Genomic DNA, 115,343 nt, shown 5'->3' with positions numbered 1-115,343 from the left:
ATATGATTCAATTTGTTGCTCATCATATACCGGGAGCTAGCTTCGGGGTTGCTATCATTATTATGACGCTCGTTATTCGTTCAGCTATGATTCCATTAGCTGTTTCGCAATATCGCAGCCAAGCGAAAATGAAGAAAATGCAACCTGAATTGCAGAAGCTAAAGAAAAAATACGGTGATGTAAGCAAAGACCTTGAAAAACAAAAGCAGTATCAAAAAGAAATGTCAGAACTAATGAAATCAGGCGGTTGGAATCCACTTGCTGGTTGCTGGCCAATTTTTATACAAATGCCGATTTTCTCTGCTTTGTATTATGCGATTAGCAGAACGGAAGAGATTCGCACATCTTCGTTTTTATGGGTGAACCTAGGACATGCAGATCCATATCATATATTACCGATTATTGCAGCGTTAACGACATTTATTCAGATGAAAGTTTTCCAATCGAATATTACACCTGGAGAACAAGTACAGATGCTAAAGATGCAGCAAATTATGATGCCAGCAATGATTCTATTTATGGGGTTTGCGGCGCCATCAGGACTTGTGTTGTACTGGATAACAGGTAACTTATTTACAATGACACAAACAATTGTATTAAGAAAAATAATGGAACGTGAAGAGTTACAATTACAAAAAGCATAGAGAAACACCGCTCATTACGAGCGGTGTTTTTTATTTGAATCGTTAAGGAAATTTTAAGAAACCAATATTACTATTGGCGTTGTATACGAAAGTGTACATGCTTTAGAAATATGAAGGAGGGAATTTCCTATGAAGAAGAAAACAGTTGGTTATTTAGCGATTGCAGGTGCTTTATCATTCGGAATCATTGGAGGAGTCGGTGTTCCGGCATTCGCGGCAACAAATACTCCAACAGCTGAGCAAGCGACAAAAACAGCGAAAAAAGATTTAGATGCCGCTACAAAACAAAAAGTAAAAACGATTATGGACGATACAAAGAAACAGTTACAGGAGCTAGGTGTAAAGCTTCCAGAAAAAGAAAAACGTAAAGAAATGTTTGCGGGATTAGATGAACAGGCGAAAGAAAAAGCGAAGTCGATTTTAGAGCAAGAAAAGTCTGGGAAATTAACACGAGAACAAGCAAAAGAGGAATTAACAAAGTTAGGCGTAAAAATGCCGGAGAAAGGTAAGCGTGGAGACATGTTTGCTAACTTAGATGAACAGGCGAAAGAGAAAGCGAAGTCGATTTTAGAGCAAAAGAAATCTGGAAAATTAACGCATGAGCAAGCAAAAGAGGAATTAACAAAGCTAGGCGTGAAAATGCCGGAGAAAGGTAAACATGGAGACATGTTTGCTAACTTAGATGAACAGGCAAAAGAAAAAGCAAAGTCAATTTTAGAGCAAAAGAAATCTGGAAAATTAACGCATGAGCAAGCAAAAGAAGAATTAACAAAATTAGGTGTGAAACTTCCAGAGAAAGAGAAGCATGAAGACATGTTTGCAGGATTAGATGAAGCAACAAAAACAAAAGCAAAAGCGATTTTAGACAATGAAAAGAAACAATTAGAGGCATTGAATGTTGATTTACCGCACCATAAGTTTTTTATGAAAAAAGATGAGAAATAATTGAATGAAGTCGTATCTTTCGTGTGGGCAACCGAAAGGTACAGGCGTGAGGGGGCTTTCTTTTGAAAGACCCCCTTTTATTGTTGGCGTTTTTTGTTGGTAAATCGATATATTTGAAAAATCGCTGATATAATTTTTACAGCTACACTGCTCCAAAGATACGAGGGAATTAGAGAAATGTTACAGCTTCTGTTATAATATAAGAAGATAAATATTTCCTATGTTATATAAAAAATATATTGATTTTTTCTAACAATTCAATATAATGAACAATAACTACAAAATTCGACATCAAGAAGTGATGATGAGGACACGATCAATTTTTTACGATTCTCAGAGAGGGAAGCCTTTGGCTGTGAGCTTCCTAATACGGAAAAATGGATTACCACCTCTGAACTGCAGCAGTGAACGAGCATCTAGTAATTGCTTGCCGGCAAAAACCGTTATTTAGACTTGAGAAATTGGTGAAGTGTATTACTTTACGAATTGAAACAAGGGTGGAACCACGAATACAACACTCGTCCCTTTTTTAGGGAGGAGTGTTTTTTTATTTCATTTTTGCATCACACTAGGATTGGAAGGAGGATACGCAGCATGCATCATGATGAGAAGAACAAAATTGGTTTAACAGTAGCACTTTCTATCGTAGTAGGAACGATTATTGGATCTGGTGTGTTTATGAAACCAGGGAGCGTATTAGATTACTCGGGGAGTTCTAATATGGCCATTCTTGCTTGGATAATTGGTGGTCTGTTGACGCTAGCAAGTGGTTTAACAGTAGCTGAAATTGGAGCGCAAATCCCGAAAAATGGTGGGTTGTATACGTATTTAGAGGAGATTTACGGAAGTTTTTGGGGATATTTATCAGGTTGGATGCAAACAATTGTTTATGGACCTGCTATTATCGGAACATTAGGTTTATACTTTAGTTCTTTAATGATTAATTTTTTCTATTTAGATAAAGTGTGGAATTTACCAATCGCAATTGGAACGGTTGTGTTCCTTGGCGTTGTAAATAGCATGGGAACAAAATACGGAGGTATCGTTCAAACAATCACGACAATTGGGAAGATGATTCCGATTGTGTTAATTGTTGTGCTAGGTTTCTGGAAAGGGAATAGCGATATTTTTAACGTAGTTGTGCCGATATCGGAAAATCAAAGTATCGGTATGGCAATTTTAGCAACGTTATTTGCTTATGACGGCTGGATTTTACTTGCTTCGATTGGTGGAGAAATGAAGAATCCAACAAAGTTATTACCGAAAGCAATGACAGTAGGGATTTTAATCGTAACGGCTGCTTACGTATTAATTAACTTGGCGTTATTAAATGTATTACCAGCAGCAAAAATTGTAGACCTTGGAGAAAATGCAACAGCGACAGCTGCAGGCATGTTACTTGGAGAATATGGCGGAAAAATTATTAGTATCGGTATTATCGTTTCTATTTTCGGCTGTTTAAATGGAAAGATTTTAACGTTCCCACGTATCCCAATGTCTATGGCAGAGCGTGGACAACTTCCATTTTCTAAGTTTATTGCAAAGGAAAGTCCGAGATTTAAAACACCAGCAAATGCGATTACTGTTGAAATTATTTTAGGAATTATTTTAATGATTATTAGTGATCCAAATAAGCTATCTGAGATTTCCGTATTCATTATTTATATTTTCTATGTAATGACGTTTATTGGTGTCTTCATTTTAAGAAAACGTAATAAGAATAAAGAGCGTGCATATAGTGTACCGTTATTCCCAATCGTACCAATTGTAGCGATTTTAGGTTCGTTCTTTGTAATTGGTAGTGCGATTATTAACGATCCAGTAAGTTGTTTCTTATCGATTGGAATTGTATTTACGGGACTTCCGGTGTATTGGTACTTGAATAAGAAGAAAGAAACAGAATGATGAAAAGGTAGGCGTATTATACGCCTACCTTTTTTACTGTAAAAAAATTGTACTTGCGTCCATTTTCTATTTTGGTTACTATAGTCGTAGTAACCAAAATAGAAAGCGTGGGGAAAGACTTGAATTTTCGTGTTTATATTTTAGCTATCGCGGCTTTTGTAGTCGGAACGGTTGAGCTAATTATAGGAGGAACGCTCGATTTAGTTGCCAATGATTTAGGAGTATCTATTAGTGCAGCTGGTCAGCTTATAACAATATTTTCGGTAGTATTTGCTTTGTCAGGTCCAGTTTTATTAGCTTTGACAGGGAAGTTTGAAAGAAAAACATTGTATGTTGGAGCATTATCGATTTTCTTAATCGGAAATATTATTTCGGCATTTAGTGTGAATTACGGAATGCTGATGTTCTCAAGGGTTATTTGTGCGGCCAGTGGTTCATTAATTATTGCACTATCGGTAACACTTGCTTCTAGTGTAGTAGAACCGCATTTTCGTGCGCGTGCAATTGGAATCATTTTTATGGGAATTAGTGGATCACTCGTACTTGGAGTACCGCTTGGTCTTGTACTTGGAAATGCATACGGATGGCGTGCACCATTTGTATTAATTTCGGTATTAACAGTTATGGCAATTGCTTGTATTTCATTATTCTTAACGAAAGTACCACCGACATCGGTATTATCAATAAAAGAACAACTTGCTACTTTAAAAGATAAAAAAATTGTAAGTGCACAGTTAACATCATTTTTGTTTTTAACAGGGCATTTAACATTGTATGCATATTTAACACCGTTTTTAAAAGATGTCATGCATGTTGAAGCAAACTGGATTAGTGTGTTTTACTTTATTTTCGGAATCGCAGCAGTAATTGGTGGCGGATTCGGTGGCTGGCTTGCTGATAAATGGGGATCGAAGAAAAGTATTATTTCTATCATTATCGTATTTGCGTGTGCAATCTTCATACTGCCATTAATGACATTCTCATTCCCGCTCTTCATCATTATGATGGGACTTTGGAGTATGCTGAGCTGGGCGATTTCACCAGCGCAACAAAACTATTTAATTGAAATTGCACCAGAATCAGCTGGTATTCAGCAAAGTTTAAATAACTCTGCCCTTCACTTAGGGATTGCGCTCGGTTCAACAGTAGGCGGAGTTGTTATTGAAAAATCATCTGTTATATATAACGCTTGGGTAGGCGGTGGCTTTATTATATTAGCTCTGCTTTGTGCGATTTTCTCGATTACAAGAGGACGTTCTACTCAGTTTGCAAAAGAAGAATCTATCGTTTGATAGGTTCTTTTTTTTGTAAAAAATTGCAGGTTTTAGTAGATGTATGGAGAACGTTGTATATAGCGAGGTGATGGATATGTATACGAATTTTTCAATTATTGGTCTTCTAATTTCAATGCTCCCCTTGTTTCTTATTATTCTTGCACTTAGATGGGTTCGTTTCATCTATAAAAATTCAGAGAAACAGGTAGAGCAAAATGAGAAAATCATTGAGCTGTTGATGGAGATAAAGGAACAAAACGAAAAGGAGTCTAAGTGAAAAACTAGACTCCTTTTTATTATTTAATTAGTATCTTAATTTCATTAACAAACTCTTAATTTCCTCATCTTCCATAAAGAGGTCATGGTGTTTCTGGGTAATCTTTGCAAGTGCAACGTCGTGATAGAAAAATTCTGTAAAGAACTTCACGAAAGGTTGTGACATTGTTTTCATCGCTTGCCATGACTCTTGTTCTACACCAGCAAATAAAATTTCACGATCGTCAACGATGAGTAGCAAATAGCGCTCTAATGCATTAGGTTCTTCAGCTGGGATTAGAAAATGCATGTTTTCTAAGTCTGTTTCTACTTCTCCAACAATAAGGGATTCAATTTGAACACCTTGTTTTGCTTTTTGTTCTAGTAAAGGAAGATATTCTAAAAGAGTATCATTCCAAGCTGAAATACGGATTGATTCTTTTGCACTTTCAATGAGTTCCTTACTTTGAACTCGAATAGAAGATTGCATTTTTAAGCTCCACACACGGTCATCTGTAAATGATTTTTTTGATATATTTGTTTCCAGTTCTTTAATATTTGATTGGAATTCTGTCGTTAATTTTTCAATTGCTAGCTTTAGTGGTAATGCTGTATACAGTTTTTTCTTTTCTGAAACAGAATCCATTACCATTCCTTTATCGATTAGGCGTGCTAGCACTTCATATATTTTTGCTTTTGGAACACCTGAATGCTTCACAATCGTTGTAGCATCTAATGGTTCATTGCTTGATACGACAACTTCATAAGCTTGGCTTTCATATTGTGAGAAACCGAATTTTTGTAACATAGTTCCCTCCGAACGAATGAGATTATATTTTAAGGATAATGAACTATTTGTTTTTGCACAAGTGGTAGTCCGTTTTCTAATTGTATTAAGGTGAGAATTAATTTCAATTTTTTAATTTTATCTATTATACTTAATATAATGATTAATAAGATTTTAATTTAATGCGAAGGGGATGCTGGGGGGAAGATGTTAAGAAGTTTACGTTTAAAAATTGCGGTAGTGTTTTCAGTTCTTATTTCTATGATGTTCGTAATATTGGGTACAGCTGTGTATCAATTACAGAAAGAAAAGGAAGTGCGTTCCTTAGACGAGTATTCTCAAAATGCGATGGATCTTGTAACAGAGCAACTTACGACATTTGTTCAAAGAACGGATGAAGATATGGGGTATTACGCGAACAGTGAGATGATTCGTAATATACTTCAAGGTGGGGTTACTCCAGAAGAGGAAGCGTTTTTAACGAAAGAGTTTGCGGAGTATAAAAAGAATCATCCTGGTATTTTAGATTTATATATTGGTACGAAAGATAAAAAAACATTAAGTGCCAATCTTGCTGAAGGTGGGCAAGTGCCAGAAGGATACGATCCAACGACAAGACCATGGTATAAAGATTCAGAGGCTGATGTAAAAAAGGTCCATTGGGGACAACCTTCTTATGAAATTGCAACAGGAAAGTTAAGTGTAGGTGTTTCTAAAGCAATTACAGCTCAAGATGGATCTGTATTAGGCGTTGTTGCGATGGATGTATCGCTTGGGACGATTCAGAAGTTGCTTCACAATATTCAATACAATAATGACGGAGAAATGTTTATTATAAATGATAAAAATATGGCTCTTGTTTATCCAGAAAAGATAGGAAAAGATGTTTCTAAAGAGCCACTTATAAAGAGCTTAAATAAAGAGGTAACAAAATATGCGGTCACTACAATAAAAGGTGAAGATGTAGTTGTTTACAGTCAATCATTTGATACGATGAAATGGACGATAGGAATCTTTTATCCGAAAGAAACGATCGATGGGCTATTAAATAGTACGAGAAATACAGTTATTATAATGGCATGTATTAGTTTATTAGTTGGAATCGTAGCTTCCTACTTGTTCTCAAGAAGATTAGCAAGACCACTGCAACTATTAAAGAATCACGTGCAAAAAGTAGCAGAAGGCGATTTAACGCTGCGAATGAAAGTGACAAGTAAAGATGAAGTTGGAGAGTTGACTAAGCACTTTAATGATATGGTTGAACAAATGAATGAAATGGTAAGTAAAATTAAAAACAGCGTATCAACGGTGCAACAATCAACGAATAGTTTACACTATTTAACGAATGAAACAGTAGCGGCTAGTAGAGAAGTTTCAGGTGCAATGGATGATGTGAGCGGAGGAGCTTCTACTCTTGCGAATAGTGTGGATGAAGTTTCAGCTCAGCTCGAGAATATGGCGGAGTCAGTGGAACAAATGAATAGCTCCGTTGGTGAAATAAAAGGAGTGGCTGGCAAAGCGGAAGAGGCATCTAAGCAAGGATTAAATACAATGAGGAATTTAATCCGTACGAGGGGACAATCATCGTCGATTGTTGTTCATACAGAAGAAGCATCGGATAAGTTAGAACAAAGAGTTGGATCGATTCAAAATGTTGTTGAGCTTATAAAAGGCATTTCGGATCAAACAAATTTACTTGCTTTAAATGCATCGATTGAAGCTGCCCGTGCAGGTGAGCAAGGTAAGGGATTTGCGGTTGTTGCTGAAGAGGTTCGGAAATTAGCGGAACAATCAAAAGAGGCAACCGGAGAAATCACAACGATGATTGGTGATGTGCAAGTAGAAGTAAAAAGAGTTGTAGAAGTTGTAAGTAAATTGAAAGACATTGCAGATGTGCAAAATAAAGTGACGACAGAGGCGGAAATAGAGTTCCGCACAATTATGTCAGTCGTAAATACGATTAGTACTTCAGTTGAAAAAATTGTAGAAGAGGTACATAACATAGGTTACGAGCAAGGGGAAATTACAGCGGTAATGCATACAATTGCTGGTACGAGTCAAGAAAGTGCAGCTGTTTCTGAAGAGGTACATGCTGCAACGGAATCACAGGTGAATCATTTAGAAAAGGTAGCTCACACGATGGAAAGTTTGACAGAACATATGAGAGATTTAGAAAGATTAGTCGAGCAGTTTAAAGTGGAAGAGTAACATATTAGTAAAATGATGAGGATTTCGGTAAAATAGACAATGGATATATAAGAAACGATTATAGGAGGAAGACTACTATGGCAATTGTTGATGTATCGATTATTCCAGTAGGAACAGGTAATCCAAGTGTTAGTGAATATGTAGCAGAAGTACAAAAGGTGCTAGAGAAAAATGCGGATCGCGTGAAGTATCAATTAACACCGATGAATACAATTATTGAAGGAGATCTTCCTGTCATTCTAGAAGTAATTCAACAAATGCATGAAGTTCCATATACGAAAGGTGCGCAGCGCGTTGCAACAACAATTCGTATTGATGATCGTCGTGATAAAGTAAGCACAATGGAGAAAAAATTAAACTCTGTTCGATCAAAATTATAAAGAAAAGCAGCGATTTTCGCTGCTTTTTTCATATAGGAGGTAAATAAGATGAGTGAAAAGTTTAACGAACAATTTGACGGGTTGTTAGAGAAATACACGGAACTGTTACTTGGAGAGAGCAATGAAGAGAGAAAAGAACAGGTACAGAAGTGGGCACTTTATTCTTACATAGCGAAGACGATGCCAGCTTTAGTGAAGCATTGGAATGAGACGTATCCCGATGCGAAAGAAGAGATGGTGCAGTTAATTACGGATATTAAAAGGCTGAATGAAGAGAAGCGAAATGAGCAATAAAAAAACTTGAGGGAAATATAATCGTAAGTTTTCTGTATTAATATCCTTATATAATTTACATGGAATATTAAGGGTTTTATAGGCATGTCGAATATTTTCGACATGCCTATTTTATGCCTAGTAAACTCCATTTTTCTAAATGTCGAAAAATATTTCAGGTATATTTATAAGCGGAAATATAGGGTTTTAAATGTTTTTATAGTATTTTATAAATTATCTAAATAATTATTTGTATCCAATAATTTTAAACAATGATATAATTTTGAAGAGGGGTAAAAAACAGATAAATCAAGTCATAGGGGTGAATTACATGGAACAATTAATGCGAAATTCGTTTCTTTTCTTATCTAAAAATAAAGCGCTAACAAAACTGGCTAAAAAGTACGGTTTACGCTTTGGTGCAGGTCGCTTTGTCGCAGGGGAGACAATTGAATTAGCGACAGCAGCTATTAAGCAATTGAACAAGCAAGGACTTTGTGTAACAATCGATTATTTAGGGGAATTCGTTGATAATGAAGCGGAAGCAAATGAAATGGCTAACCAATCGATTGAAGCAATCCGTGCAATTGGAAGAGAAGGTCTTGATTCGCAGCTTTCTTTAAAGATGACTTCTATGGGATTAGATATCTCTGATGAAATCGTAATGAACAATATGCGCCGTATTTTAGAAGCGGCGAAAGAAAATGGTGTGTTCGTTACCATTGATATGGAAGACTATACACGCTGTGGTAAAACAATTGATATCTTTAAACAATTAAAATCTGAATACGATAATATTGGTACTGTTATTCAAGCTTACCTATATCGTACAGAAAAAGATATTGAAGATTTAAATGCTTATAATCCTAATTTACGTCTTGTAAAAGGTGCTTATAAAGAACCTGAAGAAGTGGCATTCCCAGACAAGAAAGATGTAGATGACAATTATAAAAAAATTATTAAAATGCACTTATTAAATGGAAATTATACTGCAATTGCTTCACATGATGAAGCGATTATTGAATATACAAAAAAACTTGCTGAAGAACACAACATTCCAAGGGATCAATTTGAATTCCAAATGTTATATGGTATTCGTAATGAGCGTCAACTTGAGCTAGTAAAAGAAGGCTACAAAATGCGTGTTTACGTACCTTATGGAAACGACTGGTATGGATATTTCATGCGTCGTCTAGCAGAGCGTCCAGCAAACGTTGCGTTCGTATTAAAAGGTATGGTTAAAAAATAACCAAGGAGAAAATACTCCTTGGTTATTTTAATTGCTGAAATGCATAATGTGCCATTTTCTTCGTATCAGGATACAGTTGCTTGCGGGTAGAAGATAATACAACATTAATGACACGTTTACCGTCTTTTTCATCCACTGTTACGACTGTATATTTGCCAAGTGCTGATAGACCGCTTTTACTTCCAATCGCATATGGATCGTCATATAGTTCTTCTCGTCCGTAGTTTGCGATGTTTGGAGAGCGTTCTGAAGTATGTAGAGTTGTACGCGTTGAATTCATATATTCTAAAACAACTGGATACTTTAATGCTTCTTTCGTAATAATAGCAATGTCATATGGTGATACTTTATTCCCAATTGCATCAGCACCACTTGCGTTTTTGAAAGTCGCATGCTTTGTACCAAGTTCCTTCGCTCTAGCATTCATCATTTTCACAAATTCATTTTTTGATCCTGCAATATGTTCTGCAATTGATTCAGCTATTGGATCTGCACTAATGATAAGCATAAGTTTTAATGCCTCATCACGCTTTAATTTTTCTCCAGCACGAAGTTTAATTTTCTTGCTTTGACTTTCTGTTTTAATTGCGTTTTCTGTAACCGTAATTTCTTCATCTTCTTTTACATTCTCTAGTAAAAGAAGGGTTGTCATCATTTTGGCTATACTAGCCGGATAAGAGCGTTCGTCTTCGCGTTTCCCATACAAAATTTCACCTGTGTTTGCATCGATTGTAACCCCATATTGCCCAGTAATGTTGGGTTGATCAGCTCTTACAGCTTGTTGTCTTTGTGCATAAGAGAAGAAAATCATCCCTGTAAATAGTGTGGCAATCATTACAATCATAACTATTGTTCGTTTCATTATAATTCCCTCATTTGTTACAAATAAATTGGGCAGAAAAAGCAGCCATTAATCATTATGCCACGTTCTCTGCCCAAAAATATAGCGTTATTTTTCGCCCATATTATGCTTTTTATATTGTTGGTTATTACCTTGACGTCCTTTTTCCACGCCGTGGTTATGCGGACCTGCGTTTCCAGTTACACTAGCTGCACTAATTCCAGCCTTTGAAGGGTTCTTCTTAAGTTTTGCCATATATATTCCTCCAGTTTCGTCAGATTATAAAAAGGGAAAGTGTATTTTAGTGAAGAAAATACATATATAGCATGGCCAAATGAAAGAAAAATATTTATTTCAGAAAATTTTATCAATAAATATATTGCGAAAATTTAAACAGTATCATATATTTATTAGTAGAGGCTCACTCATTGATTGCGACTTATGTCGAAAAATTGAATGAGCATTCATTCAAGAATAGGGGGAGAATTGGATGTTCCAAATTAAAAAGGCTGCTGTTCTAGGTTCAGGCGTAATGGGTTCGGGAATTGCGGCACACTTAGCTAATATTGGTATTCCGACATTATTGCTTGATATTGTACCACCTGCGCTTACGAAAGAAGAAGAAGCGAAGGGACTTACATTAGAACATAAAAGTGTGAGAAATCGTTTTAGTAATACGGCTGTGCAAAAACTATTAAAGCAAAAACCAGCTCCTCTGACAGTGAAAGGAAATCTAGCACTGATTGAAGCAGGTAACTTAGAAGATGATCTTGAGCGTCTAGCTGATGTAGATTGGATTATTGAAGTAGTAGTTGAAAACTTAGATATTAAAAAGAAATTATTTGAAAAAGTAGACGCTGTTCGTAAACCGGGCTCAATTGTAAGCTCGAATACGTCAGGCATTTCAGTTGAAAAAATGGCAGAAGGTCGTTCAGACGACTTCCAGAAACACTTCTTAGGCACACACTTTTTTAACCCACCACGATATTTAAAACTTCTAGAGGTAATACCGACGAAAGAAACAGATCCACAAGTATTAAGCTTCATGAAACTATTTGGCGAAGACGTTCTTGGAAAAGGCGTTGTTATCGCAAAAGATACACCAAACTTTATTGGAAACCGCATCGGTACGTACGGTTTACTTGTTACTCTTCAAGAGATGGTAAAACGCGGCTATAGCATTGGGGAAGTTGATTCTGTAACAGGTCCATTAATTGGTCGTCCGAAGAGTGCAACGTTCCGTACATTAGATGTTGTCGGTTTAGATACATTCGTACACGTTGCAAATAACGTATATGAAAACGTACAAGAAGAAGAGCGTGATGTATTTAAAGTACCAGCTTTCATGCATGACATGCTTGATAAAAAATGGCTTGGAAGCAAAACAGGCCAAGGCTTCTTCTTAAAACAAGGAAAAGAAATTTTAGAACTAAATCCTGAAACGATGGAATATGAAGCGCGTAAAAAATTAAAAGCTGCATCCGTAGAGTTAAGTAAACAAGAAAAAGGATTAGCGAATAAATTGAAAGCGCTTGTATACGCAAAAGACCGCGCAGGAGAGTTATTATGGAACATCATTACACCAACTCTTTTATACTCTGCAAAACTTCATAAAGAAATTGCTGACGATATCGTTGCAATTGACCAAGCGATGAAGTGGGGCTTCGGCTGGGAGCAAGGACCGTTTGAAGTTTGGGATGCAATCGGCGTTGAAAAATCTGTTCAAAAGATGGAAGAAAACGGCGTAGTCGTTCCTACTTGGGTGAAAGAAATGTTAGAGAAAGGTTTCACTACTTTCTATAAACATGATAACGGCGATAGCTACTATTACGATAATGGCGAATATAAGCTAATCGAGCGTAATAAAAAAGCAATTTCTCTTAAGCAATTAAAAGCGAAAAATGGTGTATTAAAGAAAAATAGCGGAGCGAGCTTAATTGATTTAGGCGACGGCATCCTTTGCTTAGAGTTCCATTCGAAGAGCAATGCAATCGGTATGGATATTACGCAAATGATTAACTACGCTGTTGATGAAGTAGAAAAGAATTATAAAGGTCTTGTTATCGGTAACCAATCGAAGAACTTCTGCGTTGGTGCGAACCTAGCAATGATCTTAATGGAAGCACAAGACGACAACTACTTTGAAATTGAGTGGGTTGTGAAAAACTTCCAAGATGCAATGACGAAAATTAAGTACTCTTCTAAGCCAGTTGTAGCAGCACCATATGGTATGACGCTTGGCGGAGGTACAGAAGTTTGCTTACCAGCAGCGAGCATTCAAGCTTCTAGTGAAACGTATATGGGCTTAGTAGAAGTTGGTGTTGGCTTAATCCCTGGCGGAGGCGGTAATAAAGAGCTATACATTAAACACTTAAACAAAATGGCAAACGGTGTAGAGTTTGATCTGCAAAAAGTTGCAAATAAAGTGTTCGAAACAGTCGCAATGGCGAAAGTTTCAACTTCAGGACAAGAAGCAGTTTCTCATAACTTCTTAGGTGATAAAGATGGTATTAGTGTGAATGGTGATCACTTACTATACGATGCGAAACAGAAAGCACTTGCTTTATATGAAGCTGGTTATAAAGCGCCGATCCGTAAAAAGATACCAGTTGTTGGGGAAACAGGATATGCAACTCTTGCACTTGGTGCTGAAGCAATGCATTTATCTGGTTACATTTCAGAGTACGATCTTCACATTGCTAAGAAACTTGCATATGTCATTGCGGGCGGAAAAGTGCCGTACGGAACAGAAGTTGATGAGCAATATTTATTAGATGTAGAACGTGAAGCATTTATTAGCTTAGTAAGTGAGATGAAATCACAAGCAAGAATGCAGCACATGCTTGTAAAAGGAAAGCCATTACGTAACTAATAACGAGGGGAGATATCGTTCATGAGAGAAGCTGTCATTGTTGCGGGAGCAAGAACACCAATTGGAAAAGCAAAGAGGGGTTCATTAAAAACAGTTCGTCCTGACGATCTAGGGGCGTTAGTAGTAAAGGAAACGTTAAAGCGTGCGAATTATGAAGGACCAATCGATGATTTAATTTTCGGTTGTGCGATGCCAGAAGCAGAGCAAGGTTTAAATATGGCTCGTAATATCGGCGGATTAGCAGGACTTTCTTACGATGTTCCAGCTATTACGATTAACCGTTACTGTTCTTCAGGTTTACAAAGTATCGCTTACGGAGCTGAGCGTATTATGCTTGGTCACTCTGAAGCTGTATTATCAGGCGGAGCAGAATCAATGAGTTTAGTTCCAATGATGGGACACGTTGTTCGTCCGAATAGTCGCCTTGTAGAAGCGGCTCCAGAATATTATATGGGTATGGGACATACAGCAGAGCAAGTTGCTGTGAAATATGGAATTTCTCGTGAAGAGCAAGATGCATTTGCAGTAAGAAGTCATCAACGTGCTGCGAAAGCATTAGCGGCAGGAAACTTTGTTGATGAAACAGTACCTGTAGATGTGACGTTACGCTCGGTTGGATCAAACAATAAACTTCAAGAAGAAACAATCACTTTCGCACAAGACGAAGGTGTAAGAGCAGAGACAACGCTAGACATTTTAGGGAAATTACGTCCAGCATTTAACGTTCGCGGTTCTGTAACAGCTGGTAACTCTTCACAAATGAGTGACGGTGCAGCATCTGTACTATTAATGGATCGCGAAAAAGCAGTGAGCGATGGCATGAAGCCACTTGCGAAATTCCGTTCATTTGCAGTAGCTGGCGTACCACCAGAAGTAATGGGAATCGGCCCAATCGCTGCAATTCCAAAAGCGTTAAAACTAGCTGGCTTAGAGCTATCTGATATTGGCTTATTCGAACTAAATGAAGCATTTGCTTCTCAATCGATCCAAGTTATTCGTGAACTTGGTTTAGATGAAGAAAAAGTAAACGTAAACGGTGGTGCAATCGCACTTGGACATCCACTTGGCTGTACAGGAGCAAAACTAACACTATCTCTTATTCACGAAATGAAACGTCGCAACGAACAATTCGGTATCGTAACAATGTGTATCGGCGGCGGAATGGGAGCAGCGGGAGTATTTGAATTACTATAAAAAAAGTGCAGGTGGCTTGCTCAGAACAGGAGGGCGTTGGAAGCCTTGACGAAGAGGCGCTCTTTGCCTCGTAGGAAGAAGCGAAGGCACCGAACATTCTAGCCGCTGGAACTGGATTATAAAAAAATGGAAGCAACAAAGGTTTATAAAAACAAAAGGGAGAGCCAGCTTCTTTCAAAAAGAGAGAAGCGGCTCATGAAAATATGAAGGAGGAAATTTTCATGGAAAAAACAGTAGGAAATGCGGTTAAAGGCGGTAGCTTTTTAGTAGATGAGATTACGATTGATCAAGTGTTTACGCCAGAAGATTTTTCATCTGAGCATAAAATGATTGCTAAAACGACAGAGGACTTTATCGTAAATGAAGTTCTTCCAGAGCTTGAATATTTAGAGCAACATGAGTTTGATCGCTCAGTTCGTCTTTTAAAAGAAGCTGGAGAACTTGGTTTATTAGGCGCTGACGTACCAGAAGAGTACGGCGGAATTGGTCTTGATAAAGTAAGCTCAGCGTTAATCGCAGAGAAGTTCTCTCGCGCTGGTGGCTTTGCAATTACTCACGGTGCTCACGTAGGTATCGGCTCTTTACCAATCGTATTATTCGGTAACGAAGAGCAAAAGAAAAAATATTTACCATTGCTTGCAACTGGTGAAAAATTAGCTGCATACGCATTAACAGAGCCAGGTTCAGGATCTGACGCATTAGGCGCAAAAACAACTGCACGTTTAAATGCAGAAGGTACACATTATGTATTAAACGGTGAAAAACAATGGATTACAAACTCTGCATTCGCTGACGTATTCGTTGTATATGCAAAAATTGATGGCGAGCACTTCTCAGCATTTATCGTAGAGAAAGACTACGCTGGCGTATCTACAAGCCCAGAAGAAAAGAAAATGGGTATTAAATGTTCTTCAACTCGTACGTTAATTTTAGAAGATGCGTTAGTACCGAAAGAAAACTTACTTGGCGAAATCGGTAAAGGTCATATTATCGCATTCAACATTTTAAATATCGGTCGTTATAAATTAGGTGTTGGTACAGTTGGATCTGCGAAACGTGCAGTAGAAATTTCAGCACAATATGCAAACCAACGTCAACAGTTCAAACAACCAATCGCTCGCTTCCCATTAATTCAAGAGAAACTTGCGAATATGGCAGCAAAAACATATGCAGCTGAAAGCTCTGTATATCGTACAGTAGGTTTATTCGAAAGCCGCATGAGCACATTATCTGAAGAAGAAGTAAAAGACGGTAAAGCAGTAGCAGCTTCTATCGCTGAATATGCAATCGAGTGCTCTTTAAACAAAGTATTCGGTTCTGAAGTATTAGACTATACAGTAGATGAAGGTGTTCAAATTCACGGTGGTTACGGATTTATGGCAGAATACGAGATTGAAAGAATGTATCGTGATTCTCGTATTAACCGTATTTTTGAAGGAACGAACGAAATTAACCGCCTAATCGTACCAGGTACGTTCTTACGTAAAGCGATGAAAGGTGAATTACCACTTCTTCAAAAAGCACAAAAATTACAAGAAGAGTTAATGATGATGATGCCAGAAGAAGTGGGCGATGAGCCATTGGCACTTCAAAAATATTTAGTAACTAATGCGAAGAAAATCGGCTTAATGGTAGCTGGATTAGCAGCTCAAAAATACGGTAAAGCATTAGATAAAGAGCAAGAAATTCTTGTGAATATCGCTGACATCGTAAGCAACCTATACGCAATGGAGTCAGCTGTTCTTCGTACAGAAAAAGCAATTAAAACAACTGGTCTTGAAAAGAATAAACAAAAAGTGTTATACACTGAAGTATTCTGCCAAGAAGCATTCAACGAAATTGAAGCAGATGCGAAAGAAACACTTATCGCAGTTGAAAACGGCGACATGCTGCGCATGATGTTATCATCATTACGTAAATTAACTCGCCACACACCACTTAACGTAATTCCGAAGAAACGTGAAATCGCTGCGAAAATTTTAGAAGATGAGCGTTACACAGTTTAATATCTTTAAAGAACAGTAGTCGTTTATACGGCTACTGTTCTTTTTTTTTTTTGAAAAAAGAAATTTTTTAGTGACACAAAACTAATACCATTAGTATAATGAAACTAATGGTATTAGTTTTCGTGAAAAGGGAGATGGAAATATGAGAATAATACATGAACAAACGGTATATCAATTGTCATTTTTGCCAAGAGTGTTTCCTGTGAATTGTTACTTTGTGGAGGAAGAAGATGGTTTAACTTTAATTGATGCGGCTTTGCCATATAGCGCAAAAGGTATTTTACAGGCGGCTGAGAAAATAGGAAAACCAATTACTAAAATTGTATTAACACATGCGCATGATGATCACATCGGTGCATTAGATGCATTAAAGGAAGTACTTCCTCATGTTCCAGTCTATATTTCTAAGCGGGACGCAAAGCTGTTAGAAGGAGATACGACGTTACAAAAGGATGAACCGAATATACCGATAAAAGGCGGTGTACCTAAAAAAGTAAAAACGGTACCTGATGTTTTATTAGAAGATGGCGACCGAGTTGGATCGCTTCTTGCAATTATGACACCGGGACATACACCAGGATCCATGTCGTTTCTTGATGTACGGAATAAAGCTCTTATTGTTGGGGATGCATTCCAAACAAGAGGAGGTATGGCTGTTTCGGGACAAATGAAATTTTGGTTTCCGTTTCCTGCGATGGCAACGTGGAGCAAAGAAATATCATTACAAAGTGCAGAGAAGTTAAGCGAATATGAGCCTTCCTTACTTGCGGCAGGGCATGGGGAAATGATAAAGAATCCAGGGACTGTCATAGAGCTTGCTATTAAGGAAGCGAAACGGAATATAGAAAGTAAGAAAGAGGGTTAATTTATGTCACCGAGAATCGGACTTACATTACAAAAAATTGTAGAAACAGCGGCAGAAATTGCAGATACAAATGGAATACAAGAAGTAACGTTAGCTTCATTAGCGCAAAGGTTAGGGATACGTTCGCCCTCACTATATAATCATGTAAAAGGGTTACAAGATGTACGGAAAAATCTTGGTATTTACGGAATAAAACAGCTGCATAACAAACTGGAAGAAGCGGCCGAGGATAAACGTATGGATGAAGCAATTCATGCATTAGGAGAAGCGTATGTAGCATTTGTCCGAAAACATCCTGGACTATATGAAGCAACTTTTTTACGAGATGAAGAAGTAAGAAAAGCAGGTGACGGAATTGTAAAGCTTTGTCTTCAAGTATTACAACAGTATGGCTTAGAAGGAGAGAATGCACTTCATGCGACACGCGGATTCAGAAGTATTTGTCATGGATTTGCTTCGATTGAACAGCAAGGCGGATTTGGTTTGCCGTTAGATCTAGATATAAGTTTACATGTATTATTGGAAACGTTTATTAAAGGGTTACGTGAATAAGAAGCAAGGTAAACAAAAACCTTAGAAGTGATTCTAAGGTTTTTTAGTGCATATAATTCGAAAAGAGCGGTAGGCTTTTTCTCATTACATGATATTATTTAGCAGGTTTGAAAAATGTGTATATAGCTACGGAAAGGCAAACGAAAATAAAAGCAATAGGATCTTGATATGGACTAGGCTCAGAGCCCTTCTGGATTTCTGTAAGGAAGTCATGTGTTTTCATGTTCATTGCTCCTTTAACTAATAAGTTTTATATGATGCGAGGATTATGGTGGATAGGAAGTGTTTTTTGAAATTTCATATAATAATTATTGCATAGCCATCCTATTCCTAAAACTATAAAATATAAAGTTTCCATAATATGTAAAATTGCATATTATTCTTTTTGTAAATTTTGTTATATTATCACTATATTCAAATTCAAGTATTTTAATAAGGTAAATGAGAATAACTGGAGGGATACTGTGAGTAAAACAGTGTTAGAAGCGTATAGTGTGGAAAGAAAAATCGAGAATATAACATATAAAAATCTATTTGTAATGATAGCAATGATTATAGGGATTTCACTCCTAGGAGGATTATTTCTTGGTTTAGCCTTTGAGATTTATGGAGAAGAAGCATTAAGTACTAAATTAGAAGGATATTATTTACTCTTATTCGATGCAATTGTTGTTGCTATCGTTTTATTAGCCTATAAACCGGTTTTTCATTTTATTAAATCTATTTGGGATGTATCCGTTTTGAAGAGTGGGAAGACATATTTATATCTATTAATTGGTTTTATTATCATTGCAGTATCACAATATTTAATGTTACATGTGTTTAGTTTTGAAAGTGCAGCGGAACAAAAGGAACAATTAGGGAGTTTAAGGCTTCAAAATAGCATACAAAGTATTATATATGTGTTAAGTGTTGCTATCATTACACCGGTTAAAGAAGAAATTCTATTTCGAGGTATTTTATATCGATTTTTAGAAAAGAGATATAATTTTTTAGTTAGTATCATTATTTCTTCCTTCATTTTTGGAATTCTTCATGGAGGTCTTCTAATTACAGCAACGATTATGGGAATGGTATTTGCAATGTTATACAAAAAGACGCAATCTATTATACCTAGTATTATTTTACACATTGTATGGAACTTACTTGTGAGTATAAGTATGATTGTATCTCTATAAAAATAAATACATAACCAGTATAAAAGATGAATGGCTTAGCTATTCATCTTTTATTTTGTATGCACGTGAAAAAGTTAATTCATGTATACAATCAAAAAATAGCTAAATACTAACAGTGAACGAATAAAGAAAGGTAGGAGTATTCCATGCAAAATTTAACAGAGCTTGAAGTAGAAAACTTACGTCATTTAATTGGTGGACATGCAACAATTATTAACAAGTTGGAGCAGTATGCAGAAACGTGTACAGATCCACAATTGAAACAAATGTTACAAAAGGATGCGCAAGATGCACGAAATACGAAACAGCAATTAATGACTTTCCTAGGATAGGAGGAAGCGGAACATGAATGAAAAAGATATGGTAAATGATTATTTAGCAGGATTAAATGCAAGTTTAACAAGCTATGCAAATTATATTGCTCAGTCTGATAATGAGCAGTTACATCAAACGTTAATTCAAATTCGTAATCAAGATGAGATGCGCCAACGTAATATGTATGAGTACGCAAAGCAAAAAAGTTATTACAAACCGGCAGCACCTGCGAATCCAATGATTGTGCAGCAATTAAAAAGTCAATTAAGTGCGGAATAACAGGAAAAAGAAGACGAGCGAATTTATTCGCTCGTCTTCTTTTTTTATATGTCAATAAATACATAATAAATATTTTTCCAATTGTAACAAATATGACGAAAATGGAATATAACAATTCACAAAAAGGACAAATACTTTGTTCAATATTTCACAAAGTATCCATGGTTTCTATCGTGATAACCTCTATAATTAGGAGTGTAAAGAGCAAAAGAAATAGATTATATGATCAATTAGGAGAGATTGCTATGAAAAGACATACAAGAAAAATTGCAATTATCGGTACTGGATTAGTTGGATCAAGTTGTGCGTATTCCATTGTAAATCAAGGAATTTGCGAAGAGCTATTATTAATTGATATAAATCATGAACGTGCAGTTGGGGAAGCGATGGATTTATCACATTGCATTAACTTTACAAATACAAGAACAAAAGTATATGCAGGAAGCTATGAAGACTGCAAAGATATGGACATCGTTATTATTACAGCAGGGCCAGCACCAAAACCTGGACAAAGTCGCTTAGATACTTTAGGAGCGAGTGCGAAGATTATGGAAAGTGTTGTTGGCGGCGTAATGGAAAGTGGATTTGATGGTATTTTCTTACTTGCATCGAACCCAGTTGATATTATTACATATGAAGTGTGGAAATTATCTGGATTACCTAGAAATCGCGTAATCGGTACAGGTACATCATTAGATTCTTCTCGCTTAAGAACAATTTTATCTGAAATGTTACATGTAGACCCTCGTAGTATTCATGGGTATTCATTAGGAGAACATGGTGATTCTCAAATGGTTGCTTGGTCTCACGTAACTGTTGGTGGAAAGCCAATTCTGCAAATTTTAGAAGAACAAAAAGAACGATTTGGTGAAATAGATTTAGATGAAATTGTTGAGAAGACTGCAAAAGCTGGTTGGGAAATTTATAAACGTAAAGGAACTACTTATTACGGAATTGGAAATTCTCTAGCATATATTGCGAGTTCCATCTTTAATGATGATCACCGTGTCATTGCTGTATCAGCCATTTTAGATGGTGAGTATGGTGAATATGATATTTGTACAGGAGTACCAGCTATTATTACTAGAGACGGTATAAGAGAAGTTGTAGAACTCAATTTAACAGAGGATGAAGAATCTCGATTCGCAAAATCAAACGATATTTTACGTGATTATATGAAAACAATTGGTTACTAACTTATAGAAGAAGGTGAAACAAATGAAGGAATATATAATGTCTCGTGTATTTAAAGCATCTGCTGGAATCGCACAAGGTATTTTCGTATCCCTCGGAATTGGTTTACTGATCGAAAATATAGGAAGAATTGTTGATATACCATTACTTATTACAATCGGAGTTGTTGCAAAATCACTAATGGCACCGGCAATTGGTGCCGGAATTGCTTTTATGCTCGGTGCAAACGGTCTTGTAATCTTCTCAGCGATGGTAGCCGGAGCAATTGGTGCCGGATCCATTTCAATTACTGAAGCTGGTCTAATTATTAAAACAGGTGAGCCAATCGGTGCATTATTAACAGCAACTTTAGCTGTATATATTGGTAAACGTTTAAGTGGAAAAACTGCGTTAGATATGATGCTCGTTCCATTTGCGGCCATATTAGGTTCTGGTTTAGTTGGTATTTGGTTATCTCATAATATTACTCCTGTTTTAAATACAGTTGGAGCGTTTATTAAAGATAGCTCAGCTGGTAGCCCATTCATCGCTTCTATCGTCATTGCAGTCGTTTGGGGACTATTACTTATCTCTCCAGCTTCATCAGCTGCGTTAGCAATTGCACTTAGCTTAGACGGTGTTGCAGGTGGTGCTGCTCTTGCCGGATGCGTCGCTCAGTTTATCGGATTCTCTGTCATCTCAGCGAAAGAAAATAATTTAGGTGGCATATTAGCTCAAGCACTTTGTACTCCGAAAGTACAGTTACCAAATATCACTAAAAATCCAATGATTCTCGTCCCAACTGTCGTTGCCAGTGCTATAGTCGGTCCAGTATCCGCATTAATTTTCCAACTGGAAGCAGGAAAGGAAATTGCAGGTCTTGGATTAAGTTCTCTTATCGCACCAATTAATTTAATTTCCAGCCAAGGATGGGAAGTTCTCCCGGCGATGGTAATTACTTATATCGTCATTCCAGTAGCTGTTTCTTATATACTTTACATTGCTCTTAAAAAAGCAGGTCGTATTCACTCTGGTGATATGACTGTACCGCAATCTTAAATTGAAAATCTCCTTAATAATATATAAAAGCAGACTGATAAGCCACAGTCTGCTTTTTTGTCATGCTACATTCTATGATTTTGTTTTACTGGAACTCTTATCGGTTCTTTGGCCAATAAGAGCTGAACGCCGAAGTAAAGTATACTTGCAAGCGTCATTCCAGAAATGGCATCTACAAAGGCATGCTGCTTCGTAAATAGCGTTGATAAAATAATAAGTGTACCGAAGAAAGTAAGGATGTAATATTCAAAAGCATGCTGTTCTCTACGCTTAAAGGCAGCTAACATAATTACGAATGTAGTAAGAACGTGAATGCTAGGGAAACAGTTTACAGGTTGATCGATACTATAAATATAGCGAACTAGTTCAGAAAATACATCTGTCCCAACGACAGTCGGACGCGGTACAGTTGTTTGCCAAAAATAATAAATAGAAAAACAAGCAAGCTTTCCAAAAATAATACTACTTAAAGTGACATAATATTGCTTTCGGTCTGCAAAGCAGTAATAAATAAGTGCGCCGTATAAGTATGGAAACCAAAGTAAATAAGGAATAATAAATGCTTTTACAAATGGAATCCAATCATCTACTACAGTTGTAACGTCTACTGCGTGAACAGTCGATTTATTTAATACGTCGTAAAGGGGACTTACGAGTACGAGTAGAAGTATATAACTTAACGGAAGAAAAGATGAAAGTTTAAATTTCTTCATGTTGATCTCCTATGTTTAGTAATGTAAGTAAATTCAATTGATTATAATATAGAAACGTGAATTGGGCTATCGATTTTACTTACATTTTCTTGAATTAACCTTACGTTTTTGTCACTTGACTAAAAAGAAGGGAAGGGTGCTAAATGAAGCGTTTATCGTATTTCTTATTTTTTATATTGATATGCCTAGTTGGTGCTGGGTGTGCAAAGGATAAAGAAGGAGAGAAATTAGAATATAACGGAAGAGCACTCGTAATTGGAGTTGTTGGAGAAAAGCCGAAAGATACGTTTAGGAATGTAAAGTTTGAGGAAATGAAGTTAGAGGCACTGGAAAAGAAATCTAAGGAAGTGGATGGTTTTCTAATAATGAAAGATCACTTTCAAGAAGCCTCAACAGAGCAGTATAAAAATGTATTTTCATCGCTAAAGAAACCAGTGTTTTTTATCGGTTTACAAGATAAATCATATTCAATTTTTATTACAAAAGGGATAGAGTATAACAGTGCACGAAAAGATGTAAATGCGATGTATACGCAAGGTTTTGCGAATATCGGAAGTGGTGAAGGGCAACAATGGGCAATTGGTTTATCAAATGGTGGAAACACAGAAGAAAGTATTCATAATATGTATATCGTAGTATTTCAAACAATTGCAGATTATTTGAATAGATGATGAAGGAGCCTGTAAAAGAGGCTTCTTATTTTTTTAAATAAACGTTTGTTTAAGCTGTATGTTCGGTAGGAAGAAACTCCTGTAGTTCAAAGGTTAAGAAAGAAAAATGGAGAATTAATCAAACGTTTGTTTAAGCTGTATGTTCGGTAGGAAGAAACTCCTGTAGTTCAAAGGTTAAGAAAGAAAAATGGAGAATTAATCAAACGCTTGTTTAAGATATATGTTTGGTGAAGAATCTAAAAAATTTATATATTTATTTTTTTCTTAACAAATGGCGGAAAAATAAGAAAAATTCGCAGGATTATTAAAAATTATCACGAAATAAGTAAAAGTTTAGCGAATAATGGTTTGAAATAATAAAACGTTTTCTATATGATAAAGGTAAAGGTTAGTAAAAAAGTAGGTGAATTTATGACAGTAACATTTTATTCATATCCAAAGTGTGGCACATGTCAAAAGGCAAAGAAATGGTTTGAGGCAAACGATGTAGCATATGAGATGATTCATATTGTTGAAAATCCACCATCAAAAGAAGATTTACGTAATTTACATGAAAAAAGTGAATTACCATTAAAAAAATTCTTTAATACAAGTGGAATGCGTTACCGTGAACTGGGTCTAAAAGATAAGTTGAAAGATGCAAGCGAAGACGAAATGTATGAGCTTTTAGCATCTGATGGCATGTTGATTAAACGTCCAATTGTAACAGATGGAACGAATGTAACACTTGGTTTTAACGAAGAGCAGTTTGAAAGTGTGTGGAAAAAGTACCAATAAGGTATTTTTACATAATTAATACATTCACTGGAGGTACAGTCATGAGCATTCCAAATAATTTACGTTACTCTGAAGAACACGAATGGGTAAAAACTGAAGGTAATGAAGTTGTTATCGGTATCACTCACTTTGCACAAGGTGAGCTAGGCGATATCGTATTCGTTGAACTTCCTGAAGTAGGTGCAACAATCGAAGCTGACGAGCCATTCGGAAGCGTAGAATCTGTTAAAACAGTTTCTGAGTTATACGCACCTGTAAGCGGTAAAGTTGTAGCAGTAAACGAAGAATTAAGTGACCAACCAGAACTTGTTAACGAATCTCCATACGAGGGTGCATGGATGGTTAAAGTTGAACTTTCTGATGCAAGCCAAGTTGAGAAGTTATTAACTGCAGAAAAATATGCAGAAATGACAAACCAAGACTAATTATAGTCGACTAAAGGACAGCCTTTGTGCTGTCCTTTTTTATTTTGTGTGAAATAATGAAATTCAAGTTATATGTAAATAAATAAGCTATTATGAGAAAAACTGTTTTGTGGTAATGTTTCATAAGTCTTCACAATCTGAATGAGCCGCTTCCGCTTTTCATTGTCCACCTCCTAGCCCTTCATGTCTAAGAACCTTCCGTACGAGAAGACAAAAAGCGTCTTCTGTACGAAAGAACCTTAGCCAACAGGGCTAAACAGTCGGTTCCGCTTTTCTTTATGATCCAGCTCTAGCGGCTAGATTGTTCGGTGGCTTCGCTTCTTCCTGCAAGGCAAACGCCTTTACGTCAGAAGCTCCATCCCCCCTCACAATCTGAATGAGCCGCTTCCGCTTTTCTTTGTGATCCAGCTCCAGCGGCTAGAACAGTCGGTCATTTCACTCCTTCACTTGAGGCAAAAAGCGCCTCTAGTTCAGGAGTTCCAATGTCCTCTTGTTCTGAGCAAGCCGCTTCCGCTTTTCTTTTGCAAAAATAAACAGGAAACAACATGAAAATAACGAATATACTATATACTAAGTTCAAGGTTATATAGTATATGGTGATCGGGTGATGACATATGATTTATGTAGAAAAAGTCATTATTGTAGAAGGTACATCAGATAGAAGAAAGATTGAATCTATTATTCGTGAACCGGTGGAAATTGTTTGTACAAATGGTACAATTGGTTTGTCGAAAATGGATGAGCTCGTTGATCAGTTTTTTGATAAGGAAGTGTATGTGCTAGTGGATGCTGATGATGCTGGAGAAAAGTTAAGGAAACAATTTCGAAAAGAATTTCCGCAAGCCGAGCATATCTATATTGATCGCTCGTACCGAGAAGTGGCAACTGCGCCATCTACACACTTAGCAAATGTATTATGGGGAGCCGACATTGACGTTTATACAGAATATTTACGGTAAGGAATGATAGAAGTGATTGATTGGACAGGAGCCGAAGCTACAGCCCTAATAGAGAACGAAGAAAAAACAGTATTATATGTATATACTCCAATGTGTGGAACATGCCAATTAGCAAAAAAGATGTTAACAGTCGTTGAGATGACAATTGAAGGCCTCAAAATTGGGATGTTAGATTTAAATTATGCTCCGTATTTAGCGAAAGAGTATGGGATTGAAAGTGTACCTTGTTTACTTGTTTTTGAAAATGGGACACTGATGAAGAAGATATACGCATTTCATTCGGTTGAATATTTATATACGGAATTAAAGTAGGCGGCAAAATTTTTGCCGCCTCGACATATTTCTTGGGAAATATGTCGAGATGCAGGGTGGATACAGTATTTGTCGAGCGAAAATAACAGGATTGCTCTTTAGTGAGAGGGAATGGTATGTAATAGAAAGTGATATGAAGGATGTGATTTAGGGTGAGATTATATTCTTTGCTTCAATCATTTGTAAATTACGCTAATGGTCAATATCATTTAGAACCGCTTTTAAGACAGGAAGAAAAAACTGTTAATTTTCGCTTTGGAGATGAAAGTTGTTCGTTACAAATTTCAAGAGATTATATAGAGCTGGTACATGAGGAAAGAGGAACGGAACAAATCATTTGCTTAGATGAAAAGGATATAGAACAATTGGTGAATGGAAATGTACGATTGCAAATGTTAATGAACGATGGACGTGTACAATATTCAGGAACGTACCGAACGATGTTATTAGTGGAATCGATGTTTCATATATGTAAACCGATGTCAGTAGGTGCTTAAAATTCTGAAGTTTCATTTTTTGCGAAAATTTCTGTTGACATGGTTTGTGTATATTGATACAATTCAAGTCATAAAATATAGACAATTTCATAAATTACAAATCAGACGAAAATGTAATCTGATTTCTCTTATCAAGAGAGGTGGAGGGACTGTGCCCTGTGAAGCCCGGCAACCGTCAACTTATGTTGAAATGGTGCCAATTCCTGCAAAGCAAATGCTTTGAGAGATGAGAGAGAGGGATAATGTTGTTATATACGCATATAAACCTTTCTGCTTCTCTAAAGCGGAAAGGTTTTTTTATTGTTTGAATGTGGAGGACATTCAAATAATAAAAGTAGTGATAACGGTGGACTACACGCATTAAACATAAAAAATTGCGGAGTCGATCTAAACAAAAAGGGGTGAACATCATGATTCTATTAGAGAACGTAAAGAAAATATATAAGGCGAAAAGCGGTGATGTCACTGCTGTAGATAACGCCAATTTAAAAATAGAAAAAGGTGAAATATTTGGTGTTATTGGATATAGCGGCGCTGGGAAAAGTTCTTTAATCAGATTGTTTAATCAGTTAGAGAAACCGACTTCTGGTCAAATTACAATTGCGAATCGTGTTATATCAGCAATTACAGGAAGTGAACTTCGTAAGGCAAGGCAAGAAATCGGAATGATTTTTCAGCACTTCAACTTACTTTGGTCACGAACTGTACGTGAAAATATAGAGTTTCCACTTGAAATTGCAGGTGTTGATAAAGCGCAGAGAAGAAAACGTGTTGATGAATTAATTCATCTCGTTGGATTAGAAGGGAGAGGAGACGCGTACCCATCTCAGCTGAGCGGAGGACAAAAGCAACGCGTCGGGATTGCAAGAGCTTTAGCTAACAATCCACAAGTGCTTTTATGTGATGAAGCAACGTCAGCTCTTGATCCAGAAACGACAGATCAAATTTTGGATTTACTATTAGACATTAATAAGCGCCTTGGTTTAACAATTGTACTCATTACACATGAGATGCACGTGATTCGAAAGATATGTAACCGAGTAGCGGTAATGGAGAGAGGAAAGATTGTAGAAACGGGTCCAGTACTTGATGTATTCCGTAATCCGAAGCAAGATATTACGAAACGATTTGTACAGCAGTTAACAGATTCTGAAGATACAAATGAAACAATTGAAAGTTTAATTGAAAAATATCCAGATGGAAAAGTAATTCGTTTGCAGTTTATCGGTGAGGCTGTAGAAAGACCAGTGCTTCAACGATTAATGCAACGCAGTGATATAGAAGTTAGCATTTTGCAAGGAAATATTGCACAAACGAATAACGGTTCTTACGGTAGTTTAGTTGTTCATTTAAATGGTGAGGAAACAGCGATCCAGCAAGCAATAGAAGGAATTCATCAAGATCAAGTAGAGCTGGAGGTGATTGCACATGGATAAGTTACTCGCAAATGTTGATTGGAATCAAATGTTAGAAGCAACTGGTGAAACGTTATATATGACGGCAATCGCAGCTCTTGCGACATTTGTTTTAGGACTAATTTTAGGATTGCTACTCTTCATGACAGCGAAAGATAATTTATGGGAAAACAAATCAATTAATACGGTGATTGGAGCATTCGTAAATATATTCCGCTCTATACCGTTCATCATTTTAATTATTTTATTAATCCCATTCACAAAGATTCTTCTTGGAACAATTCTTGGAGCAAGTGCAGCTTTGCCGGCTTTAATTATTGGAGCGGCACCATTCTATGCGAGAATGGTTGAAATTGCACTTCGCGAAATTGATAAAGGTGTAATTGAAGCTTCAAAAGCAATGGGAGCAAAAACAAGCACAATTATTTTGAAAGTGTTAATTCCAGAATCATTACCAGCATTAGTATCTGGTATTACGGTTACGACAATTGCTTTAGTAGGCTATACAGCAATGGCGGGAGTTGTTGGTGCTGGTGGCCTTGGAACACTTGCTTACTTAGAAGGATTCCAGAGAGGGAATAACGATGTAACAATCGTTGCGACAATTTGTGTATTACTAGTTGTATTTTTAATCCAGTGGATTGGTGATAGTTTAACGACTCGAATAGATAAACGATAATAAAAACGGGAGGATATTTTAAATGAAAAAATTATTACTTACGGCACTTATTTCAACTTCAATTTTTGGGTTAGCTGCTTGTGGCGGGAAAGATAAAGATGAAAAGAAACTTGTTGTTGGTGCTTCTAACGTACCGCATGCTGAAATTTTAGAAAAAGCAAAACCGTTACTTGAGAAAAAAGGAATTGAATTAGAAGTGAAAAAATTCCAAGATTACGTGTTGCCAAATAAATCGTTAGCGGATAAGGATTTAGATGCAAACTATTTCCAGCACATTCCGTATTTAGAAAAAGAAATTAAAGATAAAAAATATGATTTTGAAATAGCAGGGAAAATTCATATTGAACCAATTGGTGTATATTCTCAAAAATATAAGAGCTTAAAAGAACTTCCAGACGGGGCGACAATCATTATGAGTAATTCCGTTACTGACCATGGACGTGGTTTAGCAATTTTACAAAAAGAAGGCATTTTAAAAATTAAAGACGGAGTAGATCCAGTTAGTGCAACTCCAAAAGATATTGCAGATAACCCGAAAAACTTAAAGTTCAAAACGGATATTGAGCCAGGTTTGTTACCACAAGTGTATAACAATAAAGAAGGCGACGCTGTTTTAATTAACTCAAACTATGCAATTGATGCAAAATTAAATCCAGAAAAAGATGCAATTGCAATTGAAGGTGATGATTCTCCATATGCAAACGTAGTAGTGGTTCGTAAAGGTGATAAAGATAAAAAGGCGATTAAAGAGCTAGTAGAAGTATTGCATTCAAAAGAAATTCAAGACTTTATTACTAAAGAATATAAAGGTGCTGTACTTCCGATAAGTGAATAAATATAAGGAAAGGACTGGTAATTTTCCAGTTCTTTTTTCTTTATATAAATAAGAAGAAAGGTGTATCATAGAAAGATGTAAATGAAATACTTATATACATTTGTGAAAAAATTGTTACTTTTTTTCGTCGTTTGCGATATCATTTTATTTGATATAAGATTAGAATGAGAATAAAATGAGAATATGAACGTTTTAGGAATTTTTAAAATGTATATATAGGATTAATGGAGGTATTGAGATGGCTGGTTCTACATTAACGGTTAAAGACTTACACGTATCAATTGATGGCAAAGAAATTTTAAAGGGTGTAAACCTTGAAGTAAAAGGTGGAGAAATCCACGCAATTATGGGACCTAACGGAACAGGTAAATCAACTTTATCTTCTGCAATTATGGGTCACCCAAAGTATGAAGTAACAGAAGGTAGCATCATCATCGACGGTGAAGATGTATTAGAAATGGAAGTAGATGAGCGCGCACAAGCGGGTCTATTCCTAGCAATGCAATATCCAAGTGAAATTAGCGGAGTAACAAACGCTGACTTCTTACGTTCTGCAATTAACGCACGTCGTGAAGAAGGCGATGAAATTTCTCTTATGAAATTTATCCGTACATTAGATAAAAACATGGAATTCCTAGAAATGGATCCAGAAATGGCACAACGTTATTTAAACGAAGGTTTCTCTGGTGGAGAGAAAAAACGTAACGAAATTCTTCAATTAATGATGATTGAGCCAAAAATCGCAATCTTAGATGAAATCGACTCAGGTCTTGATATCGATGCATTAAAAGTTGTATCTAAAGGTATTAACGAAATGCGCGGCGAAGAGTTCGGTTGCCTAATGATTACGCATTACCAACGTTTATTAAACTACATCACTCCAGACTTCGTTCACGTTATGATGAACGGTCGTATCGTTAAATCTGGTGGCCCTGAGCTTGCACAACGTCTAGAAGCTGAAGGTTACGACTGGATTAAAAAAGAATTAGGTATTGAAGACGAAACAACAGAGCAAGAAGCGTAAGAGAGGAGCATAAACATGACAATCGGTACATTACCTTTCGATCAAGAAACAATCCGTCAACGCGCAAGCGAAGTAAACGAAGCTGCTTGGTTGACTGAGTTCCGCTTACAAGCTCTTGCACAAGCAACTGAACTTCCAATGCCAACGCCTGATAAAACGAAAATTGACAAATGGGACTTTATCGGAAAAGGCGACGCTGCTAAGCAAGAGCCTGTAAGTTCTTTAACTGAACTTCCAGAAGCAGTGAAAAACTTAATCGATGAAAATAACAGCGTATTAGTGCAACGTACTGGTACAACTGCATTCGTTTCTTTAGCAGACGAAGCAAAAGAAAAAGGTGTTATTTTTACAGACATTGTAACAGCAGCAACTGAGCATGCTGAACTAGTACAAAAGTACTTAATGAAAGACGGCGTGAAAGTAGACGAGCATCGTCTAACTGCACTTCATGCTGCATTAATCAACGGTGGTGCATTCGTATATGTTCCGAAAAACGTTGTTCTTGAAACTCCACTTCAAGCTGTATTCTTAGTAGACGGCGAAGAAGCTAACGTATATAACCACGTACTATTCGTAGCTGATGCGAACAGTACTGCAACTTATGTAGAAAACTATGTTGCAAATGAAAATGCTAAAGGTATTGCAAATATCGTAGCAGAAGTAATCGTGGAACAAGGCGCACAAGTGAAATTCGGTGCGGTTGATCTATTAGCAAAAGACGTAACAACTTACGTTAACCGCCGCGGCGTTGTAGGACGCGACGGCCGTATTGATTGGGCTCTAGGCCTTATGAATGACGGAAACACAATTTCAGAGAACGTTACGAACTTAATGGGCGACGGTTCATATGCTGATACGAAAACAGTAACAATTGGCCGTGGTAACCAAACACAAAACTTTACAACTAAAGTTGTTCACTTCGGTAAACATTCTGAAGGTTGGATTTTAAAACACGGTGTACAAAAAGATAGTGCAACATCTATCTTTAACGGAATTGGTAAAATTGAACACGGTGCATCTAAATCAAATGCACAACAATCTTCTCGCGTTCTTATGTTAGATGAAAAAGCTCGCGGTGATGCAAACCCAATTCTTTTAATCGACGAAGATGATGTAATGGCAGGTCACGCAGCTTCAGTAGGTCGCGTAGATCCAGTCCAACTATACTACTTGATGAGCCGTGGTATTCCAAAACGCGAAGCAGAACGTTTAGTCATCCATGGATTCTTAGCACCTGTAGTTAATGAGCTTCCAATTGAAGGAGTAAAGGCACAGCTTGTTGAGGTAATTGAAAGGAAAGTTCGCTAATGAATATTCATGAAATACGCAAACAGTTTCCAATTCTTGATCAAAAAGTGAACGGCAAACAACTTGTTTATTTCGATAGTGCAGCAACTTCTCAAAAACCAATTCAAGTCATTGAAACGTTAGAACGTTACTATAAAGAATATAATTCTAACGTGCATCGCGGTGTTCATACGCTCGGTACGAAAGCTACCGACGCGTATGAAGGTGCACGTGAGAAAGTTCGCAAGTTTATCAATGCGAAATCAATGGAAGAGATTATTTTCACACGCGGAACGACAACTGCATTAAATACAGTAGCAGCTAGCTATGGTCTTGAAAATGTAAAAGAAGGCGATGAGATCGTTATTTCTTACATGGAGCACCATAGTAATATCATTCCGTGGCAACAAGTTGCGAAGAAAACTGGCGCAACTTTGAAATACCTTCCGCTTCAACCAGACGGTACGATCTCTTTAGAAGATGTTCGTCAAACTGTTACACCGAATACAAAAATCGTTTCTATTATGCAAGTATCAAACGTACTTGGAACGATTAACCCTGTAAAAGAAATCGGAGCAATCGCACACGAAAACGGCGCAATTATGGTCGTTGACGGTGCACAAAGTACACCTCACATGAAAGTGGATGTACAAGATTTAAACTGTGATTTCTATGCATTATCTGCTCATAAGATGTGCGGACCTACAGGTATCGGCGTATTATATGGTAAGAAAGAATTGCTAAACAATATGGAGCCAATTGAATTTGGTGGTGAAATGATTGATTTCGTAGATTTACAAGAATCTACTTGGAAAGAGCTTCCGTGGAAGTTTGAAGCAGGTACACCGATTATCGGTAATGCAATCGGACTTGGTGCGGCAATTGATTTCCTAGAAGAAATCGGTCTTCATAATATTGAAAAGCATGAGCATGAATTAGCGCAATACGCTTTAGAAAGACTATCAGAAGTAGATGGCGTTACAATTTATGGTCCAAAGCATCGCGCTGGTCTTGTTACATTTAATATTGAAGACGTACATCCTCACGATGTAGCGACTGTATTAGATGTAGAAGGCATTGCAGTTCGCGCAGGACATCACTGTGCACAACCGCTTATGAAGTGGCTAAAAGCTTCTTCAACAGCACGTGCGAGCTTCTATTTATATAATACAAAAGAAGAAATTGATACATTTGTTGACTCGCTAATCAAGACAAAGGAGTATTTCACAAATGTCATTTAATAATTTAGATACGTTATATCGTCAAGTTATTATGGATCATTATAAAAATCCTCGTAACCATGGCGTATTAGAAGATAGTGTTACCGTTAACTTGAACAATCCAACTTGCGGCGATCGTATTCAACTTACGATGAAAGTAGAAGAAGGTATTGTGCAAGAGGCGAAGTTTGAAGGCGAAGGATGTTCAATCTCAATGTCTTCAGCTTCAATGATGACACAAGCAGTAAAAGGTAAGAAAATTGAAGAAGCACTTCAGCTTTCGAAAATTTTCTCTGACATGATGCTAGGAAAAGAGTACGATGACAGCATCGATTTAGGAGATATTGAAGCATTACAAGGCGTATGCAAGTTCCCTGCACGTATTAAATGTGCAACATTAGCGTGGAAAGCGTTAGAAAAGGGCTTAAACGAAGATAAGTAATGTTAAAGGTTCCTAAAAACGAGGTTATCTAAGGAGGGACACACCAACATGGCGAAGCAACTGCCAGATATCGGCGATTATAAATATGGTTTCAAAGACAAAGACGTTTCGATTTTCCGTGCTGGACGCGGTTTAACAAAAGAAATCGTTGAAGAAATTTCACGTATGAAAGAAGAACCACAGTGGATGTTAGACTTCCGTTTAAAATCACTGGATAAGTTCTATGAAATGCCAATGCCACAATGGGGCGGCGACTTAAACGACTTAGATTTCGATGAAATTACGTACTACGTAAAACCATCTGAGAAATCTGAGAAGTCTTGGGATGAAGTACCTGATGAAATTAAAGCAACATTTGATAAATTAGGTATTCCAGAAGCTGAGCAAAAATATTTAGCTGGTGTATCTGCACAGTACGAATCTGAAGTTGTATACCACAACATGAAAGAAGACCTAGAAGCTCTAGGAATCGTCTTCAAAGATACAGATAGCGCATTAAAAGAGAACGAAGATATTTTCCGTGAACATTTCGGAAAAGTAATCCCACCAACAGACAACAAATTCTCTGCATTAAACTCTGCAGTTTGGTCTGGTGGATCATTCATCTACGTTCCAAAAGGTGTTAAAGTTGATACACCACTTCAAGCGTATTTCCGTATTAACTCTGAAAATATGGGACAATTCGAACGTACGCTTATCATTGTAGACGAAGGCGCACACGTACACTACGTAGAAGGTTGTACAGCACCTGTTTACACTACTAACTCACTTCACAGTGCGGTAGTAGAAATCATCATTAAAAAAGATGCTTATTGCCGTTATACAACAATCCAAAACTGGGCGAACAACGTATACAACCTAGTTACAAAACGTGCGGTTTGTGAAGAAAACGCAACGATGGAATGGATTGACGGTAACATCGGATCTAAATTAACGATGAAATACCCAGCAGTTATCTTAAAAGGCGAAGGCGCTCGTGGTTTAACATTATCTATCGCGATTGCTGGTAAAGGCCAACACCAAGATGCTGGTGCGAAAATGATTCACTTAGCACCAAACACGTCTTCAACAATCGTTTCTAAATCGATTGCGAAGCATGGTGGTAAAGTAACTTACCGTGGTATCGTACACTTCGGACCAAAAGCGAAAAACTCTCGCTCTAACATCGAGTGTGACACGTTAATCATGGATAACCAATCTACATCTGATACAATTCCTTACAACGAAATCAAAAACGATTACGTTTCACTTGAGCACGAAGCGAAAGTATCTAAAGTATCAGAAGAACAATTATTCTACCTAATGAGCCGTGGTATTTCTGAGCAAGAAGCTACAGAAATGATCGTAATGGGCTTCATTGAACCATTCACTCGCGAACTTCCAATGGAATACGCAGTTGAAATGAACCGCCTAATCAAGTTTGAGATGGAAGGTTCTATTGGTTAAATAGAAATGCGGAGCCGACTGTTCAGACCCGTTGGCTAAGGTTCTTTCGCACAGAAGATGCTTTTTATCTTCTCGTGCGGAAGGTTCTTAGACATGAGGGGCTAGGAGGCAAAGCTGGATAATATATGCATGAAGAAAGCGCCCTGCACAGCAGGGCGCTTTTTTGTTTTGCGGATTTGTCTTGGCTTGGGAGAGGATACCCGGGTGGGTGTTCAGTTAAATATATCAGCGATTTTTCAAATATATCGACCATAACTCGGAATATATCAGCGATTATTTCAATATATCGACGATTCGACAAGGGATATCGACTTATCAACAAATTACGACATAGCAAGAGGAACGAATACCCCGCACCCTTCAAACAGGAAAGGAGCATTTATACATAAAGAGGGCGACTGGAAGTAATTTAGATTAAAATAATGACAAATGCAGCAAAGAACTTATGGGAAAATCCCCACGGCTAACTTTCTGACAAATCCCCGCTCTACCAACTAATCCCCACACTGGCAAAAATAAAGTTTCTCTTATAAAAAGGACAATCTTTTGCTTTTTCTCACAATGCGAGTACAATGTAAAATAGCAAGAAAAGACGAAAAGTATTTACAGGATTATTGTGTGCGCATAGCGTAAATGGCAGTAAGGAACTGAGAGGAGGTTTTTTCTCTGAATACAAATAAAGAAACAATCATCCACCTTTATCATACAAACGATATACATAGTCATTTTGAAAATTGGCCGCAAATTTCTCGGTTTGTTCTAGGGGAGAAAAAGCGAAGACAGGAAGCGGGAGAGACTGTTTTGACGGTTGATATCGGCGATCATGTGGATCGTTTTCATAGTATTTCGGAAGCGACGAATGGACTTGGGAATACGAAGCTTTTGAATGAGGCGTTATATGATTATGTAACGATCGGAAATAATGAAGGAATTACGTTAGCGAAGGAGCATTTGAATCGGCTCTATGATGATGCTGGATTTGAAATACTTGTCGCAAATTTATTTGAAAAAGAAGGGGTACGTCCGTCATGGGCAAGGCCTTATAAATTGCATACAACGACGGATGGGATTACCATTGCTTTTATCGGATTAACGGTAGCTTATCCAGAGTTTTATCAGATGCTCGATTGGCATATTGAAGATCCCATTATTCATTTAGAGTCTATTTTAGAAGAAGTGAAAGATGAGGCTCATATTACGGTTGTCCTTTCTCACCTTGGAAAAAGTATGGATGAGTATATGGCAGAGCATTATGATATAGATGTTATTTTAGGAGCACATACGCATCATTTATTTGAGCGTGGTATTCTACTGAATAATACTTTACTTTGTTGTTGTGAAAAGTGGGGACGTTACGTTGGTCACGTGCAGCTTACTGTGGATATCGAGATGAAGAAATTGCTGAAAAAAGACGGTAGAGCGATTAAGACGGAACGGTTAGGTGCTTATAGCAAGCCGTTATCCACAATTGAAATACTGCAGGAAGAAAGTGAGCATATAATGGCAGAGTCTGTCGTTCATTTAAAAGAGTCATTACCGGTTGATTGGTTTCAGGAGACGCCGTTTTCTCACATGTTAGCAAGTGCGCTGAAAACATGGTGCAATGCAGAGATTGGCATGGTGAACGCTGGTGTACTTCTTGAAGGGTTAGAAGAGGGTGTTGTAACGCGCGGAGATATTCACAGAATTTGTCCACATCCAATTAATCCGTGTGCTTTGAAAGTTCCAGGAAAGATATTAAGAGAAGTTATTTTGAAAGCACGTAAGCCGAATATGGAGAATCTTGAGGTGAAAGGATTCGGATTTCGGGGAAAAGTGATGGGGAAAATGATTTACGCTGGTGTAGAAGTCATTCCAGATACGATTCCCGGGAATAAAATTTTACTCGAAGATGTATTAATTAACGGGGAATCGCTGGAATTAGATCGTATATATACAGTAGGAACGATTGATATGTTTACATTTGGCTACTTATACCCAGAGCTATCCACACTTTCTGACAAACAATATTATATGCCAGAACTACTTAGAGATGTGTTAACAGATATGTTAATAACTTATACATCTTCCGTTAAACTATAGGCTAGTTAACTTGTAACACTCATTTTTCTCTTGTCATACAGATAAGAAAGAGAGGAGTGTGAACTATGGTTAATGTGGAGCCAATTATAATTGATAATTATACGTTTATTGCAGTTATCGTGAAACTTCCAAAGACGAATTTGCTAGCTGTAATGAGCGATAAAGGATATATTATGTGTGGTGCATTAGATGTAGGTCTTTTAAATGAGAAATTAGGTGATCGAGGAATTATTGCTGGCCGTGCGGTTGGTGTAAGAACGATTGAACAACTTCTTGAAGCGCCACTAGAATCGGTAACGACTGGAGCTGAAGCATTAGGCATTCCAGCAGGTACGATTGGAAAAGAAGCATTATTAAAAATGAGATAAGCATATATCGTCCCTCCTTCTTGCATAGAAATGATATAAGAAGGAGGTTTTTTTATGAGTATATTTCGCTCGAAAAACTCGCGGTTTCGAAGGGGACCTATTGCCTTTCGGTATATACTGCTTATGTCGTTTATTCTTTTTGTTATATTACTTACGCAAGGGTTGTGGATTGTGAATAATAATATTCAGCCGACCTTAATTAAATATGGGGAAGTAGAGACACATAAAATGGCGACGGCAATTATGACGAAGGCAGTAAAGGATCGAATTAATGAAGGATTCGATGTAGATTCATTAATGAAAGTACAGAATGATAAAAACGGAAAAGTATCCACAATTAATTTAAATACAAAGCAAGTAAATGAAATCGTAACATCAACGACCACATACATAGAAAAATATTTGCAGCAAGTAGAACAAGGGAAGTTGAAGGAGCTAGGTATTGCTGAAAAAAACGGCGCGACTATGGCAGTTCCTTTTGGGCGTGTAACTGATAATGCACTTCTTGGTAATATAGGACCAGATATTCCGATTCATTTCACGCCAGTTGGACATGTGAATACAGATATTAAACAAAAAATTGAGCCGCATGGGATTAATACTACAGCGATTCAAATTGTTATGGAAATGGAAGTAACATTGCAAGTGATTATTCCATTTCATACGAAAGAGATAAAGGTGAAACAAAATGTTCCGATTGCGACGCGTATCGTTCAAGGGGAAGTGCCTACGTATTATGGAAGCGGAAGTGTTGCTGTACCTGATAAAAAGAAAACAGATAGTTAGTTGTAAATAAAGTGAAACCCGGCTCAGTCAGACTTTTACTGGATAAAAAATAACCGTAGCAATGCAGCTACGGTTATCGTTTTGTATTTGCTCGTTCTTTGCGCTCCCAAAGGCTTAAATGCATGTATGGATCGAAGGCCCATTCTGTATAGCCATTGTCTTTATACATGCCAAAATGTAAGTGGGGCGGAAATTTTCCGGCTGTACCAGGAGGTCCATAACCAGTGCTACCAACAAATCCCAGTACTTTTCCTGGCTCAACAATTTGTCCAAGCTGTATTTCTTTTGAAAACCCGCCTAAATGAGCGTAATAATGGTAATTGTTATGAAGGTCGCGAATACCGATGCGCCATCCACCAAGGCGGTTCCAACCTTTCGTTTCAATAATGCCATAGCAAGTCGATCTTACTGGCACGCCATATCCGGCAAAAATATCGGTTCCTTCATGAATCCTTCTGCCGCCAAAACTTCTTCCAGCGCCGAAAGTACTACGGTAGCTATGGTCACTACGGATCGGAAGAGGAAAAGCATTTCCTTCTAAATTAATACGTCCATAATGTTTATAAATTTGGGCGTATTCGCTAATTAAATCAACTGTTTTGGCACGTCTATAATATTCCCAGAGCATAATTTTAATACGGTCTTCTGACGTTCCTTGTTTCCTTAAAATAGTCGCTGCGGTATGCAGAAGATCACGGTCGCTATTTGCATTTGCAAATCCATCTTTGTCACCATCTAAACCTATTCCGCCAAATAGAGAAATTGTATGGGGAAGAGTATCGTTACTATTAATAGGTCCAGCCCATATTTCTGGTTTGAAATAAAGGGAAATGATGGCATCTGGTTTTTTCGGAATATCTTTTCTTACGCTCCGTATATTTCTTTCATATTGATCCATTGCAGCTAAGTAATACCATGGAATGCCTGAAGACTGCTCGGTTTCTTTATATAGTGCCATGCGCTTTTCGTATATGCTTTGCTGATTATCTTCACCGTAAGCGATGTTTTGGTGGAGAAGAAAACAAATAGAAAGCAAAAGAGAAATTTTTCGAAGCATGAAATAGACTCCTTTCACAACATCACTCTTTTTAGTGTGGGATATACGGAGTATTTCATTATAGGGAACGATTGGAAAAAATCTTAGAATCTTCATTTGAGCAAATCGCTTTCATACGTTAGAATAGATATGTTACATTGAAAGAAGCGAACACGGTAAACTATTTCATATTGTGCGGAGTTGATAACCATGACAAAACAAACAGAATATAAGCGCAAGCCCGAATGGTTGAAAATTAAGTTAAACACGAATGAAAACTATACAGGCTTAAAGAAAATGATGCGTTCTAAAAATCTTCATACCGTTTGTGAGGAAGCAAAATGTCCGAATATTCATGAATGCTGGGCTGTAAGAAAAACAGCAACATTTATGATTTTAGGTGCGGTTTGTACACGTGCTTGTCGTTTTTGTGCGGTTAAAACAGGCTTACCAACTGAGCTTGATTTACAAGAACCAGAACGCGTGGCAGATTCAGTAGTACAAATGGGCTTAAAGCACGTTGTTATAACAGCGGTTGCACGTGATGATTTAAAAGACGGCGGAGCAGCTGTTTTTGCTGAAACAGTACGCGCTGTACGTCGTAAAAATCCATTTACGTCAATCGAAGTATTACCATCTGATATGGGTGGAGTAGAAGAAAACTTAAAAATGTTAATGGATGCAAAACCAGATATTTTAAACCATAACATTGAAACAGTACGTCGATTATCTGACCGAGTTCGCGCTAGAGCAAAATATGAACGTTCATTAGAGTTTTTACGTCGAGCGAAAGAAATGCAGCCTGATATTCCAACTAAATCGAGCATTATGGTGGGCTTAGGTGAAACGAGAGAAGATTTAATTGAAGCAATGGATGACTTACGTGCAAACAATGTGGATATTTTAACTCTTGGGCAATACCTACAACCATCTAAGAAGCACTTACCAGTTCTTAAATATTACCCACCAGCAGAATTTGCAGAGCTTAAAGAAATTGCACTTAGCAAAGGATTTAGCCACTGTGAAGCTGGCCCACTTGTGCGTTCTTCTTACCATGCGGACGAGCAAGTACGTTCTGCAAAAGAAAAAACAGCAGAAGCTAAATAATGAAAAAAGAGAGCTAACGATTAGCTCTCTTTTTGTTTATACTCTAAAACGGTATTTGGACATGTTAATAAAATCTTTTTTAATTCTTCTGTGGATAATTCAATTGTAAATTCAGGTACACCAGGTGTAATTAAAATTTTATCGTACGTATAAATAGCGTTATCCACAATAATTGTTACATCGTGTGAATATCCGAAAGGAGCCACACATCCCGGCGTACAACCAGTTTTGTCTCGCAGTTCATCAGGAGAACAGAGAGATAAGCGTTCTCCTGTTAGTTCTTTCATTTCTCCCCGGTTGAGTCTTGTGCCCTCTAACGTAAAAAATACGTAATAATCTCCAGACTTTGATTTTAAAAATAAGCTTTTACTTGGAGTGCCTTGTAAGCCGAGTCTCTCACGTACAATCCGATCTGTCTCATAATCGAGTACTGGTTCGTGTTCAAATTTTTCATAAGAAACATTTGTTTTATGTAGTAGAGCAAGTACATCTTCGTACATATGGAGTGATACCCCTTTCTATTATTAGTACAGTTTCTTCTCGTGGCGTCAACTGAATGTTTTGGAAAGGGATATTACTTGGACGATGCTTCCCATAAGCGTTTTATGATACATTGTTCGTCGATTGTAATTTCGTAAATATCAGGATTCGTTAAAGTTCTCCATTCATTAAAGCCAATCGTATGATCAAAATGCTTTAAAATGAGCGTAAGTAAATTGCCATGTGTAACAAGTAGTGTTGTCGTATGGTTTAATTGTAAAACGTCTTGAATAAGCGATATGGCACGGTCTGTTGCTTGTTTTGTTGACTCTCCGCCTGAAAAGGCAATATCTATATTTGTAAAAGTAGATTCTAGTTTTTGCATCCAATCATCCATTGGAACGTTGCTCAATATGCGTTCAGTTAATCGTTCATCTTCTTGGATAGATAAGTTAGCTTGGAGCGCATAGGGCCGAATGGAATCGATAGCTCGGACAAATGGGCTTGAAATAATATGATCGATTTGTAGATGATTTTCTAAGAGGAATGTAGCAAGGGTATTTGCTTGGTCTTTTCCATCGGTCGTTAATTCAGCATCACGTTTTTGCCCAGTTGCTGAACAATGTCGTATTACAATAATTTTCTTCATAATTCATCCCCATCTTTCAAGTTGACGCTATATACTTCGACAAATGTGGAAATAATTCCTTTTTCTTGTAAAACGGCATATGGATTTAAATATGTGGAAAAGTAATGTGGATAATGAACATTTGAGGTGCAATCATGAATAAAATGATATGTATTGTAGTTAGTCTTTGTTTTTTTATACACTTGTCCACAACTTATGCAGAGTCGAATCAAAAAGTAAATTATCCAAGCAATCGAAATAAGTCATTTGTGAGTGAGGATATTTTTTATAAACAGTTAGATAAGAAAATCTATAAAGAATACAATAATGCAGCATATAGTGTTCGAAAAAAATCTTATTTAAAGAAGTGCCCGATGAAGAATTTTCTTTCCTACAAAAAACAGCCGTGGGTTGTCGGAGTAGTGTGATGCTTCAAGATTTTTTTGTTCATCCTGATCGCCAAGTTTATTTTTTTGCTTCCTTTTCTCAAAATGAAGTAGAAGAGTTTCATAAATATATCGTTATAGATGCAGAAACAAAGAGGGAGCTGCAAGAAGGAAAAAGCTATCAACATTGCGACAATCCATAAAAAATAAACCACCAATCGGTGGTTTATTTTTTACTCCGGTACACTCATTAATTTCTCTTTCATTTTGCGAATAAGAACGACAGCGCCAATTGTACAAAGAAGTGTAATTCCTTCTGCAACGAAGATATTGATTGTTTTTGTTTGGTAAAGTGCCGCGAAAAAGTCTACAAATGCGTGGAATAGTATAGCGTATACTAGGAAGATATATTTCTTCTGTTTTACTGCGTATAAAACAAGCATTGTAAAGGCAATTTGAAGCACGAGTGCCATAATTCTTTCTAAGCTACCAAGGAAGTATAAGTAGGCAGGTTGCTGAATTAACATGTCCTGTAAAATGCTCAGCTCGGGTTTTTGTTCAATCAGTCGAGCGAAGCTACCATCGTTAATAGAATTAGCAAAGATTAATGCTTGTAATGCAGAAAAACCGCCAATTAAAATAGATTCAATTCCGCCGTGACCAATTCCATAAGCGAAGCCATCTTTATATTCTAGATATTTTTTTAGTAAGAAGAAGAAGGCAACGAAGCGTCCTAATTCTTCAAAAATACCAGCAGTCAATCCGCCATAAATTGCGAAGACAAACGGATTTTCTAAAAATGGAGCGATTGTTGGATTACCGCGCATAAATAGGTGGAATGGTGTTTCAAGAATTTGGGTAAATCCGATAAAGATAAGAACACCAATGCCGACTACTTTCCAATTCATATTATATTTTTTACGGAAATAAACGAGTACAATAATTGGGACCAGAATCGAGACAATGAGTTGAAAGATGATGCTGGCAATTACAGTATTTGAAACCATACTTTCACCGCTTTCTAATATATGTACATAACTATTATGCATGAAATATAGGAGAGATGAAACTTTTTAAGATAAAATGAATTTACTTATTGACTCTAACGTTGCGTCATACTTTATCGTATGTACTAAGGGGGAGATACAAATGACAATGAGAGTAAAAGAAGTAGCTGATTTAGTTGGAATTAGTGTGCGCACACTGCATCATTATGATGAAATTGGGTTGTTAACCCCAGACGAGACGACAGAGTCTGGATATCGTCTGTATTCCAATGAAAATTTAGAGACATTGCAGCAAATTTTGTTTTTTAAAGAACTAGGCTTCCCTTTGAAAAAGATTAAAGAGATTATCATGAGTCCATCATTTGATCGCAAAGAGGCACTACAGCTTCATAAGAAAATGCTTCTTGAAAAGCGTGCCAGGTTAGATAAAGTGATTGCGACGATTGATAAAACAATTCAGCATACAAAAGGAGAGATTGAAATGACGAACAAAGAGAAATTTGAAGGATTCGATTTCAGCCATAACCCATATGAAGAAGAAGCACGGGAAAAATGGGGAGACGCAGCTGTAGATAAAGCGAACGAATATGCAAAAGGTATGTCAAAAGAGAACCAAGAGGAGTTTAATGCTATTTATAGAAATTTAGCAGCGCTTAGACACGGAGCACCAGATTCTAAAGAGGCACAAGAAGCAATTGGAGTGTGGTACGATTACTTGCAAAACTTCGGTGCATATTCATTAGATGCTTTTAAAGGACTCGGTCAAATGTACGTCGCTGATGAGCGCTTCACGAAAAATATCGATAAGTTTGGTGAGGGGTTAGCGCAATTTATGTGTGATGCGATGGAGGTTTATGCGGATCGTAATAAAAATTAAAAAGTAAAACAGGTGGAGATTTTCTCCACCTGTTTTACTTTTTAATCATATCATTCAAAGTCTGATCTCCCGTATTGTTCAAATGAGGATTTTTACTCATTTCACGTTTTAGCATATCGAGGCTTTGCGTATATTCTGTATCATTTAATGCGCCAGATTGAAGACCTTGAATTTGGGAAATCAACTTTTGGTCTGTTGATACATATCCTTTATAATAGCGAGGGACGATGGACAAAGCAGCTCTATATACTTGATCTGCTACGAGTTTTGGATCCGTTGTGTTTGCACGGTATACAACAAATACTTCATCATCGGTAACGAGCGTAGCAGCGTTTGTAACGTCAGGAAGTTTGACTGTCATACTTGTAATCATTTCAGCAACTTTCTCACGGTTAATGGCTCCTACTTGTTTGTTAGATACTTCATGCTTTTGTTTAGATGAATAGCCGACCCTTGTGAGCCGTGTATTTGTATTTTCCGTATGATACATGTCGTTTTTATTGGAAACAAGAACACGGCTTCCTTCTTCACGTTCCATTTCAGCTTTGTTCGCTGATTGGCAGCCTGCAAATAAGGAAATAGTGAGAAGGGAAAGTAAAATTTGTTTTTTCACGATGTATCACCTCCTTCTCCATAGCATGTACTAATTTGCAATTTTTTGTATTTGAAATTGTTGGTTGTTATGCTTTGTGATACGATAAAAAGAAGAATGCTTAGAGAGGAAGTTAATGATGGAGCAAAAGCAAGAAATTCATGCTACGGTGAGCATTAATAATGTTCAGTACGAAGTAATTAAAAACTTTCGTGACGGTTTTAGTGAAGAAGCATTTAAAGAGCGCTATGCAGAAATTTTAAATAAATATGATTATATCGTTGGAGACTGGGGATATGAGCAACTTAGATTGCGCGGATTCTTTGATGATAGTAACCAGCGTGCGACATATGATACGAAAATTAGTACGTTAACGGAGTATTTATACGAGTACTGTAACTTCGGTTGCGCACACTTCGTATTACGAAAAATGAAGAAATAAAAAAATCCTCTTACGATTGTAAGAGGATTTTTTGCATTATAAACAAATCGAGATATAATCTCCTTCAGATAGTATTGTATTTGGTTTCATTTGTTGTCCGTTCAATTGAATATCTCCGTTTTTAATTTTATCCACAATGAGTGTACGGCTCCAGTCGGAAATATATGTGGATAAGGCTTTATCCATTCGGTGGGAACCGAAAACGATATCTAATACAATTGTAATTTCAGCTACGCCACTTTCTTTATGCTGTGTAATGGAAATGGTAGTAGTTGTTTCGGTTTGATCTTGCTGAGGCATATCGACTGTTTCCACATGATCAGTAAATGATTTATAAATACGAAGTTTTTGATTCCACGTATGATCTTTCGGACATTTATAAATGGCAAAGCGATATATGTTTTTTCCGTTGGCGTTATGCCTACGAATATTTGTGTCAGTAAATAGGGTAGTGCGTCTGCAATTTTTACAATACTTTTCGATTGTGTTTTGTTCATTTTCATATAAACTCCAAGAAAGTTGTACTTTCTGCATTTTCCTTCACCTCTTATAGTAGTGGCAAAGGAACGTAATACAGCTATTTGGATGTCTTGTAGTATGAAGACATGAGAAAAAGACAAAAATAAAAGGAGGTTCCCTTAGGAACCTCCGTAAACATCATACTACAGATGCGTTACGTTCCTTTGTAATGGGAATGGGCAGACTACTCCCTTGAAAAAGCGTGGTGCTTTTTTGAGAGTAATGCTATCCAATTGCTGGTCCATTACAAAGTAAATGTTGGCATACGTAGATAACGTCCTTTCTATCCAAATAGATTTATTCTTAATTATAACATATTAGTTTGAAAATTAAAAATACTTATAATGAAAAAACACCAGCTGTTTTAGCTGGTGCCTAAGATAAATTATATAAGTTCAAATAAAAATGAGCGTAGTTCTTCTGCAATTTCTTCAGTCATAGAAAATGCGTGCTCTAAGTAGCCTGGTTCGTTTAAATCGTCAGCGCCGATGATTGCAAATTTATTGCGCTGCATATCAAGGACAATTGTTTTACCGTAATGACGATCAGAGTATAAAAGCGCTAAATCGTGACGCTCATTTTCTCCCATAAAGCTAACGAAACGCGTTTTTGTAGCGACAGTATCGTCGTACAGAAAGAAACGTTCTTCCATACACATGGCTCCTTTATTAAATATCTAAGTTTAAGTGTGGCTTATGATCTAAATGGTGATGCGTTTTAATGAATCGTACTGTTCTTGTTTTGTAACGCATTACGATAGAATATGTTTCAGCTAAATCTCCACCAAGGAATTTAACACCGTCTAATAACTCACCAGCAGATACACCAGTTGCTGAGAAGATTGCATCATCCCCAGATACTAAGTCATCTAACATAAGAAGTTGACGAGGATCTTCTAATCCCATTTCACGACAACGAGCTTCTTCTTCCTCGTTCATTGGAACTAAACGAGCTTGCATTTCACCTTCAAGGCATTTTAATGCTGCTGCAGAAATAACACCTTCTGGAGCTCCGCCAATACCTACGAATAAGTCGATACCCGTTCCAGGTAGTGCTGTTGCGATTGACGCACCAACATCACCGTCACCAAATAATTTTACGCGTGCACCTTTTGCACGAACACGGTCAATAATATCTTGATGACGTTCACGTTCTTGAACGATAACTGTTAGATCGCGAATCTTTTTATTGTTAGCTTCTGCTACAATTTCAATTGTTTTTTCAATTGGATCATCTAAGCTAATTTTACCAGCTGCTTTTGGACCAACCGCGATTTTTTCCATGTACATATCAGGAGCATGAAGAAGGTTCCCTTTGTCTGCGATTGCAATAACTGCCATTGCATTTGCAAGACCTTTTGCAACGATGTTTGTACCTTCTAATGGGTCAACGGCGATGTCTACTTCTGGACCGTTACCTGTTCCTAGTTCTTCACCAATATACAGCATCGGTGCTTCATCAAGTTCTCCTTCACCAATTACAACTGTACCTGCCATGTTTACTGAATCAAACATATCACGCATTGCTGTAGTTGCTGCATCATCTGCTTCGTTTTTCTTTCCGCGGCCCATCCACTGTGCGGATGCTAATGCTGCTGCTTCTGTTACACGGACAATTTCTAGTGCGAGTTCACGTTCCAAGATTCCATTCCTCCAATTTCAAAAATCATACAAATATAACTATAACAAATAACGGAGAAAAGGTGAATTCGAAAAATTGTCGATTTTTTCAGAAGAAAGCGTTACAATTAAAATGTAAATGCTTTAATTTCCAGGTAGGTGACATTCATGTATTTTGTAGACAGAAAGAAAATAGAACAAATGCTAGTATGTTTAGAACGAGCAACAAGTACATTTCAAGAGAAAAAGATATATGAAACCGAGTTTGAATTTTACGCATTAGAGCGCATAGCCCATCTTATTATTGATACTGTATTAGATGCCGGGAATGCGATGATTGATGGATTTATTATGCGCGATCCAGGAAGCTATGAAGATATTATTGATATTTTAATGGACGAGCGAGTGATAAGTGAAGAAGATGGACAAGGGATGAAAGAAATTATCCTTCTTCGAAAAATGCTTACACAAGACTATATTCAAATGAATCATGATGAATTATATAAGACGATTCAAAAACATATTGCAGTGGTAGAGAAATACCCAGCAAATGTTCGCAGTTATTTAGAAAAGGAATTAGGACCTGTATCTGCATTTGTACCAGAATAATTATGCTTATAAGATCCCCAGAGAATGCCTTTTGGGGATCTTATATTGTATGTGAGAAAGAAAAGGGAGAAGGGTGAAGTATGGGGGAAGCACGTACTACGAAAGACGAAATTGTACAATTGTTGAAAGTAAAGGGAGAGCACACGGTAGCGGAACTAGCTGACGTTTTAGAGATTACAGAAATGGCGATCCGAAGACATTTAAGTAATCTTGAGAAAGACGGACTTATTTATTCTAAGATGGTAAGGCAACATGTCGGAAGACCAACTTATTTGTATGGATTAAGTGAAAAGGGAGAAGATACATTCCCGAAAGAGTATAAGCAATTTGCGATTGATATGCTAGAAGATTTAGCTCGAATGGGTGATGAAAAAATACTTCGTTACGTTTTAAAAGAAAGAACGAAGCGAATGGAAGAACAGTTACAAAAGAGAGTGAGTAATCAAAAGAATTTAGCATATAAAGTGCAAGAGATAGCAGCTATGCAAGAGAAAAACGGTTATATGGTTCAAATAAAGAGAGATGGAGAGAATTCTTTCGTAATTGAAAAACAAAACTGTCCGTTAAAGGAAATTGCAGAGAGATTCCCGCAAGTATGTAAAGATGAAAAAGAGATGTATAAGCGTTTATTTGCAGGAGCAGATGTAAAGACGTTAGCAAATATGTGTGAGGGCGATTGTAGTTGTTCTTACCAAGTAAAAGAGAAAAAATGAACGTTATGGGGCGCTTTTAGGTAAAGCGTTTTTTTCTTTGGAAAAAGCGGGTAATATAAGAGTGGTATGATAAGGTGAGAACGTTAGCATAGAAGGAGAGACATAATCGATGTATAAAGGTTACTTAATTGACTTAGACGGTACGATGTATCGCGGAGAAGAACAAATTGAAGAGGCAAGCGACTTCGTAAAAGCATTAGGAGAGCGCGGCATTCCTTATTTATTCGTTACGAATAACTCAACGCGTAAACCAGAACAAGTGGCAGAAAAACTTGTTCGTTTCGATATTCCAGCGAAAGCAGAGCAAGTATTCACAACGAGTATGGCGACTGCGAACTTCATTTATGAACGTAAACAAGACGCAACTGTATATATGATTGGTGAAGAAGGCTTACACGATGCACTTGTGGAAAAAGGATTTGAACTTGTGGATGAAAATCCTGATTTCGTTGTTGTTGGTTTAGATCGTGACATCACATATGAAAAGTTAGCAAAAGCGTGTCTTGCTGTGCGTAACGGCGCAACGTTTATTTCCACAAATGGAGACATTGCCATTCCGACTGAGCGCGGATTATTACCAGGTAACGGCTCATTAACATCAGTTGTAGCAGTATCAACAGGTGTGGATCCAATCTTTATCGGAAAACCAGAATCAATCATTATGGAACAAGCTTTAAAAGTACTTGGCATAGAAAAAAATGAAGCATTAATGGTTGGGGATAACTACGATACAGACATTTTAGCAGGAATAAATGCTGGCATGCATACCCTTCTTGTCCACACTGGAGTCACAACTGTGGAGAAGTTAACAGAATACGAAGTACAACCAACGCAAGTTGTGCATAACTTGACGGAGTGGATTGAGAAGATGTAATGAAGAAAGCTGTTCCAAACTTTGGAACAGCTTTTTTTCTAATATTTGCGGGCAGTCCGATTGGTGTGGGCTAACATTCAGTTGTGACTAGTGTCGATTTTTGTCGGTAAGTCGATATATTTGAAAAATCGCCGATATAATCTGAGTTGCGCCGATATATTTAGAAAATCGCTGATATAATCTGAGTTGCGCTGATATATTAAAAAAATCGCTGATATAATTTTATTAAAAAGCACGATTCACAACGTCTTTAACCTCTTCAAGATATTGCTTACGCACACTGTTATCCACAGAAGGAACACTTGTATAGAATGTATGCTCAATTGTTTCAATACCTGTGAATTCAAAAATACCAACATCCGCTGTTTTCTTCATTGCATCAAACATGCCGCCTGCTGTGTATGCCTCTTTCGTATTACCCATTGTAGATAATAACAATCCTTTTTTACCGCTTAATAACTTTTCAATACCGTTTTCACCGTAAGCATAAGCAAATCCATGGCTAAACACACGGTCAACGTATCCTTTTAAAATAGCAGGAAGTCCCGCCCACCAAACTGGATAAATAAATGTAATGCTGTCAGCCCAAGAGATATGTTCTTGTTCTTCTTTAATATCTTCTGGTGTATTTCCTTTAGAAAATGAGATGAAATCGGAAGCGCCTAATACTGGATTAAAGTTTAATTCGTATAGATCGCGAACGCGTACTTTGTGACCTTTTCCTTCTAATTCACTTTTTACCGTTTCTAAAATCGCATGGTTGAAGCTTTCTGTATTCGGGTGTGCATAAACGATTACATGTTTCATTTTTCTTCCTCCTATTTGTGGATATGTGAATAGTTATTTGTATATCTGTAACTATTATGGTTACTACCTTTATAGAAGTCAAGTAATACATATGTATGTATAAAAAGACGCCCGAAAATCGCCTTTTTATACCCCGCTCATACAAAGTACAAAAAAGACAAATAAAATAATGACAATACCAATGCCGAAGTTAAATACGAGAGTACTATCCATATATGTAGCCTCCTTGTTTGAAAGTAAAAAGCACTCTAGTTAAGAGTGCTTTTTTATTTTGAATCTACTTTATAACTTTTAGAAAGTGATTCATGCGTGTAATGATTTACATTATTTTATGTATTTATACTTTGAAATGAGTAAGTCCTTGTTGGATATAGAAAAAAAGACACTCGTGGAGTGTCTTTTAAGATGACAAAATGTGCCAATTGCTTGAGGTTGATAAGACGCTAATTTCCGTGTTAACGCCTTTTCTTTAATCAAGAAGTGTAGCAACAGCGATTCAAATAGATTGTACCATTTGTTTAATTGTGGTGCGTATGCAATTGTGCATATTATGATCATGAGGTAGGTAATGAACTGTGAATAATTTGAAGTGATTTATTTACGATTTCTTCTGCGGCATATATGCCGATTGCGTCTGTTTTTAAAATATGAGGTTGTAAGTTATCATGCATTGCCCCTAACTCACCATGAAGTGGTGCGAAGGCATGGTTCGCCTTTTCAAGCATGCATAAATCAAGTAAAGAATCCCCAGCTGTAATAATCGTATCTATTTGCAAAATTTCTTTTATATATTGCACGGCGTCCCATTTGTTAATTGGTTTTGGTACAAAGTATAGCTTTCTACCTTGAAGTGAATGATTCCAGCCTTGTTTGCCTAACCAGGAAGTGAAGGATGATAATTCATCATAAGGAATGTTCTCCCGTTTAATAATGCAATAATGGAATAGATCATCAGCTGTTTTTTGTGATATAACCCAATCTTTATGAGCTATTTGTCCAAATTCCTTTAGTATGTCGTTTCCCTCTATACATTCAAACGATAGTCTTTCTTTTACTATCCTGTTCCAAGTACCATCTTGTTTACCGTTATGAAGGATATTACCGCCGTTACTTGTAATGGCGTATTCGGGAATGATTTCGTCTTGGAATAAAGAAATACGCTGAAACTGCTCAATAGTTCTTGTTGTAACTGGGATGAAATGTGAGTGCAGTTGCAATTTTTTTAGTAGTGAAATGGTTTTATGTGATATGAAAGAAATTTCTTTCCCATCTAAAGTTTCAATGAGTTGAATTGATTCATCTTCTATAGGGGCACGAAACGATTTCCGGGAATAAATAAGCGTCTGATCAAGATCACTGGCGAAAATCATATCGTTTCCCCCTTAAGAGGCTTAATGAGCCCGCAACATGAATAAGCCATATTCTCATAGATTTCAATAGGGACATTCTTTTCTTTAGCAAGAAGTAAAATATGCTTTAAATCGGGATTGTTTTGCTTACGTATTAAAATTTTCCACGGTATTCTCCGGAGTAATACGCGAGTTGTTTCACCGACTCCTGGTTTGATTAAGTTAATATCGTCAATTTCAAAGTGATTTTGGATAGACTGTATATCTTTTAATCCTTGCCAAGAGGGATCAGTGTAAGTTGAAGTAATATAACGTAATTGATTATCTATATGAGAATGAACAGAAGGGAATAAATCTGTTACCTCATCAATGAATAAATTTGATAAGTCTTCTTGTTCTAGCTCTTTATAATATTTAACACCATGAAAATCATTTGGACCGATATAGGTGTCATTTAGTACAGTGCGGCTAATGAGTCCAGAGACTGTTGCATTTAAGCAAGCGCTAGGAATAAGAAAATCTTCACGTGTACCGTAAATTGAAGTACAGTAACCGGGATCAGCAAGCACAGCCATACAATGAGAAATGTGTGTATTATTTCGTTCGTTAAATGTGTGTACTGCATATTCTAATTCTTTTTTTATTGCACCTTTTCCAGTCCACCCATCAATGAATTGAATTGTTTCTTTAGGGTGATGTTCCAAAATATAATGGAGTGCATTTTCATCAATACCGCGTCCGCGAACAATAGAAATACAATAGTGAGGTACATCAAGGTTGTATTGATAGCGTATGTAGCGTTTGATAAGAATGCCAATAGGTGTACCAGCACGAGCTAATGAAACGAGGACAAGGTTAGTTCCTTTAGTTTGTATAATCTGTTCGGCGACAACTCCAACAGCGATGGCTAGTTTGTGTTTGTATTGTTGCAGGGAAGAAAAGAATAAATCCATATACGCTTTAGAGGGTTTATATTCCATTGGTAACATTTCGGAATAATGTGTGCCAGCTTGAATTGCTTGTTCTCTAGTTTCCGTGGAACTTTCTTTCATTAAATCACTAATATCTTTTAATAGAAAAATAGCATCATTTGGATTGTAACTACTAATATGAGAATTTAATTTTACCATAATTATCAACCTTCCTTTTCTATGCTATTTGAAAATGAGACGATATGAATAAAAGGAATAACTGTTTGTAACTGCTGTAGAAGAGGAGATAGGGCTTCTTCCCCTAAATCACGCTCAATGAAAACAAATACTTCATCGTAATCATGAGGTGAAATATTATAAAAGTAATTTGTAATAGTAGAATCTTCAGGACTTGGATATGAGAAATGATTATGAATGGCGTAGTTCACATCATTTGAAACAGAATGGATAGGGCTTCTTGTTGTAGATTGATATAAAATATTTTCACCCATTTCAGCAGCAATTTTCATTGGGATATACATAAATTCACCCGTTCCGAGACAGAGTGTTCGTTTTCCAATTCTTTCTCTTTTTAAAGTTTTTCCTGCTTCTTGGGCGAAAGAATGAATGTGCTTTTGTTCATATGCTGAAATGCCAAATCGCCCAGTATATTTTATATAATTTGATGTATAGGGTGATTTTAGGCAGGTAAGGGTATGTTTTTTGAAATCAGGTTTTGTTTCTTCAATTTGAATCTCTTTTTTTGCAATATTTAATGGTTGGCCAGTTGTATGAATACTGCCTTCTAATAAAGAAATAACATGAACCTTAATTTGAAGTTCTTCTTCTAATTGTTTAAATTGTTTTCTATTAGTATGAGAACGCCAGTCTAACAAAGAAGCAATTATATATTCTTCTCGTGGGAATTTATTTTGAATAGATCTAATAATATTTAATGCTGTTTTTCCTGTTGTCATCTCATCATCTACGAGAACAATTGGATTGTTGTTTTGAAAAAAGCTTTCATCTACATAACAACGGTGTGATGTTGCATGAGAATGTTCTTCCTCAAATGTAATGACAGATTCTAGGTGGGGTATCGATTCCCTAGTTGTATGTACATACTTTGCATTTTGAAAGCATTGAAACATAGAATGACCAAGTGATGTCGCTGTTTCAGCGAATCCGATGAACAAAACTTCTTCTTGCAGAGGATATTGATAACGAAATACTTCCTCTGGGATTTCATCAATTTCTAATGAAATGAGATTTAAAATTTCTTTTTGAAATGGATGAGAAATATTATGTAGTATTTCCATATATCTTGCAGCGAGAGCAACTCCACTTGATAGAGAGACTGCAGGTTTAATAGGAAGATGCTTTCCAAGGATTGTACTCACAAATAAAAAACTACGTTTCTTATTTATTCTCGCAGCCATTTGAAAAAGATTGTCTAGCGCTAAATTATATGGATTATCACGTACTTCTACATGAACTTGTATATTATTTAAAACGTTATACGTGTTGCTTTGCGTTTGTAATAAGGAGATCGGTGAATTGTTTGTTTTCATGTAGCACCCCGTAAATATTAGATTTTAAAATGGTTTTGCGAGCCCAGCCATAATGAGGTTTTACTTCATTCATCTTGTTAGAAAAACTGCTTTTTAGCACTCCATTATACGTATCTGCATTTTGTAAAATTAATCTCGCATCTAAATAATCTTCCATTGTGACAATGTGCATTGCCTGTACAACTTTAATATGAGATGGGTGAATAACTGTCTTTCCGATTAAGCCATTTGCATGGTCAAGTGATACCTCTTGAATAAGCCCTTCTTCATGATCATTAGAAAAATATTCCCATACACATCCTGAAATAATATATTCATTTGTTGCCCTTGAGAAAACGTTAATAATGTCTGAAATACAATCACGGACAACAGTAATATGATAGATAGGTGTGTATTTATTACGCCGAATACTAAATATACTTGAAAAATCAGTAGCACCAATACGTACATTTAAGATGTAATCGTGATAAGAATCTAGTAAATCCTTTATTTGTAATAATGATTCTGCCCGTGTTTCCTTATACATAATTTCGGGTGATTCTAAAATCGGCATGCCATATAGCGATAATGAGTATAACTCGTTTATATATGCAAGCTGATCGATATAAGTCTTTCCGTTAATTGGTGTGAATTTTGGAAAGACAAAACCACATAAACAATGAACAGCACTACCTAATTCAGTAACAATTTTCTTCATTTGACTTGGCTGTCGAACTCTAATAAAAAGAAGTGGGATGTCTGCTTGATTTAGTATGTTGGCACTGACTAAGTTAGCGATTTGCTGTATTTGAACGACGATGTTTTGCTCTGCAAGTTTTACTTCCTCATCGCTGATAGCGTCCTCTAGACAAAGAATAATTGAGATAGCATCCACATGTTTCCTTATAATTATATCTTCCGCAATCGTTTCTTTCGTGCCAGGAGTATATAGTGTGGCACCTAGTGCGTAAGCTAGTTGTTCTTTCCCTATATTTTTTGAAAAATTAAGAGGTTCTTTATAGAAAAAATTTTGCCGTTCTTCTGAGGAGAGATAAGAAAAGTAATTCAAATTGTCACCACCTTATTTATAATGATTCTGTTTAATCGTAACATAATAAGAAAAATCTTCCATAAAAATGAAGCAAGAAATTAAAAAAATATATTGAGAAAGATGAATTATAAGATGAATATCGAATATTGTTAATAGAAATATAATAGGGGGAAAGAGAAAGTGGATATACATAAATTAACAGAGGAAGAAGCAAATGAGATAAATACTTGGACGTACGAGGAACCATATAATTTATATAGTTTTTCAGGCGAGAAAGAAGTAATGGAAGAGCTATTAGATGGAACGTATTATGGCTGTTGTGATGATCAAGGAGACTTCATCGGTTATTTTTGTTTTGGAGCAAATGCACAAGTACCAGGTGGAAGAGATGCTCATTTATATGGTGGAGAAGATGTGATTGATATCGGACTTGGCATGAAGCCGGCGTTAACCGGGAAAGGAATGGGGAAAGAATTCTTCCAAGCTGGAATAGCGTTTGCCACGAAAGAGTTTAATGCAAAAATGTTTCGATTAAGCGTAGCGACATTTAATACAAGAGCGATTACGTTATATAAAAATATCGGATTTAAGCAAGGGCCTATTTTTTTGAGTCGCGGAAGAGAATTTATGCTGATGGAATATGAAAGACCGTCAGCATGAACCTGACGGCCTAGAAAACACTATTATTCTGAGTGCTCAGCTCGGTGCGCTAAACGGCTTGAAGCAGCGGCAGCGATTCCGCCAACGATATCATCAAGGAACGTGTGCACCTTTCCAGTTGATTTATCATTTAAGTATTCTAAAATACCAGGTTTTAATTTATCAATATATCCAAAGTTCGTGAAACCGATAGAGCCGTACACATTCACGATAGAAAGTGCGATAACTTCATCAATTCCGTATAAGCCTTCATCACGTTTTACAATATCTTGTAACGGTTCACTTAGCATTCCCTTTTCAGCAAGGACATCAAGCTCGATACCAGTAATCAGTGCGTTTTGTACTTCACGTTTTGATAGTACACGTTCTACATTGTAACGGCATTCTGACATCTCTAAATTTGGATGATATTTTTTTTGAAGAAAATGAACAAGTTCAGCAATATCGTCAATTGTTACACCGCGTTCTTGTAATAGTTTTAATGCTCTTTCTTGTAGTTGATTTGATTCTTTCATGTTTATCACCTTTTTTTCTTTTTAGTATTTGTATACGTTTCGTTGCTTTATCATGTGCATAGGAATGAAAGGCGAGCACAAGCTCATATATATAAAGAAAAACCATAGGTGGCGACTGCGATGATTCAGCATATTTATGAGCATTATCACATGCATGTTAAAGAATTAATCCCCCTTGGCCCCTATAAAAGCTTTTGGATTCGCAACAAAATTTATGTACTTGTTCCAATTGGAGAAATGGAGGAAGAAGTACTTGTAGAGATGAAAAAGCTCAGTGATTATATGAACCAGCAAGGGGATATAACTGTAGCGACTTTCGTTCCGACTATACACGGCTACTATGTAAGTGAGATAGAAGAACAAAATTACTGCTTATTAAAAGGTATGCGCACGTTAGAACGACATGCTATGTCATTAGGAAGTGAGCTTTCTATATTCCATAAACGAGGTGCATTCTTTCCAGAAGAAATTGAGCAATTAAGCCGAATTGGTGAATGGAAAGCGTTATGGGAAAAAAGGCTCGATCAATTAGAAAAGTTTTGGCAATCACAAGTGATGAACCACCCTTCAGATGTATTCGATCAATTGTTTATTGAATCCTTCCCGTATTACTTAGGAGTTGCAGAAAATGCCATTCAATATGTTGTCGATACAGAAATGGATGATACGCCGCAACTAACGGATGCAGCAACAATTTGCCAAGAACGATTCACACCTTTATTATGGCATCAAACGAAGCGTCTCAAACTTCCTTTTGATTGGGTGTATGATCACCCGAGTCGAGATATTGCAGAATGGATCCGCCATATGACGATAGAAAAAAAGAAAGACTGGGAGCAAACAATCGTTCAATTTGTTACGGATTATGAACGGAATTATTCGCTATCCTCATTTGGCTGGCGCTTATTATTTGCAAGGCTCCTGTTCCCGCTGCACTATTTTGAAACGGTCGAACGATATTACCAAACTGGAAACGAAGAACAAAAAAGCATATATAGAGATCGCTTAGAAGCCATTTTACACGATGTGAACCGCTCAGAGCAATTTATGAAGCATTTTTATGGTTCACTTCGTTTACCAGTAGATAAGCTCGGGATTAGAAAATTAGATTGGTTATCTTAAAAATATAAAAAAGAGACCGAGTAAGGTCTCTTTTTTATATACCACAATTTTATGTAATACATTATGCCCCTACCTGTTGATCTGCACATATATTTAAAACGAATTGATGCCCTTCGAGTTTTTCATTTACTTTACCCAATAATTCTTGCTGAATTTCTTTAAATAAAAATTGATAGCTTGTATTCCATGTTGGTATAACGGATGAAAGGCCTAATAAATATTCTTTTTTCTTTTCTAGTTCTTGAATTGTTAAAAAAGTGTTCCCCATTTTTGGCATCTGTCGTCCCCCTATGTTTTTTACTTTATATGTGTGAACGATTCACTATATAGTATTAATTATCGCATTTTTTGAGAGGGATTTCCAATTTTGTTTTATGATGTTAACGGATAAATGTGATTTGAATAAAAAAGGAGACCAAATTTGGTCTCCTTTTAGCAAGTGACTTTGAACAAGCCGCTAGATAATATCCAGCTCCAGCGGCTAAAATGTTCGGTGGCTTCGCTTCTTCCGCCGAGGCAAAAACGCCTCGGCGGAAGAAGCTCCATCCCCCTCACATTTTGAACGAGCCGCTTCCGCTTTTAGATTAATATCCAGCTCCAGCGGCTAGAACAGTCGGCCATTTTGCGCCTTCCTGTGAGGCAAAAAGCGCCTCTTCGTCAGGAGCTCCAATGACCTCCTGTTCTGAAAGAGCCGCTTCCGCTTTTAATTAAAATACTTGTTCTACTTCGATAACGCCTGGTACTTCTTCAAGTAACGCGCGCTCGATACCAGCTTTTAGTGTGATTGTAGAACTTGGGCAGCTTCCGCATGCACCCATAAGGCGTAGTTTTACGATACCTTCTTCAATGTCTACTAATTCAACGTCTCCGCCATCGCGAAGTAAGAATGGACGTAATTTATCTAATACTTCTAATACTTGTTCTTGCATATGTGGGTTTTCCATTTTTATCGACTCCTTTCATCAGTTTTATTATAATCAAGATAGAGGGGAAAATCTATTTTTTCTCTTCTTGTTTTATTGTCGAAATTTTGTATCGTGTTTTTTCAGTATAGGGGTATGGAATAAGTTTGTAAAATGATGTGCTTATGTAATAAGACATCTGAATATACTGTTGGGACAAGAAGTGGAGGAGAAGAAATGGTTAATGTTCAAGTGTATGGGACGAAAGTAATTTGTGCGAGCTGCGTTGGAATGCCATCTTCAACAGAAACGTTTGAATGGTTACAAGCGGCAATTGGTCGTAAATATGAAGGACAAGAAAATAAATTTAATTTCGAGTATATTGATTTCCAAGAAGAACAAGAAGATGCGGATAAAAAAGCATTCGCAGAGCGCGTAGTGGAAGAAGATTTATTTTATCCGGTCGTTCTTGTAAATGGAGAAATTGTTGGAGAAGGAAATCCTCGTTTGAAGGATGTTTACGAAGAAATCGAGAAATATTTATAAAACAAGAAGTCTTTGCGAATTTGCAAAGGCTTTTTTTATTGGAGGGATAGATATGAAAAATGGAGTGAAGCATGCGTTACCAACGGAAGTAGAGCAGTTAATGGAGCGGTACACAGTAGAATTAAAAGAAATTTTTTTGGATGAAAAAATAGTCGGGGTATATATTTACGGATCCATCGCACTAGGTGCATTTCATAAGGAAACGAGCGATGTTGATTTTGTTACAGTGATAAATGATTCCGTGAATGAAGCTGAAAAACAGCAGCTTGTGGAACTACATAAGAAACTTAGTGATAATATGCTAGGTAAAAGAATGGACGGTATGTATATTCCGCTTGCTGACTTAGGGAAATACAATGATGAAATGAACGAGTACGTGTATTGTGCAGATGGTAAAGCTAATGTTGGTCATTGGGACATTAATGCGGTCACATGGTGGACGTTGAAAAATCAAGGCATTACAGTTACAGGAAAAGAAGCAGAAGATCTTCCGCTGCAAATACAATGGAATGATGTAGTAAATACGATGAAATACAACGTAGAACAGTACTGGAGTGAAAAGGCGAAGAAGCCATATTTATTTTTTATAGAAGAGTGGGTAGAATCAGCTGTCGTTACGATGGGACGTATTTTATATACACTAGATCATAAAACAATCGTTTCAAAAGATAGAGGCTTGCAATACTTGTCAGAACGTTCAGCGGAAGAATGGGAGCTTTTATTAAAAGAAGTAGCGAGAATACGGCAGAACCCAAAAGAAAAGCGAATGCTCTCAAGGTGGAGAAGGGCAGATATGACGAAGAGGTACTTACTGCATTTAATTGAGATGTGTAGAGAGAAATGGTAGGGAAGAAAATGGACAATACAGTTGAGGTATTGTCTTTTTTTACGTTTTATTTGGTATATAATGATTAAAAAGGTTTAATTATACTGGAGGGGATATAATGGAAACGGAATTAGCTACATATGAAGAAAAGGATGAACAAATGAGTATGCGCCAAGTAATTAGCATTCTATTAATTATTTTTGGGGTCATGCATGGAATTGGTTTTTTGAACCTTTTATATGATTCTTCCTTATACCCATGGTATGTAGATCATCTTATTCCACCTTTCACGTTTTGTATGATTATCGTAATGTATGCACCGGCAAGAAATTGCTGCTTACATTTAATAAAATCATTACAATTCAATAATCTTAAACATTATGTAACGATAGTAATAACAACGATTGTAATGCTTATGTATCTTGCGGTATTAAATGTAGTTTTACCACATGGGCTTGGTGTGGATGAATCTAATATAGTAATAGAACCTACTACAAGTGAAATCATTCTATACGTAGTTGTGCTCACAACTTTTGCGCCTATTTGGGAGGAAATTGTATTTCGAGGTATGTTTTTTATGAAATTATCTCAGCGCTTCTCTACACTTAGTAGTGCTGCTATAAGTGCTTTCATATTTACTTTAGGGCACCCCCTTACAGTAGGGAGTATTTTATATATTTTTGGTATGGGCATATGTTTGGCATACACATATAAGAAAACGAAGAATTTACTCGTTCCAATTGGGATTCATTTATTAAATAATTCGTTTTATTTATTAGTAAATTTTCAACTATAAAAAGACGCCTTTTTGAAAAGGGCGTCTTTCGTATTGTGTAGTAGGTAGAAAAGGCTTTACACACATTGTGTAGAGGCAAGGTAATACAAAATATAGATAGTTTCATGTGAAACATTTTTATTATCAAATATGTAAAATGCTTAACTTAGTGTATTAAATATATCATTCATAAGTATTCTAATATATTTAAAAGTAAAATGAAATAAGAAACGGATAATTGTCGGAATATATTCGATTTCCGTTCATTTTTATGAAATATGTGTACTTTTTGTTAGATTCCTTCATTTTGTGCATATACAATAAATGTATATAGAAATAAGAAAAGGATGATGTACGTGAAGGACACTGTTTTACAAGAAACGATTTCTCCACAAGAATTACATAAAGTTGTTCAAAAGAATACAGCTTATTATGACTTTAAGTGGGGTAAAGTAGAAAATCCAGCGCAAGGGAATACATGGAATTGGGTAGCCTTTTTCTTCCCAACTTTTTGGTTAGCTTATCGAAAAATGTATAAGTTATTTATTATATTTGCGTTATTGGCTATACCTAGTATAGTTATACCCCCTTTTATAGATATTCCAGATGGGATTTATGTAACATTTAATTTAGCTCTTCAATTAGGAATGATGATATTTACTGGATGGCAAGGAAACCGTTTATATTACAAGCATGCTGTTCGTGTTTTTCGTAAGGGAGAAGATGCGTCTGATCATGAGAAGGCGTATTTCTTACAATCAAAGGGTGGCGTGAGTATTGCTGGTATGATTGGTTTACAAGTTATAGTCGGGATTGTGTTTGGGTTAGCTGCGTTCGGGCTGTCCTTTTTACCAACTGAACCGAATATTAAAAACGTTGTTCGTTCAAGTGGTGAAGGGGTTACGTTAGAGATTATGACTGATAATCCAACTTGGAAGTTTGTGAAGAAAGAAAAAGATTATGACGTAGTAGAGTTTACTGGTTATGATTATACAGAGAAGAAAAACGTGAAAATTAAATTTGCTGTTTATTTCGATGAAGATTATTTCGAGTGGCAAGAGATATATGAAAATAATAAGAAGTTAAGTGAAGAAGAATTAGAAGAATATCAAATTTACATTGAAGAAAATAATTGGGGGTTCTAGAGGGAACTCGTTCATTTTGAAAAGAAGAATCTTGCGAAGGTTCTTCTTTTGTTTATCAGGGGGAGAGAAATGATTTCAGCATGAATAGAAGCTCTAATAGGATCTATTAGTTTAAGTACGGGTTTACACACGAAAAAGATTGATGTTAACATACGTTACTTGCAGCAGTATGAATGGTTTCTAATGATATATGAAGACGAGAAGTATTGAAAGTTATTTATTACGAACTACAAAGTTCGCTCATATTTACAAAGTAAGCTAAGAGTTCGATTGCTCGTAAAAAATAAAAATGCACAACGAAGATTTTTAAAATTAGTAGAAGAGCAAATAGAAAAACGGCATACAAATTGAAATTTTGTAAAATACAATAAAAAATGAGAATTTGAGGTAGGGTTGTCAATAACGTGAGACTATGGCACTATAAAGAAATGCTATACAAATTTTATTTATCGAGATGTAAACATCAATTTTGATTTTTACGTATAAATAATGAACGGAGGAAATGAATTTATGGCTACTTTACCAAATTGTCCAAAATGTAATTCAGAATATACGTATGAGGATGGCGTTCTTTTCGTATGTCCAGAATGTGCTCATGAGTGGGGCCAAGAAGCAGAAGCTGAAAATAATGATGGTGCAAAAGTTGTAAAAGATGCGAACGGAAACGTTCTTCAAGATGGCGATGCTGTTACTGTTATTAAAGATTTAAAAGTAAAAGGAACTTCTTCAGTTGTGAAGATCGGTACGAAAGTAAAGAGTATCCGTCTAGTTGATGGCGATCACGATATCGATTGCAAAATCGACGGTTTCGGAGCTATGAAGTTAAAATCACAGTTCGTTAAGAAGGCGTAAGTAAATAGAAGAGGAGGCGAATAGCCTCCTCTTTTTATTATGTCACTTTTTGTCGGTAAATCGATATTTCGTACAAAATCGTTGATATATTCTGAGTTATGATAGATATATTTGAAAAATCGTTGATATATTGCAAGTTATGATAGATATATTGCAAGTTATGATAGATATATTGAAAAAATCGTTAATATAATTTCATTCATCGTGAACTACGCACGATTCACCGTGCACCATAGTCAATTTCTTTCAACTGACATCGCTTATTAAAGAACGTTTTATATCCAAGCTGTAAAAAGATAATGACAGCAAAGGCAGTACTTCCAGAAATACCGAGTATGATAGCGATTTGATATTGAATGGCTGTGAATGGTGATACACCGGATAATATTTGACCAGTCATCATGCCTGGTAAGCTTATAATTCCCATTCCGACCATAGAATTAATTGTTGGTAAAATAGCAGAGTCAAAAGCGTCTCGAATGAGCGGAGCAGCAGCTTCTTTCGGTGTTGCGCCGAGCATAAGTGCACCTTCAATTTGACCTCTTTGCGATTTCATATTGTTTAAGAACGTATTTGCACCAAGAGAAACACCAGTCATGGCATTCCCAACTAACATTCCTGTAATAGGGACGATATATTGCGGAGCATACCAAGGGTCATGACCGATAATAACAAAGATAAATAGTAGAAGTGGCCCAATTGATCCGGTGACCATGGAAAGGGCGGCTACTCGTTTTAATTCTTTAGACATTGGGATGTTAACCCGTTTATAAATATTAAAAATTGCAAAGGTAGTAATAGAAGTGATGAGAGCGATTGTATAAAATGGATTACTGTTTTCAAATACGTATGTAAGGACATATGCAACAAGTACGAGCTGAATGGTCATACGGAATGTTGCGAGCGCGATTTGTTTTTCGCGAGGTATTCCTTTTAATTTTACAAGTCCAATTAAAATAAGAATGAAAATATAGGCAGCTGCAAGTTGCCAAATTTGGAGTTCAATAACGCCCTTCAACTGAGAGCACTTCCTTTCTAGTTGCACCCTTTGTTTTGCTAATTTCAATAATATCGTCTGCAATTTCTTCTGGAAGTTGTTGTGAGTGTGTGATGAAGATAACTGTTTTTTTCTTTTTTCGTGCTAGTTCAGTAAATTGTTTCATAATGCGGCGTTCTGTATCACTATCTAATGCTGAAGTTGGTTCATCTAATAAATAGACAGGCGAATCCATAAGTACGATACGTGCAAAGGCAAGTCTTTGTTTTTCACCGCCGGATAATGAGGAGGTGCTATCTTCTAATTGCTTGTCTAAGCTAACGGTTTGTAATGCACTCCGCAGGGCATCATCATTTGGAAATGGTTTTTCAGAAAGACGAAGTCCCATTAATAGGTTGTCTTTAACGGTTCCATCAAAAATAGGTGGAGTTTGCCCAAGCATAACTACGTCACGACGTAATTGAATAGGGTGATAATCAGAAATTAACTTTCCGTTATATTCAATTGTGCCGGATGTTGGGGATTGTAAATCGTTTAACATACGAAGTAATGTGCTTTTTCCGCTTCCGCTTTCACCGATAATACAAGTAATCTTTTCTTTTTGAATCTGTAAATAAGGAATGTGTAGTATATCTTTATATATAACGTCTTTTAATATAAACATAAATCGCTCCTTTCTGATTCTAGTTATATCGTATCAAAAAAAGAGGGGAAAATGGTTATAACGAACAACGTTTTTTCTTCGTCTTGAGTTTTATTAATAAGTTAAGTAAACGATCTAATTCTTGGCTGAAAGAAATCACTTTATCATGAGTGAATCCGTATCGTTCAACGAGATAGATTAGCTCTTTCTTTTTCGCTTCTATTCGATTGTTTAGTTTCGATAAGTTCATAAGTGGAATGTAATGCCTCCTACAAAAGTATTTATCACATGAAAAATAAGACCGAATGAACCCGGTCTTAAAGGAAGTAATAAAACAACTTACAAATAGCATACAATGTTTATCAATATTTTTTAATATAAAAATGAAAAATAAATCATTATAAATATTGAGAAAGATGTGTCTGATAATTTTTAAAAACTGATGCAAAGAGGCTGCCTACATAGTAGACAGCCTGTAAGGTATTAACCTTTATGATATTTGTACATCCAAAGAAGACCAGATTTTAATAATCTCGGTACACGTCCCATTAATGGTTGGTTTGCTAGTAAACCAAAGCCGTGCTTCTTACCAAGGGATCCTAGAACACCTTTTAATTTAATAACAGGTAGTTCATCCGGGAGTGGTTCATTATTCCAACGTTTTAATAATATTTGGACAATTTGTTCTCCTTGACCTTCAGCCAGTTGGGCAGATGGTGCATGTGGAAGTGCTGCGCAATCTCCTACAACGTAAACATGATCGTTATTTGGAATATTATGATATTTAGTTAAGACAACCCGTCCGCTACCATCTTGTTCAACTGGAAGGTTTCGAACAACTTCATTTGCTTGAATACCAGCTGTCCAAACGATTGCATCACATTCAAGTGGTTCATCGTGGTTGTACACAATATTTGGTTCTACTTTTGTAATGTTAGAGTTTCGTATGATGTTAACTTTATGCTTTACAAACCATTCTTCTACGTATCTACTTAATTTCTCTGGATATGGGAATAAAATTCTATCTTTTCGATCAAATAAATAGATTTTTAAATCAGAACGGCTTTCACGAAGTTCACTTGCTACTTCAACGCCACTTAAGCCAGCACCAACGACAGCTACTGTTGCATTTGGTTCTAGACTATTTAATTGTTCATATGTCTTACGTGTTTGTTCAATTGATTGTAGACTATGTGTATATTCTCTAGCTCCAGGAACGTTATGATATTTATCTTCACAGCCAAGTCCGATAATTAAATCATCATATTGGATCGCTTCGCCGCCATCAAGATGAACAGCTTTTTCTTCGAGGTCAATATTTGTTACTGTGCCGTATTGAATATTGAGGCGTGGGTGTTCAGGAAACGGTATACGAATATGCGTTTCTGAAATAGTACCCGCAACTAATGCATAATATTCAGTTTTGAAGCAATGATATGGTACTTTGTCGATTAATGTCACTTGTACATCATCTGGAAGTTGGTTGCTTGGAAGTAGCCTTTGTAGAATTCTCATTCCACCGTAGCCGCCACCTAGTATTACGAGGTGTTTCATGATGGATTACCCCTTTTCTGTTGAAATATCCCCTAATCATAAAATTTTATATTAATAAAATATTTTGACTTTACTCAATCAAATTATATCGAATTTGTGAACAAATAACAATGCATGAATGAATACTCTGTTGTACAATAAGAAGAAAAGTAAACTGTTTTTCTTTTTAAGTTACTCTTTCATTGTAAGTAGCATGTTATATAGAAGAAATCATCTACTTTGAAGTGAAGTAATGAAGTAACTAAATAGTTTAGACTGTGTAACGAAAACAACAAGAAACAGCTTAGTTTTCTTCTTATAGATAAAGTGAAAAGGTAATTTGTTTTGTAGTACAGGGGGGAGAATTTTGATTAAACCATTAATTGAATTTTGTGTAGGTAACCTTGCAAGTGGTTCACAAGCAGCTCTAGAAAAATTAGAAAAAGATCCGAATTTAGATGTAATGGAGTATGGTTGTTTAGGATATTGTGGCATTTGTTTTGAAGGACCATTTGCACTTGTAAATGGTGAAGTTGTACAAGGTGCAACAGTAGAAGAGCTTGTTAATAATGTATATGAGTATTTGGATGAAAATCCAATGTTTTAAGGTGTTGCGAATTAGCAGCACCTTTTTCATTAGATAAAACTTTATTTCGTGGGGAAGACTAATACTGAGTATTAGTCTTCCCCAATCGAAAATAGTAGGATAAATAAAAAAAGGCCCTTTTTAGAAGGGCTTTTTTCTTACACAAATTGTGTAAGAGTGGCTCATCGCCAAACGTTGTCAAATATGAGAAACGGGGGACATTCATATTGTGTTCTAAAAGCATGCATTTTATACTTAACATAACAAATTATTTTGGAGTGAATATAAATGAGCCAATTTTCTTTTACAAAAATGCATGGTCTTGGCAATAGTTATATATATGTAAATATGTTTGAAGAGCAAATTCCTGAAGAAGATTTAGCCCTTGTGGCCGAAAAGGTTTCAAATATTAATACTGGTATTGGAGCAGACGGGATGATTTTAATTTGCCCTTCAGACGTAGCTCCGGTGAAGATGCGTATGTTTAATAATGATGGTTCTGAAGGAAAGAGCTGTGGTAACGGTTTACGCTGCGTAGCGAAATATGCGTATGAGCATAAACTAGTAGAAGAAACAGTTTTCACAATTGAAACGTTAGCTGGTATTGTAACGGCTGAAGTAACAGTAGAAGATGGTGTCGTGACATTAGCAAAAATCGATATGGGAGCACCTCGTCTAACACGTGCAGAAATACCGATGCTTGGTGAAGGTGAAACACCATTTATTCGTGAAAACTTCTTATACAATAATCATCGTTATGCATTTACAGCTGTTTCAATGGGAAATCCGCATGCGGTTATTTTTGTTGATGATGTAGAAAAAGCACCTCTTACAACACTTGGACCAGTTCTCGAGACACATGAAATGTTCCCAGAGCGAGTAAATGTTGAGTTTATCGAAATTTTGAATAATGACGAGATGAACTTCCGCGTTTGGGAACGTGGATCTGGTGTAACGCAAGCTTGCGGAACAGGAGCGTGCGCTGCAGTTGTAGCTGCTATTTTAAATGGAAAGATGGAACGTGGTAAGGAAATTACAGTCCATTTAGCTGGCGGCGATTTAATGATTGCGTGGACTGAAGAAGGAAACGTGTTGATGAAAGGACCTGCGGAAGTAATTTGCCGCGGAGTGTATGAGTACAAGATAGAAGCGTAAAGATGTATAATGGACTAAGAACAGAAAGGAAGGTGTATTTCATGATTGAAGTAACAGAACAAGCAGCTTTTCAAATTAAAGATATGTTAAAAGATGCTGAAGATGGAGAGAAGTATGTGCGCCTTGCTGTACACGGCGGCGGATGTAGCGGTCTTTCTTACGGCTTAGGATTTGAAGTAGAACCAAAAGAAGACGACACAGTTCTTGAGTTTTTCGGTGTTGAATTTGTTATCGATACAGAAAGTGCTCCAATAGTTAAAGGAGTAAAAATTGACTATAAACAATCTATGCTTGGCGGCGGATTTACAATCGACAATCCAAACGCAATCGCATCATGCGGATGTGGATCATCTTTCCGTACAGCATCGAATGCTGGTAAGCCAGAAGAGTGCTAAGTTTTTAGCCAAAAAAGAAAAGACCTTTTTAGCGATAGAATAAAATCGTTAGAAAGGTCTTTTCTTTTTGCGTTAAAACAGGAAATGTATGTAAAGTTACTTTAGATCTTAATTTAAATGTTATTATATATGGTATATATGATTAACGCTGTGAATTCGAGATTCATATTGTTCATTTTAAGATAAGATTATGTAGAAAAAATGTAAACTTTGAACCGAATGGAACTGTTACGGATGTAGTGGAAGACGGTTTACCACGATAATAAATTAGTTACGGGAAGAATTGTAGTAAAGTTGTCTTTGATTTTATAAAGTTTTTGGGAGCATCTCCGAATATAGGTGAAAAAATAATTCTCTTAGCCATGTTAACTACAGTATTAGTATTTACCGAAGTTTCTTCCAAATTCAATAGCGTTATCGTGGATGTTGTTGTCGTATTATCTTTGTTGATATATACCGCAGTAGGGCAGAAATTGTAACTGGACGCGGAGGAGTAGCAGCTTCCTTTTAAAAGAAGGAGGAAAATATGATGGAGGATATTCTTGAATTTATAGGGAGATACGTAATTAAACCTATTATTAGTTTAGTGAGATATCTTGTAATAGAGATTATAATTGAGGGCATAATAGAAGACGTAATAAACGGTATAAGGAAATTACGTGATAAGTGGCGGAATTGGCGTGAAAGACGTTATTGGCGGTAGTGTAGCTGATGAGCGTGCGAAACAAAAACGTTATACAGAAGCTTAATGGAATGACAATTTCTAAAGTGAAGAAATAATTATTATCTTACAAAAGTGTAATGTTCATGTCATGTTTTTGAATTTCTTCTTTAAGCTCTGGGCTTTAAGATAAGAATATAAGAAAAAACATATGAGGTGAAGGAAATGAAAAGATACATTGCACTATTTAGTATTTTAGTTGTATTTGCAAGTTTGTTAGTTGGTTGTGATTTAAACCGTATGGGTAAAGATGAGTATTATGTTCAAATTACAGTAGATGGAAAAGAATTTGATAGTAAAGCTAGTAATGGGCAGAAATTTAAAGATTATGAATATAAGCTGACTGGCTTTGATAAAGACGGTAAAGAGAAAGAATTAGAATTCATAGCTCAAAAAAATCTTCGTAAAGAAGCATTCCTACGCGTATACCACTCAGATAAAAAAGGTGTAACAGCTTGGGAAGAAGTGAAAAAAGACGAGCTTCCAGCGAAAGTGAAAGAAAAACTAAGTGTGAAATAAGACAGATAAAAAGGAATTGACGAACAGGGTCAATTCCTTTTTTTGTTTTCAAATTCTTCTTCTGAAATGACTTTAAATCCGTGTCTTTTAAATAAAGCAGTTGTCACTCCGAAACCAGTTTGCTTATTACCGTTAAAATCTCCAGTGTAAATCGTAGAACTACCACAAGATGGGCTGCGTTCTTTTAAAATAATATATTCTGGGTGTAAATCTTTAATTTGTTCTAATGCTTTATAAGCACCATTTACGAAAGCTGCTGTGACATCTTCACCATTTTTTGTTATCACTTTCGCTTTTCCGTCTAAAACGTCGTCGCCATTCCCGCCAATAATTTCAGCGGAAGGACGAGGTGTTGGTAGTCCTCCTAATACTTCAGGGCAAATGAGGATTGTATCTTCTTTTTGCAGAAGCTCCTCTATTTTTGAAACGAGATTGTCATTCCCGTCATAACGGCAAGCAATCCCACCTAAACAAGCGCTAATTACGATCATATTTTCATCTCCATTAAAAAATATTAACTATCACGCCAATTTCGCTTCCTGCCTCTTACTTATAAATGAGGTGATATAAATGGGAAGCTTATATAATTTAATGAAACCATATAGTGAATTTCGAAGTAAAGAAGAGTTTAATACATATCAAAAACAAGTTTTGAAGTGCTACCGATTTCAATTGAATAAAACTGATTCTATCATTATTCATTTTTTAGGAAAATATGCGGTGAATGAGAAACAAAAAACAGTAGGGGTTGCTTGTCCATTAATGGGGACGATTGCGACGAATGTTGGAAAGAGTATTCGTACAGTACGCCGTTCAATTGCAAAGTTAGAGGAACTAGGAATTATAAAGCGTGTTGCAACAAAAGAAAGGCATAAACGCGGCGGGTATAGTGCGAACTTATATGTATTTCTTACATCTGCGATTGACCGCATGGATGACCGTATGAAAATGTCCGCTTGTAAAACTGAGGATAATGCAACTGGCTGTAGTAAAAATGAGCAAAAAATTGCTGGGGAAACAATTCTTTCTAAAAACATTTCACAAATAAAAGAGAAAAGAAAAGGAACGTATGAGCTTGATGAGACGTATTGCCGTCATGATATACCGAAGCCTTTTATATACGCACTGATGCCGATGACGAGTAATCCGAAGAAAATTAATATATTTTGGAGTAAGGTCGAGCTTGCGTATAAAAAGAGTGGGTTACTAGAACAAGGTGTTTTACTAGAGCAAATATTAGCTGACGAAGAAGTGTATGGAAATTTAATTTGGCGCGTGAAAAGTGTTGTAAGAGCATATAAATATGGGGAAATTCGTAAAGACATTGGGGCACTTTTATACAGTACAGTGCGAGATTTATTTTTAGAGGTTGGATTAGAATGGGGAGCAGCATTAAGGAGAAGTAAGGGAATATCACTATTTGATCCATTCAAAAAAGAGCCATGCGTATAATACATGACTCTAAGTGGCTAATCGAACTTCCTTACAACTGGAACACGAATCGCTACAAATAGTACGAAGACGATAACAGCTATTGCACCACTTTTCATAACGGTTACGATTGGAATTCCCATTGCAAGTGCAAGTGATGTGAATGCATAAGAGAGCGGGATAAAGCCCATTGATGATAGCATAAGTAAACTCATTACGCGTCCCATCATTTCTTCTTTTACTGTCGATTGAATCATTGCCATAAGCGGTACAATCGCCATTGCGATTGTAATACCATAAAACATGCCGGCTAATAGTGCTTGCCAAAGTACGGTGCTAAAGTTGATGGCTAAGAAGAATACACCAGACAATAGCATCATGATAATACAAAATAGACCGCGTCTACGATTAATATTTTTTAAACCGACAATGACAGCACCGATTGCCATTCCGCCACCTACAGATGCTTCTAAGTAACTAAAATGGAGCGAATCACCATGCAGAACGTTTTTAACAAAAAGCGGGAAACCAACTTGCATCGGGCCGATTAAAAATAAGTTTAAAAAAGCGCTACAAATAAGGAAAGTTGAAAGGAATGGCGATTCCTTTACATATAAGATTCCTTCTTTAATGGAAGTGAACATACCTTTATTTGTATCTTTTTGTTCTGGCATCGTAAATTGTATTTTTTGAACGAGTATGGCAGCGACAATCAGTAATAAAATCGTAATGGAAAAGATTGTCTCATAGTTCGTAAATTTAATGAGAATACCACCAAGTACAGGGCCTAAGATGACCGATGCTTGGTTCGTCATTTGTGTAAGCGAATTTGCTTGTGTTAACCGGCTTTTTTCTACCAATTCCGGTAAGATAGATCCATCTGCTGACCAGAAGAAAGCATCAGCAAGTCCAAAGAATAAAGCGAATAAAGCAAATGTATATAGTGTTACATCACCGACAATGAACCATGTGAGAATGGTTGCGACAAGAATCGCTCGAATGATATTGGAGTAAAACATAATGTTTTTTTTCGGGAATTTATCAGCTACAGCGCCGCCGACAATCATAAAAATAAGCCTTGGAACACTAAGAGCTACGAAAACAACACCGAGTGAAGCTTCAAGGTTTAATGTTTTTGCTATGTACCACGTTTGTGAAAAAGTAAAAAAGGCTAAAGCAAAGCTTGAAAAAAGAGTAGCTGCCCAAAGAAAAAGGAAATTCGTATTTTTTAATAACGGTTTTCCGCTTCCTTCTAAAACAGTTTTATTTTGTTGTAGTTCCTCCATATTGCTTCCTTTCTATGTGACGAATTTAAACTAAAAAACCTATTAACAATCGTTTTATACAGTTTCTAATATTTCTATACTGCACTTTCTCATTGTAGACAATAATAATGAATTTGCCCAGTAGCTATTTAACGACAAAAAAAGATGCCGAATGGGCATCTTTTTTTAGGCTAACGCAATATAAATATCCAATTGGACGTTGTTTGGATCTAACGCTCTTTCATCGTAAAGCTCAAAGTCTGTTGTGAAGGCACGTTTATTTTCTTTCGACCATTTCCAAATATATTCCCAAGCTTCACAAACGACTTCAGCAACTGGTCCCTTTCTTGTTGTAAATACCGCATATGTAGCGGCAGGTATTGTTAAAGTTGTCATATTTTCAGGAACGTCTTCTAATGAAGAAACAGGCATACCGATTGTAAATTGATATGTACCGGTTTCATCTGACTCGTAGTTTGAGTAGAAAGCGAATGTTTCTTTCGTTTGTTGATTTGGGATGTGATGCATCATTTGTTCTTGAAAGTATCGGTTCCAAAGTTGTGGAATGTTTCCTTCAGTAGATGCCTCTTTTTCATTAGTCGTCGTAACCGAAACGCCGATTGCGTGGAAAGCTTCTTTTTTTACGATAATAGGTTCGTGTAGCATAAAAAATCCCTCCTTTTTTCAAAAAAGAACGTTTGTTCTTGTTTAATGTAACATATTTTTACATGTAACGGTTGTTATTTTTAGAAAATTTTAATCATAAAAAACAAACTGAAAATAACTAAAAAATGGTAAATTTTCTATTGTATGTATAAATAGGATGAGGAGTATGTTAAAATTTTTAAGTATCCTTTAACTGTTATATAAACCTATACAGCACGGTGTTTTTACTATATTAAAAATATGGTAAGGGTTTGTATAAGTGTCCGATATATATGCTATTTTTGATAAATTAAAATAGTAATATTCTATGAGATTTATATTGTTGACATTGGGATTTCAACGATACATTTTCGTAGGTCGGATTGTTGCGAGTGGATATATATTGCTATGTATTCGTCTACTAAATGAAAGGGTTACTGCAATTTAGTAGACGGATAGCAAGTATATAGAAAGGAGAAAGGTAGAAAATATGAAGCAAGTATTGAAGTGTTTTAATGTCGTAACAATGATCACACTTCTTCTATCCATCATATTGCCTTCGCCCAGTGCTTTTGCTACAGAGATAAATAAAAAAAGCTGGGATGAGTTACAAGGAAATGATGTGAAAATTAAGGCAGATCAAGTGAATGCTGAAATGTATAAGGGAGAAGTAGCGGAGAGGGAGCACGTATTTCAATATAAGATTGAAAATACGGGAGATACACCAATCCGAGAATTAGTAATTAAACAAAATAATGACAATGGAATTGAGTTTCTTTCGCAATCTGTGAAAGTAAACGGAGAGAAGTTACTTGAAAATAAGGTAGCGGATTTCTATGTAGAGGAAAAAGATAATGGAGGAAAGGTTCTTTCTTCTAATCTTAAAATTCAAGATTTAAAATCACATGAAAAAATGACTGTATTAATAAAAGCTCGTCGTGCGCAACATTTTAATAAAGAGTATAAGCAAAAAATTAGTGTGCAAAAGGATCAACTACAAATAGGAAATATGTCTGTAGATGTTGAAGGGCTTCCTTCTGAAGAGAAGTTAGAAGCTAATACCGATGATGAGGCTGACAGTAGTAAGAAAGCTATCGGATCAACAACTGATTCAAAAACTAAAGAAGTGGATGGAAAATTAAAAGTATCTGTAGAAGATAAAAATACATCTGCACAAAAAACAGAAATAGAGAAGATAAAACAACCTGAGGCTGAGAAGCAACTAGAAAAAGAGAAAAAGCAATCACCTTTAGCAGTAAAGCAGAGTGATGCAGAAGCACAAGCTGCATCAGAAAATGCTTCGAAGGTTCAAATCCAAACAGGAGATAAACAAGGATTTGGAGACCCGTTGTATTCTACAATTGCTCCTGGTAATTTAGTACAGACTGGTAATGTGACACTTGGTTTGACATCTGATCATTATGGCAGACAAAGTATGGGTTATAAAACGAATAAAATGACGGTTGATGTTGATAATGATGATAGTACTTTTAATTCGTCAACAGGTGCATTTCCTAACATTCCTGCTGGAAGTAAAGTGAAAAAGGCTTACTTATTCTGGACAGCAGCAATGGGGTTACCAGGAAATATCGCTGATAGAAAGGTTACCGAGGATCAAGTAAGGCAACCAGTCAAAATGAGAATGGGAAATAAAGAATATGCAGAGGTAACTGCTGATAGCATAAGAAAAGCTGATTATCTACCTTATATTTCTAATTATTCAGGTAGTGGCGCAGGATATGTAGCGTATGCAGAAGTAACAAATATAATTGCACAGCAAGGTATTTCTCAAACGTTGACAGTTGCAAATGTGCCACAAATTAAAGATGTAACAGGTGGCGGCTATTACTGGGGTAACTGGAATCTTATATTAGTTTATGAAAACTATAAAGAAACAGTAAAAGACATGAAGATTTGGGAAGGGCTAGTCTCTCAAAAAAGTACAGCCTGGACAGATATTAGTGTTAATAAAATAAACACACCAAAAGAAGGCGCTTTTAAGGCGAAATTTAGTTATTTTTCATCGCAAGGTGATCCAGCTGATAATGATGGATATGCCTATGATTATGGAGAGTATGATTTTGGGTTAGGGTATCAAAAGTTTAAAAATATTAAAGGTAAAGATAATGATGTTAATGACTCATCTATGACAGAAGTACAAGTAGATGGTACTAACGAATTTGTTACAAAAAAATACCCAGGATATAATCCAGATTGGACAAATTCTTTCAGTACAGATATTCATACGTATCACCTTGAAGGACCCACTCAAGTGAAAAATGATTTAAAAGAAGCAAAAATGCGTTTTAGAGCATATGGTGGTGGCGGTGATATTTACGTATTAAATAACGCTACATTCGTTACAGAACATAATGCTCCAAACTTACAAGTTGATAAAAAGGCATTAGATAGTGCCGGAAAAGAAATTAAGGACGTTAAAGCTGGTGAAGAGTTTACGTATCAAATTGAAGTGAAAAATGATACGAAAAATAACCAAGCGCCGGTATCAAATGTAAAAGGTTTTGATAAATTAGATGATCGTTTAGAGTATGTCCCGGGATCTATTCAATATGTTTCTGGAAGTAATAAAGGAAATAAAACAGATAATGCAAGCGATGATGAAGCAGAGTTTGTAAATAATCAAATTGATTTCCGTGTTGGTGAGGGTGCAGATGCTAAAAACGGTGGTGTTTTAAAGCCGGGTGAAAGTACCGTTATTACATTCAAAGTAAAAGTGAAAGATTCTGTACAATCAGATACAACAGTAAAAAATGTCGTTGTTTTAAAGGGACAAGATAGTGCCGAGATAAAGTATGAAACTGAGGACGATGCAAATGTTACGGTTACTACCCCAAAAGAAGTTCCAGGGGAAATAGAGGCGAGAAAAATAGCTTCTAATAAAACACCGAAGTTAGGTGATGAGGTAGAGTATCGTATTACATTTAAAAATAAGATAAAAGATGGACGTCTAGATGTATTGACGATTGAAGACGAATTACCAAGTAGTCTTGAATACGTGAAAGATAGTTTGAAAGCCGAAGGTGTAAAACCAGAGCCAGTAGAGCTGAAGTTTGAAAATGGCAAAGTAATTGCAAAGTATCCAGAAATTATGGATATGGAAGAAAGAAGTATCGTCTTTAAAACAAAAGTAAAAGAAACTGCAAAAATTGGTGAAGAAATTGTTAACAAAGCAACCGTTAGTGATAAAACAAATCCACCAAAGGATCTAGAAGAGAAGATTACACCACAGCATAAGGCCGGTAAAATTGATGCAAAGAAAAAGGCAACAAATAAGAAGCCGAAGCTAGGAGAAGAATTTGAATATCAAATTAGCTTTAAAAATACGGTGGAAAACGGAAAACTAGATGCAATTACAATAGAAGATGAAATTCCAGCTAACTTAGAATTTGTTCAAGGCAGTGAGAGAGCTGAAGGTACTGAACCAAATCCAGTAGAGTTAAAAGTAGAGAATGGTAAGGTAATCGCAAAATATCCAGAAATTACGGATACAAAAGAGCGAAGCATCGCCTTTAAAGTGAAAGTAAAAGAAGAGGCAAAAGCGGGAGAAACGATTGTTAATAAAGCGGTTGTGAGTGAGCCAAATGGACAGTCTGAGCATCCAGAAGAAAAGATTACGCCGGATTATAAATACGGTAAAGTGGATGTAGAAAAAAACGTAACGAATCAAACACCAAAACTAGGAGAAGAAGTGGAATACCGAATTACATTTTATAATACGGTAGAAAACGGAAAACTAGAAACGGTGCTAGTAGAAGATACACTACCTAAAGGTGTTGAATACGTGAAAGATAGTTTGAAAGCTGAAGGTATAAAACCAGAGCCAGTAGAACTAAAAGTGGAAGATGGCAAAGTAATGGCAAAGTATCCAGAGATTATGGATACAGAAAAAAGAAGTATTGTTTTTAAAGTGAAAGTAAAAGATTCGGCAAAGGTAGGGGAGGCAATTGTAAATAAAGCAATTGCAAAAGATCCGAAAAATGAGCCTGTTGAATCGAAGGTTGTTATTACACCGCAAAGTAAAAAAGGTGAAATTGCTGCTACAAAGGTAGTTAATAATAAGAAGCCGAAGTTAGGTGAAGAAATCGAGTACCGCATTAGTTTTCATAATACGGTTGAGAACGGAAAACTAGAAACGGTGCGAGTGGAAGATACAATTCCAAAAGGTCTTGAATATGTAGAAAATAGCATCAAGGCCGAAGGAGAAGCACCTGGACCAGTAGAATTAGCTGTTGAAAATGGGATAGTCAAAGCTAAGTATATCGATATTATGGATATGAAAGAAAGAAGTATCGTCTTTAAAGTAAAGGTGAAGGAAGAAGTAAAAGTAGATAAAGAGATTGTCAATAAAGCAATTGTTGATGATACGAAAAATCCACCGATTGAACCGGAGGAAAGAATTACTCCGCAACATAAGGATGGAATAATTGATTCGAAGAAGACAGTAGATAATCCATCACCAAAACTAGGAGAAGAAGTAGAATACCGAATTAGCTTTAAGAACACGGTAGAAAACGGAAAACTAGAAAAGGTAATAATAGAGGATACAATTCCTAACGGTTTAGAGTATGTAAAAGGCAGTGAAAAGGCTGAAGGTGATAAACCAGCTCCATTAAAGTTAAGTGTGAAAGATGGAAAAGTTATTGCTGAATACGACAATATTACGGATATGAAAGAAAGAAGTATTGTCTTTAAGGTAAAGGTGAAGGAAGAAGCGGAAGTGGGGAAGGAAATCATCAATAAGGCAATTGTTGATGATATGAAAGATCCGAAAGAACCAGAAGCGAAAATTACACCATTACACAAAGATGGAAAAATTAAAGCGAAGAAAATCGTAAATAATGAAACACCGAAGTTAGGAGAAGAAGTAGAATACCGAATTAGTATGAAAAATACGGTAAAGAACGGAAAGCTAACAGACGTGACAGTAGAGGATACTTTACCAGAAGGTTTAGAGTATGTAGAAAATAGTTTGAAAGCAGAAGGTGCCGGAATAGATTCAGTAGAGCTGAAATTTGAAAACGGTAAAGTAATGGCAAAATATCCAGAAATTACGGATACAGAAGAAAGAAGTATCGTTTTTAAAGTGAAAGTAAAAGAAGAAGTAAAAGTCGGTAAAAAAATCATTAATAAAGCAACTATTGATGATTCGCAAAATAAGCCAGTTAATCCGACAGCGGAAATTACTCCTCAGTATAAAGATGGAAAACTTGAAGCAAAAAAGATAGTAAATAATGAAACGCCGAAGTTAGGAGAAGAAGTGGAATACCGAATTAGCTTTAAAAATACGGTAGAACATGGAAAGCTAACAGAGGTAAAAATAGAAGATGATTTACCAAATGGATTAGAGTATGTGAAAGATAGTTTAAAAGTAGAAGGTTCTAAGCCAGATCCAGTGGAATTAAAATTTGAAAACGGTAAGGTAATGGCAAAGTATCCTGAGATTACAGATACAAAAGAGAGAAGTATTACCTTTAAAGTGAAAGTAAAAGGTAAAGTGAGCGATTCAATTGTTAATGAAGCGATTGTGAGCGATACGAAACATCCGCCAGAAACACCGACAGCAGAAATTATTCCGCAACATAAAGACGGAAAAGTGAAAGCGAAGAAGACGGTAAATAATGAAACGCCGAAGTTAGGAGAAGAAGTAGAATACCGAATTAGTTTTAAAAACACGGTAGAAGACGGAAAACTAGCAGAGGTAAAAATAGAAGATACTTTACCAGAAGGTTTAGAGTATGTAGAAAACAGTGTGAAAGCAGAAGGTACTAAGCCAGATCCAGTAGAATTGAAAATGGAAAATGGTAAGGTAATGGCGAAGTATCCAGAGATTACGGACACAGAAGAAAGAAGTATCACTTTTAAAGTGAAAGTAAAGGAAGAAGTGAAAGTCGGTAAAAAAATCGTCAACAAAGCAATTGTTGATGATACGAAAAATGAACCAGAAACACCGACGGCAGAAATTACTCCGCAGCATAAAGACGGAAAAGTGGAAGCGAAGAAGACGGTAAATAATGAAACGCCGAAGTTAGGAGAAGAAGTAGAATACCGAATTAGTTTTAAAAATACGGTAGAAAACGGAAAGCTAGCAGAGGTAAAAATAGAAGACGATTTACCAAATGGATTAGAGTATGTGAAAGATAGTTTACGAGCGGAAGGTACTAAGCCGGATCCAGTAGAACTGAAAGTGAAAGATGGAAAAGTAATCGCCAAATATCCAGAGATTACGGATACAGAAGAAAGAAGTATCGTCTTTAAAGCGAAAGTAAAAGAAGAATTTAAAGTTGGTGAAGGTCTTGTCAATAAAGTAGTTGTTGATGATACAAAAGATCCAACAACTTCAGAAGTAACAATTATGCCAGAATATAAAGACGGTAAGCTTAAAGCAGAGAAATTTGTAAACAATAAAAAACCGAAATTAGGAGAAGAAATAGAATACCGAATTAGTTTTAAAAATACGGTAGAAAACGGAAAACTAGTAGAGGTTAAAGTAGAAGATGAAATTCCAGCTGGATTAGAGTATGTAGAAAACAGTTTACAAGCAGAAGGATCTAAGCCTAGTCCGGTAGAATTGAAATTTGAAAACGGTAAGGTAATGGCAAAGTATCTAGAAATTACGGATACAAAAGAAAGAAGTATTATCTTTAAAGTGAGAGTAAAAGAAGAGGCAGAAATAGGCAAGGAGATTGTTAATAAAGCAATCGTAGTAGATACAAAAAATGAGCCCGAAGAGCCTCATGTGGAAATTACTCCGCAATATAAAGATGGTAAAATTGCTGCGCAGAAAGTGGCGAATAATCATAAACCGAAACTAGGAGAAGAAGTAGAATACCGAATTAGTTTTAAAAACACGGTAGAAAACGGAAAACTAGCAGAGGTAAATATAAAGGATGCATTACCAAATGGTTTAGAGTATGTGGAAGGCAGTATCACGGCAGAAGGTTCTAAACCGAAACCAGTAGAGCTACATGTGAAAAATAATAAGGTAATGGCAAAGTATCCAGAAATTACAGATACAGGGGAAAGAAGCATTGTCTTTAAAGCGAAGGTAAAAGAAAGCGTAAAAGTGGGAGAAGAAATCGTAAATGAGGCAATTGTAGATGATACAAAGAATCTGCCAGAAGAGCCTTATGTACCGATTACACCACAATATAAAGATGGGAAAATTGAGGCAAGAAAAGAAGTAAGTAACCATGAACCGAAGTTAGGTGAGGAAATCGAATATCGAATTATTTTTAATAACACGGTGAAAGATGGAAAACTAGCAGAGGTAAAAATAGAAGATAAAATTCCAGCTGGATTAGAGTTTGTAGAAGGAAGCGAAAAAGCTGAAGGTGAAGAGCCAAAACCAGTGGAGTTGAAAGTAGAAAATGGTAAGGTAATGGCAAAGTATTCAGAGATTATGGATACGCAAGAAAGAAGTATTGTCTTTAAAGTGAAGGTAAAAGATTCGGTTACAATAGGGAAGGACATTACAAATAAAGCGATTATCCATGTTGATGATCCGAACCATCCAGTAATTGATCCGACAGCAAAAATTACACCACAATATAAAGATGGTAAAATTGCTGCTCATAAAAAGGTGAATAATCATAAACCGAAGCTAGGTGAAGAAATCGAATATCGAATTTCATTTAATAATACGGTGAAAGATGGAAAACTGGCAGAGGTTAAAATTGAGGATGAAATTCCGTTTGGTTTAGAGTATGTGAAAGATAGTCTAAAAGCAGAAGGTGATAAGCCGGCCCCAGTAGAGTTGAAAGAAGAAGCTGGTAAGGTTAGTGCGAAGTATGAAAATATCACTGACATGAAAGAAAGAAGCATTATTTTTAAAGTGAAGGTGAAAGATTCTGTTGAAGTGGACAAGGCAATTGTAAATAAAGCAATTGTTGATGATACAAAAAATCCACCAGAGCGACCAGAAGTAGATATTATACCGCAGCATAAAGATGGTAAATTTAAAGCTGATAAAAAGGTAAGTAAAAAAGATCCAAAGCTAGGAGAAGAAGTAGAGTACCGAATTAGTTTTAAAAATACGGTAGAAAACGGAAAACTAGCAGAAGTGAAAATTGAGGATCAACTACCAAATGGATTAGAGTATGTGAAGGATAGTTTAAAAGCAGAAGGTAATGAACCAAATCCGGTAGAGTTAAAAGAAGAAGCTGGAAAAATTACAGCGAAGTATGAAAATATTACTGATACAGCTGAGCGTAGCATTATCTTTAAGGTAAAAGTAACAGAAGCAGTAAAAGTCGGGAAGAAAATCGTGAATACGGCAATTGTGGATGATGATAATCCGAAGAATCCTCCGCAAAAACCAGAAGCGATTATTACACCGGAGTATAAGAATGGAAAAATAAAAGCTGAGAAAACAGTAAATAACCCAGCTCCAAAATTAGGAGAAGAAGTAGAGTATCGAATTACGTTCCGTAACGTAGTTGAGCACGGAAAATTAGCGAAGGTGAAAATTAAGGATGAATTACCAAACAGTTTAGAGTTTGTAGAAGGTAGCGAAAGAGCTGAGGGGGATAATCCAAAACCGTTGCATGTAAAAGTGAAAAACGGCATAGTACTCGCAGAATATCCAGAAATTACGGATACGAAAGAAAGAAGTATCGTCTTTAAAGCAAAAGTGAAAGAAAAAGCTAAAATTGGCGAAGCGATTGTGAATACGGCGGTTGTGGAAGATACTATAAATCCACCAGAGAAACCGAATGTCGCGATACAACCTCAACATAAAGAGGGTGTATTACAAGCTGAAAAAACAGTGAGTAACCATGAACCGAAGTTAGGAGAAGAAGTAGAATATCGAATTAGTTTTGAAAATACGGTAGAAAACGGCAAACTAACTGAGGTGAAAGTAGAGGACGAAATTCCAGCTGGTTTAGAATACGTACAGGATAGTATAAAGTCTGATGGGCCGGAACCAAATCCAGTAGAACTTAAAGTTGAGAATGGAAAAGTAACAGCAAAGTATCCAGAAATTACGGATACGAAAAAAAGAAGTATCATCTTTAAAGTGAAAGTACAAGAAACTGTACAAGTAGGAAAAGAAATTATAAACAAGGCGGTTGTGGATGATAATAATCCGACAAATCCACCAGTTGAGTCACTTATACCAATTACACCTCAATATAAAGATGGGAAACTAGAGGCAAGGAAAGAAGTAAGTAACCATGAACCAAAGCTAGGGGAAGAAATCGAATATCGAATTACTTTTAACGGCACAGTAGATGGCGGGAAGTTAGTTGATGTAAAGATTGAAGATGAAATTCCGTCTGGTTTAGAGTATGTGAAAGAAAGTCTGGAGGCCGTAGGTGATAAGCCTGTGCCAACAGAACTTAAAGTCGAGAATGGAAAAGTAACAGTGAAGTATCCAGAAATTACGGATACGAAAGAAAGAAGTATCATCTTTAAAGTAAAGGTAAAAGAATCAGTAAAAGTTGGAGGAGAAATAACAAATAAAGCGATTATTGAAGTGGATGATCCGAAACATCCAGTTATAGAACCGACAGCGAAAATAAAGCCAGAATATAAAGATGGTAAGTTAACAGCAGCGAAGACAGTAAGTAATAAAGAGCCAAAGCTAGGAGAAGAAGTAGAATACCGAATTAGTTTCAAAAATACGGTAGAAAACGGCAAACTAGCAGAGGTAAAGGTAGAAGATGAAATTCCAGCCGGTTTAGAGTACGTGCAAGATCGCATTAGATTTGAAGGGGCTGAACCAAATCCAATAGAGTTAAAAATGGAGTTTGGAAAAGTAATAGCAAAGTATCTAGAAATTACAGATACGAAAGAACGTAGTATTATTTTTAAAGTGAAGGTAAAAGCAGCACCAAGTAAAGGGATAACAAATAGAGCGGTAGTGGACGATAAAATAAATCCACCACTTGAGCCTACAGTTACAATTTTACCGAAAACAAAAGAAGATCTTAAGATACCAGAAGAGCCGAAGGAACCAGAAGTGAAACCGGAAGATCCGAAAGAACCGAAGGAACCAGAAGTGAAGCCGGAAGATCCGAAAGAACCGAAAGAACCAGAAGTGAAGCCGGAAGATCCGAAAGAACCGAAGGAACCAGAAGTGAAACCGGAAGATCCGAAAGAACCGAAGGAACCAGAAGTGAAGCCGGAAGATCCGAAAGAACCGAAAGAACCAGAAGTGAAACCGGAAGTAAGACTGGAAAAGTTAATTAAAGAACCGCAAGCAAAAGTAGAAAAAGAATTACCGAAAACAGGGGCAGCACATTCATGGATGATGTCAGTTGGTGCGGGAATTTCATTCTTAGTTGGCGGAGTATTATTCGTATTAGGTAGAAGAAGAAAACAATAATTTTTTAGACGAAAAGCACACTGAGTTCGATAGTTTATTGGACTCAGTGTGCTTTTATGTTATATAAAAGGAAAGCTCCTTCCACGTATGGAAGGAGCTTTATTTTTGCATATTAAAACATACTTGAGCTATGCATCGGTTGAAGTTTTGCATTTGGATCGAAGTAAGCTTTTGCATTGTTTACTGCTGTCGGTGCTTCGCCAAATCCACAAGCGATAAGTTTTACTTTTCCTTCATATGTACAAATGTCACCAGCAGCGTAAATGCCAGGAATATTTGTTTCCATTTTTGAATTTACAAGGATGCTGTTTTTTTGTATATCTAAGCCCCAGTTTTTAATTGGGCCAAGAGAAGAAACGAAGCCGTAGTTTACGATTACGTCATCAACATCGATGATAATTTTTTCCTCCGTTTTTACATGTTGAAGAACGACTTGTTCAATCTTGTCATCACCAATGAGTTCTACTGGAACGTATGGTGTACTTACTTCTGCACGAGAATTCATTAAGCTTTCTACGCTATGTTCATGCGCACGGAATTTATCACGACGATGAACGATTGTAACTTTTTCAGCAATCGGTTCTAACATCATTGTCCAGTCTACTGCTGAGTCGCCACCGCCAAATACTACGACGCGCTTACCAGCAAATTTATTCATATCATCAACGAAATAATGTAAGTTTTTCTTTTCGTATTTCGCTGTACCTTCTAATTCTAAGCGGCGTGGTTGGAAAGCACCATTGCCAGCAGTAATGATAACTGATTTAGAATAGTGAGTTTGCTTATTCGTAACAAGTTTAAATATACCATCAGCTTGTTTCTCAAGCGTATCGACAGCTTCTTCTAAACAAACAGTTGGGTCAAATTTCTTCATTTGCTCTTTTAAGTTATCAACTAATTCTTGTGCGCGTACTTTTGGAAATCCAGCCACATCATAAATGTATTTTTCAGGGTAGAGTGCGGATAATTGTCCGCCAAGTTGAGGTAAGCTTTCAATGATTTTTACACTTGCTTGTCTCATACCGCCATAAAATGCTGTGAACAGTCCCGTTGGACCACCACCAATAATTGTTATGTCGTAAACTTTTTGATTTTCTGCCACTTTCATTCCCCCTATAGATGGAATTTTGATATTGATTTCATATATTGTTCATATGTACACGAAAATCCTGCAAATGATGACACTTTCAAATAAATGATAGCATATTTGAGTTCATAATACTTCTGAAAACGACTGAATTGTGTGTAAGTTTTCGCATAGGTTCTTTTTATTGTATAAAATATACAGAAAGGAAAATACATGAAAAAAAGGCTAAAAAACCCTTGAAAACGCTATGTTATTTTAAAATATTGATAATTCTCCAGACGCTTGAATTCTGGAATAAAACCGACTAATATAGGGAAGTATTATGTTAAATTTCTATGACAAAATTCGTACGATTTTTTGACTGCGTTTTGTTATGATATAGAATGTGATAAATTCCACATTCTTGACAAATAGAGTTTTTAGTACTTGGTATTATTTTTCATTACTATTATATAAAGAAAAGGGTTGTGATTTGGTGAAGACTCCAAAAATCGTAGTTTTAGGTGCAGGTTATGGCGGGATGATTACGACTGTTCGTCTGCAAAAAGCATTATCTGTAAATGAAGCTGAAATTACGCTAGTAAACAACAACAGCTATCACTACCAAGCGACTTGGTTACATGAGAGCGCAGCTGGTACATTACAAGATGAAAAAATCTGTCTAGATATTCAAGACGTTATTGATACAAATAAAGTGAACTTTGTACAAGACACAGTAGTAGAAATTAAAGCTGCTGAAAAACGCATTATCTTAAAAGATGGCGAGTTAGAGTATGATTACTTAGTAATTGGTCTTGGTTTCGAATCAGAAACATTCGGAATTACAGGATTAAAAGAGCATGCATTCTCAATCGCTAACATTAATGCAACTCGTGAAATTCGTGAGCATATGGAAGCTAGTTTCTCTAAATATGCAACTGAACAACGCGATGAGTTAGTAACAATCGTTGTTGGTGGTGCTGGATTTACTGGTATCGAGTACGTAGGTGAGCTTGCAAACCGTGTTCCTGAACTTTGCAAAGAGTATAATGTACCACGTGAAAAAGCACGTATCATCTGTGTAGAAGCTGCTCCAACAGCACTTCCAGGTTTTGATCCAGCGTTAGTAGAATACGCTGTAAAACAACTTGAGAAAAAAGGTGTAGAATTCCGCATCGGTACAGCAATTAAAGAAGCAACTGAAGAAGGTATTATCGTTGCGAATGGCGATGACACTGAATTAATTAAGTCTGAAACAGTAGTTTGGGCTGCAGGTGTTCGTGGTAATGGTATTGTGGAAGAGTCTGGCTTTGAAGCAATGCGCGGACGTGTAAAAGTTGATGAGTACATGCACGCTCCAGGATACGAAGATGTATTCATGGTTGGTGACGCAGCGTTAATCATTAATGAAGAAATTAACCGTCCTTACCCACCAACAGCACAAATTGCAATTCAACAAGGTTACAATATTGCACACAACTTAACTGTATTAGTTCGTGGCAAGGGCGAAATGAAGAAATTCGCATTCGATAATAAAGGATCTGTATGTTCTTTAGGTCATGACGATGCAATGGGCGTTGTTATGGGTAAAAAGTTAACAGGTTGGAAAGCTTCCTTCATGAAGAAAGTAATCGATAACCGTTACCTATTCTTATTAGGTGGACCTTTATTAGTTCTTAAAAAAGGTAAATTAAAGTTCTTTTAATATATAGTAGAAAAAGCAGAAACGGCTAAGAGCTGTTTCTGCTTTTTTCATATTAAAAATATAGTATAATATATAAAAAGAAAGAATATTCTGTCCGTTCTGATGGAGGAGGTTATTACATCATGGAGAAACGAGGGAAGGTATGGCTAGCTGTTAGTGGTTTAGTAGCTACAAAAGATGGTAGGTGGCTATTTGTTAAGAAGAAATACAGTGGATTAAAAGGGAAATGGTCTTTACCGGCTGGTTTTGTAAATGAAGGTGAGACGGTTGATGAAGCTGTGAAACGCGAAGTGTTAGAAGAGACAGGCATTGTCGCTCATGTGAAGGGGATTATTGGTGTTCGATCGGGTGTTATTCGTAATGAGATTAGTGATAATATGATTATTTTCCTTTTGGAACCTGAAGGAGAAAATATTATTGTACAGGAGAAAGAATTGTCTGAAGTGGCGTTCTTACATCCGGATAAGATTGTAGACGATCCGAATACGTCTGTGCTTATTAAATATTTGTTAGAAGGAAGATCAGAACTACATCTTGAAGTGGACAAAACATTAAATCCAGGTGAACCATTTGGTTATACAGCTTATCACGTATTTACGGCACGTGCGAAGGAGAGGGGAAAAGAGTGAGTATACCGGTACTACTTATTTCAATGATGTTATTCTTTATTTTGTTCTTTGGAATTGGATTTTTACTCAACATGATTTTGCGAGCTACTTGGGTAATGGTTATTGTGTATCCGATTGTTTGTATGCTTATTATTAATAAAGCGAGTATGTGGGATTATTTTTCAAAACCGAAAGAAACATTTTCTTCATTTGGGACAAGTGTATCGCACTTAGGACAAGCAGACGTATTTATTCTATCTACTGGATTAGTAGGGGCTGCTTTAGCAGGAGTCGTAATCAAGAAACTTCGGAAAAGCGGATATCAAATGTTTTAATCTCCAATTAAGTTGGAGATTATTTTTTTTGCATATTCCTTCATCGTATAGGGAATGATTAACGATGAAGGAGTGTGGAATATAAAAATGTTAAAACGATATTGTATTCGCATTATGATGACTTGTTTACTTGCAATTGCATTATGCGTAACATGGAATGCTTTCACAGGAGTTTCTTTATTAGAGATTGTAAAGATATATGAAGGAATGAGTGCAAAAGAAGTACATGCAGCAGAAGTTAAGAGAAATGTTGCTCCGAGTAAAGAAGTGATAAATGCTTTAGAGCAGGCAAACGACTGGTCTAAATATCGTTCAATTGAAATGACTGCAACAGGTTATACATCGGGGATTGAGTCAACTGGTAAGAGGCCAGGGCATCCAGAGTATGGTATTACATATTCAGGTGTCAAAGTGAAAAGGGATTTATATTCCACAATTGCTGCGGACTTACGCGTATTCCCGATTGGAACGATTCTCTTCGTGCCAGGTTACGGGTATGGTGTAGTAGCTGATAAGGGCGGTGCAATAAAAGGAAACCGTCTTGATCTATATTATGATACGGTGAAAGATGTTTATAGCCAATGGGGTAAGAAAAAAGTAAATGTGTACGTAGTAAAAGTAGGAAATGGTAAGTTTACAGAAGAAGAGTTAACGATGTTAAATCAAGACGAAACGATGCAAGTGTTTCGTGGTCAATATTTAAAACAAAGATAGTCTAGTCGTAATTACGCTAGACTTTTTTTCTTGGCTTATTTCATGATAGAGGAGATTTTGGATCTGTGATTTTACACGCCATATAACTGTAGTTAGAATTATCGCATTTTATAGAAAATAAAGTTATAATGGTGGTAGAGAAATTTAGGGGGTCTGAACATGTTTCAAGTACAAAAAGAATTAGCAGGTCATGAAGCGGTAATTGTTGCTTTATTTGAAGAAGAGAAAATGAGTAGTTTTGTACAAGAACTGGACAAAGCGTTTGAAGGGCAATTACAAGTTTTACTAGAAGAGAAAGAATTATCTACGAAGAAAAAGGCCATTTCGAAAGTACATAGCTTAGGGAAAACAAATGTGAAACGTTATTACTTTGTTGGTTTAGGAAAGAAAGAATCTTACACGACAGAAACGTTACGTGCGGCTCTTGGTAAGGCGTTTAAAACACTGCAAGCAGCAAAAGTACAAGATGCAGCAATCTTACTTGATTCTTTCGTAACAGAGAAATTAGACGCGATTGATGTCGCTCATATTGCGGCAGAGGTACAAGGCCTTGGTACATATGAGTTACAAACGTATAAATCAGATAAAAAGGATCGTGTAGAGTTAGAGAAGTTCACGGCTATTACAGCGGAAGATGCACAAGAAATTGAAGCAGCATTAACAGTTGGCTACGTACATGGATGTGCAACAAATTCAGCTCGTACACTTGTAAATATGCCGCCAAACGTATTAACAGCGACAAAGCTTGCTGAGTATGCTGTTGAATTAGCGGAGAAATATGATATGGACTATAAAGTTCTTGAGAAAGAAGAGATGGAAGACCTTGGTATGGGTGCGTTACTTGCAGTAAACCAAGGTAGTGTAGAGCCACCAAAAATGATCGCTCTTATTTATAAAGGAAAAGAAGAGTGGACAGATGTCATTGGGTTCGTTGGAAAAGGTATTACATACGATACAGGTGGTTATTCTTTAAAACCACGTGAAGGCATGGTTGGTATGAAAGGTGATATGGGCGGTGCAGCTGCTGTATTAGGTGCGATGGAAATTATCGGTGAACTTCGCCCAGAACAAAATGTGATCGCTGTTATTCCTTCAACTGATAACGTTGTAAGTGGTACGGCATTTAAGCCAGACGATGTAATCACATCTATGAGCGGAAAAACAATTGAAGTATTAAATACGGATGCAGAAGGTCGTCTAGCTTTAGCTGACGGTATTACGTATGCGAAAAAACTTGGTGCAAACTACCTTGTTGATGTTGCAACATTAACAGGCGGTGTAATTGTTGCACTTGGAAACTATACGACAGGCGCAATGACAAATAATGAAGAGTTATTTGAGCAAGTGCTAGAGGCTTCTATGGAAACAGATGAGCCAATTTGGCAACTACCGATTTTTGATCGTGATAAAGAACGTGTGAGAAACAGTAAGTTTGCTGATTTAAATAACTCACCAGGCCGTGAAGGACATGCGGTTATGGCAGGTACATTCTTAGGCGAATTTGCTGAAGATACACCGTGGGTACACTTAGATATCGCTGGAACATCAGAAACAAAAGGCGCGCACGACTTAGGTCCAGCTGGAGCAACTGGTGCAATGGTACGTACACTTGCAACACTTGTGGAGCGTTTCGGAGAAGAATAATTTTTTGAAGAAAAGGCTGTCTCAAATTTTTGAGGCAGCCTTTTTTTATTGGTATAGTAGACCTGTTTATTGGTAATTCGATATAACTTCGTTTGCTACTACGCTGTTGAAAAAAATGTTTATAAAGAAATCGTGCATAAGATTCCATTTGAAAAAGGAAGTACGGTCTGTTTCTTTACAGAACCAAGTGCATCACTTTTTTCTGGTAAGTCAATTGTAACTTTGAGGCGTGTTCCGAGCTCAAGATTAACTTCTGTAATTGTATTAATGAAAGAATATTGGCAATGGAGACGATACGATTATTTTAACGAGAATGCATCATCATGAAGATGGTTGCTTTTAGAAAATGTTGATTTGATTAATGAGCGTGTAATGCTGTTTTAGCTTTGTCTATTAGAAATACCAATATGGATGAGAGACCTCTTTATTGGTGTTTAATAGTTGATTTTCAATGTTATACTTATGTGATATAATCTTTCCTGTATTAGAAGTAAATAACAATTGAATAGGGAGGGAAAGAAGAGAGTGACAAAAATAGAAGCACTCTTATTATTATGAGGGAAGGAACTTTATCTCAACAAAATATAGTTGTATTGTTTTTTAAACAGTTACGCCCGAAACAATGGACTAAAAACTTGCTTGTATTTGCAGCGTTAGTCTTTTCGATAAAACAAGTATCTTTAACTATGGTGGCACAAGCTGCAATTTGTTTTGCCCTATTTTGTGCAATATCTGGCTGTGTCTATATTTTAAATGATTTTATGGATATTGAGGCAGATCGACAACACCCTGTTAAGCGATATCGACCGATGGCATCGGGTGCATTAAATCCGTACTTTGCTATTACGGCAGGTTGTGTTATTTTAGTAGCGTCTTTAGTAGTTTCATATGTACTAAATCCGTTATTGTGCTTAGTATTAGCAGTCTATTTTATTTTAAATGTAGCGTATTCAATTCGTTTAAAGCACGTTGTAATCATTGATATTTTAATTATTGCATCTGGATTTGTTTTACGAGCATTGGCCGGTGGATTAGTTATTCAAGTGCCATTTACACCGTGGTTTTTATTATGTACATTATTATTGTCACTATTCTTGGCCATTAATAAAAGAAGACATGAATTAGTATTGTTACAGAATAATAAAGGTTCTCATAGAAAAGTATTAGAAAGTTATTCTCCTGCTTTGTTAGACCAATTAAGTACAATTGTTACGTCGGCAACTATTGTAACTTATGCTATCTTTACTTTTAATGCAGGGAAAAGTATCTATTTAATGTGGACAATCCCATTTGTAATTTACGGGATTTTTCGTTATTTATATTTAGTTCACATGGAAGATAAAGGTGGAGAACCAGATAAAGTTTTATTAGAGGATCAGCATATTTTAATAACAGTGTTGTTATATGCGATAACAGTTATTATTATACTATTGAACTTTTAATTACTCTATTCGGGTTTGTTAAAACGTTTAAGAGGAGAGTCTTAAACGTTTTTTATTTGGAATAAAACATTTTTTGAATATAAACAGTTAAGGAGTATAGAGATGCAACAATTTTTGATGATTATTTTATCAGTTGGTATGGGAGTTGTAGGGCAAATTTTATTAAAGTTTGGCGCAATGAAATCACAAAGTTCAGCGGCTGTAGGTATTATGAATTTCATTAACGTACCGAACTTTTTCGGACTAGCTTTTTACGGTTTAAGTGCATTATTATGGATGATTGTGCTGAGAAAGGTTGATTTAAGTTATGCATACCCAATGGTGAGTTTCGGATATGTGTTTGTTATTATTGCATCAGCATTATTATTTGGTGAAACAATCAATTTCATGAAAATTGCTGGAATGGTATGTATAGTAGCTGGCATTTTATTTATTGCAAAATCATAGGAGGTAAAGCAATGGGAACATATTTATATTGTGTACTTCCATTTATAGCTTGGGTAGCTTCGGGAGTATTGAAATTTTTAGTGAATTATCTTCGTTCTGGAAAAGATGCTTTTCGTTTAGTAGGAAATGGTGGATTTCCTAGTACGCATACAACGATTTTATCAAGTATGGTCATGACAATAGGGTTTCATGAAGGTTTTAATACCCCGATGTTTGGAATCGGGATGGCAATTTTAACAATTGTTATCATTGATGCCACAGGACTTCGCCGTACAGTTGGTAAACATGCAAGAATGTTGAATAAACATATAAGTTCGGAAGAAGAAAAATTAAGAGAGCGCCAAGGACATCATTGGCATGAGATTTTTGGTGGACTTGTGTTAGGAACAGTTATTGGGTACGTGGCACATCTAATTATGGTATTTCTACCTTAGAGAGGAGAAGAAGTATTGAGTATTTGGAATGGTTATAAAGGAAAGGGGATATTAGCCCTTGTCCTTTTCATTTTTTATTGGTCATTTTATTTTTTTATCGGTTGGAAAATGGAAAACGACTCTAAGATTTTAACAGCTTCCTGGTATGACATGTATTTTTCTTTTGATCAGGGTTATTACATTTTAAGTTTTTTCTTGGCTAAAATACCAATTGCAGATGAAGTGTTGTTTCGACATCCATTTTTAAATTTTTTAACTGAGGAAATAGCAACAGTGGTATCATCACTAGGTGTAAAAAATGTAGTGCAAGGTATTATATTTTTCCAAGCATTCTTAAGTACGATAAGTGTAGTCATGATTTACATGTTATGTTGTAAAATTTGTAAGAATGTAATTGTTTCTTTCCTATTAGCGGTTATGTACGGATTTTCAGCTACTATGTTAGTTATTACGTGGACACCGGAATCTTTTGTTTATGCCAATTTCACATTGGTACTGATGTGCTTTGTATGTTATCCGTTTATTACAGGAGAAAAAGAAGCGAAAGCAGGATTCAGCGTTGCTAATATGTTGTTGGCAATAGGAATAACGGGAGTTACATTAACAAATTCGTTTATGTGGTTTTTAGGTAGTGTAATGAGTTATAAAACATTAAAGAAAAGAATCATTTGGACTGGTATTTCTATCATTGTGGTCGTTCTTCTTTTCGTATTAGTGATTATAGAAAATAACATATCACTTATTGATGTGATCAATACTAATATTAAATTTACAGAGAAACAAGGTTTTTCAGAGGAATATGTAGGGTCTAAGTATATACTAGCATTTCATTTAGTATTAGGATCTTCATTCATCTTTGGACCATTCTCGGAAGTTACTTTAAGACAAGGTGAGCAATTCGCACAATTAAATATGCTTCCATCGCATACTATGATCGGATGGATTGTGATTGTATCTGTGTATGCTTTTATAATAGTAGCTGTATGGAAAAACTTTAGAAAAGAACCTTTCGTAAGGTTTTTAAGTTTTTGTTTACTATTTAATATTGTTTTACATGGAATTATTGGTTTTGGGGCATCTGAAGCATTTATTTATGGCGCACATATGCTGTTTACAATACCGTTATTATTGGCATATGGTTTTAAAGTGATGAGACGTGTAAAAGTAGTTGCGTTATGTTTAATATTAATATTAATAATTATAAATAATTTTGAAAGTATGCTATATTTTTACCATTTTGCAGTCTCCAATTATTCTTTATAATAAAATAGATTTTTAATAAAAGGGTACTTTAGATAGGATGTCTAAAGTACCCTTTTTCCTATTTCTTAAAAATAGATACAAAATAATAGCCGGAAGTGTAGCATTTTAGAAAAAATATAGTTGTTATGAAAGAACTCTAAACATGTTTTGAGTACAAAAAGAGTTAGCAAGACATGAAGTGATAATTATTGTATTTAGATATCGCTGTGTGAACATAATTTACGGGGCAGTTCCAGCAATGGGTAGGTAATTCGTATACTTTTCGAGCATTTTGTAGAAGAATAATTTTTTGAATAAAAGGCTGGCTCAAATTTTGGAGATAGCCTTTTTTATTAATATTGTAGGCGTATTTGTTGGTAATTCGATATAACTTCATTTACTACTGTGCTGTTCAAAACGGTGCTAAAAAGTATTTATAAAGAAATCGTATACAAAACCCCATTTAAAGCAAAAGAAGTACGGCCCGTTTCTTCAGAGACAACTAATATAAGTGCATCACTCTTTTCTGATAAGCCAATTGCAGCTCTGTGACGTGTTCCTAGCTCAGGATCAACTTCTGTACTTTTCGTTAAAGGAAGAATATTAGCAGCTGAGACAATATGATTATTTTTTACGAGAACGGCACCGTCATGAAGAGGGTTACCTGGATAAAATATTGATTCGAGTAATGGCGCAGTTAAATGAGCGTTTAATGTCGTTCCAGTTTGAATGAGAGCTTCAAGCGTCTCGTTTCGTTCCACGACGATAAGAGCACCATGTTTTCTGGCGCTTAAATGTTGGATAGCTGTCGTAATAAAAGATGAACTTTCCGTATAAGGTGATAAATATGCCTGAATATAGTATGTAGCTGCCAATGTTTGTACATTTGCTAACATATGATGAATATCTTCCATTTTGCATAAAATACATTCGTCTTCTTTATCGATTGCGTTCCTCATAATCGATAGTTCTTTTTCAGCAATTTCAATCATTTGCTTTGTTTGTATTTTGAGCTCTTCTGACAAGCCCCATTCGTGCATAATCCTCATTCCCTTTAGTGGAGTATTTAACAATAGTGTATACAAATATTCCTAGTAAAATCCTGTTAGATTTTATAAAATATTGAGATACAGCATGTTTTTTTCATATAATAAAGGTATGACGAGCGAGAGGAGAGAGAAGAATGAATTGGAAACAAGAATTTAGTCGCTGGCTTTCTTACGCACAATTAGATGCAGAATTAAAAGAACAGCTAGAAAATATGAAGCAAGATGAGAAGAAAATCGAGGATAGCTTTTATAAAAATTTAGAGTTTGGCACAGGTGGTATGCGTGGTGAACTTGGTGCTGGTACGAACCGTTTAAACGTATATACAGTTCGTAAAGCAACAAAAGGATTAGCAAGCTTTATCGAAAAGTTAGGTGAGGAAGCGAAAAAACGCGGTGTTGTTGTAGCCTATGATTCTCGTCATAAATCACCTGAGTTTGCAATGGAAGTTGCTGCTACACTTGGTGCACGTGGTATCACAACATATGTGTTTGAAAGCTTACGTCCAACGCCAGTACTTTCTTTCGCAGTTCGTCATTTACATACAGTAAGTGGAATCGTTCTTACGGCAAGCCATAATCCGCCTGAATATAACGGATACAAAGTATACGGTGAAGATGGTGGACAGTTACCTCCAAAAGAGGCAGATGAGTTAATTAGCTACGTAAATGCAGTAGAAGATGAATTAACAGTTGAAGTCGCTGATATAGAGCAATTAAAAGCTGACGGTTTATTACATATTATTGGACAACAAGTAGATGATGCATATGCTGCAGAATTGAACAATGTCATCATTAATAAAGAAATGGTACAAAAGGTTGGTAAAGACTTAAAAATCGTCTTTACACCATTACACGGAACATCAAATATTTCTGTACGCCGTGGTTTAAAAGAAGTTGGATTTACAGATGTAACAGTTGTAAAAGAGCAAGAGTTACCAGATCCAAACTTCTCTACAGTAAAATCACCGAACCCAGAAGAGCACGCAGCGTTTGAGTATGCAATTCGTGACGGTGAAAAGGTAGGCGCAGATGTATTAATCGCAACTGATCCTGACGCAGACCGCCTTGGTGTAGCAGTGCGTAATCATAATGGTGAGTTCCAAGTATTAACAGGAAACCAAACAGGTGCATTAATGCTTGATTACTTACTATCTCAAAAGAAAGAAAACGGAACGCTTCCAGAGAACGGTGTCGTATTAAAAACAATCGTAACGTCTGAAATTGGTCGTACAATTGCAAAAGCATACGGTTTAGATACAGTTGATACGCTAACTGGATTTAAATTTATCGGTGAGAAAATTAGACAGTATGAAGAAAGTGGACAATATGAATTCCAATTCGGTTATGAGGAAAGCTATGGTTATTTAATCCGCCCATTCTGCCGTGATAAAGATGCAGTACAATCTGTTCTATTTGCATGTGAAGTAGCTGCATACTACAAATCACAAGGGAAAACGTTATATGACGGTCTATTAGAAGTATTTGAGAAGTACGGCTTCTTCCGTGAAGACCTTGTATCGTTAACGTTAAAAGGAAAAGATGGAGCGGAAAAAATCCAAGAGATGATGGCAAAGTTCCGTGAGAATCCTCCGAAAGAAGTGGCGGGCTTAACAGTCGTAGCAGTTGAAGACTATAAAGCAAGCGTTGTTACATCTTTACAAGATGGACATAAAGAAGAGATTCACTTACCGAAATCAAATGTGTTAAAATATCAATTAGAAGATGGTTCATGGTTCTGCCTACGTCCATCTGGAACTGAGCCGAAGATTAAGTTTTACTTTGGTGTGAAAGATAGTTCTTTACAAAATAGTGAACAAAAGTTACTTACTATTAAAGAAGACATTATGAATCGTTTATAATACAAAGTAATTTTAAGTAGTAAGGAACAAAAGGGAGCGAAATCTCCCTTTTGTTTTATGTAGGAAATGCTTGCTATTGATTCCGACAGGAGAGAGGGTATTTTGTGATGAAAAAAGTAAGAAAAGCGATAATCCCAGCAGCTGGATTAGGAACACGTTTTTTACCAGCAACGAAAGCAATGCCGAAAGAAATGTTACCGATAGTAGATAAACCAACGATCCAATACATTGTAGAAGAAGCAGTGAAATCGGGTATCGAAGATATTATTATCGTTACTGGTAAAACAAAGCGTTCTATTGAAGATCATTTTGATAATGCATTTGAACTAGAACAAAACTTATTAGAGAAGAAAAAATATGAGTTGCTTGAAAAAGTACAAGCTTCTTCAAAAATGGTAGATATTCATTACATCCGTCAAAAAGAGCCGAAGGGACTAGGACATGCTGTTTGGTGTGCGCGTAAATTCATTGGTGATGAGCCGTTTGCAGTGTTACTAGGTGATGATATTGTCCAAGCTGAGAAACCATGTTTACGTCAATTAATGGATGAGTATGAAAAAACACTTTCTTCTGTTATTGGTGTACAAACTGTTCCAGAGTCGGAAACACATCGCTATGGAATTATCGATCCATTAGAACAAGAAGGTCGTCGTTACCAAGTTCGCAATTTCGTTGAGAAACCAGCACAAGGTACAGCTCCTTCAAACTTAGCGATTATGGGGCGCTACATTTTAACGCCTGAAATCTTTATGTTCTTAGAACAGCAACATGTCGGTGCTGGTGGTGAAATTCAGTTAACAGATGCAATCCAAAGCTTAAATGAAATCCAACGTGTATTTGCCTACGATTTCGAAGGAAAGCGCTACGACGTAGGTGAAAAGCTAGGATTCGTTCAAACGACAATCGAAATGGCTCTGCAACATCCAGAATTACGTGATGACATGGTTGCGATGATGAAGAAAATTTTAGAAGAACAAGCGAATCAAGAGTCTTAATAAAAAATGAGTTATTTCAGTATACTGAAATAACTCATTTTTTTATTATGAAATCGTCGAATGAGAATGCTGATAAGCAGAACGACGCACAGCATAATATATGCGAGGTGCGATAATAGCACCGATAATTGTAAATGCAATATCTTTTACTGCAAACCACATCATAATCATCCAAGCAGCTTTATAGCTCATATTACCGCCCATAAAGAGATTGACTGCCCCGTACATGTAAGTAGTACCGATTATATAAGTTAAAATAATTCCTGTGAAAGAGGCAACTGCAAATGTAATGAATGTTGGTCTTTCTTTTTGTTCTACTAGTTTTCCAGATACGTAAGCAACGATAATAAATGCGATAATAAAACCACCAGTAGGATCTAAAAGTGCTCCAAATCCAGCTTTGAAGTTAGCGAAGATTGGTGCGCCGGCTACGCCAACGAGCATATATACAGTCATGGATAAGGCACCAAGTCTACTTCCAAGAAGAAGACCTGCTAAAATTGCGAAAAATGGTTGCATAGATAATGGGATGCCTGCTACTTGAAGGAATGGTGCCCAAGATACAATATTTGCACCGATTGCCATAAGAGCAACGAACATGGCAGCTAATGCTAAATCTAAAACATGAAATCTTCTCATAATGTTAACCTCCTGTTGTTTTTAGGTTAACATTATCGTAGCGAAAATATTTACTTGTTGTCAATCAAAATATTTTGATAAGAAGGCTTTAAATAGTCTCTTAGCAACGTATATGGAATACGAAATTGTGGAATTCCACTTGAATAGGGAGCAATCTCATATAAAGGGAAATAAATGACGAGATTGTCTGGCTCTAAAAAGAAGTGGAATTTTTTCATACTCATTACTTTTTCAGTTGCATCAGGAAAATAAATGCTTTCATTTTGTTTAATTTGTCGTACAATCTCCGCACGGATTACATCTTTATATTTATCCTTTTGTTGAAATAAATCGTCTAAGTGCAGTACCTTTTTTTCGTTTAAATCGAATGTATTTGCCTTCCACGTATAAAGACCGTGTGCTCCGCCAGTATATTGATAGTAATTCACATATAGGCTAAGAAAAGGTGGTTTGTTTAAAGAGACTTTATAATCAACATTTGCTACGTACGGATGAAATGGTGTACTAGATCCTTCTGTCTCTTTATAATATTTTTTTGCTTCTTTTTCTAATTTGGTTTTAAATTTGTCAGTGGATTTTTTGTAGTATAAATTGAGTTTATTTTGAAATTTAGAGTCAGAAAATTTGTGAAAAGAAGGCCTGTTTATTTGATATTCTATATAAGGTTTCTTACCTTTTTGCGTTACAGTCTTAACATCGATTGTCAGGTTAGATGCTTTGGCTGTTATTGCACAATTTGGTACAATAGTCAGCAAGGAGAACATAAGCAGTAATATACAAAATTTCTGTTTCATTTAGGTGAAGCCTCCTTATATAAGTGTTATAAGTAGTTTGAAAATAAATAGGTAAAATTATACATTTAATTAAAGTAAGAGAAGGGGGAAGCGATATGGCAAAAACTTTAATGGATTCACTTGGAATTGAGTTGTTAGAGATGACAGAAGATAAGGTGGTTGCTACGATGCCTGTTGATGAGCGTACGCATCAGCCATTTGGATTTTTACATGGTGGTGCATCGGTTGCATTAGCAGAAACAGTGGCAAGTGTTGGTTCATATAATTTAATTGATCAAGAAAAATGTATTTGTTTCGGATTAGAAATTAATGCGAACCACATTCGCTCAAAGAAAGATGGAATTGTAACAGCGATTGGAACACCAATACATAGAGGACAATCGACAATGGTTTGGGATGTTCGCATTATTGATGAAAATGATGATTTACTATGTATATCAAGATGTACAGTAGCAATTAAAGAAAAACGTGAAAAATAAAAAAGAGGCGCTCTTATGAGCAGCCTCTTTTTCTTATAATTAGAACTGGATTTTCTTCTCTAAGAAACCTTTTAGTTCGCTAATTGGCATACGAACTTGTTCCATTGTGTCACGGTCACGTACTGTAACAGCTTTGTCTTCAACTGAGTCGAAGTCGTATGTGATACAGAATGGTGTACCGATTTCGTCTTGACGACGGTAACGCTTACCGATAGAACCAGTTTCATCAAAGTCTACCATGAAGTCTTTAGCTAATTCTGCGAATACTTCAGTAGCACCTTCAGATAGCTTTTTAGATAATGGTAAGATAGCTGCTTTGTATGGTGCTAAAGCAGGGTGGAAACGAAGAACTGTACGAGAATCGTTTTCTAATTGCTCTTCTTCATATGCATCACATAAGAATGCTAATGTTACGCGGTCTGCGCCTAAAGATGGCTCGATGCAGTATGGTACGTAACGCTCATTCGTTTGTGGATCGATATAGTTAAAGTCTTCGTTTGAGTGTTCCATGTGACGTTTTAAGTCGAAGTCTGTACGAGATGCAACGCCCCAAAGTTCGCCCCAACCGAATGGGAATTTGAATTCAATGTCAGTTGTTGCATTACTGTAGTGAGATAACTCTTCTTCACCGTGGTCACGAAGACGCATGCTCTCTTCAGACATACCAAGTGAAAGTAACCAGTTTTTACAAGTTTCACGCCAGAATGCGAACCACTCTAAATCTTCACCAGGCTTACAGAAGAATTCAAGTTCCATTTGTTCAAATTCACGTGTACGGAATGTGAAGTTACCAGGTGTGATTTCGTTACGGAAACTCTTACCGATTTGGCCGATACCAAATGGAAGCTTTTTACGCATAGAGCGTTGAACGTTTTTGAAGTTTACGAAAATACCTTGTGCTGTTTCAGGACGAAGGAAGATTTCGTTTGTGCTAGACTCTGTAACACCTTGGAATGTTTTGAACATTAAGTTGAACTGACGGATTTCAGTAAATTCTTCACTACCGCAATCAGGACATTTTACTTCATGCTCTTTCATTAAGTCAGCCATTTGGTCGAAAGTAAGACCGTCAACAACCATTTCGATGCCTTTTGCATCTAAAGCATCCTCAATTAATTTGTCAGCACGGTGACGAGCTTTACATTTTTTACAGTCGATCATTGGATCGTTGAAGTTACCAACGTGACCAGAAGCGATCCAAGTTTTAGGGTTCATTAAAATAGCTGCGTCTAAACCAACGTTGTGTGGAGATTCTTGAATGAATTTTTTCCACCAAGCTTTTTTAACATTATTTTTTAATTCGATTCCAAGTGGACCGTAATCCCAAGTGTTTGCAAGACCACCGTAAATTTCAGAACCAGGGAAAACAAAACCGCGATGTTTCGCTAAGTTTACAACTTGTTCCATTGAATACATAAGAAAATCCTCCTTTTGAAAGTTAACGTATTGGCGATGACATACTCTGATACTTTGGAAACGGGCAGTATATGTTAAAAAGAACATAAAAAAACGCTCATCCCAAGGCTTATTTGCCTAGGGACGAGCGTTTGCCCGCGGTTCCACCCTAGTTGATACACAAAAGGTGCATCCACTTTATCATGTATTGCTCGAGACTGCCGTTTCCTTGCGTCTTCAGGCTTTCACTATCCCTGAATCGCTTTTTATGCAAGTACTTATAAGTCCGTCATCGCTACTTATATTAATAATAATGAACATATTCTAACACGTTCTTTTTTAAATCTCAATAGAGGAACGCGTCTATCTATGATAGAGTCTCGCCTATTTTTTCATTATTTATTCGGTAATTTTGTTTAATATGCTTAATTGCTTCGCGCTTACTTAATGGAGCGAGCTCATTGTTTTGCACGTATTCCCAAACTACATCCTGATTTGTTTTTGCATATTCACGAAGGACCCAGCCAATTGCTTTTTGAATGAAAAATTCTTTTGAAGAATGTAGTTGTCCAATAATCCAGAAAAGAAGTTCTTCATCCATCTTTTGTTTATATTTGAGTTGGAATAAAATAGTGGCACGTTGTAACCAAATGTTATCTGATGCAATCCATTTTGGGATATAGGCAGAAATCAATTCTGGATGTTGTAAAAAGATATTACCTAAAAATGTAGGTACGATGCTATCGACAGTGTCCCACCAAGATTTTGTTACAATCAATTCTTCTAAGAAGGGGATATGTGTTTCGTTTATATGCTTTTTATATTTTTGCATAATATCAAGTGCAGCCGCTTGGAATTCACGTTCTGGTAAGTCCCAAAGTTCACGTACGATAATTTGGAAGTCTCTTTTATCTGGGAGAGTATGTATTTGAATGATGTCTTTTAATAATTGGCGTCTTTCCGGTGTTTGAATACCTAGAAATGGGAAGTGATTTTTCATATAACGAGCCATAGGTTCTGCTTTTTCAAGATTTTGATGAGCTGTAAAATGCTCTTGTAATGCTTTTACAAATGGATGCATACGTGTTTCTCCTCTCTTATTTTCTTTCTTCTCTTATTATACAAAGAGTTTGGATAAATTTTAAAACATAACTTGCAATGTAATGAAATATGTTGAAAGTAGAGAGGAGAGGATAAGATGGAGGATCAAGGCGTACTAGCAGGTTTCTTTGCTCTTAGTTTTGCGTTTATTCTTGTTATATTGATTTGGGCAATTATTTCATATTTGTTAACGGCTTTTGCACTTTATTCGATGGCGAAAAATGATGGTGCAACGGACGGGGTGCTTGCGTTTATTCCGTTTTTGAATAGTAAGACGTGGGGGGACTTAGCGAAAGATAAATTACCAGATTTTTTGAAAGAAGAAGCAGGGTGGAAAGTATTCGGCATATATGTTGCATGTTTCATTTTTAATTTCGTACCAATTATAAGTTTACTAGCAACAGCTGTATCGATTGTATTGTCCATTTATCTTATCTACGCTATTTTAGACAGATACGGAACGAACTCTATATTATTTACGATTATTCACGTAATCACATTTTCGGTGTTCTTACCGATTCACTTATTTATTATTCGAAATGAACCGGTGAGATATAAAGAGTAGATTTTTCATTTTTGTTGATAAGTAGCTATAAGTAAAAAAGCGCCCTGATTATCAGAGCGCTTTTTCTACTACATAAGGTAGCGTAAATAAATATAAATGTGAGAAATGATTAATGAAACGATCATAATTGGGAAACCGACTTTTAGGAAGTCCATGTAACTAAATTTATGTCCTTCGCGGCTCGCGATACCTGCAACGATTACGTTAGCAGAAGCTCCGATTAATGTTCCGTTTCCGCCCAGACAAGCACCTAGTGCTAATGCCCACCATAATACATCGATTTGTGCGTCAGATGGTGATAAGCCTAGCCCAACTGCCATATCGTTAATAAGTGGAATCATTGTTGCGACGAATGGGATGTTATCAATTGTTGCAGAGGCGATACCAGATACCCATAAAATAAGGATGGATGCGTAAGAAATATCTCCGCCTGTTATACCAATTACTTTTTGAGCTAACATTTTGATAAGACCGATATCGATAAGTCCTCCAACAAGTACGAATAACCCTGCGAAGAAGAAGATTGTTACCCACTCTACGCTTGCAAATACTTCTTCAATTTCATGCTCTTTCACACCAATTAACATAAGTACAGTAGCACCAGTTAAGGCGATAATAGCGGCATCGATATGGAAAATAGAATGAGTCATGAAACCTACAATCGTAAGTCCAAGTACCGTTAAAGATTTTTTCATTAATACTGGGTCTTTAATGTATTGTTTTTCATCTAAGCTCATTAATTTTTTAACTTGTACAGGATCGGCAATTAATTGTTTGCGATACATGAAGTAAAGTATTATCGCTGTAACTGCAATAATAATAATTACAATTGGTGCTAGATTCAATAGGAAAGCATTGAAGTCTAAATGCTTATTTGCAGAACCAATCATAATGTTAGGTGGATCACCAATTAATGTTGCTGTTCCTCCAATGTTTGAAAAAATAATTTCAGAAAGTAAATAAGGAACAGGATTTACTTGCAGTATGCGCGTAATAGATAAAGTAACTGGAACAACAAGAAGTACAGTTGTAACGTTATCTAAAAATGCGGAGCCAAGCGCGGTAAGTAAGGAAAGTGAAATTAAAATTTTAATTGGATTTCCTTGTGCCCCTTTTGCTGCTTTAATGGCAACGTATTGGAAGACACCTGATTTACTCGTAATGTTCACCAAAATCATCATACCGATGAGTAGCGTAATCGTTCCCCATTCAATATGTTTCGTAAAGGCGTTATGTAAATCGACGACCCCCACAATTACCATGAGTGCTGCACCAAGAAGTGCGATGACAGCGCGATTAATTTTTTCAGAAATAATAATGGCATATGTAATTAAAAAGACTGCGATAGCAAAATAATACTGCCAGTTAGCGAGTTCTTGCGTTGTTTCGTGCAAAAATCTCATCTCCTTTCATTCACTTTTTCTTAGTGTGTCAAAAATGCTCTAGAAGAAACACACATAACGTCATTATAAAGTAGGAAAATGGCGGATGTAAATGAAAGGAGAGATTTTGTCATATTTTCTGCATAGGTCATTTTTTCTTATTTTTTAAAATATTTGTGGGCATTTGACATATATATAAGATACATCCAATCTGAATATTTAAAATGGAATTAGCATTCGAGCTTGTTCGTGTAGGAGTGTCAAATAGAAAGGAATGACAAAAATGATAAGGAAGGGATCGTATGGATGAACAACGATTTTTATTTTTAGACTTTGAGTTTACGATGCCCCAGCATAGAAAGAAACCGAAAGGATTTTTTCCAGAGATTATTGAGGTAGGACTCGTTTCAGTTGCTGGCTGTAAGGTAGAAGATACGTATTCATCACATGTCAGGCCGAAAACATTTCCCTCTTTAACGGATCGATGTAAGAAGTTTTTAGGAATAAAACAAGAAGTCGTGGATAAAGGGATTTCATTTCCTGAACTCGTTAAGAAGCTTTCAGAATACGAAACGAAATGTAAACCGACAATTGTAACGTGGGGAAATATGGATATGAAAGTGCTGAAGCATAATTGTGAAATGGCAGGGATAGCTTTTCCATTCTTCGGACAGTGTCGTGATTTATCGCTTGAGTATAAGAAGTTTTTTGGAGAAAGAAATCAAACAGGATTATGGAAAGCAATTGAGGCGTATGGAAAAGTAGGGACAGGGAAGCATCATTGTGCGCTTGATGATGCAATGACGACGTACAACATTTTTAAACTAGTAGAAAAAGATAAAGAGTATTTAGTAAAACCAGCACCTCCAACATTAGGAGAACTTGTTGATTTTTCAAAAGTGTTAAAGAAAGTGAGCACACAGTAACGACCAAATTGCACATTATGTAATTTGGTCGTTTTGTTTTTTAGAGTTTGTAGTCTTTCTTTAATTGCTCTAATGTGTCTAGACTACGAATCGCAAAAGGTGAATCATCTTCAGAAAATGAATTCATTTGAGTTTCTAATGCTAATTTTAGTGAATCTGTATAATCCGGAATTTCTCCTTCATATTTCTTCACCATTTGTTCTGGAATGTTCGTTTGCTCACGAAAAGCTAAAGCACGTCTTTCGTGGAAAAATGGTACGTCAGCTTGTTTTACGTTATGTAAGTCACCTTGCACCGGATGTTTTAAAACAGCTAATACTTTTACGACGTAACTGCCAGGGCGGCTATTTGTAACCTCGCCAATGTATTTTCCTGTTTTATAAATACCAGTAACGATTTCACCAATTTCAAATGTTTCTCTCATATTTTTCACCTCAAGTTTATAGTAAGGAAAGTGAGGGAAGGAGTCAAAGAAATCCTTCGTTTTCAGAACGCCCCTTGAGAATATGGGGAGGTTGCACTATAATTTAAAATGATATGACAGAAAATTCTGATGTTTTATAAATCCTATAATAAGGAGTGTTCTATATGATGCCTTTATATTTTCCGGAAGATAAAACAGAATATATTATTCCAGGGATTGTTTGTGTTCTATTTATTATCGGTGCTATTGCCACGTGGCGCATGTTTATTCGTATATCAAAAAGAGAAGCAGACCGATTACAGAAAGTTGAAGAAAAACTATTAGCTGAAAAGAAACAGTAACGCATTTTTGTATGTTTCCCTCTATGCTCGGACAATCTAAGGGCAGAATATATTTTGGAGGGAATAGAATGAAGAAACGGCTTTTTTTCAGTTGTTGTTCATTATTTCTGATGGCAGGTTGTGACCAAGGAAAGCCGAAAGAAATTGACGTGAAATTACATAATGCTTCAGGAGATGAAGTAGGGACTGCGAAAGTAGTTCAGCAAACAAGCGGAGTGAAAATTAAGATTAAAGGGGAAGGTTTCACGCCAGGCCCGCACGGCATACATGTGCACGAAATTGGTGAGTGTAAAGCACCACGATTTGAATCATCTGGGAATCATTTTAATCCTGATAATAAAAAGCATGGACTCCTTAATCCGAAGGGTGCAGAAAACGGTGATTTACCGAACGTAGTTGCAGATGGTTCTGGAAAGATTAAAGCAGAAATCGATGCACCTCACATTACACTTGAAGAAGGGAAAACGACGATTCATAGAAAAGATGGAGCGTCTATTATTATTACAGAAAACCCTGATGATGGTATGACTCAACCGACAGGTAAATCAGGGGATCGAATTGCTTGTGGCGTAATTGTAAAAAAAGCATCGGATATGAAGAAAAAGTAAAAGCTACCGTGAATGGTAGCTTTCTTTGTGAAATGTAATTGAAAATATATCAGCGATTATTGGAATATATCGACTTACCGACAAAATATGACAAAGGAGTCTGTCCAAGAATGATTCGGGACAGACTCCTTTCTTATTATGAAAACGTATGACGCAGTCTGTTTAAAATTTCTTCTAAAACAGATCGTGGACAGCCGATGTTAATTCGAATATGTTCTTCGCCACCTAACCCGTATTTCTCACCAGGTTCAACGATGATTTTTCCTTTTTCCTCAAGTAGTGCGGTACGCTCGTTTTGAGAAAGCTTTAGACGAGAACAATCAATCCATAATAAAAAGCTACCTTCTGGCTTCGTTACGGAAAGAGCAGGTATGTGAGTTTTAATATATTCACAAGCAAATTGAGCATTATCTTCTATATATAATCGAATTTCGTTTAGCCAATCATTACATTCTGTATAGGCGCTTTGCATCGCTGTATAAGCGAAGATATTTAACCCGTGGAAGCCTTGTCTATACTGGATAGCTGTAAAGGCATGACGGAGCTTTTCGTTTGGAATGATAATGATCGACGCTTGTAATCCAGCGATATTAAATGTTTTACTTGGAGCCATGCAAGTGATAGTGCGCTCTGCTAATTCTTCAGATAAGGAAGCGAACGGTGTATGTGTATGGTCTGCATAAATGATATCGGAATGAATTTCATCCGCCACAACGATTACGTCATATTTAGTACATAACGATCCGAGCTGCACAAGTTCCTCTTTCGTCCAAACGCGTCCGATTGGGTTATGAGGGCTACAAAGAAGCAAGAGTTTGATGCCTTGCTGAAACTGCTTTTCTAAATGCTTGAAGTCTATCACATATGTATCATTTTGTTTCTGTAATGGACTCACGCATAACTGCCTGTTGTTTGTTGTGACCATTTCGAAAAATGGAGGATAAATAGGTGGTTGTACGAGAACAGATTCGTTTTCTTTGGTGAAAGCCTGTATGCTCGTACTAAGAGCTGGAACGATTCCGGCGCTAAAGACAATCCATTCTTTTTGAATATCCCAGTTGTATTGTTGTTTTGTCCAGTTACAAATAATATCTCCAATATTTTCGGGAGGAAGTGTATAGCCAAAAATCGGATGTTCGATTCGTTGTTTTAAGGCAGTTTGAATTGGTTTTGGTACTTCAAAATCCATATCAGCAATCCAAGCATGGATAAGTTCTTCGTTTTTATATGTATCCCATTTTATACTATGCGTTCCACGTCGATTGATTGCTTTATGAAATAGTTGCATAAGTTTGCTCCCTTCTTCTGTAAAACCAATAAGTTATGAAAGTTCTCTCTCTTCTTATAGAATAGCTGATGTGATAGGATAAAGAAAAGTATTAAAAAGTGAAAAGGCGGGAAGCGAATGGGTACATATGAAAAGATGATAGAGGTTGTGAAGAATTGGGATCCGTTTCAAATGGGACCGGAGTTTTATGAAACAGAAGCGAGCGATGTTGTGAGCGTCATAAGTGTGTTTGACGATCCAAAATATATCGCAAAGAAGATTCAACATATATACTTTATGTCTTTCGAGGAAGTACCTGCGCTTGAAAAATGTGAGAAATTAGCTGTGGAATTACTTGTAATAAAAGAAGGCGGAAGCTGTTCATTATAGGCTGTCGGGATTTCCGACAGCCTTTTTTATATTATCCCGCTATTTGCTGGGTAGTAAGACCTTCAACTCAAAATTTAGCGGAAGCAAAGAAGTTAGGTGGAGGCTGATTAAAGTTTCATTTTATTGCGCGGAAAAAGCGATAATTTCTTCATAAACATGTTCAGGCTTTTCTTCAGGTAGTAAATGTCCTGTATTTTCGTAAGAAATAAATTTTGAATTCGGTAAATCTTTGTGTAGACGATGACCTACATGTACAGGGACGATGCGGTCTTTTTCCCCCCAAATGAGTAGGATAGGTGTTTCGATTTTTTGTAATTCAGTTGAAGATAAGTCACCTTCACGGTCTCGTATCATGCGAGTTAAAGCGGGAAATATACGGTCGTCATAAAAAGGAGCGGAGTAACCTTTTTTCATTTCATCGTCAATTAATGAGTGATCATGAACGACATTCATTAAGTTATGAACAATGCCGCGCCTTATAATCCAGTTCTTTACGTATAAATGAAAGAACGGTAAATAAGAAGAGTATAGTAAAGGTAAGGTTGCGCGCGCTAAATAGCTCGAGCTACATAGTAAAATCGTCTTTGAAATGAGTTCAGGACGTATACGGTTTACATAGAGAGAAATTTGCCCACCCATAGAATGCCCAACTAATACAATGTTTGAGAGAGATAAATGTTCAATTAAATCAATAATAATCGTTGCTAAATTGTGATAAGAATACTTAAACAGATGAGACTTATCACTTTTTCCGAACGGTGGCAAATCAAGAGCAATGACTGTTCCTTCCTTCGATAGTAAAGGAATTAGACGGCGGTAACTGAATGAGGAAGATAAAAAGCCGTGAACGAGTATGAAAGTAGGACGTTCTGTTTTATTATCATGTTCATACAATTCGTAATGAACAGTAGTGCCGCGAGTGGAAAAAGTGAAATAAGGACAAGTATATTTATGATTCATTTTTTGTCACTCCATTGATTTTTGTTCATATCATCTCCAAGGAAGAAGAAAATATGTTAACAAAAAAAGGCAAGATGACGATGTCATCTTGCCTTTCGTTTATTCAGTATTACCCGCGAACAATATTAGGCGGTGTTTTTCCTTGTAACCCTGCAACTAAATTTTCAGCGGCGGTCATGGCCATTTGCTGACGAGTTTTTAATGTTGCAGATCCGATATGTGGTAAAGTCACAACATTTTGTAATGATAAGAGTGGATTATCTTTTTGAATCGGCTCTTGTGTAAATGTATCGATACCTGCTGCAAAGATTTTCTTTTCTGTTAAAGCATGGATTAACGCTTTTTCATCTACTGTTTTGCCGCGAGAAGCATTAATGAAGATTGCTGTGTCTTTCATTAATGAAAATTCCTTTTCTCCGATAAGGTGATATGTTTCATCTGTTAATGGAGTAAGAAGAACAATAAAGTCAGACTGATTCAGTAGCGTCTGTAAATCACAATATGTAGCATCGAATTTTTGTTCAGCTTCTTCTTTACGACGGCGGTTATAGTAAAGAACATTCATATCAAATCCGAATTTTGCTCGTTTTGCAACGGCTTCTCCAATTCGGCCCATACCGATAATACCAATTGTGCTATGGTGTACATCTAGTCCGAAGTGTTCTTTTCCGATTTCAGCGTTCCATTCACCATTTTTCACGTAAGAATCGAGTTCGCAAACGCGGCGCCCAGCTGATAGCATAAGGGCGAAAACGAGATCAGCTACTGTATCATCTAATACGTATGGTGTATTTGTTCCGATAACATTTCGGTTTTTCATCGCTTGTAAATCAAAATTATCGTAACCGACAGAAATGTTGCTCACTACTTTTAAGTTAGGAGCTACTGTCAGTAATTCTTCATTAATAGCAGATCCGAAATTTAATAACCCATCTTTATCTTGTATTTTCTCTAATAGAATATCACGAGGTACTTTCTCATTTTGATCCCATTTTTCATAATCACAGTGTTCTGATAAATAGTTTTCTACAAATGTTGGAACTGGTTCAGCAATATAAACTTTTGGTTTCACGGTTCCATCCCCTTTCGCTTTATCCCGCATTTTTCCGCTGATTAAAGTTTCACTTTATTTTGACATAATTCAATAGAAAAATCTTCTTTTCAAACTTGAAAGGGTATTTGTATAATTTAGACACAAACGAAAAGGAAGGATGATTTATATGGTGACAGAAAAAGAATTAGAATTATTAGCTTGTCTTGAAAAGAGTAGTCGATTATCTGTAGATACATTAGCGAAGCTGTTAAATATAGAAGTAGAAGAAGTAAAGAAGATGGTTGCGAGATTAGAAAATGAAAAGATTATTGTGGATTATGTAACACATATCGATTGGACGAAAGTGAAAGAACATACAGGTTTAACGGCAATGATCGATGTGAAAGTTACGCCAAAGCACGGCGTTGGGTTTGATGCGGTTGCTGAGCAAATTTATCGTTATTCAGAAGTGAAATCCGTTTATTTAATGTCAGGGACATATGATCTTTCTATTACATTAGAAGGGAAAACGATGGGGGAAGTAGCGATGTTTGTTTCTGAGAAATTAGCAACAATTGAATCTGTCGTTTCTACAACTACTCATTTCATTTTGAAGAAGTATAAACATGAGGGTGTTATTTATGAAAAAGACGATGATGATAAGCGAATTGTGGTGACACCATGAAGCAATTTGAACTATCTAGATCAGCAGAATCTTTAAAACCATCTGGTATTCGAAAATTTTTTGATTTAGCAGCAAATATGAAAGGTGTTATTTCCCTCGGGGTAGGAGAGCCAGATTTTGTTACCCCTTGGAATGTAAGGCAAGCATGTATTCGTTCTTTGGAACAAGGGTATACGTCATATACAGCAAATGCAGGATTATTAGAGCTCCGTCAAGAAATAGCAAAGTATCTAAAAAAACAATTTGCAGTATCTTATGACCCAAGTGATGAAATCATTGTTACAGTTGGAGCGAGCCAGGCGTTAGATGTAGCGATGCGCGCCATTATAAATCCTGATGATGAAGTGCTCATTATTGAACCAAGCTTCGTTTCTTATGCACCACTTGTGACATTAGCTGGAGGAGTTCCAGTTCCTGTGGCGACTACTTTAGAAAATGAGTTTAAAGTACTACCAGAACAAATTGAAGCAGCTATTACAGCGAAAACAAAGGCGATTTTGCTTTGTTCACCAAATAACCCGACAGGTGCAATGCTAAATAAATCCGAGCTTGAAGAAATAGCAGTGATTGTTGAGAAGTACAATCTAATTGTATTATCTGATGAAATTTATGCAGAGCTTGTATACGACGAAGTATATACAAGTTTCGCGAGTATTAAAAATATGCGTGAGCATACGATTTTAATTTCGGGATTTTCAAAAGGGTTTGCGATGACAGGATGGCGTCTCGGTATGATTGCAGCTCCTGTTCAATTTTCAGAATTAATGCTCAAAATCCATCAGTATTCCATGATGTGTGCACCGACGATGTCTCAGTTCGCAGCACTTGAAGCGTTACGTGCGGGGAATGATGAAGTAATTCGGATGAGAGATAGTTATAAGAAGCGTCGTAACTTCATGACGACATCTTTCAATGAAATGGGCTTAACGTGTCATGTGCCAGGCGGAGCATTTTATGTTTTCCCTTCTATATCTTCAACAGGATTATCTTCAGCGGAATTTGCAGAACAGTTATTGCTGGAAGAAAAAGTGGCTGTTGTCCCTGGTAGCGTATTTGGCGAAAGTGGTGAAGGTTTTATTCGTTGTTCTTATGCAACATCGCTTGAACAACTTATGGAAGCAATGAAGAGAATGGAACGGTTTGTAGAGAATAAAAAAAGGACAAAACGTAATACGTTTTGTCCATAAAAGGGGGGGAATACTAGAAAGCCATGTGTTAGTAGTCTATCCCAATATTGGATAATTATACTTCCTTAAGGGAAATTTTTCATGAATTTTGAATGAGTTCTGTCATAGTGGTATAATTTACTAATATAAGGTATACGCATTCTAGATAACGTTATCTAGAATGCGTACTAACCAATCGGATATTTAAAATAAATATATCTGCTTTGCTCTCTATAATTGTAGAGAGAATGGTAAACGTATGGGAGTGTTTCATATGTCAGAACAATATACAACAGGAGTGGTTGTAACAGGGAAAGTGACTGGAATTCAAGATTACGGTGCGTTTGTAGCGTTAGATGCAGAAACACAAGGGCTTGTGCATATATCTGAAATTACAAATGGATATGTAAAGGATATTCATGACTTTTTAAAGGTCGGCGATACAGTAGAAGTAAAGGTACTTTCAATTGATGAAGAGCACAGAAAAATGAGTTTATCGTTAAAAGCGGCGAAAAGAAAACAAGGAAGGATTCTTATACCGAATCCATCTGAAAACGGATTTAATACGCTGCGAGAAAAGTTGGCAGAATGGATTGAAGAGTCCGAGTTAACAAAGTAAAAGAGGAACGCATATGAGCGTTCCTCTTTTACTTTATCTTATGATATATATTTGCAAATATGATTGCATGCAATCATATTCGTATGTCGGAGGTGAAAGGACATACTGATTATCGAATTTCGTTTGTTTCTGGGTGCGTACCAAGATTTTCAGATGGTTTAAACAGTAAACCAAGGTTGATAAGCCCAGATATACCAACGATGCCGTAAATAATACGTGCAAGAGCTGAATTTTGTCCACCGAAAATGGCTGCTACTAAGTCAAACTGGAAAAACCCGATTAGTCCCCAGTTCACAGCGCCAATTACAGTAAAGACTAATGCGATACGTTGTAAAGTACTCATGAAAAAGCCCCCCTTAATTGTGAAGCATGAGCAAGCGATGAGTTAATTAACTCTTTTATAGAATGGGGTAGTTATGTTGTTTTTATACATAAAAAATGTTTGAAAGAAGATGTATATACATCTATACCGAAAAATGCGAATTTTTATGCAAAAAATGAACTTTTTCTAAAAAATATATATTGGTTACGTTTACAATGTTTGAATCGCTTGATTTACAACTTCAGTTTCGCTAAAGTGAATACAGAAATACATATCCATAATTGGAGGGAAAAAGATGAGTACACATGTAACGTTCGACTATTCTAAAGCGTTATCCTTCATCGGTGAACATGAAATCACTTATTTACGTGATGCAGTGAAAGTAACACATCACGCAATCCACGAAAAAACTGGAGCTGGGAACGATTTCCTTGGGTGGGTAGACCTTCCGCTTCAATATGACAAAGAAGAATTTGCTCGCATTCAAAAATGCGCAGAAAAAATTAAAAATGACTCTGACATTTTACTTGTTGTAGGTATCGGTGGTTCTTACTTAGGAGCACGTGCAGCAATCGAAATGTTAAACCATTCTTTCTACAACACGCTTTCTAAAGAACAACGTAAAACTCCACAAGTGCTATTTGTTGGACAAAACATTAGCTCCACTTACATGAAAGATTTAATGGACGTATTAGAAGGTAAAGACTTCTCTATTAACGTTATTTCCAAATCAGGTACAACAACAGAGCCAGCACTAGCATTCCGTATCTTCCGTAAGTTATTAGAAGAAAAGTATGGAAAAGAAGAAGCTCGCAAACGTATTTATGCAACTACAGATAAAGCGCGTGGTGCATTAAAAACATTAGCTGATAACGAAGGTTACGAAACATTTGTTATTCCAGATGATGTTGGAGGTCGTTTCTCTGTATTAACGCCAGTTGGTTTATTACCAATCGCAGTAAGTGGCTTAAATATTGAAGAGATGATGAAAGGTGCAGCTGCTGGTCGTGATGACTTCGGAACATCAGAACTAGAAGAAAATCCAGCTTACCAATATGCAGTAGTTCGTAACGCTTTATACAATAAAGGAAAAACAATTGAAATGCTTGTTAACTATGAACCAGCACTTCAATACTTCGCTGAGTGGTGGAAACAGTTATTTGGTGAAAGTGAAGGAAAAGATCAAAAAGGTATTTTCCCATCTTCAGCAAACTTCTCAACTGATTTACACTCATTAGGTCAATACGTTCAAGAAGGTCGTCGTGACTTATTTGAAACAGTCCTTAAAGTAGGTAAATCTACACATGAACTAACAATTGAATCAGAAGAAAACGATTTAGACGGATTAAACTACCTTGCTGGTGAAACTGTAGACTTCGTAAACACAAAAGCATACGAAGGTACATTACTTGCACATAGCGACGGGGGAGTACCAAACTTAATCGTCAATATTCCTGAATTAAATGAGTACACATTCGGTTACCTTGTATACTTCTTCGAAAAAGCATGTGCGATGAGCGGCTACTTATTAGGCGTGAATCCATTTGACCAACCTGGAGTAGAAGCATATAAGAAAAACATGTTTGCTTTACTTGGTAAACCAGGATTTGAAGAATTAAAAGCAGAATTAGAAGAGCGTTTAAAATAATAAAAAGCGACCGGAATCCGGTCGCTTTTTATTATTTTATCGAAAAGTCCATCAGTATATTCAAACTAAAGTGGGTATGCTAAAGGAAAAGTCTAGGAGGGATGGGCTTGATTCCGATTCAATCAAATTTAGAAGGACGTACATATGCGTTATATAAGTTAGAAGAGATTATGAAACCACTTGGATATAGCATTGGTGGTAATTGGGATTATGATAAAGGATGCTTCGATTACAAAATCGATGAAGAAGATGGGTATCAATTTTTACGAGTTCCATTTACAGCCATTGATGGAGAACTAGATGTACCAGGCGTAATAGTTCGTCTTGGAACGCCGTATATTCTTTCGCACGTATATCAAGACGAACTAGATGATAATGTGAATACTTTAACAGCTGGAACAAGTGGAATCGATCAATTTGCTGAGCCGAAAGATCCAGATGGAGATGTGAAAAGAAAATATATCAATATTGGGAAAGTGCTCATGCAAGAATTAGAGCGTCATTTTACTAATGGTGAATAACAATGAGTATATCGCTTTCAATGAGAACAAAGGAATGAACTGGATTAATCATATATTGTTCGTCGCGCTTTATACCTAGTAAGAGAATGTTTTGCTTTAAAAGAGTATAGCTACAATTGGCAAAAGTTTGTCCGGTGCAGGACGATGGAAGCTCCATCAGTTGTAATTTATTATCAGAGATTTCGTCGTAAAGTGAAAATAGTACACCTGAAATGGAAGGGAATAAAAGAGAAGCGGTAAATACATAGCTCGTTAATTTATTTCCTTCTATAATTTCTGACACGCCAGCTCTCGTTGCATTTTGTATTTGTTCAGAAGTAAGAAGTTCAGCGATGCAGTGAATGTTTGGGTTGAGCCCTTTTGCAGTTAAAATATTTAAAATGGACTGTGTATCCGCTAAGCTTTCGTTTTTTTCTTTATCAGCTGTTATTAATATGGTGTGTGCCGTTGCAATATTAGCCTTTAATAAAGTTTGATCGTGATGCGGACAACCTTTTATAAATTCTAAATGATGAAATGGTTTTGGGAGTAAAGAAAGTGTTTCATCAATTAAAACGATATCAAGGTTTGGTTGTAATACGTGCATTTGCTTTACAACATGTTTTGCGCGCTCATTCCAGCCAACGATAATCATATGACCGTTAGAAGTAGCGGCTTCTTCACCTTTAATTTTCATATATTGTTTATTAATCATTTCAGTAGCAAACAGCACCATATAATAAGAACAAAAGCCAGTTCCTAATAAAATAATACTTATACCTATTAGTTTTCCTATCGTCGTATGGGGAGCAAAGTCGCCATATCCAACTGTAAAAATGGTAACGATTGACCACCAAATTCCGTCAAACCATGTAGTGAAATGAAAAGGTTCTAATCTATGTATAAGAAAACCGGAAAAAGCAGTCAGTACAATAATAAAACAAATTAAACGAAAAATAATGGAATCACGAAATGTATCTACTAAATTCGGACGGGATTTCAATTGCCTATTCCTCCTTACTTTGTAGGACTACATTCATTGTTGCCATTATAGAAAAAAGAAAAACTCTCTAATTAAAGAGAGTTTGTTTTACGTTACATACTTTCCACTTCAGTTTGTTGGACACTTTCAAGATGCTGGAGAGCATAGTAAACATCAGCGGTATGTCTTTTTTGATCAATGGACAGTTTAAGATGTAAATAGTGAGAACCGTTTTCTAATGTTTTAAGCTTCATATTCTTAACTTTTATATCCATTTCTTTTATTTCTTCAATTACGATTGGGATATTGTCCATATTTCGTACAACAAGTTTCACAGCGATATCACGTTGACGAAATGATCTAGGGCCTACATATTTCATTGCGAGTGGTATAAGTTCGACACTAATCATAAGGAAACACATTCCGAATATCGCTTCAATATAGAATCCGGCCCCAACAGCAATACCAATACCAGAAGCACCCCAGATCATAGCGGCAGTCGTGAGCCCTGCAATGCTATCGTTGCCTCTTCTTAAAATTACGCCAGCACCTAAAAAACCAATTCCTGATACAATTTGAGCGGCAAGTCGAAGTGGATCCATATTCATATGATCGGTATGTGGTAAGTTATAAGCTGCTTTAATAGAAACAATCGTTAGGAGGCAACTAATAATAGAAATAACTAAACACGTTTTTAAACCAAGTGGTTTCCGTTTTAATTCGCGTTCTAAACCAATGGCAAATCCTAAAATAGCCGAGAGACCTAGTTTGATTAATAAATCGGTATAGTCCATATATATTCCTCCTTGTATGCTATATGAATAAAACGCTTATTATAGAAAGAAACGTCTTTTGATAGAGTAACTTTATATAAAATATATGTAGGAATTGCTCATACATGAAAGAGATATTTCGTTTAAGTATATGATATAAAAAAAGAAATGTGGGCAGTTTTAAAAAAAGTTTATAAAAGGTGTTGCATTTCATTTTTCACCATGATATATTAATAACCGTCGCTGATGCGGAAACGCAGAAAACGACAAAAAAGAAATTGAAAAACTTAGTTGACATCGAAAAACGAAAATGTTAACATAAGGAAGTCGCAAATGAGCGACCAAGTAGTTCTTTGAAAACTGAACGAAACAAACAACGTGAAACGTCAATTTTTATTTTAGATGCTAGACAAACTAACTTTATTGGAGAGTTTGATCCTGGCTCAGGATGAACGCTGGCGGCGTGCCTAATAC

The 115,343-nt window shown here is 36.4% G+C and carries 119 protein-coding genes, 3 pseudogenes, 1 riboswitch and 1 other annotated feature (1 of these 124 running past the window's edge); of the genes and pseudogenes, 81 read left to right on the top strand and 41 right to left on the bottom strand.

Translation table 11 applies throughout. From position 1 onward, the window contains the following. The 5 genes from ACTFR8_RS20580 to ACTFR8_RS20560 form a co-directional block, all read left to right on the top strand. A protein-coding gene (locus ACTFR8_RS20580) for a membrane protein insertase YidC (RefSeq protein ID WP_000920519.1) crosses the window boundary here: on the top strand, positions 1–644 show its 3' portion. The gene continues 139 nt to the left of window position 1, outside the view; only the last 644 of its 783 coding nucleotides appear in the window; the start codon falls outside the window, past its left edge; the stop codon is at positions 642–644. 129 nt (positions 645–773) lie between these two features. Beyond that, on the top strand, positions 774–1,589 hold the full coding sequence (locus ACTFR8_RS20575) for a hypothetical protein (protein ID WP_044584965.1): 816 nt from the start codon (positions 774–776) through the stop codon (positions 1,587–1,589). A gap of 292 nt (positions 1,590–1,881) precedes the next feature. Continuing rightward, positions 1,882–2,118 (top strand) — a binding site (T-box leader). Between the two features lie 65 nt (positions 2,119–2,183). After that, positions 2,184–3,494 (top strand): APC family permease, encoded by a 1,311-nt coding sequence (locus ACTFR8_RS20570; RefSeq protein ID WP_000546299.1) that lies wholly within the window; start codon positions 2,184–2,186, stop codon positions 3,492–3,494. Between the two features lie 107 nt (positions 3,495–3,601). Continuing rightward, positions 3,602–4,786 carry an MFS transporter gene (locus ACTFR8_RS20565; RefSeq protein ID WP_033697573.1) on the top strand — a complete coding sequence of 395 codons (1,185 nt, stop codon included), beginning with the start codon at positions 3,602–3,604 and terminating at the stop codon, positions 4,784–4,786. A gap of 76 nt (positions 4,787–4,862) precedes the next feature. After that, a complete protein-coding gene (locus tag ACTFR8_RS20560; RefSeq protein ID WP_000288473.1) occupies positions 4,863–5,045 on the top strand; it encodes a hypothetical protein in 183 nt (60 codons plus the stop codon). A 27-nt stretch (positions 5,046–5,072) separates the two neighbouring features. On the opposite strand, the gene ACTFR8_RS20555 is transcribed toward ACTFR8_RS20560, so the two are convergent. Then, positions 5,073–5,831: a TrmB family transcriptional regulator gene (locus ACTFR8_RS20555; RefSeq protein WP_000939479.1), complete on the bottom strand. Its 759-nt coding sequence runs from the start codon at positions 5,829–5,831 to the stop codon at positions 5,073–5,075. Positions 5,832–6,017: 186 nt separating this feature from the next. Between ACTFR8_RS20555 and ACTFR8_RS20550 the strand changes: the two genes are divergently transcribed. From ACTFR8_RS20550 to ACTFR8_RS20535, 4 genes are all read left to right on the top strand, one after another. Next, positions 6,018–8,018, top strand: coding sequence for a methyl-accepting chemotaxis protein (locus ACTFR8_RS20550; RefSeq protein ID WP_000946355.1), 2,001 nt, complete (start codon positions 6,018–6,020; stop codon positions 8,016–8,018). A 77-nt stretch (positions 8,019–8,095) separates the two neighbouring features. After that, entirely contained in the window at positions 8,096–8,398 is a 303-nt protein-coding gene (locus ACTFR8_RS20545) for an MTH1187 family thiamine-binding protein (RefSeq protein WP_001018860.1), read from the top strand. A 48-nt stretch (positions 8,399–8,446) separates the two neighbouring features. Then, a complete protein-coding gene (locus ACTFR8_RS20540; protein ID WP_001290594.1) occupies positions 8,447–8,692 on the top strand; it encodes a YusU family protein in 246 nt (81 codons plus the stop codon). 310 nt (positions 8,693–9,002) lie between these two features. Next, on the top strand, positions 9,003–9,920 hold the full coding sequence (locus tag ACTFR8_RS20535; RefSeq protein ID WP_000436772.1) for a proline dehydrogenase family protein: 918 nt from the start codon (positions 9,003–9,005) through the stop codon (positions 9,918–9,920). A 22-nt stretch (positions 9,921–9,942) separates the two neighbouring features. Here the strand turns inward: ACTFR8_RS20535 and ACTFR8_RS20530 are convergent, their stop codons facing one another. After that, entirely contained in the window at positions 9,943–10,782 is an 840-nt protein-coding gene (locus ACTFR8_RS20530; RefSeq protein WP_000831466.1) for a D-alanyl-D-alanine carboxypeptidase family protein, read from the bottom strand. Between the two features lie 87 nt (positions 10,783–10,869). After that, positions 10,870–11,016, bottom strand: coding sequence for a YuzL family protein (locus ACTFR8_RS20525; RefSeq protein ID WP_001096344.1), 147 nt, complete (start codon positions 11,014–11,016; stop codon positions 10,870–10,872). Positions 11,017–11,251: 235 nt separating this feature from the next. On the opposite strand from ACTFR8_RS20525, the gene ACTFR8_RS20520 reads away from it, so the two are divergent. The 10 genes from ACTFR8_RS20520 (at position 11,252) to ACTFR8_RS20475 (ending at position 22,254) form a co-directional block, all read left to right on the top strand. After that, complete coding sequence (locus ACTFR8_RS20520; protein WP_000486375.1) at positions 11,252–13,633, top strand: 3-hydroxyacyl-CoA dehydrogenase/enoyl-CoA hydratase family protein; 2,382 nt, start codon at positions 11,252–11,254, stop codon at positions 13,631–13,633. 21 nt (positions 13,634–13,654) lie between these two features. Then, positions 13,655–14,827: an acetyl-CoA C-acetyltransferase gene (locus ACTFR8_RS20515; RefSeq protein WP_001206346.1), complete on the top strand. Its 1,173-nt coding sequence runs from the start codon at positions 13,655–13,657 to the stop codon at positions 14,825–14,827. Positions 14,828–15,048: 221 nt separating this feature from the next. Beyond that, positions 15,049–16,833 (top strand): acyl-CoA dehydrogenase family protein, encoded by a 1,785-nt coding sequence (locus ACTFR8_RS20510; RefSeq protein ID WP_000416291.1) that lies wholly within the window; start codon positions 15,049–15,051, stop codon positions 16,831–16,833. 142 nt (positions 16,834–16,975) lie between these two features. Next, on the top strand, positions 16,976–17,698 hold the full coding sequence (locus ACTFR8_RS20505; protein WP_001220135.1) for an MBL fold metallo-hydrolase: 723 nt from the start codon (positions 16,976–16,978) through the stop codon (positions 17,696–17,698). A gap of 3 nt (positions 17,699–17,701) precedes the next feature. After that, entirely contained in the window at positions 17,702–18,250 is a 549-nt protein-coding gene (locus ACTFR8_RS20500) for a TetR/AcrR family transcriptional regulator (RefSeq protein ID WP_000074937.1), read from the top strand. Between the two features lie 464 nt (positions 18,251–18,714). Beyond that, positions 18,715–19,428, top strand: a complete 714-nt coding sequence (locus ACTFR8_RS20495) for a CPBP family intramembrane glutamic endopeptidase (RefSeq protein WP_065702912.1) — start codon at positions 18,715–18,717, stop codon at positions 19,426–19,428. 146 nt (positions 19,429–19,574) lie between these two features. Further along, the gene (locus ACTFR8_RS20490; RefSeq protein WP_001180551.1) at positions 19,575–19,760 is read left to right on the top strand and encodes a hypothetical protein; all 186 of its coding nucleotides are present in this window, start codon (positions 19,575–19,577) and stop codon (positions 19,758–19,760) included. 13 nt (positions 19,761–19,773) lie between these two features. Next, positions 19,774–20,022 carry a spore coat protein gene (locus ACTFR8_RS20485; protein ID WP_001002987.1) on the top strand — a complete coding sequence of 83 codons (249 nt, stop codon included), beginning with the start codon at positions 19,774–19,776 and terminating at the stop codon, positions 20,020–20,022. A gap of 245 nt (positions 20,023–20,267) precedes the next feature. Further along, positions 20,268–21,218: an L-lactate dehydrogenase gene (locus tag ACTFR8_RS20480; protein WP_000820650.1), complete on the top strand. Its 951-nt coding sequence runs from the start codon at positions 20,268–20,270 to the stop codon at positions 21,216–21,218. A 22-nt stretch (positions 21,219–21,240) separates the two neighbouring features. After that, positions 21,241–22,254, top strand: a complete 1,014-nt coding sequence (locus tag ACTFR8_RS20475; RefSeq protein WP_000666178.1) for a PTS transporter subunit IIC — start codon at positions 21,241–21,243, stop codon at positions 22,252–22,254. 65 nt (positions 22,255–22,319) lie between these two features. Here the strand turns inward: ACTFR8_RS20475 and ACTFR8_RS20470 are convergent, their stop codons facing one another. Beyond that, positions 22,320–22,967 (bottom strand): phosphatase PAP2 family protein, encoded by a 648-nt coding sequence (locus tag ACTFR8_RS20470; protein WP_000713762.1) that lies wholly within the window; start codon positions 22,965–22,967, stop codon positions 22,320–22,322. Between the two features lie 143 nt (positions 22,968–23,110). Between ACTFR8_RS20470 and ACTFR8_RS20465 the strand changes: the two genes are divergently transcribed. From ACTFR8_RS20465 to yunB, 17 genes are all read left to right on the top strand, one after another. Then, positions 23,111–23,638 carry a hypothetical protein gene (locus ACTFR8_RS20465; protein ID WP_000826876.1) on the top strand — a complete coding sequence of 176 codons (528 nt, stop codon included), beginning with the start codon at positions 23,111–23,113 and terminating at the stop codon, positions 23,636–23,638. 411 nt (positions 23,639–24,049) lie between these two features. Continuing rightward, entirely contained in the window at positions 24,050–24,415 is a 366-nt protein-coding gene (locus tag ACTFR8_RS20460) for an arsenate reductase family protein (protein ID WP_000218968.1), read from the top strand. 41 nt (positions 24,416–24,456) lie between these two features. Then, entirely contained in the window at positions 24,457–24,840 is a 384-nt protein-coding gene (gene gcvH, locus ACTFR8_RS20455) for a glycine cleavage system protein GcvH (protein WP_000026896.1), read from the top strand. A gap of 614 nt (positions 24,841–25,454) precedes the next feature. Next, on the top strand, positions 25,455–25,799 hold the full coding sequence (locus tag ACTFR8_RS20450; RefSeq protein WP_000640870.1) for a toprim domain-containing protein: 345 nt from the start codon (positions 25,455–25,457) through the stop codon (positions 25,797–25,799). Positions 25,800–25,802: 3 nt separating this feature from the next. Then, complete coding sequence (locus ACTFR8_RS20445) at positions 25,803–26,111, top strand: thioredoxin family protein (protein ID WP_002062684.1); 309 nt, start codon at positions 25,803–25,805, stop codon at positions 26,109–26,111. Positions 26,112–26,263: 152 nt separating this feature from the next. Then, positions 26,264–26,608, top strand: a complete 345-nt coding sequence (locus ACTFR8_RS20440; protein ID WP_001242139.1) for a hypothetical protein — start codon at positions 26,264–26,266, stop codon at positions 26,606–26,608. Between the two features lie 125 nt (positions 26,609–26,733). Then, a riboswitch (SAM riboswitch) is annotated at positions 26,734–26,841 on the top strand. 177 nt (positions 26,842–27,018) lie between these two features. Next, positions 27,019–28,044 (top strand): methionine ABC transporter ATP-binding protein, encoded by a 1,026-nt coding sequence (locus ACTFR8_RS20435; RefSeq protein ID WP_000601781.1) that lies wholly within the window; start codon positions 27,019–27,021, stop codon positions 28,042–28,044. Beyond that, complete coding sequence (locus tag ACTFR8_RS20430; RefSeq protein ID WP_000359401.1) at positions 28,037–28,702, top strand: methionine ABC transporter permease; 666 nt, start codon at positions 28,037–28,039, stop codon at positions 28,700–28,702. The genes ACTFR8_RS20435 and ACTFR8_RS20430 overlap by 8 nt, the downstream gene beginning before the upstream one ends. Positions 28,703–28,724: 22 nt before the next feature. Next, positions 28,725–29,537 carry a methionine ABC transporter substrate-binding lipoprotein MetQ gene (gene metQ / locus ACTFR8_RS20425; RefSeq protein WP_000735086.1) on the top strand — a complete coding sequence of 271 codons (813 nt, stop codon included), beginning with the start codon at positions 28,725–28,727 and terminating at the stop codon, positions 29,535–29,537. 238 nt (positions 29,538–29,775) lie between these two features. Next, entirely contained in the window at positions 29,776–30,561 is a 786-nt protein-coding gene (gene sufC, locus ACTFR8_RS20420) for a Fe-S cluster assembly ATPase SufC (RefSeq protein WP_000929160.1), read from the top strand. 15 nt (positions 30,562–30,576) lie between these two features. Next, positions 30,577–31,869 carry a Fe-S cluster assembly protein SufD gene (gene sufD, locus ACTFR8_RS20415; RefSeq protein WP_000152167.1) on the top strand — a complete coding sequence of 431 codons (1,293 nt, stop codon included), beginning with the start codon at positions 30,577–30,579 and terminating at the stop codon, positions 31,867–31,869. Continuing rightward, the gene (sufS, locus tag ACTFR8_RS20410) at positions 31,869–33,089 is read left to right on the top strand and encodes a cysteine desulfurase SufS (RefSeq protein ID WP_001020768.1); all 1,221 of its coding nucleotides are present in this window, start codon (positions 31,869–31,871) and stop codon (positions 33,087–33,089) included. The genes sufD and sufS overlap by 1 nt, the downstream gene beginning before the upstream one ends. Continuing rightward, the gene (gene sufU / locus ACTFR8_RS20405; RefSeq protein ID WP_000009523.1) at positions 33,079–33,510 is read left to right on the top strand and encodes a Fe-S cluster assembly sulfur transfer protein SufU; all 432 of its coding nucleotides are present in this window, start codon (positions 33,079–33,081) and stop codon (positions 33,508–33,510) included. The genes sufS and sufU overlap by 11 nt, the downstream gene beginning before the upstream one ends. A gap of 48 nt (positions 33,511–33,558) precedes the next feature. Next, positions 33,559–34,956, top strand: a complete 1,398-nt coding sequence (gene sufB / locus ACTFR8_RS20400) for a Fe-S cluster assembly protein SufB (protein WP_001118827.1) — start codon at positions 33,559–33,561, stop codon at positions 34,954–34,956. Between the two features lie 666 nt (positions 34,957–35,622). Next, entirely contained in the window at positions 35,623–37,038 is a 1,416-nt protein-coding gene (locus ACTFR8_RS20395) for a bifunctional metallophosphatase/5'-nucleotidase (protein WP_153597976.1), read from the top strand. Between the two features lie 65 nt (positions 37,039–37,103). Continuing rightward, positions 37,104–37,406 (top strand): YunC family protein, encoded by a 303-nt coding sequence (locus ACTFR8_RS20390; protein WP_252209725.1) that lies wholly within the window; start codon positions 37,104–37,106, stop codon positions 37,404–37,406. Between the two features lie 54 nt (positions 37,407–37,460). Further along, positions 37,461–38,192 carry a sporulation protein YunB gene (gene yunB / locus ACTFR8_RS20385; protein WP_000021802.1) on the top strand — a complete coding sequence of 244 codons (732 nt, stop codon included), beginning with the start codon at positions 37,461–37,463 and terminating at the stop codon, positions 38,190–38,192. A gap of 73 nt (positions 38,193–38,265) precedes the next feature. Here the strand turns inward: yunB and ACTFR8_RS20380 are convergent, their stop codons facing one another. Beyond that, positions 38,266–39,249: a M23 family metallopeptidase gene (locus ACTFR8_RS20380; protein ID WP_044584957.1), complete on the bottom strand. Its 984-nt coding sequence runs from the start codon at positions 39,247–39,249 to the stop codon at positions 38,266–38,268. 189 nt (positions 39,250–39,438) lie between these two features. Here ACTFR8_RS20380 and lipA point away from each other — a divergent pair, with 189 nt between their 5' ends. Then, complete coding sequence (gene lipA / locus ACTFR8_RS20375) at positions 39,439–40,335, top strand: lipoyl synthase (RefSeq protein WP_000166372.1); 897 nt, start codon at positions 39,439–39,441, stop codon at positions 40,333–40,335. A 20-nt stretch (positions 40,336–40,355) separates the two neighbouring features. On the opposite strand, the gene ACTFR8_RS20370 is transcribed toward lipA, so the two are convergent. Next, positions 40,356–40,835, bottom strand: coding sequence for a YbaK/EbsC family protein (locus tag ACTFR8_RS20370; protein ID WP_000272747.1), 480 nt, complete (start codon positions 40,833–40,835; stop codon positions 40,356–40,358). A 74-nt stretch (positions 40,836–40,909) separates the two neighbouring features. Further along, positions 40,910–41,464: a histidine phosphatase family protein gene (locus tag ACTFR8_RS20365; RefSeq protein WP_000721049.1), complete on the bottom strand. Its 555-nt coding sequence runs from the start codon at positions 41,462–41,464 to the stop codon at positions 40,910–40,912. 134 nt (positions 41,465–41,598) lie between these two features. On the opposite strand from ACTFR8_RS20365, the pseudogene ACTFR8_RS20360 reads away from it, so the two are divergent. Then, positions 41,599–42,032 (top strand): annotated as a pseudogene (locus tag ACTFR8_RS20360) (hypothetical protein). Positions 42,033–42,062: 30 nt separating this feature from the next. On the opposite strand, the gene ACTFR8_RS20355 reads toward ACTFR8_RS20360, so the two are convergent. Continuing rightward, a complete protein-coding gene (locus ACTFR8_RS20355) occupies positions 42,063–42,878 on the bottom strand; it encodes a YhfC family intramembrane metalloprotease (RefSeq protein ID WP_002097971.1) in 816 nt (271 codons plus the stop codon). Positions 42,879–42,978: 100 nt separating this feature from the next. Here ACTFR8_RS20355 and ACTFR8_RS20350 point away from each other — a divergent pair, with 100 nt between their 5' ends. After that, complete coding sequence (locus ACTFR8_RS20350; protein ID WP_098871803.1) at positions 42,979–43,713, top strand: MerR family transcriptional regulator; 735 nt, start codon at positions 42,979–42,981, stop codon at positions 43,711–43,713. A gap of 34 nt (positions 43,714–43,747) precedes the next feature. Here ACTFR8_RS20350 and ACTFR8_RS20345 read toward each other — a convergent pair whose 3' ends face one another. Further along, a complete protein-coding gene (locus ACTFR8_RS20345; RefSeq protein WP_000744129.1) occupies positions 43,748–44,326 on the bottom strand; it encodes a YhcN/YlaJ family sporulation lipoprotein in 579 nt (192 codons plus the stop codon). A gap of 118 nt (positions 44,327–44,444) precedes the next feature. Here ACTFR8_RS20345 and ACTFR8_RS20340 point away from each other — a divergent pair, with 118 nt between their 5' ends. Then, positions 44,445–44,747, top strand: coding sequence for a YutD family protein (locus ACTFR8_RS20340; RefSeq protein ID WP_000435942.1), 303 nt, complete (start codon positions 44,445–44,447; stop codon positions 44,745–44,747). A gap of 36 nt (positions 44,748–44,783) precedes the next feature. On the opposite strand, the gene ACTFR8_RS20335 is transcribed toward ACTFR8_RS20340, so the two are convergent. The 3 genes from ACTFR8_RS20335 to glpX form a co-directional block, all read right to left on the bottom strand. Beyond that, positions 44,784–45,281 (bottom strand): hypothetical protein, encoded by a 498-nt coding sequence (locus ACTFR8_RS20335; protein ID WP_001174571.1) that lies wholly within the window; start codon positions 45,279–45,281, stop codon positions 44,784–44,786. Positions 45,282–45,651: 370 nt separating this feature from the next. After that, the gene (locus tag ACTFR8_RS20330) at positions 45,652–45,918 is read right to left on the bottom strand and encodes a DUF3055 domain-containing protein (RefSeq protein WP_000392606.1); all 267 of its coding nucleotides are present in this window, start codon (positions 45,916–45,918) and stop codon (positions 45,652–45,654) included. Between the two features lie 16 nt (positions 45,919–45,934). Beyond that, a complete protein-coding gene (gene glpX, locus ACTFR8_RS20325) occupies positions 45,935–46,906 on the bottom strand; it encodes a class II fructose-bisphosphatase (RefSeq protein WP_000439090.1) in 972 nt (323 codons plus the stop codon). 147 nt (positions 46,907–47,053) lie between these two features. On the opposite strand from glpX, the gene ACTFR8_RS20320 reads away from it, so the two are divergent. The 3 genes from ACTFR8_RS20320 (at position 47,054) to ACTFR8_RS20310 (ending at position 49,081) form a co-directional block, all read left to right on the top strand. Continuing rightward, positions 47,054–47,494 (top strand): DUF86 domain-containing protein, encoded by a 441-nt coding sequence (locus tag ACTFR8_RS20320; RefSeq protein ID WP_000274008.1) that lies wholly within the window; start codon positions 47,054–47,056, stop codon positions 47,492–47,494. A gap of 80 nt (positions 47,495–47,574) precedes the next feature. Beyond that, the gene (locus ACTFR8_RS20315; protein WP_000503350.1) at positions 47,575–48,207 is read left to right on the top strand and encodes a helix-turn-helix transcriptional regulator; all 633 of its coding nucleotides are present in this window, start codon (positions 47,575–47,577) and stop codon (positions 48,205–48,207) included. A gap of 109 nt (positions 48,208–48,316) precedes the next feature. Then, the gene (locus ACTFR8_RS20310) at positions 48,317–49,081 is read left to right on the top strand and encodes a TIGR01457 family HAD-type hydrolase (protein WP_000276467.1); all 765 of its coding nucleotides are present in this window, start codon (positions 48,317–48,319) and stop codon (positions 49,079–49,081) included. A 225-nt stretch (positions 49,082–49,306) separates the two neighbouring features. Here the strand turns inward: ACTFR8_RS20310 and ACTFR8_RS20305 are convergent, their stop codons facing one another. The 5 genes from ACTFR8_RS20305 to ACTFR8_RS20285 all read right to left on the bottom strand — a co-directional run bounded on the left by ACTFR8_RS20305 (position 49,307) and on the right by ACTFR8_RS20285 (position 54,767). Then, positions 49,307–49,888, bottom strand: a complete 582-nt coding sequence (locus tag ACTFR8_RS20305; RefSeq protein ID WP_000683449.1) for an NAD(P)H-dependent oxidoreductase — start codon at positions 49,886–49,888, stop codon at positions 49,307–49,309. Positions 49,889–50,442: 554 nt separating this feature from the next. Continuing rightward, complete coding sequence (locus ACTFR8_RS20300; protein WP_000575385.1) at positions 50,443–51,258, bottom strand: HAD family hydrolase; 816 nt, start codon at positions 51,256–51,258, stop codon at positions 50,443–50,445. After that, the gene (locus ACTFR8_RS20295; RefSeq protein ID WP_119781466.1) at positions 51,255–52,367 is read right to left on the bottom strand and encodes a cysteine protease StiP family protein; all 1,113 of its coding nucleotides are present in this window, start codon (positions 52,365–52,367) and stop codon (positions 51,255–51,257) included. Before ACTFR8_RS20295 ends, ACTFR8_RS20300 begins: the two co-directional genes overlap by 4 nt. 5 nt (positions 52,368–52,372) lie before the next feature. Then, the gene (locus ACTFR8_RS20290; protein ID WP_000856300.1) at positions 52,373–53,719 is read right to left on the bottom strand and encodes a phosphoribosyltransferase family protein; all 1,347 of its coding nucleotides are present in this window, start codon (positions 53,717–53,719) and stop codon (positions 52,373–52,375) included. Next, positions 53,664–54,767 carry an HpcH/HpaI aldolase/citrate lyase family protein gene (locus ACTFR8_RS20285; RefSeq protein WP_001106077.1) on the bottom strand — a complete coding sequence of 368 codons (1,104 nt, stop codon included), beginning with the start codon at positions 54,765–54,767 and terminating at the stop codon, positions 53,664–53,666. The genes ACTFR8_RS20290 and ACTFR8_RS20285 overlap by 56 nt, the downstream gene beginning before the upstream one ends. Before the next feature lie 162 nt (positions 54,768–54,929). Between ACTFR8_RS20285 and ACTFR8_RS20280 the strand changes: the two genes are divergently transcribed. After that, positions 54,930–55,409 carry a GNAT family N-acetyltransferase gene (locus ACTFR8_RS20280; protein WP_000351145.1) on the top strand — a complete coding sequence of 160 codons (480 nt, stop codon included), beginning with the start codon at positions 54,930–54,932 and terminating at the stop codon, positions 55,407–55,409. 23 nt (positions 55,410–55,432) lie between these two features. Here the strand turns inward: ACTFR8_RS20280 and ACTFR8_RS20275 are convergent, their stop codons facing one another. Further along, a complete protein-coding gene (locus ACTFR8_RS20275; protein WP_000665094.1) occupies positions 55,433–55,924 on the bottom strand; it encodes a phosphatidylglycerophosphatase A family protein in 492 nt (163 codons plus the stop codon). 120 nt (positions 55,925–56,044) lie between these two features. Between ACTFR8_RS20275 and yutH the strand changes: the two genes are divergently transcribed. After that, complete coding sequence (gene yutH, locus ACTFR8_RS20270) at positions 56,045–57,046, top strand: spore coat putative kinase YutH (RefSeq protein ID WP_000614218.1); 1,002 nt, start codon at positions 56,045–56,047, stop codon at positions 57,044–57,046. 61 nt (positions 57,047–57,107) lie between these two features. Here yutH and ACTFR8_RS20265 read toward each other — a convergent pair whose 3' ends face one another. Next, positions 57,108–57,323 (bottom strand): hypothetical protein, encoded by a 216-nt coding sequence (locus ACTFR8_RS20265; RefSeq protein WP_016118827.1) that lies wholly within the window; start codon positions 57,321–57,323, stop codon positions 57,108–57,110. 430 nt (positions 57,324–57,753) lie between these two features. Continuing rightward, complete coding sequence (locus ACTFR8_RS20260) at positions 57,754–57,990, bottom strand: NifU family protein (RefSeq protein ID WP_000431159.1); 237 nt, start codon at positions 57,988–57,990, stop codon at positions 57,754–57,756. 195 nt (positions 57,991–58,185) lie between these two features. Between ACTFR8_RS20260 and ACTFR8_RS20255 the strand changes: the two genes are divergently transcribed. The 6 genes and pseudogenes from ACTFR8_RS20255 (at position 58,186) to phnA (ending at position 62,092) form a co-directional block, all read left to right on the top strand. Further along, positions 58,186–58,494, top strand: a complete 309-nt coding sequence (locus ACTFR8_RS20255; protein WP_000248588.1) for a YuzD family protein — start codon at positions 58,186–58,188, stop codon at positions 58,492–58,494. 52 nt (positions 58,495–58,546) lie between these two features. Beyond that, complete coding sequence (locus tag ACTFR8_RS20250; RefSeq protein ID WP_001986998.1) at positions 58,547–59,341, top strand: nucleotidyltransferase domain-containing protein; 795 nt, start codon at positions 58,547–58,549, stop codon at positions 59,339–59,341. Between the two features lie 97 nt (positions 59,342–59,438). After that, on the top strand, positions 59,439–60,116 hold the full coding sequence (locus ACTFR8_RS20245) for a CPBP family intramembrane glutamic endopeptidase (protein WP_252209724.1): 678 nt from the start codon (positions 59,439–59,441) through the stop codon (positions 60,114–60,116). Positions 60,117–60,442: 326 nt separating this feature from the next. Further along, a complete protein-coding gene (locus ACTFR8_RS20240; protein WP_113710572.1) occupies positions 60,443–61,240 on the top strand; it encodes a DUF2628 domain-containing protein in 798 nt (265 codons plus the stop codon). Positions 61,241–61,324: 84 nt separating this feature from the next. After that, positions 61,325–61,591: pseudogene (locus ACTFR8_RS20235) on the top strand (hypothetical protein). Between the two features lie 159 nt (positions 61,592–61,750). Next, positions 61,751–62,092 (top strand): alkylphosphonate utilization operon protein PhnA, encoded by a 342-nt coding sequence (phnA, locus tag ACTFR8_RS20230; RefSeq protein WP_000212737.1) that lies wholly within the window; start codon positions 61,751–61,753, stop codon positions 62,090–62,092. Between the two features lie 220 nt (positions 62,093–62,312). Here phnA and ACTFR8_RS20225 read toward each other — a convergent pair whose 3' ends face one another. From ACTFR8_RS20225 to ACTFR8_RS20210, 4 genes are all read right to left on the bottom strand, one after another. Beyond that, complete coding sequence (locus ACTFR8_RS20225; RefSeq protein WP_025966887.1) at positions 62,313–63,110, bottom strand: ABC transporter permease; 798 nt, start codon at positions 63,108–63,110, stop codon at positions 62,313–62,315. Further along, on the bottom strand, positions 63,094–63,753 hold the full coding sequence (locus ACTFR8_RS20220) for an ABC transporter ATP-binding protein (protein ID WP_074625077.1): 660 nt from the start codon (positions 63,751–63,753) through the stop codon (positions 63,094–63,096). The genes ACTFR8_RS20225 and ACTFR8_RS20220 overlap by 17 nt, the downstream gene beginning before the upstream one ends. A 55-nt stretch (positions 63,754–63,808) precedes the next feature. After that, positions 63,809–63,982, bottom strand: coding sequence for an aspartyl-phosphate phosphatase Spo0E family protein (locus ACTFR8_RS20215; RefSeq protein ID WP_001054089.1), 174 nt, complete (start codon positions 63,980–63,982; stop codon positions 63,809–63,811). 233 nt (positions 63,983–64,215) lie between these two features. Further along, entirely contained in the window at positions 64,216–65,286 is a 1,071-nt protein-coding gene (locus tag ACTFR8_RS20210) for an NAD(P)/FAD-dependent oxidoreductase (protein ID WP_000682077.1), read from the bottom strand. Positions 65,287–65,632: 346 nt separating this feature from the next. On the opposite strand from ACTFR8_RS20210, the gene ACTFR8_RS20205 reads away from it, so the two are divergent. The 5 genes and pseudogenes from ACTFR8_RS20205 to ACTFR8_RS20185 all read left to right on the top strand — a co-directional run bounded on the left by ACTFR8_RS20205 (position 65,633) and on the right by ACTFR8_RS20185 (position 68,641). Then, positions 65,633–65,872 carry a YuzB family protein gene (locus ACTFR8_RS20205; RefSeq protein ID WP_000595026.1) on the top strand — a complete coding sequence of 80 codons (240 nt, stop codon included), beginning with the start codon at positions 65,633–65,635 and terminating at the stop codon, positions 65,870–65,872. A gap of 267 nt (positions 65,873–66,139) precedes the next feature. Further along, complete coding sequence (gene dapF, locus ACTFR8_RS20200; RefSeq protein ID WP_000077397.1) at positions 66,140–67,006, top strand: diaminopimelate epimerase; 867 nt, start codon at positions 66,140–66,142, stop codon at positions 67,004–67,006. A 41-nt stretch (positions 67,007–67,047) separates the two neighbouring features. Next, a complete protein-coding gene (locus tag ACTFR8_RS20195) occupies positions 67,048–67,401 on the top strand; it encodes a HesB/IscA family protein (RefSeq protein WP_000573825.1) in 354 nt (117 codons plus the stop codon). Positions 67,402–68,075: 674 nt separating this feature from the next. Further along, positions 68,076–68,144: pseudogene (locus ACTFR8_RS20190) on the top strand (methyltransferase); the annotation flags it as partial. 143 nt (positions 68,145–68,287) lie between these two features. Next, positions 68,288–68,641, top strand: a complete 354-nt coding sequence (locus ACTFR8_RS20185) for a YxeA family protein (protein WP_000833145.1) — start codon at positions 68,288–68,290, stop codon at positions 68,639–68,641. 29 nt (positions 68,642–68,670) lie between these two features. Here the strand turns inward: ACTFR8_RS20185 and ACTFR8_RS20180 are convergent, their stop codons facing one another. Continuing rightward, a complete protein-coding gene (locus ACTFR8_RS20180; RefSeq protein WP_252209723.1) occupies positions 68,671–69,132 on the bottom strand; it encodes a DUF523 domain-containing protein in 462 nt (153 codons plus the stop codon). A 79-nt stretch (positions 69,133–69,211) separates the two neighbouring features. Here ACTFR8_RS20180 and ACTFR8_RS20175 point away from each other — a divergent pair, with 79 nt between their 5' ends. Beyond that, positions 69,212–70,093 (top strand): helix-turn-helix domain-containing protein, encoded by an 882-nt coding sequence (locus ACTFR8_RS20175; protein WP_252209722.1) that lies wholly within the window; start codon positions 69,212–69,214, stop codon positions 70,091–70,093. Positions 70,094–70,110: 17 nt separating this feature from the next. Here the strand turns inward: ACTFR8_RS20175 and ACTFR8_RS20170 are convergent, their stop codons facing one another. Continuing rightward, entirely contained in the window at positions 70,111–71,358 is a 1,248-nt protein-coding gene (locus ACTFR8_RS20170) for an MFS transporter (protein ID WP_252209721.1), read from the bottom strand. A 165-nt stretch (positions 71,359–71,523) separates the two neighbouring features. Continuing rightward, positions 71,524–72,003, bottom strand: coding sequence for a GyrI-like domain-containing protein (locus ACTFR8_RS20165; protein WP_000902159.1), 480 nt, complete (start codon positions 72,001–72,003; stop codon positions 71,524–71,526). Between the two features lie 469 nt (positions 72,004–72,472). Between ACTFR8_RS20165 and ACTFR8_RS20160 the strand changes: the two genes are divergently transcribed. Next, complete coding sequence (locus tag ACTFR8_RS20160; RefSeq protein ID WP_252209720.1) at positions 72,473–82,330, top strand: isopeptide-forming domain-containing fimbrial protein; 9,858 nt, start codon at positions 72,473–72,475, stop codon at positions 82,328–82,330. Positions 82,331–82,442: 112 nt separating this feature from the next. On the opposite strand, the gene ACTFR8_RS20155 is transcribed toward ACTFR8_RS20160, so the two are convergent. Continuing rightward, on the bottom strand, positions 82,443–83,432 hold the full coding sequence (locus ACTFR8_RS20155) for an NAD(P)/FAD-dependent oxidoreductase (RefSeq protein ID WP_000829788.1): 990 nt from the start codon (positions 83,430–83,432) through the stop codon (positions 82,443–82,445). A gap of 460 nt (positions 83,433–83,892) precedes the next feature. On the opposite strand from ACTFR8_RS20155, the gene ACTFR8_RS20150 reads away from it, so the two are divergent. The 10 genes from ACTFR8_RS20150 to ACTFR8_RS20105 all read left to right on the top strand — a co-directional run bounded on the left by ACTFR8_RS20150 (position 83,893) and on the right by ACTFR8_RS20105 (position 91,988). After that, a complete protein-coding gene (locus tag ACTFR8_RS20150; protein ID WP_000856612.1) occupies positions 83,893–85,101 on the top strand; it encodes an NAD(P)/FAD-dependent oxidoreductase in 1,209 nt (402 codons plus the stop codon). Between the two features lie 122 nt (positions 85,102–85,223). Beyond that, on the top strand, positions 85,224–85,730 hold the full coding sequence (locus ACTFR8_RS20145) for an NUDIX hydrolase (protein ID WP_000415321.1): 507 nt from the start codon (positions 85,224–85,226) through the stop codon (positions 85,728–85,730). Further along, positions 85,727–86,044, top strand: a complete 318-nt coding sequence (locus ACTFR8_RS20140) for a YuiB family protein (protein ID WP_000027016.1) — start codon at positions 85,727–85,729, stop codon at positions 86,042–86,044. Before ACTFR8_RS20145 ends, ACTFR8_RS20140 begins: the two co-directional genes overlap by 4 nt. Before the next feature lie 87 nt (positions 86,045–86,131). Next, complete coding sequence (locus ACTFR8_RS20135) at positions 86,132–86,758, top strand: 3D domain-containing protein (RefSeq protein WP_000920098.1); 627 nt, start codon at positions 86,132–86,134, stop codon at positions 86,756–86,758. 159 nt (positions 86,759–86,917) lie between these two features. Next, positions 86,918–88,402 (top strand): cytosol aminopeptidase, encoded by a 1,485-nt coding sequence (pepA, locus tag ACTFR8_RS20130; protein WP_252209719.1) that lies wholly within the window; start codon positions 86,918–86,920, stop codon positions 88,400–88,402. 69 nt (positions 88,403–88,471) lie between these two features. Then, entirely contained in the window at positions 88,472–88,729 is a 258-nt protein-coding gene (locus ACTFR8_RS20125) for a hypothetical protein (protein ID WP_100619771.1), read from the top strand. 227 nt (positions 88,730–88,956) lie between these two features. Further along, entirely contained in the window at positions 88,957–89,844 is an 888-nt protein-coding gene (locus ACTFR8_RS20120; protein WP_100619772.1) for a decaprenyl-phosphate phosphoribosyltransferase, read from the top strand. A gap of 102 nt (positions 89,845–89,946) precedes the next feature. Further along, a complete protein-coding gene (locus ACTFR8_RS20115) occupies positions 89,947–90,291 on the top strand; it encodes an EamA family transporter (RefSeq protein WP_001183889.1) in 345 nt (114 codons plus the stop codon). Between the two features lie 11 nt (positions 90,292–90,302). After that, positions 90,303–90,725, top strand: a complete 423-nt coding sequence (locus tag ACTFR8_RS20110) for a divergent PAP2 family protein (protein ID WP_000537666.1) — start codon at positions 90,303–90,305, stop codon at positions 90,723–90,725. Positions 90,726–90,740: 15 nt separating this feature from the next. Then, positions 90,741–91,988 (top strand): DUF6080 domain-containing protein, encoded by a 1,248-nt coding sequence (locus ACTFR8_RS20105; protein WP_000029661.1) that lies wholly within the window; start codon positions 90,741–90,743, stop codon positions 91,986–91,988. A 413-nt stretch (positions 91,989–92,401) separates the two neighbouring features. Here ACTFR8_RS20105 and cdaS read toward each other — a convergent pair whose 3' ends face one another. Continuing rightward, the gene (gene cdaS, locus ACTFR8_RS20100; RefSeq protein ID WP_000545253.1) at positions 92,402–93,007 is read right to left on the bottom strand and encodes a sporulation-specific diadenylate cyclase CdaS; all 606 of its coding nucleotides are present in this window, start codon (positions 93,005–93,007) and stop codon (positions 92,402–92,404) included. 143 nt (positions 93,008–93,150) lie between these two features. Here cdaS and ACTFR8_RS20095 point away from each other — a divergent pair, with 143 nt between their 5' ends. Then, positions 93,151–94,875: a phospho-sugar mutase gene (locus ACTFR8_RS20095; RefSeq protein WP_252209718.1), complete on the top strand. Its 1,725-nt coding sequence runs from the start codon at positions 93,151–93,153 to the stop codon at positions 94,873–94,875. A gap of 107 nt (positions 94,876–94,982) precedes the next feature. Next, entirely contained in the window at positions 94,983–95,870 is an 888-nt protein-coding gene (galU, locus tag ACTFR8_RS20090; RefSeq protein ID WP_002097988.1) for a UTP--glucose-1-phosphate uridylyltransferase GalU, read from the top strand. Between the two features lie 45 nt (positions 95,871–95,915). Here the strand turns inward: galU and ACTFR8_RS20085 are convergent, their stop codons facing one another. Together ACTFR8_RS20085 and ACTFR8_RS20080 are read right to left on the bottom strand one after the other, a co-directional pair. Further along, positions 95,916–96,509, bottom strand: a complete 594-nt coding sequence (locus ACTFR8_RS20085) for a biotin transporter BioY (protein WP_016118807.1) — start codon at positions 96,507–96,509, stop codon at positions 95,916–95,918. A gap of 50 nt (positions 96,510–96,559) precedes the next feature. Then, positions 96,560–97,303, bottom strand: coding sequence for a DUF3298 and DUF4163 domain-containing protein (locus tag ACTFR8_RS20080; RefSeq protein WP_074625009.1), 744 nt, complete (start codon positions 97,301–97,303; stop codon positions 96,560–96,562). A 95-nt stretch (positions 97,304–97,398) separates the two neighbouring features. Here ACTFR8_RS20080 and ACTFR8_RS20075 point away from each other — a divergent pair, with 95 nt between their 5' ends. Then, positions 97,399–97,782 (top strand): hotdog fold thioesterase, encoded by a 384-nt coding sequence (locus ACTFR8_RS20075; protein ID WP_001140612.1) that lies wholly within the window; start codon positions 97,399–97,401, stop codon positions 97,780–97,782. 39 nt (positions 97,783–97,821) lie between these two features. On the opposite strand, the gene ACTFR8_RS20070 is transcribed toward ACTFR8_RS20075, so the two are convergent. Both ACTFR8_RS20070 and ACTFR8_RS20065 read right to left on the bottom strand, forming a co-directional pair. After that, positions 97,822–99,198, bottom strand: coding sequence for a glycine--tRNA ligase (locus ACTFR8_RS20070; protein WP_000287147.1), 1,377 nt, complete (start codon positions 99,196–99,198; stop codon positions 97,822–97,824). Between the two features lie 346 nt (positions 99,199–99,544). Continuing rightward, positions 99,545–100,258, bottom strand: a complete 714-nt coding sequence (locus tag ACTFR8_RS20065; RefSeq protein WP_000553304.1) for a DNA alkylation repair protein — start codon at positions 100,256–100,258, stop codon at positions 99,545–99,547. 117 nt (positions 100,259–100,375) lie between these two features. Between ACTFR8_RS20065 and ACTFR8_RS20060 the strand changes: the two genes are divergently transcribed. Continuing rightward, positions 100,376–100,843 (top strand): hypothetical protein, encoded by a 468-nt coding sequence (locus ACTFR8_RS20060; protein ID WP_000390061.1) that lies wholly within the window; start codon positions 100,376–100,378, stop codon positions 100,841–100,843. 68 nt (positions 100,844–100,911) lie between these two features. On the opposite strand, the gene ACTFR8_RS20055 is transcribed toward ACTFR8_RS20060, so the two are convergent. Beyond that, the gene (locus ACTFR8_RS20055) at positions 100,912–102,237 is read right to left on the bottom strand and encodes an ArsB/NhaD family transporter (RefSeq protein ID WP_000545231.1); all 1,326 of its coding nucleotides are present in this window, start codon (positions 102,235–102,237) and stop codon (positions 100,912–100,914) included. A 290-nt stretch (positions 102,238–102,527) separates the two neighbouring features. Here ACTFR8_RS20055 and kapD point away from each other — a divergent pair, with 290 nt between their 5' ends. Then, the gene (gene kapD, locus ACTFR8_RS20050) at positions 102,528–103,151 is read left to right on the top strand and encodes a 3'-5' exonuclease KapD (protein ID WP_000344358.1); all 624 of its coding nucleotides are present in this window, start codon (positions 102,528–102,530) and stop codon (positions 103,149–103,151) included. Positions 103,152–103,191: 40 nt separating this feature from the next. Here kapD and ACTFR8_RS20045 read toward each other — a convergent pair whose 3' ends face one another. Then, positions 103,192–103,575, bottom strand: coding sequence for a kinase-associated lipoprotein B (locus ACTFR8_RS20045; protein WP_098939924.1), 384 nt, complete (start codon positions 103,573–103,575; stop codon positions 103,192–103,194). Between the two features lie 164 nt (positions 103,576–103,739). On the opposite strand from ACTFR8_RS20045, the gene ACTFR8_RS20040 reads away from it, so the two are divergent. Further along, positions 103,740–103,916, top strand: a complete 177-nt coding sequence (locus ACTFR8_RS20040; RefSeq protein WP_000982755.1) for a hypothetical protein — start codon at positions 103,740–103,742, stop codon at positions 103,914–103,916. A 68-nt stretch (positions 103,917–103,984) separates the two neighbouring features. Beyond that, a complete protein-coding gene (gene sodC / locus ACTFR8_RS20035) occupies positions 103,985–104,524 on the top strand; it encodes a superoxide dismutase [Cu-Zn] (protein WP_100619774.1) in 540 nt (179 codons plus the stop codon). A 136-nt stretch (positions 104,525–104,660) separates the two neighbouring features. Here the strand turns inward: sodC and ACTFR8_RS20030 are convergent, their stop codons facing one another. Beyond that, a complete protein-coding gene (locus ACTFR8_RS20030) occupies positions 104,661–105,812 on the bottom strand; it encodes a MalY/PatB family protein (RefSeq protein ID WP_001175817.1) in 1,152 nt (383 codons plus the stop codon). A 117-nt stretch (positions 105,813–105,929) separates the two neighbouring features. Between ACTFR8_RS20030 and ACTFR8_RS20025 the strand changes: the two genes are divergently transcribed. Continuing rightward, on the top strand, positions 105,930–106,181 hold the full coding sequence (locus ACTFR8_RS20025) for a YugE family protein (RefSeq protein WP_000537645.1): 252 nt from the start codon (positions 105,930–105,932) through the stop codon (positions 106,179–106,181). Positions 106,182–106,301: 120 nt separating this feature from the next. On the opposite strand, the gene ACTFR8_RS20020 is transcribed toward ACTFR8_RS20025, so the two are convergent. Both ACTFR8_RS20020 and ACTFR8_RS20015 read right to left on the bottom strand, forming a co-directional pair. Further along, positions 106,302–107,141: an alpha/beta fold hydrolase gene (locus ACTFR8_RS20020; protein ID WP_252209717.1), complete on the bottom strand. Its 840-nt coding sequence runs from the start codon at positions 107,139–107,141 to the stop codon at positions 106,302–106,304. A gap of 109 nt (positions 107,142–107,250) precedes the next feature. Continuing rightward, positions 107,251–108,243: a 2-hydroxyacid dehydrogenase gene (locus ACTFR8_RS20015; protein ID WP_002005894.1), complete on the bottom strand. Its 993-nt coding sequence runs from the start codon at positions 108,241–108,243 to the stop codon at positions 107,251–107,253. 118 nt (positions 108,244–108,361) lie between these two features. Here ACTFR8_RS20015 and ACTFR8_RS20010 point away from each other — a divergent pair, with 118 nt between their 5' ends. The 3 genes from ACTFR8_RS20010 to yugI all read left to right on the top strand — a co-directional run bounded on the left by ACTFR8_RS20010 (position 108,362) and on the right by yugI (position 110,644). Beyond that, on the top strand, positions 108,362–108,859 hold the full coding sequence (locus tag ACTFR8_RS20010) for an Lrp/AsnC family transcriptional regulator (protein ID WP_000255696.1): 498 nt from the start codon (positions 108,362–108,364) through the stop codon (positions 108,857–108,859). Further along, positions 108,856–110,046, top strand: coding sequence for an aminotransferase (locus ACTFR8_RS20005; RefSeq protein ID WP_000808524.1), 1,191 nt, complete (start codon positions 108,856–108,858; stop codon positions 110,044–110,046). Before ACTFR8_RS20010 ends, ACTFR8_RS20005 begins: the two co-directional genes overlap by 4 nt. 253 nt (positions 110,047–110,299) lie before the next feature. Beyond that, entirely contained in the window at positions 110,300–110,644 is a 345-nt protein-coding gene (gene yugI / locus ACTFR8_RS20000; RefSeq protein WP_000003764.1) for a S1 domain-containing post-transcriptional regulator GSP13, read from the top strand. A gap of 109 nt (positions 110,645–110,753) precedes the next feature. On the opposite strand, the gene ACTFR8_RS19995 is transcribed toward yugI, so the two are convergent. Beyond that, on the bottom strand, positions 110,754–110,987 hold the full coding sequence (locus ACTFR8_RS19995; RefSeq protein WP_000105788.1) for a DUF378 domain-containing protein: 234 nt from the start codon (positions 110,985–110,987) through the stop codon (positions 110,754–110,756). Positions 110,988–111,261: 274 nt separating this feature from the next. Here ACTFR8_RS19995 and ACTFR8_RS19990 point away from each other — a divergent pair, with 274 nt between their 5' ends. Next, positions 111,262–112,614 (top strand): glucose-6-phosphate isomerase, encoded by a 1,353-nt coding sequence (locus tag ACTFR8_RS19990; protein ID WP_000103658.1) that lies wholly within the window; start codon positions 111,262–111,264, stop codon positions 112,612–112,614. 107 nt (positions 112,615–112,721) lie between these two features. Then, the gene (locus tag ACTFR8_RS19985; protein ID WP_030029036.1) at positions 112,722–113,135 is read left to right on the top strand and encodes a YugN-like family protein; all 414 of its coding nucleotides are present in this window, start codon (positions 112,722–112,724) and stop codon (positions 113,133–113,135) included. Here ACTFR8_RS19985 and ACTFR8_RS19980 read toward each other — a convergent pair. Next, positions 113,122–114,117 (bottom strand): potassium channel family protein, encoded by a 996-nt coding sequence (locus ACTFR8_RS19980; protein WP_000842320.1) that lies wholly within the window; start codon positions 114,115–114,117, stop codon positions 113,122–113,124. The genes ACTFR8_RS19985 and ACTFR8_RS19980 overlap by 14 nt on opposite strands. A 92-nt stretch (positions 114,118–114,209) precedes the next feature. Continuing rightward, on the bottom strand, positions 114,210–114,890 hold the full coding sequence (locus tag ACTFR8_RS19975) for an MgtC/SapB family protein (RefSeq protein ID WP_000386676.1): 681 nt from the start codon (positions 114,888–114,890) through the stop codon (positions 114,210–114,212). Between the last annotated feature and the right edge of the window lie 453 nt (positions 114,891–115,343).

The sequence above is a fragment of the Bacillus cereus group sp. MYBK15-3 genome (genome assembly GCF_051916765.1).
GTDB lineage: Bacteria > Bacillota > Bacilli > Bacillales > Bacillaceae_G > Bacillus_A > Bacillus_A cereus.
The sequence above is the reverse complement of the archived record's forward strand: the minus strand, read 5'-3'. Positions and strand labels throughout refer to the sequence as shown.

What these genes read in the sequence shown, in the direction of transcription:
- sufS (WP_001020768.1), top strand. Translation starts at nt 31,869, where the DNA reads ATGAATATTCATGAAATACGCAAACAGTTTCCAATTCTTGATCAAAAA.
- ACTFR8_RS20355 (WP_002097971.1), bottom strand. Translation starts at nt 42,878, where the DNA reads ATGCATAATAGTTATGTACATATATTAGAAAGCGGTGAAAGTATGGTT.
- ACTFR8_RS19990 (WP_000103658.1), top strand. Translation starts at nt 111,262, where the DNA reads ATGAGTACACATGTAACGTTCGACTATTCTAAAGCGTTATCCTTCATC.
- ACTFR8_RS20430 (WP_000359401.1), top strand. Translation starts at nt 28,037, where the DNA reads ATGGATAAGTTACTCGCAAATGTTGATTGGAATCAAATGTTAGAAGCA.
- ACTFR8_RS20005 (WP_000808524.1), top strand. Translation starts at nt 108,856, where the DNA reads ATGAAGCAATTTGAACTATCTAGATCAGCAGAATCTTTAAAACCATCT.
- ACTFR8_RS20560 (WP_000288473.1), top strand. Translation starts at nt 4,863, where the DNA reads ATGTATACGAATTTTTCAATTATTGGTCTTCTAATTTCAATGCTCCCC.
- ACTFR8_RS20265 (WP_016118827.1), bottom strand. Translation starts at nt 57,323, where the DNA reads ATGCCAAAAATGGGGAACACTTTTTTAACAATTCAAGAACTAGAAAAG.
- ACTFR8_RS20470 (WP_000713762.1), bottom strand. Translation starts at nt 22,967, where the DNA reads ATGAAGAAATTTAAACTTTCATCTTTTCTTCCGTTAAGTTATATACTT.
- ACTFR8_RS20315 (WP_000503350.1), top strand. Translation starts at nt 47,575, where the DNA reads ATGGGGGAAGCACGTACTACGAAAGACGAAATTGTACAATTGTTGAAA.
- ACTFR8_RS20550 (WP_000946355.1), top strand. Translation starts at nt 6,018, where the DNA reads ATGTTAAGAAGTTTACGTTTAAAAATTGCGGTAGTGTTTTCAGTTCTT.
- ACTFR8_RS20120 (WP_100619772.1), top strand. Translation starts at nt 88,957, where the DNA reads ATGAGGGAAGGAACTTTATCTCAACAAAATATAGTTGTATTGTTTTTT.
- ACTFR8_RS20575 (WP_044584965.1), top strand. Translation starts at nt 774, where the DNA reads ATGAAGAAGAAAACAGTTGGTTATTTAGCGATTGCAGGTGCTTTATCA.
- ACTFR8_RS20540 (WP_001290594.1), top strand. Translation starts at nt 8,447, where the DNA reads ATGAGTGAAAAGTTTAACGAACAATTTGACGGGTTGTTAGAGAAATAC.
- cdaS (WP_000545253.1), bottom strand. Translation starts at nt 93,007, where the DNA reads ATGCACGAATGGGGCTTGTCAGAAGAGCTCAAAATACAAACAAAGCAA.
- ACTFR8_RS20065 (WP_000553304.1), bottom strand. Translation starts at nt 100,258, where the DNA reads ATGCATCCATTTGTAAAAGCATTACAAGAGCATTTTACAGCTCATCAA.
- ACTFR8_RS20475 (WP_000666178.1), top strand. Translation starts at nt 21,241, where the DNA reads ATGAAGGAATATATAATGTCTCGTGTATTTAAAGCATCTGCTGGAATC.
- ACTFR8_RS20075 (WP_001140612.1), top strand. Translation starts at nt 97,399, where the DNA reads ATGGCAAAAACTTTAATGGATTCACTTGGAATTGAGTTGTTAGAGATG.
- ACTFR8_RS20295 (WP_119781466.1), bottom strand. Translation starts at nt 52,367, where the DNA reads ATGGTAAAATTAAATTCTCATATTAGTAGTTACAATCCAAATGATGCT.
- ACTFR8_RS20570 (WP_000546299.1), top strand. Translation starts at nt 2,184, where the DNA reads ATGCATCATGATGAGAAGAACAAAATTGGTTTAACAGTAGCACTTTCT.
- ACTFR8_RS20485 (WP_001002987.1), top strand. Translation starts at nt 19,774, where the DNA reads ATGAATGAAAAAGATATGGTAAATGATTATTTAGCAGGATTAAATGCA.
- ACTFR8_RS20380 (WP_044584957.1), bottom strand. Translation starts at nt 39,249, where the DNA reads ATGCTTCGAAAAATTTCTCTTTTGCTTTCTATTTGTTTTCTTCTCCAC.
- ACTFR8_RS20025 (WP_000537645.1), top strand. Translation starts at nt 105,930, where the DNA reads ATGGGTACATATGAAAAGATGATAGAGGTTGTGAAGAATTGGGATCCG.
- ACTFR8_RS20490 (WP_001180551.1), top strand. Translation starts at nt 19,575, where the DNA reads ATGCAAAATTTAACAGAGCTTGAAGTAGAAAACTTACGTCATTTAATT.
- ACTFR8_RS19975 (WP_000386676.1), bottom strand. Translation starts at nt 114,890, where the DNA reads ATGGACTATACCGATTTATTAATCAAACTAGGTCTCTCGGCTATTTTA.
- galU (WP_002097988.1), top strand. Translation starts at nt 94,983, where the DNA reads ATGAAAAAAGTAAGAAAAGCGATAATCCCAGCAGCTGGATTAGGAACA.
- sufD (WP_000152167.1), top strand. Translation starts at nt 30,577, where the DNA reads ATGACAATCGGTACATTACCTTTCGATCAAGAAACAATCCGTCAACGC.
- ACTFR8_RS20245 (WP_252209724.1), top strand. Translation starts at nt 59,439, where the DNA reads ATGGAAACGGAATTAGCTACATATGAAGAAAAGGATGAACAAATGAGT.
- ACTFR8_RS20030 (WP_001175817.1), bottom strand. Translation starts at nt 105,812, where the DNA reads ATGCAACTATTTCATAAAGCAATCAATCGACGTGGAACGCATAGTATA.
- ACTFR8_RS20250 (WP_001986998.1), top strand. Translation starts at nt 58,547, where the DNA reads ATGAAAAATGGAGTGAAGCATGCGTTACCAACGGAAGTAGAGCAGTTA.
- ACTFR8_RS20045 (WP_098939924.1), bottom strand. Translation starts at nt 103,575, where the DNA reads ATGAGAGAAACATTTGAAATTGGTGAAATCGTTACTGGTATTTATAAA.
- ACTFR8_RS20365 (WP_000721049.1), bottom strand. Translation starts at nt 41,464, where the DNA reads ATGAAGAAAATTATTGTAATACGACATTGTTCAGCAACTGGGCAAAAA.
- ACTFR8_RS20390 (WP_252209725.1), top strand. Translation starts at nt 37,104, where the DNA reads ATGGTTAATGTGGAGCCAATTATAATTGATAATTATACGTTTATTGCA.
- ACTFR8_RS20110 (WP_000537666.1), top strand. Translation starts at nt 90,303, where the DNA reads ATGGGAACATATTTATATTGTGTACTTCCATTTATAGCTTGGGTAGCT.
- ACTFR8_RS20165 (WP_000902159.1), bottom strand. Translation starts at nt 72,003, where the DNA reads ATGCTACACGAACCTATTATCGTAAAAAAAGAAGCTTTCCACGCAATC.
- ACTFR8_RS20070 (WP_000287147.1), bottom strand. Translation starts at nt 99,198, where the DNA reads ATGTATTCAATGGAACAAGTTGTAAACTTAGCGAAACATCGCGGTTTT.
- ACTFR8_RS20510 (WP_000416291.1), top strand. Translation starts at nt 15,049, where the DNA reads ATGGAAAAAACAGTAGGAAATGCGGTTAAAGGCGGTAGCTTTTTAGTA.
- ACTFR8_RS20290 (WP_000856300.1), bottom strand. Translation starts at nt 53,719, where the DNA reads ATGAAAACAAACAATTCACCGATCTCCTTATTACAAACGCAAAGCAAC.
- ACTFR8_RS20320 (WP_000274008.1), top strand. Translation starts at nt 47,054, where the DNA reads ATGTATTTTGTAGACAGAAAGAAAATAGAACAAATGCTAGTATGTTTA.
- ACTFR8_RS20350 (WP_098871803.1), top strand. Translation starts at nt 42,979, where the DNA reads ATGACAATGAGAGTAAAAGAAGTAGCTGATTTAGTTGGAATTAGTGTG.
- ACTFR8_RS20305 (WP_000683449.1), bottom strand. Translation starts at nt 49,888, where the DNA reads ATGAAACATGTAATCGTTTATGCACACCCGAATACAGAAAGCTTCAAC.
- ACTFR8_RS20160 (WP_252209720.1), top strand. Translation starts at nt 72,473, where the DNA reads ATGAAGCAAGTATTGAAGTGTTTTAATGTCGTAACAATGATCACACTT.
- metQ (WP_000735086.1), top strand. Translation starts at nt 28,725, where the DNA reads ATGAAAAAATTATTACTTACGGCACTTATTTCAACTTCAATTTTTGGG.
- ACTFR8_RS20445 (WP_002062684.1), top strand. Translation starts at nt 25,803, where the DNA reads ATGATAGAAGTGATTGATTGGACAGGAGCCGAAGCTACAGCCCTAATA.
- ACTFR8_RS20555 (WP_000939479.1), bottom strand. Translation starts at nt 5,831, where the DNA reads ATGTTACAAAAATTCGGTTTCTCACAATATGAAAGCCAAGCTTATGAA.
- yunB (WP_000021802.1), top strand. Translation starts at nt 37,461, where the DNA reads ATGAGTATATTTCGCTCGAAAAACTCGCGGTTTCGAAGGGGACCTATT.
- ACTFR8_RS20310 (WP_000276467.1), top strand. Translation starts at nt 48,317, where the DNA reads ATGTATAAAGGTTACTTAATTGACTTAGACGGTACGATGTATCGCGGA.
- ACTFR8_RS20095 (WP_252209718.1), top strand. Translation starts at nt 93,151, where the DNA reads ATGAATTGGAAACAAGAATTTAGTCGCTGGCTTTCTTACGCACAATTA.
- ACTFR8_RS20010 (WP_000255696.1), top strand. Translation starts at nt 108,362, where the DNA reads ATGGTGACAGAAAAAGAATTAGAATTATTAGCTTGTCTTGAAAAGAGT.
- ACTFR8_RS20210 (WP_000682077.1), bottom strand. Translation starts at nt 65,286, where the DNA reads ATGAAACACCTCGTAATACTAGGTGGCGGCTACGGTGGAATGAGAATT.
- sufU (WP_000009523.1), top strand. Translation starts at nt 33,079, where the DNA reads ATGTCATTTAATAATTTAGATACGTTATATCGTCAAGTTATTATGGAT.
- dapF (WP_000077397.1), top strand. Translation starts at nt 66,140, where the DNA reads ATGAGCCAATTTTCTTTTACAAAAATGCATGGTCTTGGCAATAGTTAT.
- ACTFR8_RS20500 (WP_000074937.1), top strand. Translation starts at nt 17,702, where the DNA reads ATGTCACCGAGAATCGGACTTACATTACAAAAAATTGTAGAAACAGCG.
- sufC (WP_000929160.1), top strand. Translation starts at nt 29,776, where the DNA reads ATGGCTGGTTCTACATTAACGGTTAAAGACTTACACGTATCAATTGAT.
- ACTFR8_RS20450 (WP_000640870.1), top strand. Translation starts at nt 25,455, where the DNA reads ATGATTTATGTAGAAAAAGTCATTATTGTAGAAGGTACATCAGATAGA.
- ACTFR8_RS20180 (WP_252209723.1), bottom strand. Translation starts at nt 69,132, where the DNA reads ATGATCGTAATTAGCGCTTGTTTAGGTGGGATTGCTTGCCGTTATGAC.
- ACTFR8_RS20330 (WP_000392606.1), bottom strand. Translation starts at nt 45,918, where the DNA reads ATGGAAGAACGTTTCTTTCTGTACGACGATACTGTCGCTACAAAAACG.
- ACTFR8_RS20545 (WP_001018860.1), top strand. Translation starts at nt 8,096, where the DNA reads ATGGCAATTGTTGATGTATCGATTATTCCAGTAGGAACAGGTAATCCA.
- ACTFR8_RS20515 (WP_001206346.1), top strand. Translation starts at nt 13,655, where the DNA reads ATGAGAGAAGCTGTCATTGTTGCGGGAGCAAGAACACCAATTGGAAAA.
- ACTFR8_RS20040 (WP_000982755.1), top strand. Translation starts at nt 103,740, where the DNA reads ATGATGCCTTTATATTTTCCGGAAGATAAAACAGAATATATTATTCCA.
- sodC (WP_100619774.1), top strand. Translation starts at nt 103,985, where the DNA reads ATGAAGAAACGGCTTTTTTTCAGTTGTTGTTCATTATTTCTGATGGCA.
- ACTFR8_RS20505 (WP_001220135.1), top strand. Translation starts at nt 16,976, where the DNA reads ATGAGAATAATACATGAACAAACGGTATATCAATTGTCATTTTTGCCA.
- ACTFR8_RS20535 (WP_000436772.1), top strand. Translation starts at nt 9,003, where the DNA reads ATGGAACAATTAATGCGAAATTCGTTTCTTTTCTTATCTAAAAATAAA.
- ACTFR8_RS20435 (WP_000601781.1), top strand. Translation starts at nt 27,019, where the DNA reads ATGATTCTATTAGAGAACGTAAAGAAAATATATAAGGCGAAAAGCGGT.
- ACTFR8_RS20215 (WP_001054089.1), bottom strand. Translation starts at nt 63,982, where the DNA reads ATGAACTTATCGAAACTAAACAATCGAATAGAAGCGAAAAAGAAAGAG.
- ACTFR8_RS20240 (WP_113710572.1), top strand. Translation starts at nt 60,443, where the DNA reads ATGATGTACGTGAAGGACACTGTTTTACAAGAAACGATTTCTCCACAA.
- gcvH (WP_000026896.1), top strand. Translation starts at nt 24,457, where the DNA reads ATGAGCATTCCAAATAATTTACGTTACTCTGAAGAACACGAATGGGTA.
- ACTFR8_RS20185 (WP_000833145.1), top strand. Translation starts at nt 68,288, where the DNA reads ATGAAAAGATACATTGCACTATTTAGTATTTTAGTTGTATTTGCAAGT.
- ACTFR8_RS20135 (WP_000920098.1), top strand. Translation starts at nt 86,132, where the DNA reads ATGTTAAAACGATATTGTATTCGCATTATGATGACTTGTTTACTTGCA.
- ACTFR8_RS20340 (WP_000435942.1), top strand. Translation starts at nt 44,445, where the DNA reads ATGGAGCAAAAGCAAGAAATTCATGCTACGGTGAGCATTAATAATGTT.
- ACTFR8_RS20335 (WP_001174571.1), bottom strand. Translation starts at nt 45,281, where the DNA reads ATGCAGAAAGTACAACTTTCTTGGAGTTTATATGAAAATGAACAAAAC.
- ACTFR8_RS20020 (WP_252209717.1), bottom strand. Translation starts at nt 107,141, where the DNA reads ATGAATCATAAATATACTTGTCCTTATTTCACTTTTTCCACTCGCGGC.
- ACTFR8_RS20525 (WP_001096344.1), bottom strand. Translation starts at nt 11,016, where the DNA reads ATGGCAAAACTTAAGAAGAACCCTTCAAAGGCTGGAATTAGTGCAGCT.
- ACTFR8_RS20370 (WP_000272747.1), bottom strand. Translation starts at nt 40,835, where the DNA reads ATGTACGAAGATGTACTTGCTCTACTACATAAAACAAATGTTTCTTAT.
- ACTFR8_RS19995 (WP_000105788.1), bottom strand. Translation starts at nt 110,987, where the DNA reads ATGAGTACTTTACAACGTATCGCATTAGTCTTTACTGTAATTGGCGCT.
- ACTFR8_RS20300 (WP_000575385.1), bottom strand. Translation starts at nt 51,258, where the DNA reads ATGATTTTCGCCAGTGATCTTGATCAGACGCTTATTTATTCCCGGAAA.
- ACTFR8_RS20080 (WP_074625009.1), bottom strand. Translation starts at nt 97,303, where the DNA reads ATGAAACAGAAATTTTGTATATTACTGCTTATGTTCTCCTTGCTGACT.
- ACTFR8_RS20015 (WP_002005894.1), bottom strand. Translation starts at nt 108,243, where the DNA reads ATGCGGGATAAAGCGAAAGGGGATGGAACCGTGAAACCAAAAGTTTAT.
- sufB (WP_001118827.1), top strand. Translation starts at nt 33,559, where the DNA reads ATGGCGAAGCAACTGCCAGATATCGGCGATTATAAATATGGTTTCAAA.
- pepA (WP_252209719.1), top strand. Translation starts at nt 86,918, where the DNA reads ATGTTTCAAGTACAAAAAGAATTAGCAGGTCATGAAGCGGTAATTGTT.
- ACTFR8_RS20060 (WP_000390061.1), top strand. Translation starts at nt 100,376, where the DNA reads ATGGAGGATCAAGGCGTACTAGCAGGTTTCTTTGCTCTTAGTTTTGCG.
- ACTFR8_RS20530 (WP_000831466.1), bottom strand. Translation starts at nt 10,782, where the DNA reads ATGAAACGAACAATAGTTATGATTGTAATGATTGCCACACTATTTACA.
- ACTFR8_RS20145 (WP_000415321.1), top strand. Translation starts at nt 85,224, where the DNA reads ATGGAGAAACGAGGGAAGGTATGGCTAGCTGTTAGTGGTTTAGTAGCT.
- ACTFR8_RS20170 (WP_252209721.1), bottom strand. Translation starts at nt 71,358, where the DNA reads ATGGAGGAACTACAACAAAATAAAACTGTTTTAGAAGGAAGCGGAAAA.
- ACTFR8_RS20255 (WP_000248588.1), top strand. Translation starts at nt 58,186, where the DNA reads ATGGTTAATGTTCAAGTGTATGGGACGAAAGTAATTTGTGCGAGCTGC.
- ACTFR8_RS20085 (WP_016118807.1), bottom strand. Translation starts at nt 96,509, where the DNA reads ATGAGAAGATTTCATGTTTTAGATTTAGCATTAGCTGCCATGTTCGTT.
- ACTFR8_RS20520 (WP_000486375.1), top strand. Translation starts at nt 11,252, where the DNA reads ATGTTCCAAATTAAAAAGGCTGCTGTTCTAGGTTCAGGCGTAATGGGT.
- phnA (WP_000212737.1), top strand. Translation starts at nt 61,751, where the DNA reads ATGGCTACTTTACCAAATTGTCCAAAATGTAATTCAGAATATACGTAT.
- ACTFR8_RS20195 (WP_000573825.1), top strand. Translation starts at nt 67,048, where the DNA reads ATGATTGAAGTAACAGAACAAGCAGCTTTTCAAATTAAAGATATGTTA.
- ACTFR8_RS20460 (WP_000218968.1), top strand. Translation starts at nt 24,050, where the DNA reads ATGACAGTAACATTTTATTCATATCCAAAGTGTGGCACATGTCAAAAG.
- ACTFR8_RS20175 (WP_252209722.1), top strand. Translation starts at nt 69,212, where the DNA reads ATGGGAAGCTTATATAATTTAATGAAACCATATAGTGAATTTCGAAGT.
- ACTFR8_RS20480 (WP_000820650.1), top strand. Translation starts at nt 20,268, where the DNA reads ATGAAAAGACATACAAGAAAAATTGCAATTATCGGTACTGGATTAGTT.
- ACTFR8_RS20220 (WP_074625077.1), bottom strand. Translation starts at nt 63,753, where the DNA reads ATGTTTATATTAAAAGACGTTATATATAAAGATATACTACACATTCCT.
- kapD (WP_000344358.1), top strand. Translation starts at nt 102,528, where the DNA reads ATGGATGAACAACGATTTTTATTTTTAGACTTTGAGTTTACGATGCCC.
- ACTFR8_RS20275 (WP_000665094.1), bottom strand. Translation starts at nt 55,924, where the DNA reads ATGAAAGAATCAAATCAACTACAAGAAAGAGCATTAAAACTATTACAA.
- ACTFR8_RS20260 (WP_000431159.1), bottom strand. Translation starts at nt 57,990, where the DNA reads ATGGAAAACCCACATATGCAAGAACAAGTATTAGAAGTATTAGATAAA.
- yugI (WP_000003764.1), top strand. Translation starts at nt 110,300, where the DNA reads ATGTCAGAACAATATACAACAGGAGTGGTTGTAACAGGGAAAGTGACT.
- ACTFR8_RS20115 (WP_001183889.1), top strand. Translation starts at nt 89,947, where the DNA reads ATGCAACAATTTTTGATGATTATTTTATCAGTTGGTATGGGAGTTGTA.
- yutH (WP_000614218.1), top strand. Translation starts at nt 56,045, where the DNA reads ATGATTCAGCATATTTATGAGCATTATCACATGCATGTTAAAGAATTA.
- lipA (WP_000166372.1), top strand. Translation starts at nt 39,439, where the DNA reads ATGACAAAACAAACAGAATATAAGCGCAAGCCCGAATGGTTGAAAATT.
- ACTFR8_RS20465 (WP_000826876.1), top strand. Translation starts at nt 23,111, where the DNA reads ATGAAGCGTTTATCGTATTTCTTATTTTTTATATTGATATGCCTAGTT.